A 115,343-nucleotide genomic window follows, 5' to 3' on the forward strand; every position below is an offset into this window, starting at 1 on the left:
TGTTAGCTTGTGCTTGTACTAAGAAAGTAGAGAAGAAAAGAGCGGTTAAAATAATAATTGACTTCATAATATTTGTTTTACACTGCTAAAGTACAGGGATGAATAAACATATTTTGAAGCACGTCGTTGGGCGCCATTTATCTATAGACGAATGGTAAATTAGGTTCGGTTATTAACTTGTTGAGGTTTGGAATGTGTGGTGAAAATTGTTGTTGGATATTCGCTCAGCATCCGTGAGTATTGATATGGTGGAGTATTTCAATTCTTATTCCGAAAAGTTACTGAAAACAATATACCAAGACCAGTGGTAGTTATTTGGAATTAAAAGCAGTAGGTAATGCGTTCAACTTGCCGGACTCGGTAATCTGTTATGAATTATGATTTGTTTTAAGACGAATTAGTAAAAAGTAGGTTTTGGTAAGAAATGGTTAGGTATATGTTTGGGGCGAAAAGGGTGTTTAAAAATTGAATTAAGAAAGTTTAGCGTTGTTCATTTTTGTTGTGAATTCTAAAGCCTTGATCACTCTGTTGTTTTTGTTCTTGTACAATCTTGCAACTTCGATTGTGTTTTCAGTTTCGATTGTTGGAACAGAAATATCATTACTTTCAATTGTTTGAACCATCTCTACTTGTGTAGTTTCGATCTCTAAAGAAACATTCTCGTTGTTAGCTTGCGCTTGTACTAAGAAAGTAGAGAAGAAAAGAGCGGTTAAAAGGATAATTGATTTCATAATATTTGTTTTACACTGCTAAAGTACAGTGATGAACAAACATATTTTGCCGCTCATAGTCGGGCAGCATTTAACTGTAGACGAATGGTAAAAATCAATCGTCTACGGTTTATGTAGATGTAAAATGTATTCGGAATTTAAAGGGTTGATGGGGGCTAACCTTCCATTAATGCTGAAAGCTCAAACCAGCGTTCGGTCTTACTCTCAATAGTGTCAGTTACTTCTTTAAGTTTTATACCTAGGTCTTTAATATCATCGCCACTTAATGAATCATCAGTGAACTTCTCTTGAAGCGTAACTTTCTTTTTTTCTAATTTTTGAATTTCGCGCTCTAGTTTTTTAAATTCCTGTTGGTCTGCGTAAGATATTTTTGGTGAAGCATCTGGTTCTTTCCAGCTAGTCTTTGGGGCACTTTGAACTTCTTTCTGTTCGCGTTTCTCTAATATCTGACTGTCTTCGTACGCTCTGTAATCTGAATAGTTACCTGGAAAATCCTCTACAACCGCATCACCCCTAAATACAAATAGGTGGTCTACAATCTTGTCCATAAAGTAACGGTCGTGAGATACCACCATTAAACATCCTTGAAAATCCATTAAGAAGCTTTCCAGTACATTTAGCGTTACAATATCTAAATCGTTGGTAGGCTCATCTAATATTAAGAAGTTCGGATTCTGAATTAATATGGTACATAAGTATAGTCGCTTACGCTCACCACCACTAAGTTTATTAACGAAATCGTATTGCTTTTTTCGGTCGAATAGAAAACGTTCCAATAGCTGTTGTGCAGAAATCTGTTTTCCTTTCATTAAAGGAATGTAATCTCCGAATTCACGAATAACATCAATTACCTTTTGACCTTCTTTTATTTCAATACCTTTTTGGGTGTAATAACCAAATTTGATTGTTTCCCCAACAATTACTTTACCGCTATCTGGTTGGTCGCGGCCACTAAGAATATTTAGAAAGGTAGATTTACCGGTACCGTTTTTACCAATGATCCCAATACGCTCTCCTTTTTGAAATACATATTCGAACTTATCTAGAATTGGTTTGCCAGGGAAGGATTTAGAAATCTTATGAAGTTCAAGAATTTTACTTCCCACACGTTCCATATTCAACTCTAGCTGAACCTGGTGATCTTTTCTACGCTGGCTTGCTTTGTCTTTAATTACGGCAAAATCATCAATTCTCGATTTAGATTTGGTCGTACGGGCTTTTGGCTGCCTACGCATCCAGTCTAATTCTTTTTTAAAAAGTAATTCTGTTTTATGTTGCTCTGTGGCTTCTTGCTCTATACGGGCTTCTTTCTTTTCTAAATAGTAAGAATAGTTTCCTTTATATGGATAAAGTTTTCCGTTTTCAAGCTCGATAATTTCATTACATACACGCTCTAGAAAGTAACGGTCGTGCGTTACCATAAATAGCGTCATGTTCTCTTTTGCGAAGAATTCTTCTAACCATTCGATCATTTCTAAATCTAAATGGTTGGTCGGCTCATCTAATACTAAAAGATCTGGTTTGTTGATAAGTGCATTGGCAAGTGCCAAACGTTTCTTTTGTCCACCAGAGAGTTTGCCTACCTTGGCATCTAAATCGTCTAATTTTAGCTTCGAAAGAATCTGTTTATATTGGGTTTCAAAATCCCAAGCTTCAAAACGATCCATCGCATCAAATGCTTTTTGGTAAGCATCTGCATCTTCGGGGTTTAGTAATGCCTTTTCGTAATTGGCCAATACTGTCAATACCTCATTGTCTGAAGCGAAAATAGTTTCCTCTACGGTTAAGTTCGGATCCATTACCGGCTCTTGAGCTAAAAAGGAAACTCGCGTAGATTTACGGTAGTTTACCTGACCAGAATCGGGAGTGTCAGCTCCTGACAATATATTAAGTATAGAAGTCTTTCCTGTACCGTTTTTAGCGATTAGAGCAATTTTTTGGTCTTTATTGATCCCAAAAGATAGGTTATCAAAAAGAACATTTTCGCCATAGGATTTCGAAATATTTTCAACGGTAAGTAGATTCATGTAAAGTAACTTGATTTTATTTTTTAGTTAAATATGTACTCTTAAAATAATAGATGAGATATAGATAACGGATAGCTAATGCTAATAATACGATGATTAGTAATATGGAAAACACTTGAATTTTAAACATCCACAGGATACCAGTGATGCCCAATAATATGGTTAAAAATATGATGTAAGTGATCATCCACGACGGAATTTGCTTTTTAATCATCATAAATGCTATTATAATATTCGGAGCAAATGCCCACAAAGAGTTAAAATTAGCTTTTGTTGCTAAATGGTCTGTGGCAAACCATAGAAAAAGAATGAGAATACCAGCTAATCCCGTTATTGCGAATAGTCCGAAGTCCAACCATTTATTTCTTCGTAAGTTTTTATAATCGGTATAGGTGATATAGCCAACCAATGCAAGTAAAATACAAAGCCAGAATAGTGGGGTTAAAAATAGCGGATACCGGTATTCCTGTTCAGGTATATCTAATATGACGGATTCCTTTGTTACTATCGGCTTACCGTCTAGTGTGGTATGCTTCATTTGCTCATACACATAAATTGGTAAGAACAAATGTTCATGTGGGGTTGCTTCTCTGTCAATTACCGAACCTAAAGCAAGGTCAATGCCGAAATTAGACCACGAATTCGGATTCAACTTCAAACGGATTAACTCTCGAAATGTGAGTTGGTTTTCTAAATAATCGTAGTCAAATTTGAATGTGCTCCCTAAAGTTTTTTCAAATACCATAGGTATTCTAGTAGCACAGTTGTCGAACAAAAAATCGTATTTATATTTTTTGTTTTCGGGTAATAAGTTGTGTTCTAGAAAAGTAACAATCTGGTTGCGTTGTTCTAAATTGACATCTAAAACTTGCTCTATAATCCAGCGTTTTTCTTGTTGGTAAGAATAATCGAAGTATTTAAACGGAATTCTAGAAATAGTGTATGATAATTTACCTCTGGTAAAATTTAAATAGAAATTAGGGTCTTCAAAATCATATGTTCCATAACCGTAAACTTCATCAATGCCTAAAGTTGGGTCTTGTAGTCGTATGGCGCTATGTCCGAATTTAGCAGCTAAGTCTTCACCTGTACCTACGGTCAATAAACTGATTTTTGATAATGGAGACAGTTGTGCATTTTGAGCATGTGCCCAAAATGCAGTAAAAAGTAGAATTAAAAACGTGATTTTTTTGAACATACTTTTACTAGCGCATAGCAGCTGCAAAGATGCGAATAATAACAGACTTCACAGATATTGCTTTTTTATAATTTTATGTCAATTAACAATTTCAGTAAAGAGCTGTTTGATAGAAATATAAAAGCCACCTCTTGAGGTGACTTTTTAAATATATTATCTACAATTTAATGGCTATTCAATAGTCACAATCAAATCGTCTTGTTTTACCATACTGCCTTCTTTTAGACTCACAGAAGTAACCGTTCCCGCTTTAAAAGAAGTTACAGTAGTCTCCATTTTCATGGCTTCAATTACAAATAAAGGATCGTTCTCTTTTATGGTCTGACCTTTTTTGACCAATACCTTATATAAAGAACCTTGCAACGGAGCACCAATTTGGTTCGGGTTTTCTAAATCTATCTTTTCATTAGATTCGATCTTAAGATTTAAAGAAGTATCTAGAACATCAACAAATCTATTCTCTCCGTTTACTTGAAAGAATACGGTTCGCAATCCTTGTTCATTAGGTATGCCGACAGAAAGTAACCTTACAATTACTGTTTTACCCGGTTCTAACTCTATTAAGGTTTCTTCACGAAGTTTCATACCGAAGAAGAAATGCTTTGTTTGTACCAGCGCTAAATTGCCATACAACTTATAGTTCTCATGGGCTTTTTCAAACACTTTAGGGTATAGGGTATATGAAAGAAAATCTTCCATTTCAATAGCACGCGTAAAGCCTTTTTGAAACTTCTTTTTAAAGGCTTTAAATTCCTTATCAAAATCAGTTGGTGCTAAATGTGTATTTGGTCTATTGGTGTATGGTTTTTTGTTCTTAAGAATGATTTTCTGAAGTTTCTTTGGGAACCCGCCAACAGGCTGACCTAAATCTCCCATGAAAAAACTGATTACAGAATCTGGGAAAGATATTTCTTCACCACGAGTCATAACATCTTCTGTAGTTAAATCGTTGGTTACCATGAATATTGCCATGTCTCCAACTACTTTTGAACTGGGCGTTACTTTAATTAGGTTACCAAAGAGTTTATTTACCTCGGCATACATGGTTTTTACTTCTTCGAATCGGTCACCTAAACCTAAAGCAGTTGCTTGTGGTCGCAAGTTCGAATATTGTCCGCCAGGTATTTCATGTGAATATACCTCTGCTGTACCCGCTTTTAATCCCGATTCAAAAGGGTAGTACAATTCTCTTGTATCTTCCCAGAAGTTAGAAAACTGATTGAGTTTCAGCATATCAAATTCATGTGCTCGTGGCTGATTCTTCATCATCTCAACTACCGAGTTGAAGTTCGGTTGAGAGGTTAATCCAGATAATCCGCCTAAAGCGACATCAATCACATCAACACCAGCTTCAATTGCTTTCAAGTAGGTTGTCGTCTGTAAAGAAGAGGTGTCATGCGTGTGTAAATGTATTGGTACTTTTACCGTGTCTTTTAACGCTAAAACCAATTCAGTAGCAGCATAAGGTTTTAATAGACCTGCCATATCTTTTATAGCGATCATATGTGCACCTGCGTTTTCTAAATCTTTCGCTAGCTGTGTATAATATTTTAGATTGTATTTTGTTTCGTTAACATCTAGTATATCGCCAGTATAGCTTAAAGCTGCTTCGGCAATACCACCAGTTTTATTACGTACATAATTAATACTTGGTTCCATTGCTTTTACCCAGTTCAACGAATCGAAAATTCTAAAAATATCTACGCCGTTCTCCCAAGATTTCTCAACGAACTTTTCAATTAAATTGTCAGGGTATGCTTTGTAGCCAACTCCGTTAGAACCACGAAGTAGCATTTGAAATAATATATTCGGTATTGCTTTACGTAGTTCGCGTAAACGTGTCCATGGACTCTCATGTAAGAAACGCATGCAAACATCGAAGGTTGCGCCACCCCAAACTTCCATACTAAAGGTATTTGGGTGATTCTTTGCATAACTTTCTGCGACACGTAACATATCATAAGTACGCATTCTCGTTGCCAATAGAGATTGGTGTGCATCACGCATGGTGGTATCTGTAAAATGAATCTTCTTTTCATCCATTAACCATGCACAAAATTTCTCGGGACCCATTTCGGTCAGCATATCTTTTGTTCCCTTCGGATGTGCTTCTAGCGGATTGAATTTAGGAACTTTCGGATTTCTGAAAATTTTGTTCTGATCAATATACTTAACATCAGAATTGCCGTTTACAATTACTTCTGCTAAAAAATTAACCACTTTTGATGTTCTATCTTGCGGTAATTTAATCTTGAATAGGGCAGGGGTGTTCTGAATAAAATTGACCGTTACCTTACCGTCTTTGAACGTTGGGTGCTGAATAACATTCTGTAGAAAATGAATATTGGTTTTAACTCCTCTAATTCTAAATTCCTTTAATGCACGTACCATTTTTCGGGTAGCGCCATCTAAGGTTCTACCGTGAGACGATACCTTTACTAGCATCGAGTCAAAAAACGGACTCACCTGATAGCCTTGATATATACTGCCGGCATCTAAACGAATTCCCATACCAGAGGCACTTCTATACGTCGTTACAGTACCGTAATCGGGAGTAAAGTTATTGTCTGGGTCCTCTGTGGTTAAACGACATTGTAAAGCAAAACCATAAGTGGCAATGGTTTCTTGACCGTAAATTTTTATTTGCTGGCTATCTAATTTATAATTGCCGGCAACGAATATCTGTGTTTTTACCAAGTCAATACCGGTAACCATTTCTGTAACCGTATGTTCTACCTGTATTCTTGGGTTTACTTCAATAAAATAAATGTTGTCATTAGGGTCTACTAAAAACTCTACCGTTCCAATATTGTTATAGTTCACCTCTTTGGCAATGCTAACTGCATATTTGTAAAGATTCTGTTTTACTTCTTCACCAACATTATGCGAAGGTGCAATCTCTACCACTTTTTGGTGACGACGTTGCACAGAACAATCGCGTTCGTGTAGATGACGAATATTGCCGTGGTTATCAGCAACAATTTGTACTTCAATATGCTTTGGGTCTTCTACATATTTCTCTAGAAACATGGTGTCATCACCGAAAGCATTTAAAGCTTCGTTTCTAGCAGAATCAAAATTCATTTCTAAGTCTTCATCTTTTCTAATGATTCGCATACCACGACCACCACCGCCAGAGGCAGCTTTTAGCATTAGAGGATATCCAATTGTTGCAGCTTCGGACAGTGCAACCTTAAGCGAGGTTAATTTCTTCTTGTTGCTCTCAATAATAGGTACGTTACATTTTACGGCAACTTTCTTGGCAGTAATTTTATCACCTAGGGCATCCATTACTTTTGGATCCGGACCAATGAAAATGATATCGTTTGCAGCACATTGTCTTGCAAATTCTGAGTTTTCAGATAAGAATCCGTAACCTGGGTGAATGGCATCTACGTTTTTAGCTTTTGCCAATGCTATAATCTGCGGAATATCCAAATAAGGTTTTAATGGCTGATTATCTTCACCAATTTGGTAAGACTCGTCTGCTTTATTTCGGTGCTGAGAATAGCGATCCTCATAAGTGTAAATGGCAACTGTTTTAATGTTTAGCTCAGTACAGGCTCGTAATACACGAATTGCAATTTCACTTCTGTTCGCTACTAAAACCTTTTTAATCTTCATTTTTTGGCAATGTATTTAATGGTTAGTGTTTTTGAATTTTTGTTATAAAACTTGATTTTTTATCTGAAATTGTTACAAAGTCTTTAATGTAATTCTAATATATCAACTAAACAATACTATGCGTGCATAATATTTTTCATTTAAGCACTAATTTGTGATAGGTCCTCTGAAAAGTTAGTTCTTAATTTCAACACGATAGGCTTAAGTGGTTGTAAATTTGAGGGTTATCTAGTATTAATTTGCTTTAGTAATTTTGCTATTTTTCAAAATATAGATGGACTTCTAGCTTTTTAGATAGGAATACCACTACGACCATATAATTATCTTAATTTAGAGGAATAATTGCCAAGAGGCATTGAACCATTTTGCATTTATGACATTAGACCAATTATCATGAAAAAGCACATTCCTAATTTTATCACCTTATTAAATGTTTTCTGCGGCTGTGTGGCTACCATGTTCGCTGTCATGAATAGATTAGAACTTGCTGCAATTTTTGTTGCGCTAGGTATTTTCTTTGACTTTTTTGACGGATTAGCTGCGCGTGTTTTAGATGTAAAAAGCGAACTAGGTTTGCAGTTAGATTCTTTGGCAGATATGATTACTAGCGGACTCGTACCTGGTATTGTAATGTTTCAATTATTGGCAATGTCACAAACTAGTGGGTGGGGAGATAGTTCTCACTTTTTTATGGAAGATGGTAAATTTCAATACATACACTTGGTACCTTTATTAGGTTTTATCATCACCATGGCATCGGGTTATCGATTGGCGAAATTCAATATTGATGAAAATCAGACGTCATCTTTTATCGGTTTGCCAACTCCTGCAAATGCGCTTTTAATTTTATCATTACCATTAATCCTTTTGTATCAAAATAATGACTTCTTAAATAGTATTATTCTCAATCAATGGTTTTTAATTATTCTAACATTGGTAAGTGCCTATTTGTTAAATGCTAATTTAGCTTTGTTTGCATTGAAATTTAAAAATACTAGCTTTAAGGATAATGCTATGCGGTATATCTTTATCATTATTAGTTTGGTGTTAATTGTAACCATGAAATTCATGGCTATTCCTTTAATTATTCTGTTTTATGTAGTAAGTTCTGTTATACAAGAGAGACTTTAATATTACATTAAATAGGAAGAAGCATTATGGAAAATGAAGAATATGAATATTGGTTAAGCGGTCCTATACCCAATGTACCAAATTTGTTGCAACCCGCAGCACACGCATTGTTGCAAAGTGATCGAGAGTTAAAGAAATACACTGAAGATTTCCCTAAGGAATTATTATGGGCGAAAACCGCGGGTAGAGCTTCCGTTGGTTTCCATATGAATCATATCACTGGGGTGTTGGATAGAATGATCACCTATGCAAAAGGCGAATCTCTTACCGAAGAACAATTTCAATTTTTAAAAAAGGAAGGTGCCTTTGATATGAACACAGAGGTTACCCATTTGCAGGAGCAATTTTCTGCAAAAATAGCTGAAGCGCTAACATACTTTCGAACCATTCCTGAAAGTACACTTACCGAGAAAAGAACGGTGGGTAGAAAGAAATTACCGTCTACCGTAATCGGACTACTATTTCACGCAGCGGAACATAGCCAAAGACATATGGGTCAGTTATTGGTGACCGTTAGCGTACTGCAGTCAAAGATTTGATTATTTTTTTATCAAATGAGTGTAAAAAGTAATAATGTCAGTTCGAGTGCTTCATTTTACAATATTTTCATTGAAAAATTAAGTGTATCGAGAACCTTTCTGATCACAAGGTTCTCGATACAATTTATGTTCCTAAAAAGGGAACAAAATCACTCGAACTGACAGTGCAATTAGGTACTCAACAAATTTGGCAATAGCTATTTTATCATTTATTTTAATTAGAGTAACTTAACAACATGAATACATCGGTAGTTATTATCGGCGCAGGATTAACGGGTTTGTTGACAGCATATCGTTTACAAGAATTGGGTTTTGATGTTAAGGTATTAGAGGCTCGAGATAGAATAGGTGGTAGAATACACACCTTGCAGTCTGGAAATGCTAAAGTTGAAATGGGCGCTACTTGGTTTAATGATAGTCATTTTCATTTATTGGATATTATAGAAGAATTCAAGGTTCCCTATTTTGAACAATTCATGACCGGTATCTCTTATTTTCAGACCTTTTCAAATGTACCGCCACAAGAAATAACGGTACCCAATGATGGCCCAAGTTACCGATTTAAAAACGGAACTATTGATTTACTCAATTCAATAGCTGCTAAACTGAAAACAAATACCATCTTTTTAAGTGAAGAGGTCAATGAGGTAAATATGATTGATGATAATGTTGAAGTGAAGACCAATTGTCTTACATTAAATACAGATATCGTTATTACCACATTACCACCTGCAGTTTTAATAGATCAAATAACATTTACAGCTCAGTTACCAAATGAATTTGTTTCATTGGCAGAACAAACCCACACTTGGATGCAAGATTCCATTAAAGTTGCCCTAACCTATAAAAAGCCGTTTTGGAGAAAGCAAGGTAAATCGGGTACGATATTTAGTAATGTGGGACCTTTGACCGAATTCTACGATCAATCTAATCTAGAGAAGGAGTCATATGCCCTTGTTGGTTTCGCATCTGTTAGCTGTGCTCGTTTTACTAAAGAACAACGAATTGAAAAGATAGAAGCACAGTTGAAATTGGTTTTTGGTGATAATGCCTTAAATTATGAATCGTATCATGAAACGGCTTGGTATAATGAAGAGTTTACCAAATCTCATAGACAAGCAGATAATTTGTTTCCGCATCAAAACGGAGGTCATGCACTGTATCAAGCACCATTATTTAATAATAAATTGTTTATTTCTGGTGCAGAAACCTCAAAACATCACTCTGGTTACATGGAAGGCGCTATTTTTGCAGCTGAATCTGTTGTTGCAAAACTGAAAGGTTTGCACATAACACAGTCATAAATACATGTCAATTACCTTATTATCATCCCCATTACAGGGCTTTACCGATTTTAGATTCCGCAATGCATTCCATAAGTATTTTGGTGGTATCGATACCTTTTATGCGCCATACATTCGCTTAAACGGTAAAATGGTGATTAAAAATTCGTATCAGAAAGATCTTCAGCCAGAAAACAATACTACTTTAGAGGTTATACCTCAAGTAATGACGGGTGATGCAGATGAGTTTTTGTTCGTCACTAAATACATACAGAGTTTAGGTTATAAAGAACTGAATTGGAATTTGGGTTGTCCGTATCCTATGGTTACAAAACAAGGTATGGGTAGCGGACTCATTTGTAACCCACAAAAAATTGATCATATCTTAAAACGCGCTCATGAAGAAACCGATGTGGTGGTATCCATGAAAATGAGAATGGGTTATGAAAATGCAGAAGAAATTTTAGATGTTTTTCCTATTTTAGATAAATATCCGCTAAAGAATATAGTCATTCATGCACGTATAGGAAAGCAACTGTATAAAGGCGGAGTAGATTTAGATGCTTTTCAGAAATGTACGGAAAGTACCAAACATACATTGTACTATAATGGTGATATTACTTCTGTAGCTAAGTTCAAAGAGATGAAAGAGCGTTTTCCTAATATTGAGCATTTTATGATGGGAAGAGGCTTAATTGCCGACCCATTTCTACCAATTATGATCAAGAACAATACCACCGAATACCCAAAAGACCGTTGGAAGATTTTTTCAGAATTTCATGATACGATATACCAGCAATATGATGAAGCTTTATCAGGACCAACACCTATTAAAATGAAAATGAGAGGATTTTGGGAGTATTTTGCATTGTCAACTTCCAATCCGCATAAGGCATTTAAAAAGATAAAAAAGGCTAATAATCCAAGAGCATATCAGCAGGCGGTTCGCGAGATATTGAATAATGAAAAATAATTAATTGTTATATTAGTAGTGTTAACTAATTAAAATTCAATAGTATGGAAAACAAAACGATTAAGTTTGTGTTGAAAATATTGACAATTTTTCCAAGTATTTTTTTTCTTACCTATGTATTGAATGGATTTGATTTAAAGTTTTGGGTTTTTGAGATTATTATTAGTTTCATGACGTCTTTTGGAATTGTTTTTTGGCAACTGTTTGATTATGAAAAGTATAATGAAATTTCTTATGAAGATTTTTTAGAATCTAAGCATAGTTTAAGTTTAGAAAATAGCGAAGAAAATTGGGACCAGTTTAATGAAATGATTAAAAATCCATTGTTGGAATTGGAAATTATAGAGAGAACGGATGAAATGCTAAAAGTTCTAATTGCAAGGAAATTTATTGATTCTATACTTACAGTAAGAAAAACTAAAGATGCTATTATAGTAAATATTGAAAAAAAATTCTTTTCTTTTTTGCCAGATCGTGCAGAGAATTACCGCACTATTCAGAAGCTTGCCAAAAGAAGTCAACAATCTAAGCGTATATCTACAAGCGAGGCGTGAGATATTGAATAATGAGTAAGGTAACTGTTATCTTTGCGGTATTGTTCTAAAACTCACTAGTGAAAGACCTTCTTTTAATAACACCTCCTTTTACCCAGTTAAACACTCCGTATCCGGCAACGGCATACATTAAAGGTTTTTTGAATACAAAAGGGATTTCTTCTTTTCAGTCCGATTTAGGGATAGAGGTTATTCTGGCCCTCTTCAATAAAAATACATTTCAAAAACTATTCGAAATAGCCTACGAAACAGATGCTATTGTTTCTGAAAACACGCAAAGAGTATATGCATTACGTCAAGAATATCTAAAAACCTTAGACGCCATAATCCTATTTCTACAGGGTAAAAATGACACCTTGGCAAGGCAATTATGTACCGATAATTTTTTACCAAAAGCTTCTCGTTTCGAGCAGTTAGATGATTTAGAATGGGCTTTTGGTACTATGGGTATGCAAGATAAAGCCAAGCATTTGGCAACCTTGTATCTTGAAGATTTATCAGATTTTATTGTAGAATGCATTGACCCAAATTTCGGATTCAGTAGGTATGCAGAACGATTGGGACGCAGTGCCAATTCATTCGATGAGCTTTATAATCATTTAAACGAAGAACCCACTTTTATTGATGAGTTAACATTAGCTATTCTAAAAAAGCAATTGGCTGAAGTACAACCAAAATTGGTGTGCTTTTCAGTTCCTTTTCCTGGTAATTTATATAGTGCTTTTCGTTGTGCTCAATTTATAAAAGCAAATTATCCTGATGTAAAAATTGCCATGGGTGGCGGCTTTCCCAATACAGAGCTTAGAAGCTTAACTGATATTCGTGTGTTTGAATTCTTTGATTTTATTTCGTTGGATGATGGTGAACTTCCGTTGGAGCTTGTTCATCAATATGTAACTAATGGAGAAGGGGAATTAAAACGGACATTTATTATAGAGGATAATAAAGTTGTTTATAAAAATGATAGCAAACAGCAAGATTATAAGCAACAAGAGGTTGGTACGCCAGATTATTCTGACCTACAATTAAACAATTACATTTCCGTCATTGAAATCGCCAACCCCATGCACAGTTTGTGGAGCGATGGTCGTTGGAACAAATTGACCATGGCGCATGGCTGCTATTGGGGGAAATGTACTTTCTGCGATATCTCTTTAGATTATATAAAAATATATGAACCTGTAGCGGCTAGTTTGTTGGTTGACCGTGTAGAAACATTAGTGGAACAAACCGGTGAATCCGGATTTCATTTTGTAGATGAAGCGGCACCGCCATCATTAATGAAAGCTTTTGCATTGGAGATTTTGAAAAGAAATTTGACCATCACCTGGTGGACAAATATTCGCTTCGAGAAAAACTTTACGCAAGATTTGTGCTTTTTACTGAAAGCATCAGGTTGTATTGCGGTTTCAGGCGGATTGGAAGTAGCATCTGACCGACTTCTTAAACTAATAGATAAAGGCGTTACGGTTGAGCAAGTGGCGCAAGTAACACGAAATTTTACCGAAGCGAATATCATGGTGCATTCGTATTTAATGTACGGCTACCCAACACAAACTGTTCAAGAAACGGTTGATAGTTTAGAAATGGTACGTCAGTTGTTTGAATTAGGAATCATACAATCAGGATTTTGGCATCAGTTTGCATTGACCGCTCATAGTCCGGTAGGTTTGCATCCGGAAGAATACGGAGTACTGCCCGATTTGAAAAACATCAGCTTTGCAAACAATGATATTGATTTTAAAGATGAAACGGGCATCGACCATAGTATTTTTAGCTTTGGGTTAAAAAAATCGCTCTTCAATTTTATGCACGGTATCGGTTTCGATATGGGTCTGCAAGAATGGTTCGATTTTGAAATTCCGCCATCAACGATTTTGCCAGATTATATTTATGATTGCTTGCAACAGGAAGTTGTCTTAAAAACAAAACCTACGGCAAAAGTTGTCTTTATAGGTCAATTGCCATTAGTACAAGAGCACGAAAAAAAGAAAAAAGGGATGACATGGAAACAATTGCAAATGTATTTTCATTCCACTTCAGGTGCCTATGAAATTACGGTAGATAGAGAGCAAGGACAATGGCTATTAGAAAGTTTAGAAAAACTACGTCCGGAAAACAAACCGACCACATACGCACAATTAAAGAAAGATTTTGAGGCGCAATTTGAAGATTTTGAATTGTTTTGGTATTCAAAACAAGTATTAGGATTAAGAGAACACGGACTATTAATTCTATAATAAAAGCTGCATTGAATTTTCAATGCAGCTTCAAAATATAAATTATGGTTTGGTTTATGAATAGGTTAGGGAGTACCCAACTTCAGTACTATACGATTCCGATAGAATAGAGTCTACAAAAATCCATTCAGAAGTTACTTCTGTGGTGGTAAAAGTGGTCATCATAAAACCTCTTCTAGAAGCATCAAAATAATTAAGGTCATCAATTAAGGCTACCATGGCATTTTGAAAACCTGCAATTAATTCTGCATTAACATTAGCGCCAAGGTAGGTTTCAAAACCAGGTGAACTAACAGAAGATGTAGCCAATTCAATTCCCACTTCTGATCCATCTGCAGCGGTAAGTGTGTTTTGCCAAGCGTTATGGGTATCACCGGCAAGTGTTACGATCTTTTTGCCGTTCAATGTACCGTATATTATTTCGCGGTCAATTGGGTAGCCGTCCCAGGCATCTAAATTATATGGAATAACAGAGGTTACTCGGGCAGTTTCTTCTGCTGTTAATGTTGGGTCGTTGTTTAGCAATCTAAGTTTTATGGTTACCAGTTCTGTAAGTATGCCAGCAAAATTAGGAGAGCCAAATGCAGTTAATAATTCTGCCGGTACATTCATTTTACCCATTAGTACCTGTTGCCCCAATACTTGCCATTTAGCTGAACTGCTGGTTATTTCAGAAATTACCCAATCTCGCTGTGTTGTACCTAAAATAGAACGTGTGGGATCCGTTAATGCAGTTTGGAAGGCTACGGCATCAATACCTGTAGCGGTGAAATAATCGGTAATGTTCAATTGTTTGTCCCTCCCGATCAAGCGGGTATCCATAAGTACAAGATTTACAAGGTTTCCAATATTTACGGATCTGTAAATAACGCTGTTATCATCTGCTGAAATTCTTGAGAACGGTAAAAATTCGCTATATGCTTGCAGCGCATTCTGTTTTCTGGCTTCAAAACTACCTTCTGTAGCTTCATCATGGTTTTCTGCGCCTTCTTTATAGGTGTCGTTGGCAATTTCATGATCGTCCCAAACACATATAAACGGTTTCTTTTGATGTGCCAATTGTAAGGAAGCATCTGATCTATATTGCTTGTAACGGGTTCTGTAATCATCCAAAGAAATAATTTCTCCCGTAGGTTCATGAAAACGGTTTAAGAAAGCATTTTCTTCCGTAGAGCCATACCCACCGGCGCCATATTCATAAAAATAATCCCCTAAATGAACAATAATGTCAGCATCAGAATTTGCCATGGCATCGTAAACATTGAACAAACCTGCTTGGAAATTAGAACATGAGCATACCGCTAATTTTGCTTGCGTAGCATCGGTTGGTAGGGTAATGGTCTCCCCAACAACAGAAATAGAATTATCCGAAGTGCTAATAAACCTATAATATAATTTTTGATCGGCTTCCAACTCGGTCAATTCAATAGCAAGTGTGTTATCTCTAGAGCTTTCGGTGGTTATTTTCCCCGTTCTTAAAATGTTGCTAAAATCGTTTTGGGTTGAAACTTCCCAAATGATTTCAACATCTGCAGCCATATAGCGCGTCCAAATTATTACACCGGAATTACTTGGGTCAAAACTGGCAACCCCATACGTGAAGTTCTTTACCGTTAACTGAGATTCGTCATAATCAACTTGTAAATCGTCATCATCACTGCAGCTTATAAAGTTAGGAGCTAAAATGATACCCCCTGATGCCATTAAGGTTTTTTGAATAAAATTTCTTCTGGTGTTTTTCGTCGTTTTCATCTGGTCATTTAGTTTCCTCAAAATTGTTTTAATTCTGATGAAAACATGTTAGTTCAACTTTATCTTTAGGTTATTGAAATTATTGGTGATAAGAATTTATAATTGGAGTTGGTCAATTTTCTAGATTCTGAATGATTTCCTTAAGTTTGACGATTAGCATGAATAATATGACCCCGAAAATCGTTAGGCTTAAAGAGAAAAAAGTGGTCGGATTATCTACCGAGATGAGTTTGGTGGATAATAGAACTTCTGAACTTTGGAAAAACTTTAGACAACGAAGCTCAGAAATTGTCAATAGGTCTTCTGATGATTTTATTTCCTTGCAAGAATACCCTGCTAACTATTTTCAGGAATTTTCTCCTATTACAAAGTATGTGAAGTGGGCTTGTGTTGAGGTTGAAGATTTCAATTCTGTTCCTGAAGGAATGAATGGGCTTGTTTTGGATGGCGGACTATTTGCCGTATTCAATTACAAGGGGACCGCACAGAACTTACAAGCTTTTTTTCAATATATTTATGAGGAATGGATAGTTAAATCTGATTATAATTTAGATGACCGTCAACATTTTGAAGTGTTGGGTTCTAGATATAAAAACAATGATCCCGATTCAGAAGAAGAAGTGTGGATTCCGATAAAAGCAAAATGAAAGACTCCGAAAAAGCCCCTTGGTATTATTTATTATTGCTGATTTTAGCAGGGGAGAGTGTCTTTATTTTACCCTTTGTTTTACAACGCGTTTTTAGACCAACCGTTTTAAAGGTTTTTGAGCTTGATAATGTTTCGTTGGGTTTATGCTTCTCTGTATATGGTTTTGTTGCTTTGGTTTCCTACTTATTGGGCGGACCTTTGGCGGATAAATTTCAGCCAAGAAAATTGATAGCTATAGCACTTTGGATGACCGCTTTGGGCGGATTGGTTTTTGCTACTTTTCCTGATTATTTTACCCTACAATTACTTTATGGCTTTTGGGGGTTCACGACGATATTTCTCTTTTGGTCACCTATGATAAAAGCAACTCGTGTTTGGGGCGGTCAAAGTTCTCAAGGGAAAGCTTTCGGATTTTTAGATGGGGGGAGAGGTTTGGTAGGCGCACTTTTTGGGACGTTGGGCGTACTTGTCTTTTCTCATTTTATGTCGGCAGATTTGGAAGTAGCCTCTTTAGAAGAAAGTAGGTTTGCCTTTAGGTATGTGATATTGACTTCATCAGCTATAGTTTCTATTGTAGGAGTTTTGGTGTGGTTTTTTATGCGATTACCTGCAAGTATTGAAAATGAGATTGTTATTGAAAAAATTACTATTTCCCAAATTAAAGAAGTACTTCGTTTACCTTCGGTTTTACTATTGATGATTATTATTTTATGTGCTTATGTAGGGTATAAAATCACCGATGTTTTTTCGCTTTATGCGCAAGATGTTATGTTGTACAATGAGGTAGAATCTGCAGAAGTAGGTACATTCTTATTATTCGTAAGACCTATTGTTGGCGTTTTTATAGGGGTAATTGCAGATCGCTCTAGACCAAGCCTGTTTTTATTGATCGGTTTTGTAATAGCGGTGGTGGGCTCCTTAATATTTGCTTCAGGAATGGTTTCAGATGTTTCTTATTTTATATTCTTATTCTCTATTATGATTGTGGCATTAGGGGTTTATGCCATTCGTTCGTTATACTTCGCCGTCATGCAAAGCGGTAAGATTCCGTTGGTGTTAACAGGTACTGCGGTAGGTTTAATTTCACTGATAGGGTATACTCCTGATATTTTTGCTGGCCCCGCAATGGGTTATTTATTAGATGCATCACCCGGCTTAAAAGGACATCAACATGTATTTTATATGCTAGCTGTATTTTCTTTTATTGGAGCAATAGCGGGGTTCAGATATTTTCAACTTTATGGCAAACCATTCAATGACGAATCCAAAAAATCTTAATTTATTATTATCCGGAGTCATAGTCATCATAGCCGGTATAGTCTATGGTGGTCACCCTACCTATATTATGCCTGAACTCTTAGGTTTTGAAGTGGTTGATTTAGAGCTAAAGAATATGCTGCGTGCGGTAATGGGTATTTATATGGGTGTAGGGCTGTTTTGGATATTGGGGTCCTATAAAACGAAACTTTGGTATGGAGCAACCTTAAGTAATATGCTCTTTATGGGCGGAATTTCATTTGGTAGAATAATAAGTACAATCTTTGACGGCGTATCACCGCTATTTACTCCAGCATTATTTTTAGAATTAATATTTTTCGGATGGGGATTTTATAATCTCAAAAAGTATACGGAAATAGAGTAGCTGTAGTACTCTTTAGAAATCTAATTTCTTTTTACGAAGTTCAAAGTTTTGACCTAAGTATACTTTACGTACCATTTCATCGGCAGCCAATTCTTCAGGTTCACCAGACTTTAGAATGCCACCTTCGAACATCAGGTAAGAACGCTCTGTAATAGCAAGCGTTTCTTGAACGTTGTGATCGGTAATAAGTATACCAATGTTTTTGTCTTTTAACTGCGCTACAATACGCTGTATGTCCTCTACAGCTACAGGGTCAACCCCTGCGAATGGCTCATCAAGTAGAATGAATTTTGGATCGGTAGCCAAAGCACGTGCAATTTCAGTTCTTCTTCGCTCACCACCAGATAATAAATCACCACGACTTTTACGAATGTGACCTAGACCAAATTCTTCAATTAGCGACTCCATTTTCATGTGTTGCTCTTTTTTGCTCAATTTGGTCAATTGAAGTACACTCAGAATATTCTTTTCTATACTTAGCTTTCTAAAGACCGATGCTTCTTGCGCCAGATATCCAATACCATTTTGAGCTCTTTTATACATGGGGAATTTGGTGATCTCCATATCATCTAAATAGATACTGCCACCATTTGGTTTTATAAGACCAACAATCATGTAAAAGGAGGTTGTTTTACCAGCACCGTTTGGTCCTAGTAATCCTACAATTTCACCTTGGTTTACCTCAAGAGAAATTCCTTTAACCACCCTACGACCTCTGTAGGACTTCATTATATTGTCGGCACGTAACTTCATGTTTTCAAATCTATTGGTTATTGGTCTGTTAGAAAAGTAATTGGCGATTTTTTAACCTTGTAGGTTTTCTAATTCTTCCCAATATTCATAGGCTCTTCTTAAATGCGGAATTACAATAGTACCACCAACCAAGGTTGCTATACTCAAAGTTTCCATGATTTCTTCTTTAGAAACACCTTCGTTATAAGAACTTTCCAAGTGATACTTAACACAATCATCGCAACGTAATACTGTTGATGCTACAAGACCTAATAACTCTTTGGTCTTTACATCTAACGCACCAGCAGCAAAGGCATTGGTATCTAAATTAAATATGCGTTTTACAATTTTATTGTTATCAGCCAATAACTTATCGTTCATCTTAGAACGGTAGGCATTAAATTCTTCAATTTGGTTTGACATTTTTATTTTTCTTTTTTTCTTTTTCAGCTTTTCTTCTTTCTTTTCTCAATACCATTCCAGATATAAATATACTAATCTGGTATAGTACTATTACCGGTATGGCAACTATAATTTGACTTGTAACATCTGGTGGGGTAATTACCGCAGAAAGTATCAAAACAACTACCAAAGCAATTTTTCGGTACTTTTTCATTAATTCTGGCGTAACCAAACCTACTTTGGTCAAAAAGAAAATGACAATCGGTAACTCGAATAAAATACCACAAGCAAGTACAGATATTTTTAGTGTGCCTATGTAAGAATCTAAATCGAATTCGTTTAAGACGGAGTCACTTACAACATAAGATCCTAAGAAGTTAATAGAAAGTGGAGCTACGATATAGTAGCCGAATAAAACACCAATAAAAAATAAGATGGAGGCGATTAGTATAAATCCGCGGGAGTTCTTGCGTTCATTTGCATGAAGCCCCGGACTAATAAATTTCCACATTTCATATAGAATGTAGGGAAATCCAAGAATTACACCAGCCCAAATAGAAGTCCAGATGTGGGCAGAAAACTGTCCGCCCATTTCGCGACTCTGTATAGAGAATGGGAATTCATCACCACAAAAAGAGGAATCTATTACTGTAAAAGATTGTACTTTATTTAACCACGTAGCGATATCACAAAAAAAGCGATACGTTGGAAAATCCATATTCTTAGGTCCGAAAATAATCGTATCGAAGATGAAACCTTTCATCAAAAAGGCAACACTTCCAATGATAACAACAGCTAATACGGATCTAATTAAGTGCCATCTTAATTCTTCTAGATGATCAAGAAACGACATCTCGTTTGGTGGCGTGGTAGTTTTGGAACTCATTATAAAATACCTTCGTTTATTAAATTATGTAAATGGATAACACCAACATAGGTATCCTTATCCATGGCCAACAATTGTGATATTCCCTTTTTTTGCATGTGCTCCAAAGCTTTAATAGCCAGAGTATTTGCAGGTATGGTTTTAGGGTTTGTGGTCATGATGTCTTTGGCAGTTAACCCTTTAATATTATCATGCTTGTTTAGCATGCGTCTAATATCGCCATCAGTTACGATACCAACAACTTTTTCGCCATCAAGAACAGCAGTTACCCCTAACATTTTTTTAGAGATTTCTACGATTACTTTTTTTACCTCTTCATCTTTTTGAACTTGAGGCACTTGGTTTTTGCTTACTAGGTCTGCTACTTTTAAATATAATCTCTTTCCTAGAGATCCACCTGGGTGGTATTTTGCAAAATCTGAACTACTGAAACCTTTAATTTCCAAAAGAACAATTGCAAGGGCATCGCCCATAACTAATTGGGCTGTAGTACTTGTTGTAGGTGCTAGTCCGTTAGGGCAAGCTTCCTTGTCAACATGAGTATTTAGAATAAAATCAGCTTGTTTTGCCAAAAAAGAATCAGTGTTCCCTGTCATGGCTATTAGCTTATTTGTACCTCTTTTTATCAGTGGAACCAACATCTTTATTTCTGGTGTATTTCCGCTGTTAGAAATGCAGATAACAACATCATTTTCTTGTACGGTTCCCAAGTCTCCGTGGATAGCATCGCCGGCATGCATAAAAATTGCGGGAGTACCCGTAGAATTCAGAGTAGCTACAATTTTGGTGGCAATGATAGCGCTCTTTCCAATACCGGAAATTATGACGCGTCCTTTTGCTTCAATAATGCAGTTTACGATACTAGCAAAATCATTGGTTAAAAGTGCGGAAAGTTTTGCTATAGCATCACGCTCAGTTTCAATGGTTTTTTTCGCTAAGCCAATAATGGTGTCCGTTGCAATCAATCTATTATTCAAATTATGGATTGTATTCCTAAAAGAATGTATTATCTTTAAGATGACAAAATTAAACAAACTTAATTTTAAATGCTGATTATCGCATAATAATTTAGAAACGCCAAGCTTGGTATTTTATAATTTTGTTCACTTATAAATTTAAAAGTAAGTAGTGTCCCCTTAAATGTAAAATGTGACAGACAGTAAAGAATTTGACAATATCGATTTACATTCCTCTTTAAAAAAATATTTCGGTTTTTCTCAGTTTAAAGGACTTCAGGAAGAAGTAATCAAGAATGTTTTAAGACAGAATAACACGTTTGTAATTATGCCTACAGGTGGTGGTAAATCAATGTGCTATCAATTACCGGCGCTTATGCAAGAGGGTACGGCAATTATTGTATCCCCATTGATCGCTTTGATGAAGAACCAGGTAGATGCCATTCGTGGAGTGTCTTCTGAAATAGGAATTGCCCATGTTCTAAATTCCTCTTTAAACAAGGGGGAGATAAAGCAGGTAAAGCAAGATATAACGGATGGTGTTACCAAGTTGTTATACGTTGCACCAGAATCGCTGACAAAAGAAGAGAATGTTGAGTTCTTGCGCTCCGTTACCGTTTCTTTTGTTGCGGTAGATGAAGCACATTGTATATCTGAATGGGGTCATGACTTTAGACCTGAGTATAGAAATCTCAAATCTATAGTAGAACGATTGGGAGATAATATTCCTATTATTGGGCTAACCGCTACGGCGACTCCAAAAGTTCAAGAAGATATCATAAAGAATCTAGGTATAGGTGGTGCAAAGCTTTTTAAAGCTTCATTTAACCGCCCTAATCTTTTTTATGAAGTACGTACCAAAACAGAAAATATTGAGGCAGATATCATCCGTTTTGTAAAACAAAATTCTGGTAAATCAGGAATTATATATTGCCTAAGCCGTAAAAAGGTGGAGGAATTAGCGCAAGTGTTGCAGGTAAACGGCGTAAGCGCCGTGCCATATCATGCAGGATTCGATGCTAAAACAAGATCAAAATATCAAGATATGTTCTTGATGGAAGATGTAGATGTGGTAGTTGCAACCATTGCCTTTGGTATGGGGATTGATAAGCCAGATGTACGTTTTGTAATTCACCATGATATTCCGAAAAGTATCGAGAGTTACTATCAAGAAACCGGTAGAGCTGGTCGTGATGGTGGTGAAGGACATTGTTTGGCCTATTATTCTTATAAAGATATTGAGAAGCTAGAGAAGTTCATGTCGGGCAAACCAGTTGCTGAACAAGAAATAGGTAATGCTCTATTACAAGAAGTGGTGGCGTATGCCGAAACCTCTATGTCTAGGCGTAAGTTTATGCTTCATTATTTTGGTGAGGAATTTGACGAGGTCAATGGTGAAGGTGCCGAAATGGATGATAATACCCGAAATCCTAAAGAAAAAGAAGAAGCTAAAGATAATGTTGAGAAGCTGCTTAAAGTGGTAACTGGTACTAGTGAAAAATTTAAGTCAAAGGAGATTGTTAATACTTTACGTGGAAAAACTAATGCCATTATCTCATCACATAAAACCAATGAAAAGGACTTTTTTGGAATTGGTTCCGATAAAGATAAAAGCTATTGGATGGCGCTTATTCGCCAGACATTGGTTGCAGGACTTCTAAGGAAAGAGATAGAGCAATACGGAGTATTGCATGTTACTGATAATGGTAAGGAATTTTTGGCTAAACCATCATCTTTTATGATGACTAAAGATCATGTGTATAATGCTGAGAATGATAATGCTATAGTTGGTGCCGCAAAATCTGGTGGTATTGCCGATGAGAAGTTATTGAAACAATTAAAAGATTTACGAAAGGCTCAGGCCAAGAAATTAGGTGTACCGCCATTTGTAGTATTTCAAGATCCATCATTGGACGATATGGCTTTGAAATACCCGATATCGCATGAAGAGTTATTAAATGTTCATGGTGTAGGTGAGGGTAAAGCGAAAAAATATGGTAAGCCTTTTCTAGCTTTTATTAATACGTATGTTGAGGAAAATGAAATTATAAGACCAGATGACCTTGTAGTTAAAAGTACAGGTGCAAATTCTGCTTTGAAATTATATGTGATACAAAATGTAGATAGAAAATTACCGCTGTCTGATATTGCTTCTTCTAAAGGATTAGAAATTCCGGATTTGATCAAAGAGATGGAACAGATTGTATACAGTGGTACTAGGTTAAATCTTAATTATTGGATTGATGATATCTTAGATGAAGATCAGCAAGAAGAGATTCATGAATATTTTTTAGAATCTGACACAGACGATTTAGAAGAAGCGATGTCTGAATTTGATGGTGAATATGAAGAAGAAGAATTGAGATTGTACCGCTTAAAATTTATTAGTGAAGTAGCGAATTAATCACTATCATACGCTTAAGTTCTATTTTTCTTAAGTTGATTAAATGTATATTTATTGGAAGTCTAGTATAGATAGAACACAATTTTCTATTTATACTGGACTTTTTTTATTTCGTCTATTTTAGATAAACCATACTTTGGTTTTTATTTTCACTCATAATCAATTGATATTTAATACATTATATTTTGTTTAACTTTTTTATTTAAAATTTAAACAAAATTTAAGATAATCTACTTTACTTCCGTACTACATTTACAGAAATCTAAAAAAAAAGAACTATGAAAATTTTAAAAATTACAATGTTAAGTGCTCTAGCGTTATTCGCAACAACTATTTCTGCCCAGTCTGAAACTATTGTAGATGTAGCGGTAGGTAATGAAAATTTTACAACTTTGGTTGCAGCGGTTACAGCTGCTGATTTGGTAGAAACATTAAGCAGCGAAGGTCCGTTTACGGTATTTGCTCCTGTAAACAGTGCATTCGAGGCTTTACCTGCTGGTACTGTTGAATCTTTGTTAGAGCCGAGCAGTAAAGATGCGTTGAGTGGTTTGTTAACGTACCATGTGGTATCTGGTAAGTATGCAGCTGCAGATGTTATCAAAGCTATTACAGATAACAACGGTTCTTTCGCTGTAAAGACGGTACAGGGTGGTACAATCATTTTATCATTGAATGGTGATAAAGTAATGTTAGAAGACGAAAAAGGAAATATGGTCACTGTAATAATAGCTGATGTTGCTGCTAGCAATGGAGTTATTCATGCAATAGATGCTGTGGTAATGCCAAAATAAGTAAATCAAATTACTTGTAATAAAAATCCCTTTGTAATTCTTATAATAGAATGGCAAAGGGATTTTTTCTAAACGCTACTTTAAGCTTTTAAAATTTTCTAACGAGCAGCTGTACCGCGGTTACTTGATTTATCTTTTCGTAATTGTCTTTGTATTTTTTTGATGGCAGATTCTATAGATTTTTCTGGTTCAATAATATTGTATTCTCCCCAGAAATCTGGATCAGCAAAACCAATAGCTTCATCACTTAATATAATAGAAGACTTCATTCTATCTTTATATTTTGGAAAGGCATTATCAGTATTTTTTTCCCAATCTGTAATGGCCATTTCACAGTTCATGCTGTATACGGAATTGAACAAACGTTTGTCCCAATTGATTTTGAATTCTAATAATACATTACTATACCCGTAATACCATTTACCATCTTTTTCTCTGTAATCTACGCGATACGATACTTCTGTTGGCCACACTTCAGCATTTTTAGGCTTTCTTCTGACGAACATTTGAGAAGCCAATCTTTTATCCGTAATATTAAGAGAGTAAATAGCGCTGGTCAGAATCTTGTTTTCAGCATCGATATATAATTTGCCGTTATATAATTGGTCGATTATTTCAGGCTTTTGTTTAAAATTGATAACATAAATTAGCTGATTATTTACACGTGTAGAAGTGTCAAAAGAGAAATCATAGTAGTTTAAGGTTTCTTCGGTAAAGATATATTTAGGGTATTTTACCATATCAACAAATAAAGTGTTGAACGGACCTCCCTGAAGTTTTAGAGCTACAGTATCTAACTTAGTGTAGTCAGTGCTTTTACGCGCTTTGTAAAGCTCTAGAGCATCAGTCTTATTAGAAGAGTATGGAGTTTTATAAATGTTCACTACCGCTTCAGAAAGACTCACATTTGTTCTTCTCTTTTTAATGGTTTCTCGGTAAAAGGCAGTCATTACAGTACTTTCATTTAAGTAGTTGTCGCCTTTTCTGTTCAATGTTTCTTTTACTAGTGCTTCTGCATCATTAGGGGCATCAATATTAGCTTCAGGTAATGCCATCACAAATTCTGTCATTAAGATTTTGTTCTTCTCCTCCTTTAAATCTGTAATAGCAATCTGTTTTGTTTTGTATCCTAAAAAAGCAATTGTTAGTTTGTTCTCTGAATACTCATTTGGGACTTTAAGTGAAAACTGTCCTTCTGAGTTGGTGATAGTGGTTACATTGGTGTTGTCTACGGTAAGTGTAGCGAAAATTAATGGTTTCTTACTATCTGCATCTATTACTTCGCCAGTATATTCGGTGTAATTGATTGTTTGGGCAAAAACAGAATTGAGACCTGATCCTGCAAATAGAAAAAGTATTAATAGATACTTTAGACTATAGTGTCTAATAACGGTGTGAATTTTTTTTGACATAGTGTAGCTTTTTGTTTTAAGATAATGATTTTTAGTTAATTAAGCACCTTGTTTATGCTTAAATTAACGGAGATGATCGAAAAGAGAAAAAGTACTGATTGCGTAACTATTTATTACTATCAAATGTTTTTGATGACGTGCTAACCAATCTATTTATTTCTTTCAATTCGTCTTCTGTTAAATCTCTCCATTTACCAACGGGAACATCTAACTTAACATTCATGATTCTAATCCGTTTCAATTTCTTGACCCTATAATCTAAATATTCGCACATTCTACGAATTTGTCTGTTAAGACCTTGAGTAAGAATGATACGGAATTGATATGTACTCACTTTAAAAACTTCACATTCTCTTGTTACTTGGTCTAGAATAGGAATTCCTTTTCGCATTCTATTTAAAAAATCTGTAGTAATAGGTTTGTCTACCGTTACCAAATATTCTTTCTCGTGATTGTTACGGGCACGTAAAATTTTATTAACGATATCACCATCATCGGTTAAGAATATGAGGCCTTCACTAGGTTTGTCAAGTCTTCCGATAGGGAAAATACGCTTCGGGTAGTTGATGTAATCTATAATGTTATCTTTTTCAACTCCGGTGTCTGTAGTACAAACAATGCCTATTGGTTTGTTGAATGCCAAATACGTAGATTTTCCTTTCGGTTCTTTTATTAATTCGCCATCTACTTTAACAACATCGCCAGCTGAAATTTTAGTTCCCATTTCGGGTACTTCTCCATTAATAGTTACTCTGCCTTGTTCAATAAGCTTATCTGCAGCTCTACGTGAGCAATAACCTGCTTCACTGAGGTATTTGTTTATCCTTGTTTTATTGGCATTGTCTTGCATAGTCAGCTTGCTGTTTCTATTGTTGTTTACGAATTACTTCTTGTAGGTAAATCTCTCGTCCTAATTGTGCTAAAAACGGAATTCCGATTTCGTCATACTCATAAGCGTCGTCATTAAAAATACCATCTTTGTTTGCTAAAATTGTTGCAGTTAATAGAAAGTCGATACTCTTTTCTGTGTCCTTTATATATGCGCAGTCGGTTAGCGTGCCATAGGCAAAACCTACTTTATTATAAATTTTAATGTGCTCTGGTATGTCTTTCTTAGTATCGCCATACATGAAAAATTTACAATAGCCATCGTAATATGTTGCTGGGTCATAACCGACTTTTTGAGGTACGGTATGCATTGCTTTTAGAAGATGTGTTCGTTGTTCGGTATTAATGTCAAAACGTTCCGATGAATCAAAATTCTCTGGAAATACTACTCTTTTCAATAGGTTGTGTTGCGATGAAATAGGGTAGTAGTTTTTTTGACTAAAATCGAATGGATCTTCAATTAGCTCATCATCTTCATAAAAACCTATTCCCTTTTCTATTTCTAAAAGTTCTAGCTTCTTAGGTGTTTTGTTCAGTAAAGATTTAGTGATGCCCGTTGTTGAGTCGTTTAAATAAATAATTAAGGGCTTGGTTCTTAAGTCATCTGAATGATATCCTAATCTGTGGCTAAGTCTAATAGGAGATATTCCCTTTTTCTTTAAATTCTGATTAATGGCTTCGAATCCTAAAAACTCTACCAATCTATTGTTTGCTAAATTATCGCTAATTGCAAAAATGTCAGATACATCTTTGGCAACCGTACTTTCAATGGTATCGCCTTCTATATAATATTTGGTTTTTATACTTAAGCTATCTATTTGGTTAAGCTTTTCTAATGCTAGTACGGCAGTTGGGAATTTAACCGTGCTCGCCGGATAAAAATACATGCTATCGTTTACTTGAAAATCATAGTCGGTAAATACAACACTGTCATTTCTTCTATCAATTTGTGTATATCTAATTTGAACTTGATAGTCTTCAATGCTATCCATAACTCTTTTTATTCTAGAGTCGTCTGAAGATAGGGCAACTTCAAGAAAATTTAAATTCTGCTTCTCTTGAGCGCAAGAAGACAAAAGAATACAACATATAAACAGAAGAAAGTGCTTCATATTAGTATGTTTTATGGAGTATAGACTTCTCCACGATGAGGTTTTAATAAATCTCTTACCGTAATCATCTCTTTTTCTTCAACAACCATGAAAGCAATGCTATACATGTCATTAAGTTCTTTAAAACCTGTGATATTTAAAGCGGTTTTTTCCACAGCTATGAATTCATTCAAATGCTTAACATGATGTTCTGCCGTTTTTAATGCTGCAGGACCTCTAAAATCCCATATTAGTTTTATCTGTCGGTTCAAAAATTTGTAGTGTTTGATTATAAAATAAAGTACACAAATTTAGCTAAAAAATGGCAGTTTATAATCAGTTTCAAGCGAGATTGCTATTTTGTGAATCGCTATTTTTAATTGATTATTAGCTATTTGTTATATCTTGTAAGCCCTAAAAACGTGTTAAGTAAATCATTAAGCATTTGCACACGATTTGGATATTACTATTTTTGCTCGATGTTTTTTAAGAAATCAATGTTTTTACTCCGTAAATTATTCCCTATAGTAACTATCGGGCTAATATCTATTGTCTTTATTTCATGTGACGGTCTTTTTAAGAAAGATGAAGAGAAGAAGGTCATTGCCAGGGTAGGTGAGTCTTTTTTATACGAAGATGACCTAGAGCCGTTATTAACTGAAAATATGACTAAAGGCGATAGTGCTTCTTTTGCTATCAACTATATAAATAATTGGGCTTCTAAACAATTGTTACTATCTAAGGCTAAGATTAACTTATCAGAAGAAAAACTGGCAGAATACAATGCGCTGGTAGATGATTATAGAACTGAGCTGTATACTAGGGTTTATAAAGAGGCATTGGTGGCACAGGCAACCGATTCAGTTATTACAGATGAGCAATTAAGTTCGTTTTACGAGAATGCAAAAGAGAATTTTAAACTGAAAGAGCAAATTGCAAGGATACGTTTTGTTGCACTGCCAAAAGGCTTTTTAGATCAAGATGAGGTTGCTAAGCGGTTAAAAAGATTTAAAAAAGATGACATTCGGTATTTAGATTCTATTGGTGTTCAATTCACTAAATTGAATTTTAACGATTCTATATGGGTGCGATACACTAGAATATTCGAAGAAATACCCCCAATTACAGCAGACAATGCCAATAAGTACTTAAAAAATTCACAATTTTTTGAATTGGAGGATTCAATCGGGGTATATTTGGGAAAAATAGAAGAAACGAAGGATGTTAATGACATTGCACCGTTATCTTTTATTAAGCCTACTATTGAACAAGTATTATTGAGTCGTAGAAAAATGGACTACCTGCGCAAATTAGAAACCGAATTATTAGATGAAGCAATCAAGGATAATGAATTTGAAGTTTTCGAAAACAAAAAATAGTATTTACATAGTTGCAGCTTTGCTGTTCTCCGGAATTGCAACAGCACAAGATTCTATACCAAGCGAATCGGCTAATGAAGCTGAGCCGATGGAAACTATAGCAGAAGCAGCCCCCGTGAAGAAAGACTCTTCAATTAATTTTAAAAGAATTAAACTAGATGGTATCGCCGCTGTTGTTGGCGATTACGTAATCTTAGATTCTGATATTGAAAAAACACTTATTGATCTTAAAAGTCAAGGTGCATCTACGGAAGATATTACCCATTGTGGACTTTTAGGAAAGTTGATGGAAGATCGTTTGTACGCTAACCAAGCAGTTCAAGATAGTATTTTGGTATCTGATGATGAGGTAAATGCTACCGGTGATCGTCAATTACAGTCTTTGGTGCAACAGATCGGTTCTATGGACAAGGTGCTGAAGTATTACAAAAAAGTGGATGAAGCTACTTTTAGAGAAGAGCTTTATAAAATAAACAAGTTACGTATGCTATCTGAGCGTATGCAACAAGATATAATTAAAGAAATTGAAATTACACCTGAAGAGGTGCGTCAGTTCTTTAATAAAATTCCTGAAGATGAACGTCCGGTATTTGGTGCTGAGTTAGAGATTGCCCAGATTACTAAAGAGCCAGAACCATCGGAAGAAGAAAAACAAAAGGTAATAGATAAATTGAATCAGATCAAGGCAGATGTTGATGACAACGATGCTAGTTTTAGTGTAAAAGCAATTTTATATTCTCAAGATCCCGGTTCAAAATCAAAAGGTGGTTTTTATAGTATTACCAAAGACACTGGTTTTGATAAGAAATTTAAAGATGTGGCTTTTAGTCTAAGGGAAGGTGAAGTTTCAGAGCCTTTTGAAACTGCTTTTGGTTACCATATTATTTATATCGAAAAGATTAGAGGTCAAGAGTTAGATTTAAGACACATTTTGGTTATACCAGAAATATCTCAAAATGTAATGGATGAAGCGAAAGCGGAGTTAGATAGTATTCGCAAGAAAATTATTGATGGCGAATTTACGTTTGCAGAAGCTGCTTTAAATTTCTCTGATGAGAAAGAAACAAAATTTGATGGTGGATTGTTACGTAACCCTGTAAACTTTGATTCTAAATTTGAGTTGACTAAAATGGATCCTACGTTATACAACCAAGTTCAGAATTTGAAAGATAATGAAATAACATATCCTGTATTAGAAGAAGATCCAAGAGGTGGTGCACCAAAATATAAGATTCTAAAGATCACCAATAGATACGATGAGCATATTGCTGATTTCTCTAAAGATTATACCAAAATTCAAGAATTGGCACTTACTGAAAAGAAATACAACGCCATTAAAAAATGGATGGACAAACATATTGAAGATACCTATATTAGTGTGAACGATGAGAACAAAGATTGTGAGTTCGCTAATAATTGGGTAAAAGAATAATATATGTCAGACGTTGCAGCAATAGAACGCCTAGTAGTAAAACATGCTGAGCTTAAAAAGGAAATAGCCAAAATCATTGTAGGTCAAGATGAGGTTATTGAACAGATACTGCTTTCTATTTACACAGGTGGTCACTCATTGTTGATCGGCGTACCAGGTTTGGCAAAAACTTTAATGGTGAATACCATTGCTCAAGCATTAGGTCTTGATTTTAAGAGAATACAATTTACACCCGATTTAATGCCAAGTGATATTCTTGGTAGCGAAGTATTAGATCAGAATAGAAACTTTAAGTTTATAAAAGGTCCTATATTTTCAAATATTATTTTGGCAGATGAGATTAATAGAACTCCGCCAAAAACGCAAGCAGCACTTTTAGAGGCTATGCAAGAAAGAGCGGTAACGATTGCCGGTCATCAGCATAAATTAGATTTACCGTATTTTGTATTAGCAACTCAAAACCCAATTGAGCAAGAGGGTACCTACCCTTTGCCTGAGGCGCAATTGGACCGTTTTATGTTCGCTATAGAATTAAAATATCCATCTGTAGCAGAAGAAATTCAGGTGGTAAAAAATACTACTGCAGATAGAAAGCAAGTGATTAATCCGCTATTCAATTCAAAAGATATTTTAGCTATTCAAGATTTGGTACGTAGAGTACCAGTTGCCGATAATGTTGTCGAGTATGCGGTAAAATTGGTAAACAGTACAAGACCTAACTTAGACTCGGCTTCCGATTACGTAAAACAATATTTAGATTGGGGAGCTGGTCCTAGAGCATCTCAAAACCTTATTTTGGGGGCAAAGGCAAATGCGGCTATTCATGGTAAATTTTCTCCAGACATTGAAGATGTGCATGCCGTAGTCAAAGGTATACTGCGTCATCGTATTATTAAAAACTACAAAGCGGAAGCAGAAGGCATCAGTGAAGAGGATATTATTGATAAACTACTCTAATAAATACCTATTTTTCTCCATTTTCGTAAAGAATTAAACAAAATTGCTGTCATTATTGTTTGATATTTACACTCATTCTGCCTCATTTGAGAAAAAGCAGGTAATCATACTTATTTAATTTTAAATACGTTCTATATTACGTAATTTTACGAAATTGCGTTAACTTAAATTTAAAGAACAGATGACATTTAATATTGATATTATTAGAAAAGTATACTTTATTCTTATCCGGTAAATAATTAATTTATAATCAATATTTTCTGTCAAGTTACAGTTCTTGTGATAGTATTTTCATCCACAAGTCTTCAGAAAGGAATATGAAAATCAATACAGCAATTTCTCAACCAAATTAATATTCAAATCACTTTTTAATGAGCATTTATAAAGATTACTTAAAGGAGATTGATGAGCGTAAAGTTCAAGGTCTTCACCCAAAGCCGATTGATGGAGCTGAATTACTTAGCAAAATTATTGAGCAAATTAAAGATGTCGATAATGAGTATAGAGAAGATTCTCTTAACTTTTTTATCTATAACGTTTTACCTGGTACCACTAGTGCCGCTGTGGTTAAAGCTAAATTTTTAAAAGAAATAGTTCTTGGTGAGTCGGTTGTAAAAGAGATTACTCCTTCTTTTGCTCTTGAACAATTATCTCACATGAAGGGTGGTCCTTCAGTAGCTGTTTTATTAGATGTAGCTTTAGGTTCTGATGTTTCATTGGCCAAACAAGCAGCTGAAGTATTAAAAACACAAGTTTTCCTTTATGAAGCAGATACTACTCGTTTAGAAGAAGCTCTAAATAACGGTAGTGCAGTTGCAAGAGATATTATAGAAAGCTATGCCAAGGCAGAGTTTTTCACAAAGCTTCCTGAAATTGAAGAAGAAATACAAGTAGTTACTTATATCGCAGGTGTTGGTGATATTTCTACAGATTTATTATCTCCAGGTGGTGATGCGCACTCAAGGTCAGATCGTGAATTACATGGTCAATGTATGTTTGAGCATAATAAGGAGATGCAAAATGAATTATTGGCTTTAAAAAAGGAGCATCCGGATAAGCGTGTTATGCTTATTGCAGAAAAAGGAACAATGGGAGTTGGTTCTTCTAGAATGTCGGGCGTGAACAACGTAGCATTATGGACAGGTGTACCTTTTAGTAAATATGTGCCATTTATCAATTTTGCTCCAGTAATTGCAGGTACCAATGGTATTGCTCCAATTTTCTTGACGACTGTTGGTGTAACCGGTGGTATTGGTTTAGATCTTAAAAACTGGGTAAAGCAAAAAGATGAAAATGGTAATACTATAGTTGATGCAGATGGTGAACCAATTTTAAAGCAAATGTATTCTGTAGCAACAGGTACGGTGCTTACAATTAATACCAAAGAGAAGAAATTATATCATGGTAAAGTAGAATTGAAAGATGTCTCTGCAGCATTTACGCCTCAAAAAATGGAGTTTATGAAAGCAGGAGGTTCTTACGCTGTTGTTTTTGGTAAAAAACTACAAACTTTTGCATCTAAAGTACTAGGTATCGATGTTGTACCTGTGTATGCACCATCAAAAGAAATTACTATTAAGGGTCAAGGCTTAACAGCAGTAGAAAAAATATTCAATAGAAATGCAGTAGGTACATCAGGTGCAACGTTACACGCTGGTTCTTATGTACGTGCAGAAGTAAATATTGTAGGTTCTCAAGATACTACAGGTTTAATGACTTCTCAAGAATTAGAGATGATGGCCGCAACGGTTATTTCTCCAATTGTTGATGGAGCGTATCAATCTGGTTGTCATACAGCTTCTGTTTGGGATGATAAGTCTAAGGCTAACATTCCAAGATTAATGAGCTTTATGAACGATTTTGGTTTAATTACCGGTCGTGATCCAAAAGGGAAATATTTTCCAATGACAGATGTTATTCATAAAGTTTTGAATGATATTACTGTTGGTGATTGGGACATCATTATTGGTGGAGATTCGCATACACGTATGTCTAAAGGTGTTGCTTTCGGAGCAGATTCTGGTACAGTAGCTTTAGCACTTGCTACAGGTGAAGCTTCAATGCCGATTCCTGAGTCGGTTAAAGTAACCTTTAAAGGGCAAATGAAATCTTATATGGATTTCCGTGATGTAGTTCACGCAACACAACAACAAATGTTAAAGCAATTTGGAGGTGAAAACGTTTTTCAAGGTCGTGTAATTGAAGTACACATTGGAACGCTTACTTCAGATGAAGCTTTTACATTTACAGACTGGACGGCAGAGATGAAAGCAAAGGCGTCTATCTGTATTTCTGAAGATGAAACTTTAATTGAATCTTTAGAGATTGCAAAAGGTCGTATCCAAATCATGATCGAGAAAGGAATGGACAATGCCAAGGGAGTTCTTCAGGGGTTAGTCGATAAAGCAGAAACTAGAATTACAGAACTTAAAACGGGTATTAAACCATCTTTAAGACCAGATGCAAATGCCAAATATCATGCAGAAGTTGTTATCGATTTAGATGAAATTGCTGAACCAATGATTGCTGATCCAGATGTTAATAATGATGATGTATCAAAACGTTATACGCATGACAACATTAGACCATTATCTTACTATGGCGGTACTAAAAAAGTAGATTTAGGTTTCGTAGGGTCTTGTATGGTTCATAAAGGCGATATGAAAATATTAGCTCAAATGTTGAAAAACATTGAAGAGCAAAAGGGGAAAGTAGAGTTTAAAGCTCCTTTAGTAGTTGCACCACCAACCTACAATATTGTTGATGAATTGAAGGCAGAAGGTGACTGGGAAGTGCTTCAAAAGTACTCTGGTTTCGAATTTGATGATAATGCTCCGAAAGGTTTGGCACGTACCAAGTATGAAAATATGCTATACCTAGAGCGCCCAGGTTGTAATCTTTGTATGGGTAACCAAGAAAAGGCAGAACCAGGTGATACGGTAATGGCAACATCAACCCGTTTGTTTCAAGGTAGAGTTGTAAAAGATTCTGGTGAGAAAAAAGGGGAGTCTTTATTATCTTCTACTCCAGTAGTAGTTTTATCTACAATATTAGGTAGAACACCTACTATGGCAGAATATGAAGCTGCTGTTGATGGTATTGTTTTAACGAAGTTTAAGCCTTCAACAAAGCAATTGGTTAGATAGTCAGTAAATGACGAATTTATATTAAAAATGCCTGAGTTTTAACTCAGGCATTTTTTGTTAATATTCAAATCTATTTATTGAGTATAAATAGATTTGAATATTAAGGTCATTTTAATAACTAATTTTAAACTGCATTTTTCCAATCTAAAAGAATTTGTTTTGCAAATGTTTCGCATTGGTTTAGAGTGTCTTTTATGTGGTCTAATGTCGTGTCAGGGTTAATTAAGCACATTCTAATAACCACTTGATTTTGTAAAACAGTAGTTACTAAAAGCGCCTCTTTTGATGCTACAACTCTTGCTGAAATCTCTTGATTTAATTTATCTAATTGCACTTCTGATAATTTTGTTTCTAACGGATTGTATCTGAAATTAATAATAGCTAAAGTTGCTAGCGACACAATTTCCCAATTTCCGCTTTCTCTTAATATATCCTCCGTTTTATCGGCTAAATTAATGTTATAGGTAATTGCTTGTTTAAAAGCATCCAAACCATACGTTTTTATAGACATATAAAACTTTAGGGCTCTAAACCTTCTTGTTAATTGAATACCGTAATCATAAAAATTAATTTCTGATTCGTTACCTTCTATATCTCTTAAATATTCTGGTTTTTCACTAAAAGTATTACTTAACCAAGATGCATCTTTGACTAGTAGGCATCCAATTTCATAAGGTTGAAAAAACCATTTATGAGGGTCTACCGTTAAAGAATCTGCACGCTCAATACCTTGTAAAGCTTTACTTCCTTTATCTGATAAAATTGCAGCTGCACCATATGCCCCATCAATATGAAACCAAAGCTTTTCTTTTTCACAAATATCTGCTAAAGTGTCTAAAGGATCTACCGTACCGGTATTGGTAGTACCGGCAGATGCGATAATGCAAAAAGGCTTTCTACCTTCTATTTTATCTTTTGCAATTTCATTTTTAAGTTTATTAATGCTTATTTTAAATTCTAAATCTGTAGGTATTATTTTAATCTGTTCTTTTTTAAAACCTAAGACCCTAATTGCTTTAATGTTTGAAGAATGTGCTTGGTCTGATAAGTAAATAATGGCATTAGAAAAATCGTCACCGCATTTTATTCTTCTTGCAGTAACTAAAGCCGTTAAATTTGCCATAGAACCTCCACTTGTGAAAATTCCTCCGCCTTTTTTTATTGGAAAATTAAACATTTTCAACAACCAATTTAAAGTAACGATTTCTAATTCTGCTGCTGCGGGCGCAACAATCCATCCGCCAGAAAAAATATTAAATCCTGTTGCTAAAGAATCTGAAATTGCACTTATATAATTGCTTGGTCCTGGTACAAAAGAGAATGATTTTGGATGACCAGAAATATTAGAATTAGGTATTACATTGTCCATAACAAAGTCTAATACTTTGTCTGCAGTCATTCCTTTATCTGGAGCCTCTTGTAAAAAAATAGAATCCATTTCTTTTCTAGAAGCGATACTTACGGGGTTTTTACTCTCAATTTCTGTATAATGCTCAACAATTAAGTCTACAATCTTATAACCATAAGATTGCATTTCTTCTTTTGATAAGTGAAAGGGTGATTTCATGAAGTTTTTAATTTGGTGTAAAGTACATGAAGTTTAAATCATATAAAAGTTTGTATTAATTAAGATGAATTATAGTGGTGATAAATGCTCTTTTGATAAAATATTGGTCAATTATTATATGAAATACAAACCTAGTATAAAAGTTGTAACCCGATTAAAGAGATAAATAAATACCATTTTAGAATATTAAGTGCCTTATTACCCATGCTAGAGTGTTTTGTTTTTACTTTTTATAATCATTCTTAATTTCATATGCGCTCTTAAAATCTCTGTACATTTCGTATCTTGTACAGATAAGATAGATTAACAATATTTATAAATAGATTTTATGGCTTTTGACATAGATATGATTAAAAAGGTTTACGCTTCCATGTCGGAACGTGTAGACAAGGCAAGAGAGATTGTGGGTAAGCCGCTTACTCTTTCAGAAAAGATTTTATATTCTCACTTATGGGAAGGTAGCCCGACTAAACCATTTACAAGAGGTAAAGACTATGTTGATTTTGCTCCGGATCGTATAGCTTGTCAAGATGCAACGGCTCAAATGGCTTTATTGCAGTTTATGCAAGCAGGTAAGCCAAAGGTTGCTGTGCCAACTACGGTACACTGTGATCACTTGATTCAGGCTAAAAGTGGTGCTACTGCCGATCTAAAATCAGCGAACACTACAAGTGCAGAAGTTTTTGATTTCTTAGAGTCTGTTTCTAATAAATATGGAATTGGTTTTTGGAAACCGGGTGCTGGTATTATTCACCAAGTTGTATTGGAGAATTATGCTTTTCCTGGAGGAATGATGATCGGTACCGATTCACACACCGTAAACGCGGGTGGATTGGGCATGGTAGCTATTGGTGTTGGTGGCGCAGATGCTGTTGATGTTATGGCAGGTATGGCCTGGGAACTTAAATTTCCAAAACTGATAGGTGTTAAGTTAACTGGAACTATTTCTGGATGGACAGCACCAAAAGATGTAATATTAAAAGTTGCCGAAATTCTGACCGTTAAGGGTGGAACAGGAGCAATTGTTGAATATTTTGGTTCAGGTGCAAAATCTTTATCATGTACAGGTAAAGGTACTATTTGTAACATGGGTGCAGAAATAGGAGCAACAACTTCTACTTTTGGTTACGATGAGTCTATGGAGCGCTACTTAAGGGCTACTGATAGAGCCGATATCGCTGACGCAGCAAATAAGGTCAAAGAGCATTTAACTGCAGATGCTGAGGTATATGCAAATCCTGAGCAATATTTCGATGAGGTTATTGAAATTAACCTATCAGAATTAACACCATTGTTGAATGGTCCTTTTACACCAGATTTATCTACGAAAGTGGGTAAAGACATGACAGAGAAGGCTACATCTCATGAATGGCCATTAGCTGTTGAGTGGGGATTAATAGGTTCTTGTACCAACTCTTCTTATGAAGATTTATCCAGAGCTTCTTCAATCGCACAGCAAGCTATTGATAAAGGTATTAAAATGAAAGCCGAATTAGGTATTAATCCTGGTTCTGAGCAAGTTAGATATACGGCAGACCGTGATGGTATTCTTGGAATATTCGAGAAATTGGATGCCAAGATTTTTACCAACGCATGTGGACCATGTATTGGTCAATGGGCACGTTACAGTGACCCAAAAAATGCTCCAAAAAACAGTATCGTTCACTCTTTCAATAGAAATTTTGCAAAACGTGCAGATGGTAACCCAAATACGCACGCATTTGTTGCTTCACCAGAAATTACAGCTGCAATTGCAATTTCAGGTAGATTAGATTTTAACCCGATGACGGATAAACTAATCAATGAAAAAGGTGAAGAAGTAATGTTCGATGAGCCAACAGGATGGGAATTGCCTCCTAAAGGTTTTGCAGTAGAAGATGCCGGTTTTCTTGCACCTGATGAAGATGGATCTGGTGTTGAAGTTAAAGTTGCTTCAGATTCTGAACGTTTACAGTTGTTAGAGCCGTTTACACCTATAAAAGACGAAAGCTTAATGGGTGCCAAATTATTGATCAAAGCATTTGGTAAGTGTACTACGGATCATATCTCTATGGCAGGACCATGGTTACGTTTTCGTGGTCATTTAGATAATATTTCTAATAACTGTTTAATTGGAGCTGTTAATGCATTTGGACATAAGACTAACCTGGTTAAAAATCAATTGAACGGAGAATTTGGCGGTGTACCAGATACGGCAAGAGCTTACAAGGCAGCTGGGATTAGAAGTATCGTTGTAGGTGATCATAATTATGGAGAAGGTTCTTCGCGCGAGCATGCTGCAATGGAACCACGTCATTTAGGTGTTGCTGCGGTAATTGTAAAGTCATTCGCACGTATACACGAAACAAACCTTAAAAAACAAGGTATGTTAGGATTAACTTTTGCGAACGAAAGTGATTATGACCTTATTCAAGAAGATGATACATTTAATTTTATAGATATAGCAGAGTTTGCGCCAGATAAGCAATTAACCGTAGAGGTTGTTCATGCTGATGGCAGCAATGATGTAATCAAAGTGAACCATACATATAATGCCGCACAAATAGGGTGGTATAGAGAAGGTTCTGCTTTAAACGTTATTAAGAGGGAAAATGCCTCATAATTCAACAACTCAAAATTTGTAAGGAAAACTCCTGATATTAATCAGGAGTTTTTTAGTTTTGACCCCTATCTAACTTTTATGACCAGACAAACGGTTTTTACCTTATTGATCATTGCTTTTGTAATTTCTTTTTTCGTTACCCCTTTGGGTGATTATAGCAAAATTATTCTTAATAGGGTGTTTGCCACTTCCCCGACAATTATTAAATCTGAAAATCGTGGTAGGATAACGGACTATGATTGGAAGTTAAAAGATCAGAATTGGAAATTATTTAATTTTGATGAGGCAAAGGGTAAGGTCGCGTTCATAACTTTTTGGACTTCATGGCATATGCCTTCTCAAGCGCAGTTAAAAGACGTGCAGTACCTTTATGATACTTATGGCGACAAGATGAAGTTCTATGTTATTACTAACGAGGAAAGAGCTCCTGTAGAACTTTTTATGAGTAAGCAAGGCTATACCTTTCCTGTAACGTATCAAATTATTGGAGAGCCTAGTCCTGTATCATTGTTGAAACCACCAGGTTCATACCTAATCGATAAAGCTGGTTCAATAGTAATTCACCAAAATGCTATTTCAGACTGGAGTAACGAAAAGGTAAATAGGCTTTTAAACGAATTGATATCGGAGTAATCAGATGTCTCAAATTACAACAATAACTTTCTTTAGATATACTACTTTTTTTAATAAGCTGTGGGCTTTTGTAATGATGCAATTTGCGCACAGCCCATTAAAAAAAGTCAATGGTCTGCAAGAGTATAAACTCATGGGAAGCGGAAAGGATGGTTTTGATCCTTTTGCAGATTGGTCGGTTTATGCATTGCTTCAAATATGGGAAAATGAAGATGCGGCAAATAACTTTTTTTCTACCTCTATTTTAATTGAACGCATTATAAAAAGGACTAAAGAACGGTATACCCTATTTTTGAAAAACACCAAATCTAGAGGTTTTTGGTCTGGTGAAAATCCCTTTATAGAAAGTGATACTATAAGTCAAAATAATCCCTTTATCGCGGTAATTACTAGAGCTACGATAAAAACTTGGTCATTATACAAATTTTGGAAGTATGTTCCAACTTCTCAAAGTCCACTAGCGGGTAATAGCGGATTAATTTATACAAAAGGAATAGGTGAAGTTCCCTTTTTGCAAATGGCTACATTTAGTATTTGGAAGGATGAAGAATCTTTAAAGCAATTTGTGTATAGAAGTAAAGAACATGCAAGGGCAATAGTAAAAACAAAAGAGCTAGACTGGTATAGTGAGGAATTATTTTCGCGCTTTCAGCCTTATAAATCCATAGGAAATTGGAAGGGTATTGATGAGCTTCCTTTTTAATTCTAGAAATAAAAGTATAAAAAGAAGACGAACTGTGCCAAATATAAATTCAGTGATAATATTCGGTGTCCCTGAATATTTAAAATTTTTATAATGGACTGAAATATAATTCCCACTAAAAACCAGGTCCAATAATTTTCAAAAGTTGGACTACCTCCAGCGAATTCCCAAAAGTCAAAAATTGGTGCGCTTTTTTCCATTAAAAAATCTAGAAGAACCATTAAACCTGCAGCTCCAATAATTTTAATTCTATAAGATAGCTTTGTGAAGTCTAATATACTTGCTGTAATAAAGGTTAAAAGTGCCCAGTAAGCTCCAGTTAAATACGGTACACCATCTAACTTAGGTCCAAAATTATTTCCATATTCATATTCTCCGAATAAAATTTGATAGTTTACCCCAAGCCATTCGGCAAGCATACCACCAATAAAAAATAAGAGTAAAGCACCAGTTTTTTTTATATTGTTAATAGGGTAAATTAGTAAAAACAGTAAAAAAGAAAGTCCAAGATTTATGGGTGTTTTTTTTATGAACCAGTCTAAATAGCCCAATGATATTCCAATAATTGCAGAAATATGAAATAGCCATATTATACCAACACTTAAGCGAACTTTATTTTTAACGAAGACATCAATCATATTCTTCAGATTTGGGCACAAGGTCGCCTATAATTTTAGCGGAAAGTAAACATAAAGGTATGCCGCCACCTGGGTGAACGGAACCTCCACAGAAATATAAATTTTTAATTGTGTTAGAAAAGTTTGGGTGTCTTAGAAATGCTGCAAATTTATTATTACTTGCCGCCCCGTAAAGCGCTCCACGATATGAACTTGTGTTTTTTTCAATGCTTACAGGGTCCAAAATATGTTCGGTGATAATTTATTTATCTAGATCAATATTCAGTACTTTATTAATTTTTGAAATAATATTTTGACGTGCTTTTACTTTTAACATTTCCCAATCTTGCCCATAATTTCCTGGGGCATTTATCATTACAAACCAATTTTCAGTTCCTTCTGGAGCATCGGTAGGATTGTCTTTAGAGGTGATATTAATATATACAGTTGGGTCGTGGAATAGTGATTTATCATTAAAAATAGCATTAAATTCTTTTTCATAGAATGCACTAAAAAAAATATTATGTAAATCTAATTCTGGAAATTCTCGGTTAATTCCCCAATAAAAAATTAGTGCGGAACTAGATCTTTCTTGGGCTAAAGTCTTTTCTGGAGCTTTTTGCTTTCTTAATAAACTCCTATATGTAGGATAAATGTCCATATTAGAAACAATGATATCTGTCTTATAAGTGTTTTTAGTTGAAATAGCTCCAGTTACCTGATTATCGACTATGATAATCTCTTGTACCTTTTCATTTAAATTGAACATGATACCTTCATCGAGGGCTAATTTGTATAAACTTAAACTTATTTGATGCATTCCACCTTTTGGGAAGAAAGTACCAAAGTCCATCTCTAGGTGGGGTATCATTGACATGATACCAGGAGTTGTGTATGGTGATGAGCCGTTATATGTTGCAAAACGGTTGAATAACTGTATTAGTTTCGGGTTGGTGAAAAATCGTTTATTGGTTTTGTTTAACGTATCATTAACGTCTAAAATACCCATTTGAAAAATGGACCTTAAAGTTTGTATCGATAAGTAAGTATCTAATTTATGTAGTGATTTTTCAAGAAAAATAGGAGCGGTTAAGTCGTATTTCTTTTTGTTTTTATCAATGTATCTTGAAATATTAGAATGAGGTTCGTCGAAAGTTTTTGAAGCCTGGGATATAAAATCATCTATTTTGGAAGCCGCCGTAAAACGAAGCCCATCTTCCCAAAAGTAATTACAAATTGTTTCCTTTTGTTTGTATTGGAAATGCTCTTCCGAATTTTTGCCGAATAATTCAAATAGTTCAGTAACTAAATGTGGCATAGTAAATAATGATGGACCAAGATCGAAACGAAACCCTTCTTTTTCGATAGCATGTAGTTTGCCACCAGGATATTCATTTGCTTCCACTACGGTAACATCGTACCCTTTTTTTCGTAAACGTAACGCACTGGCAATGCCGCCAATACCGGCACCTACGACCAGAGCTTTTGGCATTTTTATTTTTTAAAATATTTGAAAGGAACAAACAGCATCCCGAAGCATTCACCATCACCTTTGCCTATATGTTTGTGGTGCATTTTATGTGCTCTTCTAACACCTCTACTGTACCAGTTATTTGCATTTCTAAATAGCTTAAAGCGTTGGTGTATAAAAATATCATGCACCAAGAAATAAGCAATTCCGTATGCCAAAATTCCAAATCCTAACGGGTAGCCGTACCAAAATCCAGTAGTGCCTGCATAAAATAAAGACATGCTTACAATTGCATAAAAGATGAAGAACAGGTCATTTCTTTCAAACCAAGAATCGTGATCTTTTTTATGATGATCTTTATGTAAGCTCCATAGAAAACCATGCATTACATATTTATGCGTAAACCACGCCATGAATTCCATGAACAAAAATGTTCCAAGAAAAATCAGTATTCCAATAACTATATTCATTATACCAAGTTCATTTTAAATTTAACATAAGAACGTGCAAGTAGTCCAAATTTCTGGTAATTCGGCACTCTAATTCGTGCATTTTTTATTTCTAAAGATGGTGTGCTTTGTAATTTGTTCAGTAGTTTGTAATAATACTTATACGCTGTATATACTCCGAATTTTGCATCTGTAGGCAGACCTATAATTCCTTCGTAACCTTTCTTGAAATCAGCCTTTATTTCTTCAACGATGCGTTTTTTAGATGCTTCATCCAACTCTTTTAAGTTGGTGTTTGGGAAATATGATCTATTGAGTTCCTCAAAATCAGCTTTTACATCTCTCAAGAAATTCACTTTTTGAAATGCAGATCCAAGAGCCATTGCAGATTCTTTCAATCTATTATACTCTTCAACATTGCCCTTCACAAACACCTGAAGACACATTAAGCCGACAACATCTGCAGAACCATATATATACTCTTTATATTCTGCATCGGTTCGGTAAATATTCTTCACCAAATCCATTCGCATACTTTTCATAAATGAATCAACTAAGTGCTTTGGTATATCATAGGTATGATATGTATGTTGAAAAGAGTTTAAAATAGGGTTAAGACTTATTTTATCTCGTAACGAAGCTTCAAGTTCTTCTTCGAATTTATCGAAAAGAACTTCTTTGTCGTAATCATGAAACGTATCTACAATTTCATCTGCAAATCGAACAAAACCGTAAATATTATAAATATGACCACGAATAGATGAGTGAAGCATCTTAGTGGCTAATGCGAAAGAAGTACTGTATTGTTTGGTAACAATCTTACTGCATTGGTATGAAACTTGATCAAAAGTATCTTTCATAGGTTAACTAATTATCCTTTATAATTAATTCTGACACTAACTTACCGGAGATTAATGCGGGCGGCACACCGGGACCAGGCACAGTCAGTTGTCCTGTAAAATATAAATCAACTACTTTTTTACTTCTTAAATTAGGTCTTAAAAATGCAGTTTGTGTTAAAGTATTCGCCATGCCATATGCATTGCCTTTGTATGAGTTGTATCGTTCAACAAAATCTTTAACACAGAATGTCTCTTTGAATATAATATTTTTTCTAATGTCTTGCCCTGTTCTTTTTTCGAAACGATCCATAATTAAATCAAAATATTGACTTCTCAATGCTTCGGTATCTTCAAGAGCAGTTGCAATCGGAACTAGAAAAAATGCTGTTTCGCAACCTTCAGGTGACATACTTGCATCTGTAATAGACGGAAAATTGGCGTAAAACAATGGATTTGTAGGCCATTTTGGACTGTCGTAAATTTCTTTGGCGTGTAGCTCAAAATTTGTATCAAAAAATAGGTTGTGATGTTCAACGTTTTTCAGTTTTGTATCAAGCCCTATGTAGAACAATAAGGAAGAGGGCGCAAATACCTTTTTATCCCAATAGCTTTGAGAATATTGCTGGTATTTTTCATCTAAAAGGCTTTCAGAGTGATGGTAATCTGCTCCGCTCAAAACAACATCTGCGTTAATGGTTTTTCCATTGCACGTAACCCCTGTAGCCTTACCGTTAGTTACTTGAATTTTTTCTATCGGCGCGTTGGTGTGTATTTTGACACCAAGTTCTTTAGCAAGACTTTCCATGGCTTTAATAACCTTATACATGCCGCCTTTTGGGTGCCATGTACCCAGGCCAAAATCGGCAAAGTTCATGAAATTATAGAACGACGGAGTATTGCTAGGCTTAGCGCCAAGAAACAATACAGGAAATTCTAAAGTAGATACCAATTTCGGATTTTTAAAAGACTTACGTACTTGCGAACTAATAGTTTTAAAAAATTGGTCAACCTTTAATATAGTTTCTTTTGTCACTAATTCTAAAGGAGAAAGTCCCGGTCTTAAAACTACCTTATTGATGGCAATATCATAGTTTTCTTGTGCTTGAGCGATGAACTTTTTTAACGCTTTTGAGCTGCCAGGTTCTATTCTTTCGAACTCTACGCAAATTTTATCCATACTATCACCAATGGTAATAATATCGTCACTAAAAAATATTTTATAAGCCGGACTCAGCTTATCTAGTTGGTAATAGTCTGATGTTTGTTTATTGAAATCGGCAAAAAACTTATCAAATATGTCTGGCATCCAATACCAACTTGGTCCCATGTCAAAAGTAAATCCTTCTTTTATGAATTGAGAAGCTCTACCACCCACGGTGTTGTTTTTCTCATATATAGACACGTCCCAGCCACCTTTTGCCAAGTAACATGCTGCTGATAATGATGAAAAACCAGAACCAATTACTATGCAATTTTTATTCATTTGTATCAAAGAGATTATAAATTGTTAACCAAGTTATCGATGGAAGTAAATGTTCTACAAAATTTAGGTTTCGTAGCCTCTTCAATAAAATTGGTTTGTCTTCCTAAAATCCAAAAATTAGGGTTGTTATATTTGGCAACAAGCTTAGAGAAATCTTCTAAATACTTATTAATTTTATCTTTTTCTGGGAAAACGGTAAAATACGAAACGAAATAAATATCATCGAAATACTTTAATACATCTTCTAGATTCTCCATAGGTATCGTAGGACCTAAATATATACACTTATAACCTTTTAAAATAATTTCGTAGTTAATATACAATAATCCGATATCGTGTATTTCATTTTCAGGTAAAAAGGCAACAAATACTTTATCTTTTCTTGTAGGTTCTAAATGTTGAAGCTTCTCGGTATTGAGAAGAATTTTTTGTTTAATCAAGCTACTCATAAAATGCTCATGAGCCGGACTAATAGTATCAGTTTGCCAAAGAAGACCAAGCTCGTTCAATAAGGGAACAAATGTTTCTTTAAAGATTTCTCTAAACGAATTTTCACTCAATAAAGCATTATAGGTATTAAAGAACATTGTTTGGTCAAAATTGACCATTGCCAACTTAAAAGCATTTATAGCTTGACTCTTATGACTATGTTTTGCTACTATCTCACGAACTACATACGGAATATCCTTATCAGAAATCTTGGCGATTTTAGATATTTTGTGTCCGTTATTATACAACAATGTAACATTAAGTAACTTTTGTAGGCTCGAAAGGCTATATGTTCTAATGTTTGTGTCGGTACGTTCAGGAGACAAAAGATTGTATCTTTTTTCCCAAATTCTGATGGTGTGTGCTTTAATGCCAGAGAGGTTTTCAAGGTCCCTAATACTAAACTGCTTTTTTACATTGTTCATGTTTTCTTAAAAAGGATTAAACAAATTTACAATTTATTAAAATGCATTAGGGTACTTGAGCGTTAAAATTATCAAAATAAAAAAGGTTAGACCTAAATCTAACCTTTTGTGCCCACGACTGGATTCGAACCAGCACGTCCTTACGAACACTACCCCCTCAAGGTAGCATGTCTACCAATTTCACCACGTGGGCATTCTTGAAGAATATTCGAGCGTAAAGATAGAAACCTATCTTTCAATTTAAAATATATTGGTGATTATTAATAGGCTAACTTATTTATAGTAATTGCGATTTTTGATACTGGGTTGGTGTCAAGCCTTTTATCTTTTTAAACTTCTTATTGAAATTAGAAATGGAATTAAAACCAGATAGGTCAGATATCATATTTATATTCAACTCTTTTTTAGAATTTAGTAACTGGCAGGCATGTTCTACACGAAGCTCTATTAAAAATTGAAAGAATGTTTTATTGGTTCGTTGTTTAAAAAAACGACAAAACGCGTTTGGGGTCATGTATGCCATTTTAGAAATGTCATTTAATAATATAGGCTGCTGAAAATTTTTAAAGACGAAGTCAAATATTTCTTGCAAACGTTCACCCTCATTAGAGCTTAGGGTTTTAGCATAAATGAACTTACTTAATGGTTCGGTAGACGCGTTGCTTAATTGTTCTAATAACTCTAAAAAGAAAGTAAAGCGTTTTAATTTATGTTCCGTTTGCAGTGCTAAGAGTTGTTGAGTTATTTGATTTTTATTTGATAGCACTTTAAAGCCGGAAGCGGCATATTTAAAGAACGATTGCAAATCTTTGAAATAGGGTAGATCAAAGAAGCCTACACCAAACGTATTATCGGTAAAGAAAACCGTAAGCATATGAGCATCTTCATCATCTGCAATACTTTTAAAAACGTGAGGTAGATTACTGCCGATTACATAAATATCTCCTGCAGAAAATTGGTGTAAGCTATCACCGACCAACAATTTTCCGTTTCCATTTATAATATAGCTTATTTGAATTTCTTCATGTTGATGTAAGCGGTTGTAAAAGAAAGGTTCTTTATCTATTTGAATAATTAAATGCTCATCTATTGGTTTTGGTATTTTAAACGGAAAAACCTTCATATGCATCTAATTTAGCACTATTTATTGTAAAAGAATGATTAAAATGGTAAAATAGTACGATATGTGGTTAATATGAAAACAATTAAATTCTAATACTACCCGTAGATTTGGATATCATCAAAAAAAAAATAGAATGAGTATTTCATGGACAGGCGTTATGCCAGCAGTTACAACAAAATTTACCGATAAAGATGAACTTGATCTAGATATGTTCTCTGTCAATATTAGAGCTCAATTAGATGCTGGTGTAAGCGGAATCATTCTTGGCGGAACCTTGGGCGAAGCAAGTACCTTAACTTATGACGAGAAAAAGGTGCTTATGAAAGAGACTGTAAAGTTGGTAAAAGGTAAGGTGCCTGTCATTATTAATATTGCTGAACAAACAACGAAAGGAGCTATTCATGCTGCTGAAGTTGCCGAAGAATGTGGTGCAACAGGTTTAATGATGTTGCCGCCTATGCGCTATAAAGCGAATAATCATGAAACGGTAACCTATTTTAAAGAAACGGCGAATAGTACCGATTTGCCCATTATGATTTATAACAACCCTATTGATTATGGTATACTGGTGACCCTAGATATGTTAGAGGAGCTTATGGCTTGCGATAATATACAGGCGGTAAAAGAATCTACAAGAGATATTTCTAATATTACACGTATAAAATCAAGATTCGGTGATAGACTTAATGTTCTAACCGGGGTTGATACATTAGGCTTAGAAAGCACATTAATGGGGGCTGATGGATGGGTAGCTGGTTTGGTATGTGCTTTTCCGGCGGAAACGTGTGCTGTTTTCGAATTGGCTAGAGCTGGTAGAATTAAAGAAGCATTAGAAATATATAGGTGGTTTTTACCATTATTGGAGCTTGATATTAGTCCGCAATTGGTACAGAATATTAAAATGGCAGAGGTTGCAACGGGTATTGGTACAGAAAATGTTCGCGCTCCAAGGCTGCCATTAATTGGAACAGAACGCGAAAGAGTAGCAGCGGTAATAAAACATGGTATGGCCACCAGACCAACATTGCCAAATTATAAAGGAATTAATTAATTTAAAGAATGTTTTATGCCGCAATACATTTATGGGGCATATTAGAAATGTAAATTAAAGAATCGAAATTTGTTTCGGCTTCTTTATTTACTTTTGAGAAACATCAGAAAAATAGAAAATGATAAGCGGTACAAATGCAATAGGAAGTAAATCTTCGAAACAAGGAAATAAAACTTTTAAAACTTTTGATCCTAAAGAAAATAAAGAAACTGAATGGACTTTTTATGAAGCATCTTCAAATGAAATTGATGAAGCGGTAGACTTAGCTACTGATGCCTTTAAAGTTTATAAAGATTTTTCTGGTGCTAGAAAAGCGGAATTTTTAGAGGCGATTGCTGATGAGATTGAAGCACTTGGAGATGAACTTATCGATACCTATTGTAAAGAATCGGGTTTGCCAGAAGGTAGAGCAAGAGGAGAGCGAGGTCGTACGATGGGACAATTACGCGCTTTTGCAAATTTATTAAAAGAGGGTTCTTGGGTAGAAGCGGTAATTGAAAAAGCCCAACCTAATAGAGAGCCAATGCCCAAGTCAGATATTCGTAAGATGTTATTTCCGTTAGGTCCTGTAGTAGTATTTGGTGCTAGCAACTTTCCATTGGCATTTTCAACGGCAGGTGGTGATACGGCAAGTGCGCTGGCAGCAGGTTGCCCTGTTATCGTTAAAAGTCACCCGATGCATGCTGCTACAGGTGAACTTGTATCATCGGCAATTATCAAAGCAGCAGAAAAAACAGGAATGCCAAATGGTGTATTTTCAAACTTGAATAGTAGTGGTATAGAAGTAGGGCAGCAGTTGGTTAACCACCCAAAAGTAAAAGCTGTTGGGTTTACGGGTAGCATAAATGGTGGCACTGCACTTTACAAATTGGCGAATGAGAGAGATGAGCCGATACCTGTATTTGCAGAGATGGGAAGCATCAACCCTGTAGTATTGCTTCCTTCGGCATTAGAGAATGACGGCGAGGCATGGGCTACTAAATATGCTTCTTCGATAACTATGGGTGCAGGTCAATTTTGTACCAATCCTGGTTTGGTATTAGGTTTAAAAGGAACAAATTTAGATAGTTTCATCAATACCTTATCCGAAGAAATTGTAAAATTAGAGCCAACATGTATGCTCCATCCGAATATATATGCAAAATACAATGAAGGTAAAAAAGAACTATATGCACAAAAGGGAATAACTATTACGGCAGATTATAAAAAAGCTACAGATCCAAATACGGCAGAGCCTTCTATTTTAAAGGTTAGCGGTGCCGATTTTTTAGGGAACACAAAATTACACAAAGAGGTTTTTGGTCCGTTTTCAGTAGTAGTTGAATGTGAAAATACTACGGAATTAGAAACTATTTTAAATCATTTAGAAGGTCAGTTAACAGGTACTATATTAGGTTCTGAAAAAGACTTGGCTGCCCATGCTTCATTAGTAAATGCACTACAAAGTAGAGTAGGGCGTATATTGTTCAATGGCGTGCCAACGGGTGTAGAAGTAAATTCATCTATGGTTCATGGTGGTCCGTTTCCTGCTTCTACAGATGCTCGTTTTACGTCTGTTGGTACATCGGCAATAAAGAGATGGGTACGCCCGGTTTCTTTTCAAGATTGGCCAAACAGATTATTACCAATGGCTTTGCAAAATGAGAATCCGTTAGGTATCACTCGTTTGGTAGAGGGTGCTTACACTAAAAACTGAATTATTAAATCAACTAAATAATCTAGAATAATTAATTGCTTAAACATGGCTAGCAGCACTTTTGTTTGTATCGATGCACATACCTGCGGTAATCCTGTTCGGGTTATAAAACATGGTGGTCCTGATTTGGTAGGTGCTACTATGAGTGAAAAACGGCAGCATTTTTTAAAGGAATATGATTGGATACGTAAAGGACTCATGTTCGAGCCTCGTGGTCATGATATGATGAGCGGCAGTATTATTTATGCTCCGAGCGACCCAAATAATGATTTCGGAATATTATTTATTGAAACTAGCGGATGCCTACCTATGTGCGGTCATGGTACTATAGGCGCTATTACTATTGGTATAGAAGAAGGATTGATTGTACCTAAAACACCAGGGGAAGTTCGTATGGAAACTCCTGCAGGGTTAGTGAAAATCTCCTATCAACAAACCGGTAATAAAGTAGATTGGGTAAAATTGACCAATGTGAAGTCGTATTTGGCAGCAACAGATTTAACAGTAACTTCATCATATTTGGGTGAGATTGTTTTTGATGTATCCTACGGAGGTAATTTTTATGCTATTGTAGATACACAAAAGAGTTTTAGCGGAATTCAAGATTATTCTGCCAGTCAGCTTATTCAGTTTAGTCAAGAATTACGGAAGAGAATCAATCTGAAATATCCCGATTTATTTATACACCCAGAGGATCCAACTATTAGAAATGTGAGTCATATGTTATGGGCCGGTAACACTATTTCTGATACTGCTACCGCAAGAAATGCCGTATTTTATGGCGATAAGGCAATTGATCGATCGCCATGTGGTACAGGTACTTCTGCAAGAATGGCACAGTGGCATGCAAAGGGTTATTTGGGTGTTGGTGAAGATTTTATTCATGAAAGTTATATAGGATCTCAATTTGTGGGTAGGGTAGAAGAAGAAACGGTTTTAGTTGATAGACCTGCCATAACACCGAGTATTAAAGGTTGGGCAAAAATATATGGACAAAACACTATTACCATAGACGACGATGATCCGTATGCATACGGATTTCAAGTAATTTAAATTCAAGTACTTATAAATGAAGAATGTACTTATAATTGGCGGAGGCATTGTTGGTTTAAGCACTGCCTATTTTCTAAATAAAGAAGGTTTTGACGTCACTGTCATTGATAAAGGTGATATAACTTCTGGCGCATCTTTCGTAAATGCAGGGTATATTACCCCAAGTCATATAATTCCGTTAGCATCGCCAGGTATCATAGCGAAAGGTATTAAAATGATGTTCAATTCTGCCAGTCCGTTTTACATGAAGCCAAGATTAGATGTTGATTTTTTAAAATGGTCATGGTACTTTCATAAATCTTCAACACCGGCAAAGGTAGAAAAGGCAATTCCTTTAATTAAAGACATAAATTTAATAAGTAGGGAGTTATTTACAGATATTAGAAATTCGGGCGATTTGGGCGATTTTCAGCTAGAGCGAAAAGGCTTATTGATGTTGTATAAAACCGAAGCGAGTTACTTACATGAAAAACAGGTTGCAGAAAGAGTAGCTTTTGAAGGATTAGAGGTGTCTGATTTAAGCAAGGCAGAATTACATCAATTAGAACCTAATGTAAATATTGATGCAGAAGGTGCTATACATTATGAGTGCGACGGGCACACGACCCCGACAGAGATAATGCCCAAATTAGTTGCTTATTTAAAGAAACGAGGTGTTGTGATTAAAACAAATGAAGAGGTTTTGGATATTAGGAGTGTTAGAGACACCATAAAAGAGGTGGTAACAGATAGCGGTTCTTATAGCTCAGAAGAAGTTGTTTTGGCTGCTGGCTCATGGAGCGGTGAGCTGGCGAAAAAATTACGGTTGAGACTACCATTACAGGGCGGTAAAGGATATAGAATAAATATGGAGCGTGATACAGGTGTTACAATTCCCGCTATATTAATGGAATCTAAAATAGCCGTTACTCCTATGAAAGGGTTTACAAGATTCGCAGGTACGATGGAGTTTTCTGGGAATAATGATATTGTCAGAAAAGAAAGAGTGACAGCAATTGCCAATGGCGCTCAGGCATTTTATCCAGATATAAATATTAATGATGCAGAAATTAAAAATGTAAAAACCGGATTGCGACCTGTATCACCAGATGGTCTGCCATATATAGGTAAATCATCAAGCATTAAAAACCTGACCATTGCCACTGGGCATGCGATGATGGGTTGGAGTTTAGGACCTGCTACCGGTAAGCTAGTTTCAGAGTTATTGACTGATACTAAGACTTCTATGAAAATTACAGCATTCAGCCCTGATCGAACTTTTTAAAGATATTAAAAAATACTCGTCGGCATAGAATTACCATTCACCGACAGTAAACTGCTACTCACCTATATTGATCATTTTATAAGGTATAAATCTTTGACATTTGTTGAACTAATAAAAATGACCTATGGACATATTACTTATAGAAGACGATTTAATAGAAGTTATGAAGTTGAAACGTACGGTTTCTAAACTTAACTTAAAGCATTCAATTATAGAAGCAAAAAATGGTGAAGAAGCTTTAACCTATTTAAGGTCTGGCGAAAAATTGCCAGATATCATTCTCTTAGATTTGAATATGCCAAGAATGAATGGTATTGAATTTCTTGAGATTTTAAAGGCAGATGAGTTACTTCAATACTTACCTACAATTATTTTAACTACCTCAGAAAATAGAGCAGATTTGTTGAAATGCTACCAAGCTGGTATTGCAGGTTATGTAATTAAACCATTGAAATATGAAGATTACGAGTACAAGTTAAACGCTGTTTTAGAGTACTGGAATGTTAATCAACTAGTAAAAGGCTAACAAAAAAGCTCATTTCACAACATTTTTGCGTAATTACGTATTAATTTTCCTACGTTTGAATGTGATAAAAATATTCAAATGAAAGGAATTGTATTTACTGAGTTTTTAGAAATGGTCGAATCTGAATTCGGTTTAGAGACTGTTGATAATATTATTGAAAAATCAGATTTGCCTTCTCAGGGCATATATACGTCTGTAGCTACTTACGAATTTAACGAAATGGTAGCTTTGATTACCCAGCTGAGTGAAGAAGTGGATTTACCGGCCGGAGATTTAATTTACGCATTTGGGCTATATCTGTTCTCAAGTCTAAAAAATGCACACCCAGAAGTTATACAAAGTTACAGATCACCAATAGGGTTATTGTACTCTATAGAAGATCATATTCATGTACATGTAAAAAAACTTTATCCAGAAGCAGAATTACCTACGTTTAAGATACTAGAAAAGACCGATAATTCTATTTCTATGATATATTCTTCGTCAAGAGGATTATATAGATTGGCACATGGTCTTATTGAAAAAGCATTTGAACATTTTAACGGTAAAGCCGATATTTCATATGAACTTCTTAAGGAAGATGGTACCGAAGTGAAATTTGATGTAGTGCAACATGGATAATAAGGAAATTCGTCTCTTAAAAAAAGCCCTCGAACGCCAGAAAAAGGCGCGTAAACAGGCTGAGAGTATCTTAGAAGAAAAATCTAAGGAGCTCTATGATGTTACCAGTCATTTAAGAGAATCTAACAGTAAACTCGAAAATTTACTAAGTGAAAAAACATCTGAATTAGATGGTATTTTTATAAATATTATCGATCCCTATGTAGTAACGGATCTACAATTCAATGTTATTAATATGAACAGATCTGCCAAAAATCTTTTGCAGTTTGATCATAACGATAAGCTTGTAAACCTTTCAAAATTTATACACCCAGATTTTTTCGAATATACACAAGAATCGATGCGGTCGATGATCGAGGTAGGAAGCTTAAAAAATTATCGTGCACAAATTATTCTTGAAGATGGTTCTGAAAAATGGATTCAGATAAACGCAAGTCTGGTATACGATAAAAATCAAAAACCTATTGCTGCTCAAGGTATAATTAGAGATGTTACTCAAGAAACAGAAGTAAAAAGACTTGTTGCAGAGCAAAAGGCGCAATTAGATATTATAGTTGAGAATTCTCCCTTAGGTATTGTTTTAGCGGTTGACGGTGTAATTCTTAAAACAAATAATACTTTTGTCGAAATGCTTGGTTATCAAGAAGGTGGGCTTAAAAATGTTTCTTTTAAATCAATATCAGAACCAGAAAATACAACAGATGCATTAAATCAACTAGATGAAATGTATGCTGGTAAAATTGAAAAATTTACCGAAATATGGAAATTTAAAAGAAAAGATGGTTCGACCATAATGGGAAAAACCAGAATTTCAGCGATACATGACGATCATAGAAAAAAAGATTATCAGGTTGCTATAATAGAAGATATTTCGCATCAATTAGAGGCAGATAGAAAACTACAAGCATCTCAAAATAGATTAACTGCTCTTATTTCTAATTTACAAACAGGTGTGCTTTTAGAAGACGAGGAAGGTAAAATTGCATTGACCAACCAAAAGTTCTGTAATTTATTTCATATTAAAGAATCTCCAAAGAATATAATTGGTGTTGACTGTGCAGAATCTGAAGAAGAGTATAAAAAGTATTTTAAGAATCCAAAAGGTTTCGTTAGTAGAATAGAAGAAATTTTAGCTAAAAAAGAAACTGTTTTGGCAGATGAACTTGAAATGATCGATGGTAGAATTTTAGCAAGAGATTTTATTCCTATTGATAATGATGGTGATTACAAGGGGCACTTATGGGCTTATCAAGATATTACTATTTCTAAAAATTATCGAAAGAATTTAGAAACGCAACGAGAAAAGTATAGTAGTATTATTGCTAACATGAATTTGGGCTTGGTTGAGGTAGATAATGAAGATGTTATTCAAATGGTCAATCAAAGCTTTTGTAACATGAGCGGCTTTACAAGAGAAGAACTTATTGGTAACGTGGCTTCTAAAACCATAAAATTCAAAGGGGATAATATCATTGAAAAGAAAAATGAAAATAGATTAGGCGGGGTTTCAGAATCTTATGAGGTTGAGGTTTATAATAAAAACAATGGTATTATGCATTGGCTTATTAGTGGAGCCCCAAGATATGATGATACTGGTGCCGTAATTGGTTCTATCGGCATTCACTTAGATATTACAGATCAAAAACTTTTAGAACTTCAAAAAGAAAAATTATTAAAAGATTTAGAGAACAGTAACCAAGGCTTACAAGAGTATGCCCATATCGTTTCTCATGACCTTAAGTCTCCATTAAGAAGTATCAGTGCTTTGGCAACTTGGCTAAGTGATGATTATAAAGATGTTTTAGATGAAGGTGGTAAGCAAAATCTTGAGCTTATGCAAGAGAAAGTAGCCTCTATGGATAAATTAATTCATGGTATTCTAGAATATTCTACTGCAAATAGTTCTGATTTAGATGATTCTAAAGTTGACCTAAATGAGGTAATAAACGATATCGGCGAGACCATCTATATTCCTGAGCACGTAAAATTGGTAATTCCTGAGACATTACCAATTATATTGGCAGATAGAATTAAAGTTCATCAAGTTTTTCAAAATATTATTGGTAATGCTGTTGTGCATATCGAAAGAGAAGTCGGGCTTGTTGAAGTACTTTATAAAGATGATGGCGATTTCTGGCAATTTACTATCAGCGATAATGGGGTAGGTATACCAGAAGAGTATCATAAGAAGATTTTCGATATTTTTCAATCTATCGGAAATAATGAAAGGTCAACTGGTATCGGACTTTCAATTGTAAAGAAAATTATTGATCGTTATCAGGGTAAAGTCTGGATCGATAGTGTGGTTGGAGAAGGAACCCAATTTCATTTTACTATAAAGAAAAACCATAACTAATAAGATGTAAGATGAAAATAGTACAAGGAATTAAAAAACCAAATGAGTCTTTTATAATTAAAGATGCTGTTGCTCTTAAAGAACCTTTAGTACTGGTTTTTGGTAATAGATATATGTTAGAAAGTAATCAGATATATGACGAGGTTAATACGTTATTTCCAGACGGTCATATCGTTTTTGGTACCACTTCGGGTGAGATTATAGATGATAATGTGTTAGACGGATGCGTTGTATTAACTGCTATTGAATTTGAGAAGAGTTCAATTTTGGTAAAAAGAAGCAACGTAGCAGATTTTCATAATGAAGATAAAAAACTTGGAGAGCGCTTAATTGCTGAATTCCCTAAAGAAAATTTAAAGCATCTATTTGTAATATCAGAAGGTAGTACTGTAAATGGTAGTGCGCTTATAGAGGGTTTAGAAAATATGGAAAATACGAGTTTTGGACTCTCTGGCGGACTATGTGGAGATGATGATCGTTTTGAGCGAACATTGGCATCTTACAATGAAAACCCAAAAGAAGGGGAAATAGTAGCCATAGGTTTTTATGGTGATACCTTAGAAATTACAAGTTCTAATTATGGCGGTTGGACCTCTTTTGGTCCAGAACGTATTATTACAAAATCTAAAGGAAATCTACTTTATGAGCTAGATGGTAAGCCTGCTTTAGATCTTTACAAAACCTATTTAGGTGAGAAAGCAGATGAATTGCCGAAGTCGGCATTGCTCTATCCGTTAAGTGTTAAGGCAACCGAAGACTCAGATCCTTTAGTACGAACTATACTTAATATTGATGAAGTTGAAAATACAATGACACTGGCAGGTGACGTTCCTGAAGGGTCTAGAGTACAGTTAATGATGTCATCGGTCGATGATATTGCTAATGGAGCTTCTTATGCAGCAGAACTCGCTATGGGTGGCAGAAAGAATTCTCCAGAGCTGGCTTTATTGATCAGTTGTGTTGGTAGAAAGTTGGTGATGGATCAACGAACGGAAGAGGAAATTGAAGAAGTTAAAGCTGTTGTAGGCGATAATACAGTAATAAGTGGCTTCTATTCTTACGGCGAAATGGCACCATTTAGTGGTCAAGATAGTTGTAAATTGCACAATCAGACCATGACTCTAACCTTATTTAGCGAATAATGCATTCTCTGTTAACAAGACAAATTCGAAAATATTTACCTGAAGACCTAAAAGAGCATCCAGAAATAGGAAGCTTTTTAGAAGCTATTGAAAAATCGTATGAGAATTATGAAGATAAATTCTCTATGCTTCATAGAGCTTCTACAATAAGTTCAGATGAACTTTTTGAAGCCAATAAAAGATTACAGAAAGAGGCTTTGCAACAAAAGAGTATTCTTTTTTCTTTAGAAGAGGCTATTCGTAGTTTAAGAGAGAATTTAAATGATGAAAAGGATGTAAAGATTCAGGACGAGTTTAATACAGAGCAGCTAGCATCTTATATAAGTAATTTGGCATCGCAGGTTTCTGCCATGACCATAGAAAAAGATAAACTTGTAAGAAATTTAGAAAATCAGAATGAATCTTTGAACAATTATGCACAAATGGTATCGCATGATTTAAAATCTCCTATACGAAATATCAATGCGTTGATGAGTTGGATAATGGAAGATGAAAAAGAGAAATTTTCTGAAACCAGTAAAGAAAATTGCACTTTGGTATCTCAAAACCTTACCAAGATGGATAAGCTTATAAGTGGTATTCTAAAACACGCCACAATGGGTGAAACCGAAGAGCATAGGGTAACGTTCAGTTTAGAAGATAGTCTTAAAGATGTCGAAAGAACGATTTATGTACCTGAAAATATAACCTTTGAGTATGATGAAGAATTGCCAGAAATGTTCTTTGAAAGAGCACGGCTAGAGCAGTTGTTCATGAATTTATTTACTAATGCTGTAACGGCAACTGAACATGTAGAAAAAGGTGAAATCAAAATCGGATACCAACCAGATGACACCTATTGGAAATTCAGTGTTTCAGATAATGGAAAAGGAATTCCCGAAAAGCATCAAAAAGGAATTTTTGAAATGTTTAAAAAGTTAGAGACAGCTAATAATGCTACTGGCATCGGACTTGCAATTGTTAAGAAAATTGCAGTACTTTATGAAGGCGATGTTCGGTTAGAATCAAAAGAAAACGTTGGAACTACGTTTTATATCACATTAAAAAAGAATTCATGATAGAACAACCTAACCTTAATTATGTAGACGAACTTGCCGGTGACGATATTGCTTTTAGAAATCAATTTCTTGATATTATTAAAAACGAGTTTCCGTTAGAAAAGGAAGAATATTATGGTCATGTAAAAAATACAAGAGTAAAAGAAACAGCCGAAATAGTTCATAAGCTAAAGCATAAGTTCAATATTTTAGGAATGGAAAATTCTTACAAGCTTGCAGTTGCTTATGAAATGGAATTATTGGATGGCAAGCACGATAGTCAATCTAAATTCGTTGAAGTATTAGATACTATTGAAAAATACATTAAAACAATATAAATGAACTGTATTATAATCGATGATGAAGCCACGGCTAGACTAGTTGTAAGGCAACTATGTTCAAAAATACCTGAGCTCGATGTTATTGAAGAATTTGACAATGCCATTTCTGCAATCAAATTTTTAAATCAACAGAATATTGATGTTATTTTTCTAGATATTCATATGCCAGGTTTTAGTGGTGTCGATTTTATACAAACACTAAAAAATCCACCTAAAGTGGTTATGACTACTTCAGATACAGATTTTGCAATAGCTGCTTATGAATATGAATGTATCGTTGATTATTTAGTGAAACCGATTACGTTAGAGCGTTTTGAAAAAAGTATAGAAAAAATTAAGAATACTTATGCTAAAAAGCCACAGGCTCAAGAAGCAACACAACAAAATTCATCTGAAGGTGAAGATTTGTATATTAATATTGACCGAAGGTTAATTAAATTGAAACTCAATGAAATTTTGGTTATCGAGGCCAAAGGTGATTACATTGATGTTAAAACAGAAAAAGAACACCATAGGGTACATACTACCTTGAAAAAAATAAAAGAAAAATTACCTGAAAAGTTATTTCTTCAAATACACCGATCCTATATTATCAATTTTACAAAGATTATTGATATTGAAGATAATAGCGTGCTAATAGCTAAAAATGTGGTACCCATTAGTAGGTCTAACCGTCCAGAATTAATGAGACGATTAAACTTGCTTTAAGTTTTTCTAAAGTAATATTCACCAATTTTCTTGATAAATCTTTTTGAATATTTCTGCTAGCTGAACTTTGTCTACTGGTTTTACTACATACCCGGTAAGCTCTTCAAAATTAGAAGCTCTTATTACGTCACTATCGCGCATAGACGAACTAACCATGTAAATATTAATATTACTAATAATTTTTGGTTTTAGTTTTTTGAATTCGTTTAAAAAGCCCCAGCCATCTAAAAATGGCATATTAATATCTAAAAATATAACTTCAGGTAGTTCAACCTTTTCTTCAGTACATTTTGAGATATATTCAACAGCTTGTTCTCCGTCTGTAAATGTTGAAACCACCAATTCTTTTGATAATTGATGAATTGTTTTTTCCATTATATACAAATACAGTTCGTCGTCATCGACCAGCAATATGTTCGGTTTTGTGTTCATTTTTCGAATATTAATTTAAATGTAGTTCCTTCTCCTACTTTACTATCTATTGTTATTGTTGCATTAAGTGCTTCTAATTGAGATTTCACCAAAAACAACCCCATACCTTTACCAGATATGTTTCTATGAAATCTTTTGTAAAGTTTAAAGACATTGTCGCCATGTCTATCTAGATTTAATCCTATGCCATTATCTCGTACATACAATACCTTTTGTTTATTTTCTAGTGCAGATTCAAATTGAATATGTGAATCAACATTGTCGCGTTTATATTTAATAGCATTAGATATGAAATTGTGAACGATACTTTGTAAATAGAATTTAGAATATGAAATATGGTTCCAAGCTGCTAAATTTAGTTGAACTTCAAAACCGGAATTATCTAAAAGTGTTTCTGTAAATTCATGTTTGACTTCGAGAATCAGTTCTTTAAGGTCTATATCGACTATCTTAATTTCCTTATTATCAAGAATAGCAACATAGTCGTTTATGTCTTCTGTGAGGTGGGTTATGCTTTTGGCTACCTTATCTAGCTTAGGTAGCAACTGATTTAATAATTCTGGATTTTTTTCTTTCCGTATCATGTCAACAATTACAGACATACTGGTAACTGGTGAGCGTAGGTTATGTGAAATTAAATAGTTGAAATCGCTTAACTGCTTATTTTTGATTTCTAAGCTATTGTTCATTTCATTGACCATTACATTATTTTCTTCTAATTGGTCTTTGCTTCTAGTCAACAATATATTTTTACTTTCTAACTCTTTATAAAATTGTTCTTTTTCAATTCTATTTTTTAGGTAAATATGAGAAAATACGAATAAGCCAATAATTGAAATAATATTAAAGATTAACAAGCTTTCAAATACAGGCTGTAATACGGCTTTTACTAATCTTGGAGGTATTTCCAAGGCCATAAGCCAATTAGAGGGGGTTACTATTTCTGTTGGTAAGTTAGATATAGAACCATACGTAAATGTTGCTCCATTTAATTTAATAGATTGCTGAGACCATATATGACCATTTTCAACAAAAGTGCTATCTCTAATATGGGTTATTGCTTTGGTATTTAAAATACCGTCTATGGTACTATTTTTATTTCCAGATTCATAGGGTAAATCTTCTTTTATAGTACTTGAAGTTATAACTCTAAAATCCTCATCTAACAAATAAACATTTTTGTCTTCAACTGTGGATTTTATTTGGTCCAGAATTTTTTTCATTTTAAAATTGATGACCACTAACCCTATTTGATTTTGCTCATTATCAAAAATAGGAGCCACAGTTCTAATTACTGGTTTATGCGGTTTTTCAATTTCTCCATTTTCTTTATTTAAGCTTATTTGAGAAAGATATATTTGATTTCTTTTTAATTGTAATCCTGCTTTTACATAAGGATGGTAATTTTTATTTTGTATGGCGCTAATTATAATAGAATCATTTCCAACCCGTTCAGCTCTAAAAAATTCTTTTCCTTCTAAATCTATAAAGCGAAATTGATCATAAGAAGTAATATCCTCAATAAGTTCTAGATAAGACCTTAAGAATGAGGAATGCTCTACTAAAGGATCAAAATTCTTTGGATATTTTAAAGTGGCCCAATAATGGGTATTACGCAAAAAAGAATGGCATTCTTCTTCAAAGGAAACTTTCTTCATCGTGTTTGCACGAATCTGACGTTCCATAATAGCTTCAATTTGTTTTGCCTTTTGGGAGTAATACAAAAAAAGGTTAAGCGCAAAAAGGGGCACATAAAGGCCAATAAACATTTTAAAAACTCTCTTCCACATATAAAATCGATTAGAGTTTCATTTTCAATTGAATTTCTCGAGCGGGGAAACGTTTATTAAACTTACGTTAAGGTAGGTAAAATTCTTACATTGTATCTAATATAGGAATATAATTTCACCTATATCTGAACTTTTATTTGAAAAGTATAAAATTAAGGAAATAAGAGACCTTAAACAGTCTTTAAATTTTGGAAGTGGAATGCTTAATTATTACTAATCTAAGTTTAATTTTTTGTGAAATAATGGTTTCTTCAAAAACAACCATTTTGCTTTTAATCCGATTTCGGTAAACTCAAAACCTGCAGCAGTTGCCGAGGCAATATTACTATACTTCCCGTACACATTTAAACTGAAACGTGGTGAAAATTGATGCTGCACAGAAGCTTCGGCTCTAAAGATATTGGTGTTGGGGTCATCTTCTACTTTTTGAATACCTGTAGCCGCACTAACCATATAGGTTGTCTTTTCAGATATTTTACCACGTACATCTGCAAATAATTCAACAGCCTGGTATTTCTCGGGACTAAAATATATGGTAGGTACTTGGTCTTTAAAAGTTATATACTGGTAATTGAGGCCCATTTTTAATGCAGGTTTGCGTAACACATTGTAATACAATGATGTAAAAAGTAAATTACGTACATTTTCATCACTCTGCTGGGTATGCATTAGTTGGGTATACCAACCAAAGTTAACATTGGTACCTAAATTATAATTTAAACCATAATGATTCTGTACAATTTCACGTTCAATTAATTCAGCGTTAAAACTCTGCACTTCTCTTTGATAACCAAGTGTTAAGTTCTGTAACTTAAAAGGTTGTAAATCTAATTTTATATCAATAACAGGTTGTGTATAGGCTTGGTCTAAAAATCTGGAGTTATTTAAACCTAATACGGATTTTAAAACCGTTTTAGGAAATAACTTGTACTGCAAACCCACTAATACTACATGCGAAGTTGCTTTATTATCGGTAACCGTATTTTCGGTAGATCTAAAGAAATAAGATACCGTACTTCTAAATTTAGTTGAAAAAGGTACATCTATCGTTGTATTTGTAAAAAAGGCAGTGTTATTTCCATTATCAAAGGTATAGGCTGCATGCTCTTCAATTGTAGGGGTATGCATTAAGTTCAGTTTATTGATAAAACCTTTAGCATCTTTTTGATTTTTATAGAACTTTAATGTTTGGCTTGCCATATTGTATGCTGGTATAATCTTGTCAGATGCAAATAATGCATTTGCCTTACCTAAATTACCATCAAATGAGGCACTGTCATTAACCAAAATTCTATCATAACTTTCAACACTAGATTTAGCATCACCGGTATATAGACCTAACGTTGCTTTTAGGGCTAATATCCAATTCTTATTGGGGTAATGAACTTCTAAACTATCAATCTTATTTCTAGCAGAAATAAACTTTCTGTTCCATATTAAGGCTTGTACAAACCTATCGTATGTGCTTTCGGTAAGTTTTACATCATTAATTTTATCAACCTTTACCATTGCACTTTTAGAGATGATAAGAGCTTCTTTATCATTCTCATCTATATGTTCTGCCAATGCAATACCGTTTAGTGCGGTAATAGAATCTTTTGGGGTAGTTGCATATCTAACATACATACTTTTTGCCTTGTCTGCTTGTTTTATTATAAGATACAGGTTCGCCAAGTTGATCAATACATCTTTATCATCAGGAAAATCTTCAAAAATCTTCTTTAATGTTTGCTCTCCTTTTCCATATTGCTGATTGTTTACAAACTCGTTGGCATAACCCAATCGCATAAATTTTCTAGAAATTTTTGCACTTTCATTTTCGGGCTGAAGTTCTATTGCTTTTTCGACCCAACTTAAGGCTAATTTATACTCTTTTAAATTACTTAACGTGTTTGCATACCCTAATACCGCACCAAATTTCTTTGGAAATTTATCTACTAAATCGGCATATAAAGGTTTGGCTTGTTCATACTCTTTCGCCCATAAATAAGATTCGTTGTAATTAATTAAAATTTCAAAATCACCAGGGTAATCTTCTAATAGATCAGAAAATAAACCTGTTGCTTTTTGAGGTTCGCCACTTAAGCCAACTGCTCGACCATAACACAGCAATGCCGTTTTATTGTTTGTGTCTGTTTTAATGTATTCACCAAAAAAAAGTTCTGCTTCTTGAAAATCACCTTTTTCCAAAAGACCAAAGCCTTTGGTCATATCAGATTGTGCTTTCAAGAAAGATGAGGTTAAAAGAATAAGGAATACTAAATTACGAATCATTTAAAGTGAGATTAATACTACAAATACCTAACGGTAATTATTGCGATTTATTTGTCTTTTTCAATATTGTAAAGATAAAATTGACTTCACCGATATGGAAGTAAGATAATTGCCATTCGTCTATAGTAATTGGTTATCGACCTAAAGCCCTTAAAAAACAAGGGTAGTCTTCATGATATTTGATGTAGAACCAAGTCAATGTTGAGACTTAAAAAAAATATGATTATGACAGCAATTAGACTAGTACTACACAGAATTTCTCCGGAAAAATTATTTATGGGCAGCGTACTTGTTGTAAATGGGGGTAATTATCTATATAATCTTGTTTTGGGTAGACTACTTGGTCCGGCTGTGTATAGCGAGGCTGCTTTATTGATTACCTTATTATTGGTGCTTTCTTTTTTAGGAATGACTTTTCAACTGGCTACAGCTAAATTTGCAATTTTGTTCAGCAATGATGATTGGCTTGCTTTAGAGCAAATACTCTATAAGTATGCTTTAGGTTTTGGTTTAGTAATAGGTATTCTAATATTTGCCTTTGCAGGTAACTTACAAGAACTATTTCATACAGAATCTTCTTTGTTATTTAAAACCTTCGCCGTTTCAGTGCCCTTATATTTTTTTATGTCGGTCAATAGAGGTAAATATCAAGGCAAGCAAGATTATCAGAAATTATCGCTTACGTACCAAACAGAAATGTGGAGTAGGTTAGTGATCACACTTGGTTTATTATGGGTATTACCTTTTAAACCAACTTTTTTAGTAGCACTAGGAATTGGATTGTCGTTTGTATTCGGATTGATTCCTACCGACTTTAATATAAAGAGCATCATTCAAAAGGTTGCGCTATCTAAAGAAAATAAACGAAAAGTAATCAGTTTTATAGTATTGACCGCCTGTTATGAGCTTACCCAGATAATTATTAATAATAGTGATATTCTTTTAGTAAAGCATTATTTTGATACCGTAGACGCCGGACTCTATTCTTCTTTAGCCATGATTGGGCGTGCCGTTTATTTCGTAGCTTGGATGTTCGTAATGCTCTTGTTGCCTACCGTTATACAAAAACAAAAAGATGGAGAGGCAACAGCTCCTATATTAATAAAATATGTTAGTTATGTTGGGCTTTTGGCTATCACTATAATTTTCTGCTGTGCTGTTTTTCCAGAATTAATTATTCAATTAATGTTTGGCGAAGCCTATGTGTCAATGGCACCGTTATTATGGCAATATGCACTGGCAACTTCTTTATTTGCAATATCTAATATATTTGCCTACTACTTTTTATCTCTGGATCAATATGTACCGGTAATACTTTCTGGTGTATTAGGTATATCGCAGATTGTCATGATCATTTTCTTTCATAGTACCTTATATATGGTAGTGCAGGTTCAAATTATAGCCATGGTTGCTTTGTTGGTGGCGCAGTTGCTTTATTTTGCTCATAATAATATATTGAACAAGACCTCTTGATACTTCAATATTAGGTGAGTCTGGTCCGAAGAAATCCCCCATCTTCGGGCTTTTTTTTAATAATTCTGTCTTAAACCATTAACTTATGATTACTGCTGAAAAAGTTATTTGCCGATATATAAATTAGAATAATATGGCTTATCTAATTATAGCTTCCATTCGTCTATAGTAACCTTTCATCCACCTAAAATCGATCAAAAAGCCTTCTTCTTAATTAGATATTTGTAGAAGAAATAACCAAGCGACAAATTAAAACCTTAACCTATGAGACTTGCAATTGTAACGGCATACCCCCCAAGCAAAGTAACACTTACCGAATACGGATATCACTTGGTAAAACATTTCAGACTTCAAAAAGAAGTAACAGAAATTATTTTAATTACAGATAGGACCGAAGGTAATAAGGATTTAAATTTTAAAGAAGACGGATGCAAAATTACCGTTAAGGAATGTTGGAGTTTTAATGACTACAAAAACATATTTAAAATCAATAGTGCTATTTCAGAAACAAAGCCCGATGCTGTACTTTTTAATTTACAGTTTTTAAAATTCGGGGATAAAAAAATTCCTGCCGCACTAGGTTTAATGTTACCACTAATGTGTAAGTTAAAAGGAATACCTACTATTTCTTTACTACATAATATATTAGAGCAAGTAGATTTAGACAACGCTGGTATTACCTCAAATAAACTTCTACAGAAAGTTTATAATGGTATCGGCTATGTATTAACAAGATGTGTTTTGGCGTCAGATGTTGTTGCAGTGACTATTAGCAAATATCAATCAATCTTAGAGAACAAATATCAATCTAGAAATGTGGCCATAATTCCGCATGGCTCTTTCGAAACTCCGCCAACTCCGGATTATAGCTTACCTGCAGGACCAAAAAAAATAATGGCTTTCGGTAAGTTCGGTACCTATAAAAAGGTTGAGATAATGATAGAGGCAATTGAGTTAATTAGACAACGAACTAATGAAGATATCCAAATAGTGATTGCCGGTACGGATAGCCCAAATACACCAGGATACTTAGAAAGTGTGAAAAAGAAATATGCTAATGTAGAGCAATTGGTTTTTACAGGTTATGTTGCAGAAGAAGATGTTCCGGTATTATTTGGTGAAAGCGCTGTAATTGTTTTTCCATATACATCTACAACAGGTAGTTCTGGTGTATTGAACCAAGCTGGTAGTTACGGTAAAGCGGTTGTATTACCAGATTTAGGTGACCTTAGTATACTTGTAAAAGAAGAAGGATATAAGGGAGAGTTCTTTAATCCTGAAAGTGCAGCTTCATTAGCAGACGCCATTGAAAGAATTTTGCAACATGATTCTTATAGAACATATTTGGCAAAAGCAAATTTTCGGGCAGCGTGTTCTTTTCCAATGGAAACTATTACGAAAATGTATGTAGAATATTTTAAAGTATTACAAGTGGCAAAACTTAAAGGTTTCACTTTAGATGTACCTATGGTAGAAAAAGAATTAATGGCATAAACTTTCTGGTTAGGTTTTGTGAAAAAGGGGGTAGTGTGGTTAGCTACTCCCTTTTTATTTTCATCAATTTAATTGGCATTTTTAATTATATAGGGCTATTCTACTATTAAAATATTTAAATAATTTAAAATGGGAGTATTACTGGTTTTTAGGTAAGTCTCAGTAGGTTAGGGGGCTTAAGCTTACTGTTTTTTTTTATTTTTTTGCTCTAGAACTACAATTTTTGTGAAATTATGCGTTATATGTAAGTTAAATCTTACTTACGTAAAACCATGAAAATACTAACCATTGATGATCAACAGCTTATTTTATTGTCTGTTGAAAAAAGACTTACCGAATTAGGTTATGATGTAAAAACGGCCGATTCTGGTCAAAAAGGAATTGAAGTATATGATTCATTTGAACCAGATTTAGTTCTTGTTGATATTAATATGCCAGATATGTCTGGTTTAGATGTTGTTAAACATATTAAAACAAGTAAACGTAATACTACACCGGTATTAGTTATGTCTGGTAACACCGAAGAAAATATAATTACAGATGGCTTTAATTTAGGCATCGACGATTATATGAAAAAGCCTGTGAGTTTGTCTGAAATGGCAGCTCGTATTAAAAGGTTGATCGGTGCGCCAGTTATCGAACTGAATGCTCAAGAGTCTACTAGCACTAGAATGCTCCAAAAAAATTGTGTTGGTGTTGTTATACCTTGTTATAATGAAGAAGAACGTCTTTTAGGTAAAGAATTCAGAGATTTTGCGCATAGTAACCTAGGCTACCACCTTTGTTTTGTAAACGACGGTAGTACAGATAAAACACTCGAAGTTTTAGAAGAATTAAAGAAAGGTAACGAAAGCAATATTAGTATATACGATTGCGAGAAAAATGGTGGTAAGGCCGAAGCGGTACGCTTGGGTATGTTACACATGGCAAAAGATCCTCAATTAGATTATATAGGGTTTTTAGATGCCGATCTCTCTACCGATTTTAGAGATTTTGATGATTTAGTAGAAACTTTAGATCAATCTGATTTTAAAATTGTCAGTGGTTCTAGAATGAGTAGAATGGGTGCAGATATTACAAAAGAATCTGCTCGTAAGATAATTAGTATGACCATTAATCTTATCATTAGAACCATTTTAAGAATGCCTTTTAATGATACGCAATGTGGTGCTAAAGTAATGGACCGTTCAGTTGTTCCCTTACTTTTTAATAAGCCATTTATTACCAAGTGGTTGTTCGATGTTGAAATGTTTATACGAATGAGAAAATACTATGGTAAAACCGAAGCTAAAAAACTTATTTGTGAACAGCCATTAAAAAGATGGATTCATGCCGATGGTTCTAAACTATCAATGAAAGATTCTGTCAAAATCGTTGGTCAGTTGGCAAAAATCGCCTTTGTCTACAGATAAATAAGTACTACCGAACCCCCGAAAACCCTATCAAAATCATGACAGCAATTAAATTGGCTTTAAAGCGGATCTCCTCTAAACATTTGTTTATGGGCAGTGCTGTGCTGGTAAATGGTGGTAACTATTTATACAACTTACTCTTAGGCAGACTACTTGGTCCTGAGGCATTTGCCGATGCCGCCCTATTGGTAACATTACTTTTAGTGTTGTCTTTTGTTGGTATGACTTTTCAATTAGCGACCACAAAATTTGCTGTGCTATTTACAGGTTACACGTGGGTCGCTTTTAAGAATACCATGTATAGATATGCATTGGTATTCGGTGTCTTTACCGGTATTTTGGTTCTCATTTTTTCGAAAAATCTACAAGAACTTTTTAATACGCAGAATCATTACATGTTCATGATTTTTGCTGTTGCCATACCCTTATACTTTGTTATGAGTGTTAACAGAGGTAGGTTTCAAGGAAAGCATGATTTCGGAAAATTGGCAGGTACCTACCAAACTGAAATGTGGAGTAGGTTATTGATCACTTTTGCCTTGCTGTTATTGCTACCCTTTGAACCGGGAATCTTAATTGCGGCAGGTATTGCACTTTCTTTTGTATTCGGACTTTTTCCGTCAGATTTTAAAGGAGTTCAGGTTTTTTCAAAAGACAAATTAGCTGCGGTAGATTTAAAACAAGTCTGGATTTTTATCGGTCTTACGGCGGGTTATGAACTTACCCAGATTATTATAAACAATAGCGATATTCTGTTGGTCAAGCATTATTTCGATGATAAACAAGCAGGCTTGTATTCATCATTGGCATTGATCGGTAGGGTAGTGTACTTTGTGGCTTGGATGTTTGTAATGCTGTTAATGCCTACGGTAATTCAAAAACAAAAAGACGGCGAGCCTACGGCTCCTGTACTCTTTAAGTATGTATTCTTTATTGGTGGTTTATCGACCTTCATAGTTTTTGTATGCTTTCTGTTTCCGAATTTGATTATTACGTTAATGTTCGGTGATGCCTATTTATCTATTGCACATCTGCTTTGGAAGTATGCCTTGGCGACATCACTATTCGCAGTCTCTAATATTTTTGCTTATTACTTTCTTTCGTTAAATCAATATTCACCTGTAATATTATCAGGTTTATTGGGTTTCTCTCAAGTAGTACTAATCATGCTATATCACGATAATCTTGAAACCGTAGTTCACATGCAAATCATTGCCATGGTCATATTATTGGTAGCACAGTTATTATTTTTTATCATCAAGAATAAAAAGGATTCATCAGCCTTAAAAGAACAAAATAATTTGGTTTAGCACGACTATGCCGACACAAAACAACCCTATTTAATAAAATTTAGCTCAAATGAAATTAGCAATCGTAACCGCCTATCCGCCTAGTAAAGTAACTTTAACAGAGTATGGCTATTACTTGGTAAAACACTTTAGACTTCAAGAAGAAGTGACCGAATTAATTCTGATTACTGATCGAACCGATGAACCTAAAGACTTAAACTTTGAAGAGAACGGTTGTAAGATTACGGTGAAAGAATGTTGGAGCTTTAATAGTTACAGCAATATATTTAGTATTAGTAAGACTATTTCGCAAACAAAGCCAGATGCCGTTTTGTTCAATCTACAGTTTTTAAAATTCGGAGATAAGAAAATACCGGCTGCACTTGGGTTGATGCTTCCTTTTATTTGCAAGTCTAAGGGTATACCAACTATTTCATTATTACATAACATTTTAGAACAAGTTGATTTAGAGAATGCAGGCTTTACTAAAAACAAGCTGTTACAAAGTATCTATAATTTTATAGGTACGACATTGACCAAGTTTGTATTAGCTTCAGATATACTTGCCGTTACTATTAGTAAATATGTGACTACACTTGAAGATAAGTACAAGGTTAAGAATGTAGCTTTAATTCCGCATGGTGCTTTTGAAACTCCGCCAGAGCCCGATTTTAAACTTCCGGCAGGTCCAAAACAGGTAATGGCTTTCGGTAAGTTCGGTACGTATAAAAAAGTAGAAATACTTATTGAGGCCGTAGAAGAAATTAGAGCTCGAACCAATGAAGATATAGAAATTGTTATCGCGGGTACAGACAGCCCAAATACCCCTGGTTACTTAGAAGAAATGAAGCAGAAATATAGCCATGTACCTCAAATCAGGTATACCGGTTATGTAGCAGAAGAAGATGTGCCGAAAATATTTGGTGCTAGTGCTGTAACTGTTTTTCCTTATACTTCTACCACCGGTAGTTCTGGGGTTTTACACCAAGCTGGTAGTTATGGTAACGCTGTTGCCTTACCAGATTTAGGTGACTTAAGTGTTTTAGTAAAGGAAGAAGGTTATGTAGGCGAGTTTTTTGATGCTCATGATACTTCATCTCTAGCAAACGCCATTGAGAAAATTATTACCGATGATACTTATAGAATACAATTGGCGAAACAAAATTATAAAGCGGCATGTTCATTACCAATGTCTGCCATTACACAAATGTATATAGATTACTTTAAGGCAATCCAGAAATCGAAAGAAAGCGGTTTCAATATTGATATATCAACTATGGAGAAGAAATTGGTTCATTAAGAATCGATATGGTTAGTATTTGAAGGCTGGTGTGGTAACCAGCCTTTTTTTATGCCTATTATTTAGATTCTTAAAATGGAAGTCGATAGGTTAGAAATAAAGTGGAATACTTACGCTATTTTTTAATCGCCAGTTCGTAATACGCTGGTTTTTTATTTCCTAATGAATCTATACAACCGAAGAAGTGTTGCTTTTTGGTTTTCCAAGGTAAGCTGCCTGCTACAGAGCTAGGTACTTTTTCAAAGTCATACAGCGTCCAAAACAAAAAAGGTATGTTCTCTTTTTCTAAATAGCCCTGCATCTCTTTATAATAAGCTGCTTGTTTTTCATCAGAGCCTAAGAATAAACTCCACATACCGCCATAAGAAGAGTCTCCATATTCCTGTAAAACAATGGGCTTGTTGGGCGTTAAATACCGCAGAATCTTATAGGACTCCAAAAAGTATTCTGGCTTTTTATAATAATGGAAAGAAATAAAATCAACTTCATTTGATAGGTGCAATGCCGCTTCGGGGTTAGACCATCCAATAGTTATTGGGTTCTTTTTATCCCATTTTTTAATTTCTAACATCATTTGATTCAACCATTGAATTACATTGCTCTTACCTCGTGATTCAAAATCTAGGTCCGGTTCATTTTTAATATCCCAACCCAAGAGGGCAGGGTGGTCTTTAACCGCATTTACAATCGCTTCTGCATGTCTGTGGGTTAGTGTCCAGTTAGAAATATCATAATCCCCATAAAAATCAAATAAAGTGATTAGAACATCTAATTCGTGGTCTTTTGCCTTATCTAAGAGTTTGTTGAGAAGTGTAAGCTTTTTGGTATCGACCCTGTTTTTTCCAAAATCCTCATATTGAATAAATACCCTAATGGTATTTAAACCCATATCTTGAATTATTTGAAAATCTTGATTGATAATGGTGTCATTGAACCTTTTACCAAAAGTATCCCAAGGAGAATCTTTTGGGTAATAATTAATACCTTTTTGATTTTTGATCTTTTCAAGCTTTGTAGCAATGTTTCGTTCAACTACTTTAGTAGTATCTAGCAGATTTGGTATTTCTTTTAAATGTCTAATACGCCAAAACCCGTCTTCTAAAAGCATCATTACTTGATAGCTGGTAGTATCTTTTTCTTTAAGAATTAGTGTTTCACCTTCATACGTTTCTTGGTATTCTTCAACATTATAATCTTTAAATACGACCATGGTACCATCTGCCGTATAAAAATCTAATGCGGGATTATGGTTTAAAGTGGTGCGTTTATACCAGTGGTTGTTTTTTTTGTTGAGGTCAATATTATCGTAAAGTCTAACTCTTGCGCTATCGGTGTAAAAATCTTCAATACCGTAACGGTCATTTTTCTTGAACGCAATATTTCGAACGTGCCATGCATTCATATAATCGTTGGTAATTTCGCCTAATGCTTGTTCTTCCATTGGTCGCCCTGGGTTATCTAAGTCAGACCATTCTAGATTTGGTTTATACACATCATCCATCGGTACTTCTAAATGCAACATTGAAGTTTTATCTGCACCGGTATTCATAAATGACCATGCAGCTCCTATTCCATATAGAATAAGTCCGTTTATAGCTAAAAACGTAACTATCAATACGGTTCTGTATAATGTTTTATTTAACTGTATCGCCATTTATACTTTTTGTAAATTCTTTTGTGATACCTGCAGCATTTATTTTAAATAAGTACTCGCCATCTGGTAAAAAATACTCCCCTAAGAAAATATTACAAACTCCGCTTTTTGTGGTGGTTATCTTAGACTCAATAAAATTACCTTCGGTATCATAAACCTCTAGTTTTAATAGGAGTCCGTCAGGAATAAGCTGTTTCATAAAACTCTCGAACGGACCAATATCTATATTTCTGTTTCCTTTTGAAAAATGAACGGGATAATCTTTTATAGCAGCTTTAAACTCAAATTCTGTAGTATTACTTTCTGCAGCACCAGTTACAAATGCTTGTATTTCCCATGATGCAGCTTTATCTGGGTGCAAGGTTTTCGCTTCGGCAATACCGTTTATAGTGGTACCTATTGTGTACAGATAAGAGTTATCTTCATTTTTAATGACAAAGGTTACTAATGTACCATTGGTGACCACATTACCAAATTCATCTTTTATAATATCTGATGTAAACGTTACAATTTGATTGCCATCTGCAAAGTTATGCGCACTAGAACTACTGATGTTAAAGTTGACCGCATTCGCAGGATAAACAATTGTTGCCAGTTCTTTTGAAGTAGTACCGTTACATTCTGATGTTACTAATATCCTCCCTGATTTTAAGGTAGATGCCACATTGTACCAAGCTATAAAGCTTTCTGTAGTTATTTTTTGCTCGTCTATATTCTCTAAAAATTGATATTTAACAGTTACCTCGGTACCATCATCTACGGGGTTGTCATAAGCGTCGGTGGGTGATATGGTTAGCATTGAGAAATCATTTCTGCCCGCGGTAACACTACGCGGTCCAAAATACGATTCTACATATGTTGCTTTCGGTGCATTTGTTGTAATTGAATGTTTGCCATTGTGTAGGGTTTCTCCATTTGATAATAACTTCCACCGAAACGGACCGGCAATTCTAGTAAAGTTTTTAGGGATGTTGAAAGTGATGTTTTTATCAGTTGAGTTTTTAGGATTCAGTAAAACATTACCATAAGCATTTTTTACTTGTAGTTTGTAATTTGCATTCGGTTGATCTGTGTTAAAAGCTAAGGTAATTGCCTCGCCCGCTATACTAGTATTCTTTGACGTAATAAAGGTTGTATTTGGGGTGTTCGTTTCCTTTGGTTGTTCTTCCTCTTTACTAGAACAACCAAGTAGTACAAGACTTAAAATCATTAAAATTTTAACGCGCATACTATTTAGGATTACCGATGTAACTGTTAATCTCAAACTTTATGTATTCATATCCTTTTCCTTTAAAAGGCTGTGCCTGCTTCATGCCATGCGTCAATTTTCTATTGGGGAATAATTTATCGGCTATGGCTTTATTAGGCGAACCGTTTACAAAACAATTTTCTAAACTACTGCTTACAACCGCTAAACTATCAAGATCTAAAGGTTTGTAATTGAAAAACTGCTTACGCTGTATTCGCACCCCTTCGGTTATAAACTTATGATCTACCCAAAGTAACTTGCCCTCTGCATCGTAATACGAGATTATAAGTTGAGGTATAGTCACTTCTTGCACACCTGAATTGAACAATACACCATTGAAACCTTGTTCTGTGTAAACCAAATCTTGTAAAGCAACATGCTTATATAAGTCAGTATTTGCCGTATTACCTGCTGATTGCAAGTTGAATTTAGTAGGTTGTTCTTCGAAACTAATAGGTGTAAACTGGTCAGGATCAAAAGTAGGGGGTAGGGTATCTTTGGTAGACGACCATGCAATACCTTCAAAGTTAATTTTGAACGTTGTCGTTTCTTTTGGCATCAACTTATGTTTAATTTGATGCTTGGCGTTATAATTCGCCAACTCCTTGTTATCATCATTATACAAGGTTGCTTTAATTACAATATCTGCTGGTGTATTGTCGACATTTTGTAATTCACCTATAATGCTATATTGTCCTTTATATTTTACCAGTTTAGCACTTAGGATTTCAAGAACAGGCTGTTTTAATACATCTTCATGATAGGTTTCTTGAGTCGTAATTTTTCGTCTACCGTGGTTATAATAGGTTGTGCCGTTTGAGGTGAAAAGTTGATCTGGTGGTATGTCATTATCTACTTTTAATGATTTAATGTACCACTTATTTTTTCGTTTTATCAGTTCGTGGTGGTCATTGTTGAATACATTTTCTAAAGGGGTAATCCACCTTGTTGATACTTTGGCTTTTGCACTATTTTCGGTTTTATCGTAAATTTCTATACCTAACGAATCTAGTTTTGCATACGAACTTAAAATACCATCGGTCACAGATACCTCTAACATATACTGGGCAATGTCTATGTTTTGCTCTGGATCTATATACGAATGTGCTCTAGAGAATTCTTTAAAATCTAAGGCATCATAATAAGATTCTACAACATTGTTCGGCGATAATTGAGTAACATTTTTTACGTAAAATATATACATGCCATAGCCCATACATATCAGTACTAGTAAAGCCCACCAATGTGAAAAGGTTAAAAGTTTAGACGAGAATTTATTGTACGGTAGTTCTAACTTCATAAAAGAATGAACCGGAACTTTTCTAGACTTTAATAGCCGCACCCAAATCATCTGAATGTTCACAAATATGGCTATTAGTACTGTCGAAAGCGGAATTATACCCCACATAATTTTCATTATGGTAGGTACATCTTGCTTAGGCATTATTTGTGGTATGGGTGCCACATTAAGTTTCTCCCAAACCATAATGCCATTTTCTAATTGTTGTAGACGTTGCCAGCCACAGTAGTAGAGTATGGGGTCGTAGAATTTATCGTTCGAGAAAATGTACTTTAAATTATATTTTTCGGGTACGGTCAAAAATTGCTGTAATGATCCTATACCCTCAACACCCCTAAACTTTGAATTTTCTATGCGTTCGATCGCTCTAGTGGTCAATTCTGGCAATCGCCTTGCAGAGTGGTAATTTCCATCGACTGTCATCGCACCTGTCTGTGCAGAAAGCCAAGCCATTTGATCACCAAAACCAAGTGGTAAATACCGCCAAGAATCATGCGAATCAGCCCCTAGAAAGTTGACAATAGGCAGCATTTTAATTTTAGCGGGCTGCGAGGGTCTAAAATAGCCCAAGGTCATGGTAAATAGTACCATAAACAACATTCCGCCTGCAATCAACCCACCTAAGACCCTATGATAAACTCCGCCGAATCTTTTTTGAATCAACGCTTTTAAATCTCCTTCAACCATCCGGTAGGCGAACTCTGCGAATATAGGGAGCGCCATAATGGTTGCCCATAATGTAAACCTATCCAATGTAAGAATATTGAAGGCCATTTCTCCCAACATCATACGTGGAATAGGGGTCGTGCCACCTGTTCCTAAAATCGTTAAAAGCCCAAAAGATAATCCGAAAAATACATATCTTTTACTAAAATATCTGTAAAAAAAGTAGGGGAGAATAAATAGAAATACTCCCCACGGAATTATGAAGAACACGAGCCCGGACGAGGTTATTTCTAAAAAATTATCTCGTGACCCATGTGGTATGGCTACTTGGGTTATAGGGTTTCTTTTTGAGTTATACCAGTACGGAAAAATACAGAATACAAGTAAAAATATTGCCGTACCACCAAACTTCGCTATGCGCCAAAAGTGTTGTAAGGTAGTGCCCCAGAATACCTTAAATGTAAGCGCTTTGTAAGATGCTACTTTTTCTCTAGAAGCATCCATAACCGCCATACCCATTAAAGGTGCGATGAAAAAGACCATACCAAAAAGCGGCGTTACATGATGCGAAGTAACCGTTACCGCAAGCATAGTCGCCGATGTTATAAAATAACGTGTTTTGCCTGTTTTGATCCACAGGTATATTTCGGTCATAGAATGCAGTAAAATTGATAGTGCCGAGATACTGGGTAACTGTCCGAAAATATGTAAGGTTTCGACAAAAGTTGATGAGAAAACTGCCATAACAGCCCCGTAGCCTGCTATTCTACGGCTACCGGTCATTAAAAGAGTATACCTATATGCACCGGTAATAAAGAGCACAATAGCTATTAATGCCACCGTGTACATACCGAATTTTAAACCGCCTATGTACGAAAGTATACCAATAAGTTGATGTACTAATGGCGGATAGGACTGTACAGTAAAGCCTGTATACCATCTATATTCCCACGGATCAAACCAACTATTGGCATAATGATCGGCGAAAAATAAATGAATTAATGCGTCGTAAGTAGATTCTAACGTAAAGAAGATAGCAGAACCGTGAAAAGCAAGCCCTACGATTAAAGCTAATATTAAGAGGGTGTTGGTTTTTTTTTCCAAAGGTTAGATTAGAATCAAATTCTATATAAAGGTATTAAATATATGAGATGATCAATACAATAAAAAGGGTTTAGTTGAAATTTTAATAATAGAATACCTACAATATGCTGTTCTGTTATTATTAAATTATGAAAATCTAAAGATCAAACGTTTTCAAAACCAGAGATTATCGAATGTTATAAACCTCTCGTCTACAGTAAACTGTTACCCATCTTGGTCTTTTCAAATTTTAGGGCTTGACAAGTAAATTTGTCAATGTAAACTATAAATAACCAAAATCTAACATATGAAAATTCTAGCCATAGATGATCAAAAACTTATTCTTCTTTCTGTTGAAAAACGATTATCAGAATTAGGTTATGAAGTGCAAACCGCCAATTCAATTGAATCTGGTATACAACTATTTAACTTTTTTAAACCGGATTTGGTTTTACTAGATATGAATATGCCAGAAATGTCTGGTACAGAATTGGTTTCATGTACCGGTACAGAAGTGGTGAAATATATTCGCCTATTTATGAAAAATGATACGCCCATTCTTGTAATGTCTGGAAATACAGATGAAAATCTAATTATGCAGAATTTTAATTTAGGGGTTAACGATTACCTGAAAAAACCGGTAAGTCTAGATGAAATGGCTGCTAGAATAAAAAGAATAATAGGTGCGCCTGAAAATAAGGGAGTGGTTACTGCGAAAAAATCTGATACACGTATTCTTCAGAAGAATTGTGTAGGTGTCGTAATACCTTGTTATAATGAAGAAGAGCGACTTTTAAGTGAAGAATTTAAACAATTTGCACATAAGAATCTTGGGTATCATTTGTGCTTTGTAAATGATGGTAGTACAGATAATACGTTGTCAGTGCTTCAGAAATTAAAAAAAGATAATCCCGATAATATTAGTATTTATAATTGTAAGCAAAATGGAGGAAAAGCCGAAGCTGTAAGACAAGGCATGCTGCATCTTGTAAAGGATCAACAATTAGATTATATAGGATTTTTAGATGCCGATTTATCGACAGATTTTAGAGATTTTGATGATTTGGTAAAAACAATTGAAAGCTCAGATTTTAAAATCGTAAGTGGTTCTCGAATCGAAAGAATGGGCGCTAACATCACTAAAGAATCTGCTCGTAAGCTAATTAGTATGACGATTAATTTGATCATTCAAACTATTTTAGGAATGCCCTTTAAAGACACCCAATGTGGTGCAAAGGTGATGGATCGTGAAATTGCCTCTAAAATGTTTAAAAAGAAATTCGTTACCAAATGGCTTTTCGATGTTGAGCTATTCATGAGAATGAAAAAGTACTTTGGTAAAACAGCCGTAAAAAGCATGATTTGCGAACAACCTTTAAAAAGGTGGATTCACGCAAATGGGTCTAAACTTTCAATGAAAGACTCTGTTAAAATTGTAGGTCAACTAGCCCAAATCGCTGTTCATTATAGATAATTATACTGAAAATTTAGGTTAACCTTTTTTAAGATGTAGAAAAGTGTTGAGATTACATTATCTCAGCACTTTTTGTTTTTATATAGTCAATACCGCTTCGCTCCAAAGTGTATCTTTGTACCTGATTCTATAGGTGTTGAACAAAATTCAAAATTTTATTTCTGTTTCTATTAATGAACTGCTGCAATATTTGCGTAGTACTAATTTTTCAAAATCGGTGCTTACCGTAGTTGCGGTTATTACACCTTTGTCCATTGGTATTTCTACTGGCTATACTGAAATTGGTGTGGCGATATGTTTTGGTGCTTTTTGGTGTAATCCTAGTGATGTTAATGGTAGTCTTAAGCATAAGGTCTACGGTATTTTATTCTCTGCAGCCTTGGTTATGGTAGTGAGTTTTATAGGGGGGTATGTTCATTATTCACCCTGGCTATCTTTGATAATCTTAGGGGTGACCAGCTTCGCCATTTCTTTGATTTCATCTTATGGATTTAGAGCTTCGCTCATCAGTTTTTCAGGATTATTGGCGCTGATTCTAAGCTTTGCCCATACTCCGGATAAGTTAAAAATTTATGAATATTCGTTGTTGGTTGGTCTAGGCGGACTCTGGTATTTGGCAGTATCTCTTCTTTGGTATAAGATAAATCCGAAGGGTCAGACCGAAGAAATATTATATGAAACCATTGGTCGAACCGGTAAACTTTTAATGAAACGTGGGCAGCTGATTGATGAACAATCCAATAGAAAAAAACTGCAGCAAGGGCTGTTTCTAATTCAAAGCGAGCTTACAGAACAACATGATACGTTACGTGAAATTCTTATTTTATCTCGTAAAAATTCTGGTAGGTCTACATATAATGGTAAGCGTGTTCTGGTATTGGTGCAATTAATAGAAATGTTAGAAACTGCAGGGGCGAATCCGGTAAATTATACGAAGATGGATGAGCAGTTTAAATTATATCCAAAATTTATCAAGTTGTTTCAAAGCTTGACTTTTGAGATGGCCAATCAACTGCAATTAATTTCTGAAATTGGTAATAAGCCTAGTAAAATGCCAAAGCATGATGCGCTAACAAAACATTTTGAAGAATTGCGAATTAAGATTTCAGAGCTTGGGACTGTAAAAGAGGCTAAAGCTTACGAAGCTTTTATTATGTTTCAGAATTTGTTAGAGTATCAAGAAAAGCAATTCGACAAACTTAAAAGAATGAAGTGGCTGCTGAGTGATCACGATGTAGCTTCAGAAGAATTTATTGATAAAGAGATTTTAAAACGTTTCTTGATTTCTCAAGATTATAGTCCACGTATTTTAGTAAGAAACTTAAGCTTTAGGTCTACCATTTTTAAGCATTCATTACGTATGGCGGTCACCCTGATGATCGGATTTGTATTAGGTAATGTATTCGCTTTTCAGAATCCGTATTGGATTCTTTTAACCATTATTTTGATTATGAGACCTAATTATGGTCTTACTAAAGCTCGCTCTAAAGACAGAATCATTGGTACAATTATTGGCGGAGTCATCGCCACGGTCATTGTTTATTTAGTACAAGATGTTTATGTATATGCTACGTTGGCATTGATTTCGTTTGTGATTGCACTTTCAATGCTACAGAAAAACTATAAAGCATCTGCCATATATGTTACGCTTAGTATTGTATTTATTTACGGAATATTGCAACCAGATGTTATGGCGGTAATTCAATACCGAATTGTTGATACTCTTCTAGGTGCAGGATTGTCGTATTTAGGATTTCTATTTTTATGGCCCAGCTGGAGCTTTCAAGAAATACAAAAAGATGTTACCAAAAGTGTTGAAGCCAATAAAGTGTACTTAGCTAAGATTGCAGATTTTTATATTCACAAAGGTAGTGTACCTACCAGCTACCGTCTTGCCCGTAAGAATGCATTTTTAGAGACTTCCAACTTAAGTTCAGCTTTTCAGAGAATGACACAAGAACCACATTCTAAACAGAAGAATCTGAATAAGATTTATGAGTTGGTAGAGTTGAACCATAACTTTTTATCATCTCTGGCATCATTAAGTATTTATATACAACACCATACTACCACAGAGGCGTCAGAACGTTTTAATAGCATTGTTTTTAAGATAGATGAAAACCTTGGTTTGGTAATACAAGCGCTTTCTAATAGTATTGCTATTGGCGATGAGCCAAATTTTGAAGAGGTAGGTTCGTTTGAAAAACAATTGCCCAAGTTCGAATCTGAAAATGTGAATTTAAATGCAGCAGATAATAGTACGCTAAAACGAAATCATCAAGAAGAACAACTTATTTGGGAACAATTGCGTTGGTTGTATTCATTAAGCTCTACGATGTTGAAATTGACTATTAGTTTGAAATAATAATTTTAATTTATTCTTTAGGTGATTGTAGTTCTTTAAACGCTACACTATTTCTTTCTAAATAAGCCCAAATTTGATCCATACTTCCAGCATTAGATAGTTCGTTAAAATCTGGTTGAGAAAGGCAGTAGGTGAGAAAACCATTGACTTTAGATTTTGGAATATCAAAGCTTTCTGCTATCGTTCGTTTTGAAAATTTATTAATGATTTCTTTTTCCAATTTCATGTTTTCATCGCGTTCAACCATTTCTTCTAAATATTTGGTTCTGCCAGAGACTTTGTTCATGATTTTGTGTGTGTTGACCTTAACACTCAAACCAACGTAACTCAAAATTTCATTTAGCCTACCATACTCATCCATTGTTTGTAGACTTACATACTTTCCTCGATCTGCTTCTAATAGCAACCGCTCACTTTGGGTCATTTTATTTAAGCTAGCATTTGGTAAGCCTAACGATGCAGAAGTAACCGCTTTTTTAAGTGCCAGTCTATCTATATCTAAATTAATATCTCCAGTTAAATTATAGGGGGTAACCGTAACTTCTTTTAAATCGATAATATTTTCAATTAGGTCGACAACTATTAATTTAGCACTCAAAACATTTTCTGTTATGAGAATTTCTTTGGGCAAGTATTGAACAGCAGAAATACGCAGAGAATCTTTTAATTTGGCTTCGATACTAAATAAACCGAACGAATCTGTAATGGTTGAGTTCTTTGTATTTAAGTTGATGATCAAAACATTTGATACATCATTTTAGCGCTCGTTATTTTACCTTTTATAAGTGTTGGTCTGTCTTGACCAAAACTTGTAAAAGAGGTTAATATGATAAGAATAGAAAAGCGCAAATATTGCCGCAATAGATATATTTTGCTCTAAATATAAATGGTCTTTTTTCAAGAAAGTAGAATATTGAGTTAAATGTTATATGCTGATTGTAAATGATTTATTACCAATTTTCCTGCTAGTTAGTATCCTTTTTATTTTTGGCTATTGTAATTTATGGTGTCTTTAATCAATAAAATGTGAGACAAATAAACTAGAGGGACTATACAGGTAGGTAAAAAGCAATATGGAAATTGAAAAAGAGCCACATTCGGTTGCTCAAATGCAAATTGCTGAATGGGTAAAGGAGAAGATAAAATTGCTATGATAACAATAAAAGATAGAAACAGCAGTCCTATGTAATTCCAAACTATGAAAGATTTACGTGCCACCGTGTTGTTTTTTACAAGTTCATATATAAAAATAGTACCTGCGGATATCCCGATTAAAACATCAAAATTCCAACCTGAGAATGTCATAATTTCTGGAACCTGACTTTCTATGTAAAGTGCATAAAGGCATAGTTCTACAGGGATTCTAACAATGTGAATTCCTATTAAAAAATTTCTTTTCAATTTGCTGACGGTGATCATCCTTAAACACAAAACAGATAATAGAATAGTAGCGACGATAGCCATTGGGAATAATTGGGGCTTTTCTTTAAAGACTTCAAAGTAGGACAGAAGCCCTATTAGTAACTGCCAAACAATAAAAATAAGTACTAGCCTTAAGTCTTTTCCTGTTCCAATATAAAACAAGGATAAGGTCAATAGTGTAATAAATAAAAATATAGCTTCTAGCATAACATTTAATTATCTACCAAATTGCTTTAAATGGTGGTCAGAATGTTTATAAACAAATATGCCAATTTCGTTGTTAGTCATTTTTCCAAAAAACGGATGAATGAAGTTTGAATTTGAATAACCGTGATAACCGTTTAGTAAACTAATCCACTTTTGCTTTTCGCTATCGAAATCTCCTGATCCAGATATTTTAAATTCAGGATGAGTAGGCTGATTTTTCTTCATCGGAAGCTCATTTTTCATGATTCCCTTCAATGTCATTCCGCCAAATAATTTGCCGATGAAGAGTCTTTTATATTGCTTTTTACCTTGAAACATTTCTTCGCCCAACGTACAATGTTTTAGCATTTGATATGCGTCCATTTTACCCCATTTTGCGGTGTCCGATTCTTTCAGGGTTTGAATTCGTTCAATTAATTCGCTATTAGTGTTCTTATTGAAAATTGTTTTCATAAAGTGTTTTTATATTTTTTGCCTTTTGAATAGCTGTGGTTATAAAGACAAATATATATGGCACTTTCCACTAAAAAATTGCCCTATGGCAAAAACGGACTTTACGATGCTATTTCTTTCCGAATACGACTTAATGAATATTTGGTAATGCCCAAAAACGTGGCTAAATGCTGTAGCGAAACGTTTTTAATAACGTGTGGTTTCTCTTGTAATAATCTTAGATAGCGTTCTTTTGCTTCATCTGCTATAAATGATACACGCTGATTCTTAAGGGCAAAATAAGAACCAACAAGCTTTTTTCTACCTTGTTCTCTAAAGGATTCTATGCTCTGAAATAGTTCTTGAAAAGTATCAAAATCTAATTGCCAACATTCAATGTTGGTCAAAGCTTGTATATTTTCACGGGTAGGATTGCGAAGAAAAAATGAAGACCAATCTATTGCAATATCGCCCTGACCATAAAAATCTGTAGTAATATCGTTGCCTTTTGTGTCGTTTACAAATGAACGGGCAAATCCACTTTCTATAAACCAATAGTGGTTTTCAATTATGCCTTCTTTTAATAGATATTCATTTTTAGAGAAATTTACTTTTTTGAAATTAGGAATAATCAATTCCAGTTCTTTTTTTGTGAAAGTATTTGGTGAGAATATATTCTTTAGAAAGTGTTCGTCTTGCATTTTAAATGTTCGATTTTAAAATAATTAATGCTGATGTATTCTCATTAATATTTTTCTAAACTACTTATAATTTGCCTCTAACACATTACTTGATTTATATTATTTTGTTGACTTTCGGTTAAGTATGATAGTGTCATTTTTTATCTGTTCAATACCTTCTCGATAAGTGGTGACCGTAAAATCTGGGAATCGTTTTTTAAACTTGGTGGAGACGAATATGTTATCGCGCTTATACCTAGGTAATAGTTCTTGTAATTCTTTCATTTGTGTATTGAAAATACCACCTATTTTAAAAGCAATTTTTGGAACTACAGTATATTCAAATTGTTTGCCATAAACCTTAGTAATCAAAGCAATAAACTGTTTGTAGGTAAGTCGAAAATCATCGCAAGGTAGATGCCATGTTTGATTATAAGTATCGGGCATGTTGCCAATTAAAGCCATTGCTTTACTGGCATCTGGTGTCCATATTAGAGTTCTTAATGTAGTATCACTTATGAATACCTTTAATTTTTTATTGTTTTTAATATTGTCAAAAATGATGGCGTTGGTGATGCTCTGTGTTTTGCCAGGACCATAAAATTCTGGCGCTCTACAAATAACTGCTTCTAGATTATTTGAATTTATTTCATCTAAAAGCATATTGGTAATTTCTGCTCTTACTCTACCTTTTTGCCCTACAGGCGCAAATTGGCTTTCTTCGGTTAAAGGAGTATCATTTTGTGCATACATGTAGGTGTTATCAAAGAACACCAGTTTTGTTTGGTGTTTTTTGCATGCATGTATTACATTTCGCATCATTATAGGAAATTGGTTCACCCACATTTTGGTATTCATTGGTAGACCAACAGTTAGGTATGCAATTTCACTTCCCTTTACAGCTTCTTCGGTTTTTTGTTTGTCTAATAAGTTGGCAGAAAAAAGCACGTCGGTTTCATTAACCTTTTTAGGGTTTCTACTGACCAGTCTTATATTTGAAGTATACTTCTTCTTTAACTCTTTCGCTAACTCAATTGCGATTTGACCGTTAGCCCCAAGTATCGTTTGCATTGCTGTTTTCTATTTCTTTCTTATCCAGTATTGGGTTCTTCCTAATAACGAAAATCCTAAATAACCTCTTACTTTCAATTTGTTAGGTTCTTCTAGTTCTAAGTAGCACTTATATTCTTTACCGTTTTCAGGATCTAAAATTGTACCGTCGTTATATTCATCACCGTCTTTCTTGATGTCTTCAATGATTACTAGACCTTTTATTTTTTGTCCTTTTTTTGAGCCCTTACAGTTGTCGCAAACCTTGTTTTCATCACTTTTATAACTATTCACTATTTTGGCGAAATAAGTATCGTTGGTTTTGTAAATTTCAATAAGAGCTTTTTTCTCGTTAGTTTCGTCGTCATAGGTTTCCCATTGCCCAGTAATTGTTTGCCCGTAGCTAATGAAGCTTACTGTCATTAGTAATAGTGCGAATAAATTTTTCATGATTGAATACTATTTTTTATTGTTAAAAGATGTTTTACCCTCTTTTGTTATTGAATAGTTGAGTAAAAGGGAGTAAAAAATAAAGATACTATTTCTACGAATATTCATAGCCATTGAACATTTATTGCATTAAAAATTCAACTAGAACTTTAAGAATTTATAAGTTTTACGCAAATGGATTTCAACTGTTTATAATTGGTAAGCGTAAATTCAACTTTTATGAATATTTTACTTAACTAGCCAAAGGCCATTTATTTTTTCTTACGCTTCTGTTTAAAATATTCTTTGTCAGCTATGTAGATGGTCTTTTTAACCTCGCAAAAAACTTGGGTTTTATCTTTATTTGTGAGCTGAGTAATTTTTATAATATCTATTTCTTTGTTTTCAGCTACCTGCTCTCTAATTCCCATAAGTTCTTTCTCGGTAAAATTGAAATCTGCAAACAGGTTTTCTTTCGCCGGTTTTTTGAAGAAGATTTCGGCAGATTTGTCCCAAACTACATAATCATTACCCATAATACTTAATAACTGAATCATTGGTATTGGGTCTACGGCAGAGAATAAACTACCACCAAAAATAGAATTTACGTAATTTTTATTTTTATACGATAACGGTAATTTAATTCTTACGTGTAATAAATCTTCTGATACCTCAATTATCTTTGCAGTACTTCGTTTGTACATTGGTGATAGATTAAAGCCATATTTAAAAATGGTATTTTTCTTTAAAAATTTTGAGGCTAAGGCTTCAACTTTCTGATAAACTGACATATTCTTTTTATTGATTTTTAAATAGACTTAACAGGTGTACACCTAAAATTGATAAAAGCATATGAATTATTTTGATGATAAATAGTATCTATGTACAGCAATTTTAGTGCTAGCTTTAATTTCTAATCTCTTTAGAAATTAAAAAGGGCAATAATAATAATTTAACTATTAAAATTCTTCTAAATTTCGAATCGATAATTTTGAGGCCATTACACTAATTATTAGTATTTGTATGGCATGAAATAACATGAGCGGTAATAAGATGATACCAATAGATGCTATATTGCCAAATAGTATTTTAGAAAAAACGGTTCCATGTACCAACGATTTTTTAGTACCGCAAAATTGGGCGGTAATTTGGTCTTCTTTATTGAGGTGTAGTTTTCTTGATATTAATTTAGCGAGATAAAAGACAGTTGAAAACAAGAAAATGACACCGATTAATATGAAAAGTAAATCTAATATAGAAACAGCACTAAAAATATTTTTTTCAAAAGATTTACTAAAGCTTTTATAAATAATCAATAAAATAATCGATTTATCGAACAGCGTAATTTTACTATTATGTTTTTGTACAAAAGAACCAAAGAAGCGATGTAAAAGAAGCCCTGTTATTACAGGTATTATTATTTGAACGATTAGTTTAATGTAAATATCTTTAAAATCGAAGTCGGTTTGTAAATCACTTACAAAATACCCCATCCATAAAGGAGTAAGAGCAATACCTATAATGCCAGAAATACTGGCGTTAAATATTGCTGCAGGAATATTCCCTTTTGCTAATGAGACCATAAGTACTGAAGATGATACTGTAGATGGTAGGGCAGCCAAAAAAAAGAAACCCAACCAAATGTGTTGTTGTTCTTCATTTTGAATAAATGGATGTAATAGTAAAACCAATAATGGAAAAAGCAAAAATGTAGACCCTTGCACCAACAAATGTAGTTTCCAATTTTTGAGCCCCTGCTTTAATTTATCGGGACTTAACTTGAGTCCGTAAAAAAAGAAAATAAGTGAAATACCAATACTACTAATCGTATTTAATGGAAATTTACTTTCTTCTGTTCCCCACTGTGGAAATAAGTATGCTAATACTATTGCAATAATTATAAAAAAAACAAACTTATCAATCTTCAATTTCATGAATATTGTTTAGGGCAAATAATTGAATTTTATATAGGTTAATAAGAGACTTTCCTAAATGGAATGCATTTGTTCAAAATTAGTATTACCCTTTTGTAGCAGAAACAAAATCTCCTTTTTTTATATATTCAATTGAAGCCATTTAAAATGGCTATTATCTTTCTTCTGTACTCAGTTTCTTGATGTGATTAGTATATTGTAATACTCTTAAATTTCACAAAATAAAGGTCTTTATTGTATTATTTGTTCATTTTTAGAACTTACTACTAGATTGTGATTTCGGTTTGATTTAGGTAAAAAGTTTTATTTCAAATACCACGTTTCTTCAAGAGCGCTTCTAATTCTTTGTTTTTATTTGAATTACCAACTATTCGATAAATAAAATAGATGGGAAATAATAATGGAATAAGAATCGAGTAATTTTTCCCATAAATCGATGAAACAACCGCTATAACTATTATACTAGCAAGAAATCCGATTAAAAATGCATTTATAGTTTTTGTTTTCTTCAGTTTCTTTTTTTTAACTACCAACTCTTCATCAGTTAATTCTGAAAGATTATTCTTTTTCATTTCTAGTATCTTTTAATTTTAGAAGATTTTACCTTAGGCTACAAATTTCAGTTTCAATAGTTCAAGATAAGAATCGCTACTCAAGCCTAATAGTTTTGAAAAGTATAATTTAGCGTTTCTTAATTATAGCGATTGCAGCTCTTGTTGTAAGTTTTGCTTAGCTTGTGTTTCAAATTTATTATAAAAAAAGTCTGTTTTAAATATTCTATCCATTGAGAGAAAATGATTTAGAACTTTTTTGCGTCCAGAATTATACATAAAGGTGGGGTAGATACCATATTCTTTTCTAACATTTTTGAAATATAAAGAATATGTTTCCCAACTCTGTCCTAGTACCGAAAGGTCGGCATCTATAAAATAGTTGGTGTCACTGTCGATTGATTTACTATGCGATTTGGTAGCCAAAATTTGTTTTTTACATTGTTCTATAATCTCATTTGAAACAGAAATTTTTTTCATACGTTTTTCAGCAAGTTCAGCACTTTTTTCTTCATTGTTAGATTTTGTTGAACTATAAATTATATCGTGGTAGTAGAGTGTAAATAAGATGGTTTCCCAGTTTTTTATTTCTCGCTTTACAATAGTTAATTGAGAATGTAAATTGTCAAGGTGCTGTAAGGTATGATAATGTCTTTTTTTGCTTGAATAGTTTTTCTCGATTTCTGCCCATAGTACGTTCATCAAATCCTTATCGGCAGTATATTTTGTCATAAGTTTTATGAATGTTTCTCTAAGCATACTTGTCTTTTTATAGCTGCCAATGCAAACATATTATACGGTATATCTACCCAAGAAAGATACAATTTTAAACTAAAGCCAACTTGTCTAGTTGATTTAAAAATAAATCTAGAAAATACGAAAAATCAAGAAGTAGCAATCGGTAAAGGTATTTCATATACCTGTAAATCAAAATAGGGTAGGGCGGCTAGTAGATGGTCAAAAATATCTGCCATTACGTACTCGTAATTTTCCCAGCGTTTGTCTGAGCTAAAAGCATATACTTCTAGCGGAATACCCTGTGGGGTTGGTGCTAATTGACGCACCATTAAGGTCATACCTTTATTTACGGCAGAATGGTTCTCTAAATAATCGTTCACGTATTTTCTAAACACACCAATATTCGTCAAATTTCTACCATTTATAGCAAGCTCTTTATTGATATTATTTGCTGTATTATAAGTATTAATTTGCTCTGATTTTGAATTTAAATAGGGCTGAATTAATTGTATTTTTTGAAATTCTTCAATATCGGCATCCGACAGAAAACGAATGCTTTTTTGATTAATGATCAAAGCTCGCTTAATACGTCTTCCGCCAGATTCTTGCATTCCTCGCCAGTTCTGAAATGAATCTGATATTAGGGCATAGGTTGGTATTGTGGTAATGGTTTTATCAAAATTTTGAACTTTTACCGTGGCCAAAGAAATATCAATTACATCACCATCGGCACCGAATTTGTCAAAACTGATCCAATCGCCAATACGAACCATATCATTAATGCTTACTTGAATACTTGCAACCAGACCTAGAATAGAATCTTTAAAAATTAATAATACTACGGCTGAACCTGCACCAAGAGCGGTGAAGAACTTCCAAACCTGTATTTCTGTTATAATGGCGAAAATGGTGAAAATACCCACCACCCAGGCGAAGATCATAAATACCTGTATGTAACTGCCCATAGGTTTATCTCTAAACCTAGGCTTGGTCTTTAAATAATCATTGATACTTGTAAATACACTTTTAACAACATAGAGCGTAAGAACTACGAACAGTACACTTAAAAATTTTAAAACTATTTTTTCGGCATAGTCAAAACCTATAAACCCAAAAGGAACCAATTCTACCAGTATGCTTAAAGGAATAATATGGGCAATGTACCTTGGGACTTTATTAGCTACTAGAAAATTATCAAAGTTAGTTTTAGACTTTCGGGCTAGTTTAATTGATACTGAGCGTAACACTTTCCAAATTATAAGATCTAAGAAATATGCAAGAACTAAAGCAAGAACTAATAAAACGGCAAGGTTCAAATACGAGGCCGCGGTTTCATTTAGACCACCTTCTACAAGGTAGTTATATAGTATTCGGTTAAATCCGTCGTTCATAATCCTTGTTCATCTTTGCGATACAAAGGTACGATATGCAACAGCTAGAAACGACGAATATATACTTAAAAGGCTTATTTAGCATGTAGCGCCAATACCGGCACGTTGGCATAGTAGCCCAATTTGCTTAGCGATAGTTTACCAAAACCAAGACGCTCCCAGAACGACGGTTTTTTATCTACATAACTGATCATGTTAGAGGCTCTAATCTCAACAAAGCAACTTAAGGCAATTGCCATTTTTACATTGCGTAGCGAATTAAATTTGTATTCTACATCTTTAAGCTGACTTCGAACAAATACCTTATTTCTTCTTTGAGAGAAGCTCAGTTTATTCGGTTGTGTAAGACTTAATACCTGAATACAGGCATCACTTAATTTGGCTATTTCAACCAGGTATTTAATTTCAGATGATTTTATTTTAGTATTGAAATTCGTAGTTAATACAATTTCTTTTGGGTGATTAAAATCTACTTTTGATGGTACCACCAAAATGGGGCATTTTCTAATTTGTTTTAAAATCTCAAGAGTTTGTCTACCATACGATTCTCCGGTCTTGTTAGTAATGCCTTTGGCACCCATAACAATCATTTTAAAATGAATTTTTTCATTCAAAGTCTTAATGGCATCTAAAAGCAATGTAGATTCTGATACTACATGAAACTCGTGATTTTCATTATTTTTTAATCTAGATAATTGTATCAAAATATCACCTAAGCCTTGTCTAGCTCTTAATTCAGATAATTTATTAAAGGCTTCATCGGGATCTAATAATGTTAAACTATCTAAGCCATGGGTTTCTTTAGAATGGGCATGCAAAATGTAAAAAGTGCATTTTTTTTCTTCAAAGAGTTTTATAGCGTACTGTATTGCGTTCCATGAGTTCTTCGAAAAATCTGTTGGTAATAGTATTCTATTTTCCATGACGGTATGTTTTAGCCTTTTTGATTAGGTTTGGTTTGCAAAGGCAGTTTCTAATTCACTTAACTTCTTGCATTAATTAGTACTTGTGATAATATTTTAAGTTTCAGAATTCTGTAATTTTCAATTAACGCCAGGTAAGCATCTCTCTTCTTTTCATGATGGTTTAGATAATAGGCATCACATGCTACAGTGTCACATTCTATAGATTTGCTCACAGCATTATCATATCGGTAAAGTGCAGCCAACATCAATGCATTTTCTCTACGTATGCCATGTAATTCTTGGTACAATTTCGAACTATGGATCATGCTGTCTTCAATATCTAGATAGAATTCGATTTCCTTATTTAAAAACTCAAGCTCATCTGTCCAGTTATTAATTTCTAATCGATCTTTTTTCATCATGATTCTTTTGTCCGATTCATGCGGATAAAAATGTTTAGATGCGATCATAGTACCATATTTATGTTCATATATTCATTCTCTTGTTCTACTTTTTCTATGGTTAGTTTTTGTTCTCCGGATGGAAATTCCCAAACGATGGCATCACCTTCGCTATACCCAATAACTGCTGCACCCATTGGTGTGAGTATAGATATTTTGTCATTTTTAATATCGCTGTCCGTAGGCATCACCAACTTAAATTTTTTATGCCACCCGTTTTCAGATACGATAGTAACCGTGGTGTTAAACCGAATAACATCTTCGTACATTTCTGATGCATCGCAGATAATTGCAGTTTCTAATTCACCGACCAGTTTTTTTACCGATTTGCGTAACGTATCATCTTTATAGTACCCAGATAGGTTCATAAACCTTTTAAGTACCACGTATTCTTTTTTCTCTATAACCAGATTACCGTACTTCATTTTCTAATTGTTTTATTGAGATATGAGTTTAAAAGTATAGTTCATTGCTATTGTAAGCGCAGCCGATAATACTGTCGAGTTTATAAAAAAGAAATCGACCGCGCTCATTATAGCAGTATTTAATACATACTTTTTAAAATCATTATCTGTGTTTAAATTCTGTATTATTTATCATGGAAAAATGCCACGTTGTACATAGGCCTCTTCCAATCTTTCAATGGCTATTATAAATGCTGCCGTACGCATGTCAACTTTTCTCTTTTTCGATGTTTCTATAACAGTGGTAAAAGACTCTTTCATTTTCTTTTCTAATTTTACCATTACTTCATCTAAAGTCCATATTTCGCCATTACGGTTCTGCAACCACTCAAAATAACTACCGATCACTCCGCCAGAGTTACACAAAATGTCAGGTATAATATCGATGCCTTTTTTTAATAGAATTTCTTCGGCATCTACATCTGTTGGTCCGTTAGCACCTTCAGCAATTAAATAGGCTTTTATCTTACTGGCATTTTTTGGTGTAATCTGGTTACCTAATGCAGCCGGTATACAGATATCACAGTCTAAAGAGAAGAAATCTTTATTGTCCAAAGTTCTTGCTTTTGCATACCCTAGTATACTACCCTTATTACTTTGTGTGTAGGTAAGCAGCTCATCAACATTAATACCCTCTTCATTTACAATACTGCCATAGGCATCTTGTACTGCCGTTAAAATGGCACCTTCGCTCACTAAGAAATAGGCTGCCCAATAGCCAACATTACCAAAACCTTGTACTATAAATTTTTTGTCCTTTAAATCTACATTATGACTTTCTGCCCAGAATTTAATGGTTAGAAATACACCATAACCTGTAGCTCTATCACGACCTTTTGAGCCACCTGCACCTATAGGTTTGCCTGTAACTACGTGCATGTTGGTAGATCGTTCTGCAGGTGCTTTGGTAGACATGTAGGTGTCAAGAATCCAAGCCATTGTCTGCGGATTGGTATTTACATCTGGAGCAGGAATATCTAACTCAGGACCAATATTATCGCCTAACGCATAAGTGAATCTTCTGGTTATACGCTCTAATTCAGAATTAGAATACTTGTTTGGGTCTAATTGAATACCACCCTTTGCACCACCATAGGGCAAACCTGCTAAAGAGGTTTTCCAGGTCATCCACATTGCCAATGCTTTCGCGGCATCGATATCAACGGTAGGGTGGTAGCGTAGTCCGCCTTTATATGGTCCAAGCGCATTGTTATGCTGAACACGGTAACCAGTAAAAATTTCAACCTCGTCATTATCCATTCGCACAGGAAAATGAACAACTATTTCATTATTGGTCACCTCTAATATTTTTCGAATATTGGTGTTTAGTTCAATAATGTCTGCGGCATTATCAAATTGTCGCATTACATTTTCAAGCATACCTTGTTTAGGAGCTTTTTTAGATGCTACTTTTGCTATCATTATATTTAGTTTAAGACTAATTCTCTTTTAAGTTCTTTACTTGCCATTTCATTAGAAATGATCAATATAGGTTCATTGGTGATGTCTACTACATGTACATATTCACTGCACGAAACAATTGAATTTTTATCATTTGTTAAAGAGCAAAATGTCACGTAGGTGCAGGTAGAGCATATGCTCCGCATATAATTTTTCATCGCGCTTATATTAAAATGTTTGCGTAATATTTTTAATGATCCAAAACAGGTAGTTTTGTTTTCAAGGGATAAAAGATTAAAGCCAATAAGGCAAGTCCGATAGCTATTAAAAAGCCTAACTCTAATTTAGACATTAGTATTTTGGTGTCTAGGGTTTTGTTAGAACGCTGTGTCATTTGCCTACTCTCTTCAAGCTGTATACGTGCTAGCACATTTAAATTTTGATTTATTTGTTCTAAGGTTTTCAATGATAATACATGAACACCACTTCTTAAATTGTCTTTGGACTGCATTACTTTTTTTTCAGACTTTTTAAGCTTATCGAATTGTAAAGTCAATTCGTTCAATGTATTATATTCTTTGGTAGTTAATTTTGTTAGGGCAAAGTTTGAAAGTAATTTTTCCGTTTTTTTATTTTCATCTGTTACTAGGGCAAAATCTCCTTCGGTAATAAATCGAATTTTCTTTTGGTTAAAAATGTTGCTTAATTGGTATATATAATCTTGAACCTTAATTCTGTCTTCGTAGACTGAATTTACCGTGTTCTGCAATGTTGAGAAGTGTCTTTGGTACAATCTATTAGAACCCAACACCAATAAAAATGCGATAGCTAGTATAAAGCCAGCTTGCATTCTATGCGGTGTTTTAAGTTTTTTAAACATGAGTTCTGTCTTAATTAAATTATTTTTTTAGGAAATCCACTTGGTTGTTTCTTAATAAATCAGCCAACTTATTTATAGAGACCAAGTGGATTATCAATCAACTAAAAAAAATTATAGAGCTTGTAATTCACCAGAGTTAATGGCTTCTTTGAAATCTGCGGTTACTACGGTGTGACTGTTAAAGAAGCGACCACCATCATTTCTTTTGATTTTAATTTCGGTTGTACCGTCTTTTTTCTCTTTTACCGCGGTTACAACAACTTCTTCGCCATGGGCACGCCTATAATTGGCAATGCCACCGCGTTTAATAATGAAATTTTCTCTAGGGAAATCTATATGCTTGAACTTGTTCGTCTCTGGTTTTCCTATTTCAAAAACATCACCAACATTTACATTGGATGGTGTGTTTGTATTGTCTTGTGCATGTAACATGCTTGCTGAAAATAAAAGGGCTATTGCATATTTTATCATAACTGAATATTTTAGAATTAATAAATTTTTACTTTTTTGGTCTCAATAACTTTGGTAGCGTTTTTGTTGGCTGAGTTTGGTTGGGTTACTTTGGTAATTGTCAATGACACTAGGTCTCCTGGTAGTCCGTAAGAAATTTTATCTCCTACGGCACGTCCAATGACCGATGCGCCTAAACTGCTGATAACAGAAATTTTATTCTTTTTTATATCTACTTCGTCAGGAGGCACTATTTGGAATGTTTGCCGAATGCCAGATGCTCCGCTAACTTTAATAATAGCGTTGATAGTGATAATATCGAACGGAATATCTTCGTCATTTAAACACATAGCAATAGTCATATGTTGACCAAGAAGCTCCAGCACATTTTTGTGTGCATAATCTTCAATGGTTAGATTCTTTTCTTGAAATTTTTTAATGCTCAAGAATTCACTTTCTTCAAAAACGAGACTACCGTATTTCATCTGTTGCCTTTTAATGATTCCACTAACTATTAGAACTATTTCTTATAGTTTCTATTCGTGGTCTATAAAGCAATTGATGTGCCTATAAAGAATTTAAAATGTAGATAATTTTATAAATAATTGATAATCAATTATTTATGTTCGATAATAATTTAATGGAAGTTTTTGTAAGTGGGGAAAAATTACCCGATAGGGTAGAAATTACCCGGTCATTTTAATTTTTCTCGCAGGGTTTTACGATCTATTTGAAGAATTTGGGCGGCTTTAGTTTTGTTACCACCTGTATGATTGAGGATACGCTGAACATATTCTCGCTCTATATCTCGAAGCGGACGCAGCTCGTTATCAGAAAAATCAATTTGATACTTTAAAAAATCTGGTAAGTCTTTTACTTCAATTTTGCCATCTGCCATAATTACGGCTCTTTGAATAATATTTTCAAGTTCTCTTATATTGCCGGGCCAGTTGTATCGTTGGAGTATTTGTAAAGCTTCCGGAGAAATACGAAGTAACCGATCTTTAAACTCTATTCCGTACTTACGTAGAAACTTCTCCGTTAAAAGGGCAATATCAGATTTACGCTCTCGTAATGGTGGTACATTAATTTCTACTACCGTTAATCTGTAATACAGATCTTCCCTAAACGTATTGTTTTTGATTTCCTCTCTTAAGTTGGCATTTGTAGCTGCAATAACTCGAATATCTACCTTTTCCACTTTTTGGGATCCTACCCGTGTAATTTCCTTTTCTTGAAGAGCACGCAGTAATTTGGTCTGTACGGCTAAAGAAGCCGTACCTATTTCATCTAAAAACAAAGTGCCGCCTTTTGCTGCTTGAAAGAATCCGTTTCTATTTTCGTTAGCTCCTGTAAAGGCACCTTTTATGTAGCCAAAAAGTTCAGCTTCCTGAAGATTTTCTGGTATGGCAGCGCAGTTTACGGCTATGAACGGTTCTCTAGAAAACTTACCTGAATAGTGAATTGCCCTAGCAACTAATTCCTTACCGGTACCACTTTCACCGGTAACAATTACGGTAGCTTTATTATCCTTTACACGGTCAATTATATTAATTACCTTATTAAAAGCTTCAGATTCACCGACCATATCTGAATAGATATTTGGCTTTTGATGTACGTCTTTTTGTATAGTTTTTTTGCGTGCTTTGTTTTGTTTCAGCGCTTTTTCAACTGCTTCTTTAAGTTCTAATTTGGTGAAGGGCTTGGTCAAATAATCTGTAGCGCCAGATTTTATGACTTCTAATGTTCCTTCAACAGATGGGTACCCGGTGACCACCAATTTTGGAATTTCAGGATAATGTTCGTTAGCAAATTTCAATAATTGTAGCCCATTAATTTCAGGCATTTGTATGTCTGTAATGAGCAAATCAATGAAGGTATCTTTAAGTATAAATAACGCTTCTTTTACAGAAACCGCTTTATAGGTATGATAATCCATTGATTGTAGATGCCTTTGTAAAAGCTCTAATATGTCAATATCATCATCTACTATAAGAATGTTCTCTTTGCGCAAATCCATAGATTACAATTTAGGAAAGTCAACGGTAAATATAGTCCCTTTAGGTGTATTTGGTTTGTACTCTATTTTGCCTTTATGGCTGGTAATAATTCCGTGAACTACACTAAGGCCCAAGCCAGTGCCTTCTCCAATGGGTTTGGTAGTAAAGAAAGGTTCAAATACCTTATCTTCTAATTCTGTTGGTATACCTTTTCCTTGATCAGAAATTTGAATACTTATCTGACTATCGGTTTCTAAAACCTGTACAGCAATAGTACTACCATCATGAGAATAGTAAATGGCATTCATGATTAAATTGAACATAACCTGAGTCAACTGTACCGTATCTGCTCTAAGCTCAATATTTTCATTGTCAAAGACTTTTGTCAATTTTAAATTCTTGGATCGTAAAGAGGGTTCAAGTAGTTTAACAACACTGGTAACAATAGGTATTAGTTGTACCGTTTTCATTTCTTGTGGCATTTCACAAGCAAAAAACATGAGTTTTTTAACGATTTCTCGACTGAAAATAGCACTGTCCATTATTTTTTCGAGGTCTCTAACAGCTTCTTTATCTTTTATTTTATCTGTCAATAATTCAGCAAAACCAAGAATATTGGCAAGAGGTGTGTTCAATTCATGGGCAATTCCCGCGGTTATTTCACCAAGTATATGTAAACGATCCGTACGTTCCATCTTTCTTCTTGTAATGGCTTCACTATCTCGAATCTGTTTACGTTCAATAAGATTACCGATATCTAAAGCTACGTTATTCAACAAAGTCTGTTCTTCAACCAAAAAATCGTCAAGAGTATACTTGTTTGAAGGATACCCTACAATTACTTCGCCCTCTATTTTATTAAAGACCTTGATCTTTGATACTAAAGCGACCATATCATGATAATAATCATCGGTTTGCACCTGATATTCGCCCACTTTTAGAAAGACTTCGGTTACATTTTCAAATTGCCAAGCTCTTTTAAGGCAATAAGCGATAGCTTCAAGCGAAGCCTCTAATTGGTCATAATCAGAATTTACAATTATAGATGTTACTTCATAAAGACAGGTTAATTCTTTGACGCGCTCCTTTAATTTAGCTTCAACTGATGTCATATCTATTGCATTTCAATTGCGATATATAAAGGTCAGCAATATTTGGTAAGAACGGAAATAATGAATATTCAAATCCATTTGACATCCTTAAAATATAAAACTAGAATACAAGATGGTGGTTTTATTATCTCAAGATATTCCGGGATAATTATATAGTAGGTAAAATCTAAGTAAATATTTGTAGGAATTTGTTTTTAGTTTTTTGGTCAATTTATACGATTGTATTTAGTTGTAAGTACTAAAACTGAAATTATATAAACTGATTTCTTAGATATTCTTCTAAAAATGATAATATGTAACTATTTGATATATTATATTTTATCGACAAAATACAGTCTTTTTTTATTTAGACATACAAATAGTTAGCTTTCTCATACAATCTTTTGTAATTGACAACAATATTTTATTATAGCTCAATACCCACTTTATATTTAGGAAAAATACCTAGTTTTATGTAGTCCTTGGACTACTTTAAAAAAACTAAACTAACTCTAATTTATGGATGATGTTATTGATTGTAGGAATCATCAAACTTTTAAAAAAAGAGTTTATGCAGAGAATTTTGGTATTCAAATACAAATGGATGTTATAAAAATGATACCGTTCAACGATACATTTATACCATTCACCTTTAGAAAATCTTCATCGGAATGTAAAATGCACTTTTTAAGTCCTTTAAATTCTTTCTTTGACTTTGTGCATTCACCCTTTTCAGTAATAAAATGTGGTCTTTATCTAAAGAAAATATAAAATTTTAAAATTCAGATAATAATATCTCGTAAATAAGATCAGTATAGGCTAACTCAAAATGAACAAAACCATCTCGCTCCTCGTCAAAATATTCGCAGTATTTCTAAAGGTTATTCAAAACTATTTCAAAAAGTACAGTTCTCTAATGAAAGGTGACTTTTTACAAAAGTTTGTTTCTAAAAGTTTAAACCTACATTTTATGATAAATAGCAGTAAACTTCAATTATCGTTCTTAGCTATCATATTATTTTTAACTGCAAACGTAAATGCACAGAACTTTGAAAATGTTTCAATAACAAGTATTTCAAGTGGAACAGTAGTAGACGCTTACTTCAATGCTACCTCACCAACCATCCCATCACTGTCTTATGTTAGGGTTCAAAAAGTAAGTGGTGCTGGTAATAACGGAGAAATAGGGTACTCAAGTGCAGTAGACAATTTCTTTTATAGCAACCCATCCAATAGTGGAACAACAGCTCCTTCAAGAATACGAATTAGTTTCATTGCTTCAGACAAAGTTACCTTAATACCTGTTAATGATTTTAGAATTATAATTAACGATATTGATGGCACACCTGCTGCTGCAAATCCAAGTATTCCTATAGAAAACGAAGCTGTTGGTACAGACTGTGATAATTCTGTTCGGTTTACAGCCACAGATATACCAACTAATATTAATGTAGATACTACTCCGCCTACGCTACTTTCTGCAGGTACCGAGTCAGAAGCGAATGGTCCGGAAAGTAATTTAATGTTTGAGTTTAATGATGTAAATTTTATTGAATTTGATATTTATGCAAACCCTGGATTTATAAAAGAGTTTGATCTTAACCAAAGTGAATATCAGATAAACACAGTGTTATATTCTGTCTGTGTAGGAGATTCAGATGGAGATGGTGTTTTTGATAATGTAGATATTGATGATGATAACGATGGTATTTTAGATATTGTAGAGTCAAATGGTAATGATCCTAACGGTGATGCCGATGGTGACGGACTTCCTAATTTTCAAGATGTTTTAGATAATTCTGGTGACGGTGTTCCCACATATAACGCCAATGCCGATGGTAGCGTTACCAATTACACCGATGCTAATTCCGATGGTGTACCAGATGTTTACGAAGCCAGTCAAGATAATGATAGCTATCCCAACCATTTAGATTTAGATTCCGATGATGACGGTATACCTGATAATATTGAAGCTCAGGCTAGTGGCTCTTATATCGCTCCGTCTGGTAATGATTCAGATGGCGACGGTTTAGATGATAATTATGAAGGCTCTGGTAATCAGGGTCTTATTCCTGTTAATACAGATGTAGCTTTTGCTACACCTGATAATGTTCCAGATTTTTTAGACCCAGATAGTGATAATGATGGTATCTCAGATGCTGTTGAAGCTTACGATACCAACGGTGATGATGTTGCTGAAACTACCTTAGCGGGAAATGATACCGATTTAGATGGTATAGACGATAATTTTGATCAGAACGCTAACGGAATGGATGATCCTGATGCAGCAACAAACAATGGTCAAACTCCAAATTCATTTCAAGATGACGATCCTGCCGGAGGAGAAAGAGATTGGAGAGATCCAAGAGATAGTGACGGTGATGGCACTAGTGATAATGATGATACCGATGACGACAATGATGGTATTGTAGATTTAGATGAATACCCTGGTCTTGATCCTTTTGGTGATGAAGATGGAGATGGTATTTTAAATTTTAAAGATACAAGTCAAGATGTTGGTAATACCGGAGATGGTACCACAACTAATTATAACGATGCTGACGGTAATGGAGTGCCCGACGCTTACGATGTGGATAATGATGGTCAACCTAATCATTTAGATATAGATAGTGATGATGATGGTCATTTAGATGCTACCGACCCTAATCCCTATGCGCCAACCGCTCAAGATGAAAATGTAAACGCAACTTTAGGTGTAGCTACCAATATCAATATTTTAAGTAATGATGATTATTTTCCAAATAATAACCCAAATAATCAGGGTACTACCACAATTACCAGAACTGGCGGTACAGCTGGTGGTACTGCAATTTTAGATGCTTTAACCGGTGAATTGGCGTATACACCATTACTTACGGAGAACGGGTCAACCGTAACGGTAATTTATCAAGTTTGTAATACAGATCCAGATCCAGATGTTTGTGAAACCGCAACAGTAAACATAACGGTAACTAATGATCCAGATACTGATGGTGATGGTACACCAGATTCCAGTGATGCCGATGATGATAATGATGGTGTTCTAGATGGTGATGATAATGCACCTTTTGACCCAAGCAGTTGTCAAGATTTGGATGGTGATGGCTGTGATGATTGTTCTGCAACGGCAAGTAACGATTTTACTGTCGGTGATAATTTTGACCCTGCAAATGACGGTACAGATACCGATGGAGATGGCTTATGTGATGCTAGTGACCCAGACGATGATAATGACGGAGTTTTAGACGGTGATGACAATGCTCCATTAGATCCAAGTAGCTGTCAAGATTTGGATAATGATGGTTGTGACGATTGTTCGGCAACCGCAAGTACTGATTTTTCAGCAGGTAATAACTTTGACCCTGCCAATGATGGTACGGATACTGACGGAGATGGTATTTGTGACTCTGGCGATACCGATGATGATAATGACGGAGTTTTAGATGGAAATGATAACGCACCTTTAGACCCTAGTAGCTGTCAAGATTTGGATAATGATGGTTGTGACGATTGTTCTGCAACGGCAAGCAACGATTTTACAGGAGGTAATAATTTTGATCCTGCTAATGATGGCATAGATACCGATGGTGATGGATTATGTGATTCTGGTGATGCCGATGATGATAATGACGGGGTTCTGGATGGAAATGACAATGCACCTTTAGACCCAAGTAGCTGTCAAGATTTGGATGGCGATGGTTGCGATGATTGTTCCGCAACAGCAAATACTGATTTTTCTGTTGGAAATAATTTTGATACGGATAACGACGGCACCGATACCGATGGAGATGGTATTTGTGATTCAGGCGATGCCGATGATGATAACGACGGAGTTCTAGACGGTGATGATAATGCGCCCATTGATCCAAGTAGTTGTCAAGATTTAGATGGTGATGGTTGTGACGATTGTTCTGCCACGGCAAATAACGATTTTTCGGTAGGTAATAACTTTGATGCTTCTAATGATGGTATCGATACCGATGGTGACGGAGTTTGTGATTCTGGCGACCCAGATGATGATAATGATGGAGTTCTAGATGGTGATGATAATGCACCTTTAGACCCAAGCAGTTGTCAAGATTTGGATGGTGATGGTTGTGATGATTGTTCTGCAACGGCAAGTACTGATTTCTCAGCGGGAAGTAATTTTGACCCTGCCAATGACGGCACCGATACCGATGGTGACGGAATTTGTGATTCTGGCGATACTGATGATGATAATGACGGAGTTCTGGATGTAAACGATAACGCACCTTTAGACCCTAGTAGCTGTCAAGACTTAGATGGTGATGGTTGCGATGATTGTTCGGCAACGGCGAGTACCGATTTTTCCGCCGGCAATAATTTTGATCCTTCAAATGATGGTACGGATACCGATGGTGATGGAATTTGTGATGCTAGTGACCCCGATGATGATAATGATGGTGTAGCCGATGGTTCGGATGCTGCCCCATTAGACCCTTCTGTATGTCAAGATTTAGATGGTGATGGTTGTGATGATTGTTCCGCGACGGCTAGCACTGATTTTTCCGCCGGTAATAATTTCGACCCTTCCAATGATGGTACCGATACCGATGGCGATGGAATTTGTGATGACAGTGACCCTGATGATGATAATGACGGAGTTTTGGATGGTGACGATAATGCTCCTTTAGACCCAAGTAGTTGTCAAGATTTGGATGGTGATGGTTGTGACGATTGTTCCGCAACGGCCAGTACTGATTTTACTGCAGGCGCTAATTTTGATACGGATACTGATGGTACCGATACCGATGGTGATGGAATTTGTGATGCTAGTGACCCCGATGATGATAACGATGGCGTAGCCGATGGCTCGGATGCTGCCCCGTTAGACCCTTCCATTTGTCAAGATTTAGATAGCGATGGTTGTGATGATTGTTCTGCTACGGCAAGTAATGATTTTACTGCAGGCGCTAATTTTGATACGGATAATGATGGTACCGATACCGATGGTGATGGTATTTGTGATTCTTCAGATTTAGATGATGATAATGATGGCGTAGCCGATGGCTCGGATGCTGCTCCGTTAGACCCATCCATTTGTCAAGATTTGGATGGTGATGGTTGTGACGATTGTTCGGCAACGGCAAGTACTGACTTTTCCGCAGGTGATAATTATGACCCTTCCAACGATGGAACGGATACCGATGGTGATGGCTTATGTGACTCTGGTGATCCCGATGATGATAATGATGGTGTGCCCGATGGCACAGATACTGCTCCATTAGACCCATCTGTTTGTCAAGATTCTGATGGTGATGGTTGTGATGATTGTTCCGCAACCGCAAACAATGATTTTACTGCGGGAGTTAATTTTGACCCTGCCAATGATGGTACTGATACCGATGGTGATGGTTTATGTGACTCTGGTGATCCTGATGACGACAACGATGGCGTAGCGGATGGTTCTGATACTGATCCTTTAGACCCTTCCATTTGTCAAGATTTGGATGGTGATGGTTGTGATGATTGTGGTGCAACGGCAAGCAATGATTTTACTGCCGGTGCTAACTTCGACCCAGACAATGACGGTATAGATACCGATGGAGATGGAATATGTAACACTAATGATGAAGATGATGATAACGACGGTATTCTGGATACTGTTGAAGGAACTAGCGATTTTGATAATGACGGTATTCCTAATAATGAAGATTTAGATAGTGATAATGATGGTATTCCAGATGTCGTGGAGACAGGCAATGGAAGTTTAGATATCGATGGTAATGGGTCTATAGACCCAAGTGAAAGCGATCCAGGTACTAATGGTATTCCTAATTCTGCAGAAGATGGAGGTGTTGATGGAAACGGAGTTACTGCGGTTCCTGTTAATAGTGATAATACCGGAGGTGCCAATTACTTGGATATTGACTCTGATAATGATGGTATTCAAGATTTGGTAGAATCTCAAACCGATGCCGGTCTGGTTCAATTATCGGGTAACGATAGTGATAATGATGGTATAGATGATGTTTTTGATGCAGATAACGGAGGTAGCTTTACCAATACACTGGTAAACACTGACAGTGATTCGCATCCAGATTATTTAGATTTGGATAGTGATGATGATGGAATTATAGATAATATAGAATGGCAATCAACTTCGGGTTATTTGAGTCCTTCTGCAGATTCTGACGGTAACGGTTTGGCAGATAATTACGAAGTGGTTCCTGCCGGTTCTGGTGAGTCTATTAATCAACCTGAAAATTCCGATGGTCAAGATAGTCCAGATTTTAGAGATTTAGATTCTGACAATGATGGTGTAAGCGATTATGTAGAAGCATATGACACAGATGCCGATAATACGGCAGATACTCCAATTTCGGGAGTAGATTCCGATAATGATGGTTTAGATGATAATTTCGATTTAAGTATTAGCGCACCAAATGGAATAGCAGATGCAAATGGGGCAACGAATAATAACCAAGATGTAGATAACTTTCCAAACGACCAAGATCCCTTTACCAGTGAAGTAGATTTTAGGGATGCCAATGTGCATTTAACACCTATAGATACTGATGGTGACGGTGTTAATAATGATTTGGACAAGGATAATGACAATGATGATATTTTGGATTATGTGGAATCATTAGGTTTTGAACCTACGGATACAAAAGGAGATGAATGTGGTATACCGCCAGGATCTTTTACAGGTGGCTCATATATAGCGGCTACAGGTAGTGGTGCGGGTACTGTAGGTGCCGAGTATCGTTTTTCAACTGTGGTTACCTCGTCTCTAGGTGTATTAGATGCAATTGTTGCCATTACCGATATAAACAATGCAACCTTAACTTCTATTGATAATGGTGGTTTTGGTAGTGATGATGCTTGGCAACCTAGTTTTGATGTAGGTGGTGGTGTAGGTGCTGTTGGTAGTATTACTTTCAATATTAGGTTGGTGGCAACAGGAACAGATTTTCAAGTAAATCTAATTCGTTTTGGTGGTGTAATTTATGATATTGACGGTGCCAATACCGAAGAAAGTGTAACCTTGGCTCAACCAGGCTTGTATGCGGTAGATAGTAATACATTATTAAATATTTCAGAAAATGCTGCTACGGGAACAACTACTTTTGAAGGTCCCGCGCAAACATGGTCAGGAGTTGACTTTGGACCAAAACTTGCCGTTTATTTCAATTATTATGATACTACTAACTTTACGGTAACCTTCTCAGGTGAGTTGCAATCAGGTTTTTCATCCAATGATTATTTAGGATCTATATTGTTTCAAACCTGTGATATTAACGGATTATTTACACCTACAAATACTACATCGGCAGTAAATTCTGCCGGTACGCCTTCAGGTGAAACATCTGGTCCGGGTACAGCTCCTGTGTATACCATTAACGAAGGTATTGATAGTGATAATGATGGTATAGAAGATCACTTGGATATTGATTCTGATAACGATGGTATTCCAGATAATGTTGAAGCGCAAACTACAAGTGGTTATGTTGCAAGAAATGCCAATACAGATGGAAATGGAAATGATGATACTGATGGTGATGGTTTAGGAGACGAGTATGAAGGTACAGGAGATGAAGGTGTCTCACCTATAGATACGGATGGAGATGGAATTCCAGATTATTTGGATTTGGATACGGATGGTGACGGACTTTCAGATACGGAAGAAGCTGGTTTTACTGCGGCATCGAATAATTTAGATAATGATCATGATGGTTTGTTTGATGATTATGACGATGTCGATACTACAGGTTTACCCTTCGATTCTAATGATGATCAAGATAATGGTGCATCAGATTTACCTAATATTGCTGTGACCACAACTACTGAAGTAGATTATAGAGAAAATGCTATTGATGATAATGATTTGGATGGCATCGCTGATTCTGCTGATTTAGATGATGATAATGACGGAATCTTAGATACTTTAGAAAGTCCTTCAGGTATAGACCCAAGTGCCGATGATGACTCTGACGGAATTCTAAACTATAGAGATACCGATTTGGGTGTCGATGCAAATGGTGATGGAATTGTAGATGATTTTGATACCGATGATGATGGCGTACCTAATCATTTCGATTTAGATGCCGATAATGATGGAATTTATGATATTGTAGAATCGGGTAGTGGACAAGCGTTTACTGATGGTCTATTAGATGGCGATGTTGGTACAGATGGTATTCCAGATTCGGTTCAAGCAAGCGGTCAACAAGATAGTGGTACTGTAAATTATACAGTATTAGATTCGGAGACAACTCCGGATGGTATTGCAGATTTCTTGGAATTGGATGCGGATGGCGATTTATGTAATGATGTTATAGAGGCAGGGTTTACAGATGATAATGGAGATGGAATTTTAGGAGACGGAGCTCTGGTAGTAGACGCAGATGGTGTTGTAACTGGTACCAACGTAGTTGACGGATATACCGAACCAAATAATGTAGATAGTACTACAAATACAGATTTCGATTTTCAACAGCTAGGGGAAACTCCAACTATAGCATCAAGCACAGATCAACCACAAGATGTATTGACAAATGCTAGTTTTTCAGAAACATTCACTGTTACGGCATCAGGAATCTCATTAGCATATCAATGGGAGGTAGATGATCAATTGGGTGGTGGTTTTGTAGCTATCGATGATGCCAATGGAACGGATATTTATACAGGTAGTACAACAGAAACCTTAACGTTAACAGGTGCTACCGCTACCGAAAATGGATTTGAATACCGAGTTATAATTACCGATTTAACTTTTGTGTGTTCTCCTCTTACTTCTGATGCGGCTTTACTTACGATTGATGTAACTGCGCCAACTGTAGCAATAGATGTAGTATCTACCGATGATATTATCAATGCTATTGAAGACGATAGTGATGTTACTATTAGTGGTACAACTACAGGAGCCGAAAACGGTCAGATCGTAACAGTAGTTTTAAACGGGCACACGTATACAACTACAGTAACCGGTGGTGTATGGTCGTTAGATGTACCGGCAGTAGATGTACAGGCATTGAATGAAACGGAAAGCATAACTGCAGATGTAAGTGATTTGGCGGGGAACCCTGCAGTACAGGCAACACGAGATATTGTACATGATGATACGGCACCTACAATTACTATTAATGTGGTTTCTACAGATGATATTATTAGTGGGTTTGAAGATGATAGTGATGTTACTATTAGCGGTACGACCACCGGGGCTGAAGATGGTCAGACCGTAACAGTAGTTCTAAATGGAGAAACATACACGACTACGGTAACTAGCGATGCATGGACTTTAGATATGCCAGCGACAGATGCCCAAGCGTTGGACCCTTCCGAAACCATAACTGCAGACGTGAGTGATTTAGCCGGTAATCCTGCAACACAAGCTACACGAGATATAACACATGATGTAACTGCACCAACAATTGCAATAAATGTAGTGGCTATAGATGATGTGATAAATGCTTTGGAGGATGATACAGATGTAACAATTAATGGTACTACAGATGCCGAAGATGGACAGACGGTTACTGTAGTATTGAACGGAGAAATCTATACGACTACAGTTACGAGTGGTACTTGGACTTTAGATGTGCCCGCGGCAGAAGCTCAAGTATTGGATGCTTTAGAAACTATTACTGCAGATGTAAGTGATGTAGCAGGCAACCCTGCAACACAGGCAACCAGAGATATTGAACATGATGTTACGGTACCAATAATTACAATAAATGTAGTAGCCACTGATGATATTATCAATGCAGTTGAAGACGATGATGATGTGACCATAAATGGAACAACAACAGATGTTGAAGACGGTCAAACAGTTACGGTAACCTTAAATGGTCAAACCTATACGACTACGGTTTCTGGTGGTTCATGGAGTTTTGACTTACCTGCTGCAGATGCTCAGGCATTGGGTACGACCCGAACAATAACGGCAGATGTAAGTAATGATGCCGGTAACCCTGCAGTTCAAGCGACGCGAGATGTTGAACACGATGCGATTGCTCCCACCATAGCAATTAATGTGGTATCTACCGATGATATTATTAATGCCCTTGAAGATGATACTGATGTCACCATTAGTGGAAGCACGACTGGAGCCGAAGATGGTCAGACTGTAACAGTGGTATTGAACGGACAAACATATACGACTACGGTAGCAGGTGGTACTTGGAGTTTTGATTTACCTGCAGCTGCAGCCCAAGCATTGGATGCTTTGGAAACCATAACTGCAGATGTAAGTGATGTAGCGGGTAACCCTGCAACACAGGCAGCACGAGATATTGAGCATGATGTTGCGGCTCCGACAATTACAATAGATGTTGTATCGGGCGATGATGTTATAAATGCAGTTGAAGATGACACGGATGTAACTATAAGCGGTACAACAACAGATGCCGAAAATGGTCAAACCGTATCGGTACTATTGGACGGACAAACTTATACGACTACAGTAACAGGTGGCACATGGAGTTTTGACTTACCTGCGGCTGCTGCCCAAGCATTAGGTGCAACGGAAACAATCACTGCAGATGTAAGTGATGTTGCTGGTAACCCTGCAATTCAGGCGACAAGAGATATCCAACATGATGTCACTGCACCTACGATTACGATAGATGTAGTTACTACCGATGATATTATCAATGCAGTTGAAGATGATACGGACGTAACCATAAGTGGCACAACAACAGATGCCGAAGACGGTCAAGCCGTTACGGTAACTTTACACGGACAAGCATACACAACTACCGTAACAGGTGGTACCTGGAGTTTTGACTTGCCAGCAGCAGCAGCTCAAGCATTGGGCGCAACGGAAACGATTACTGCAGATGTAAGTGATGCTGCCGGTAACCCTGCCACTCAAGCAACCAGAGTTGTTACACATGATGTAACTGCCCCAACTGTAGCAATAGATGTAGTATCTACTGATGATATTATTAATGCTATTGAAGACGACACCGATGTAACTATCAGTGGTACCACTACGGGTGCCGAAGATGGTCAGACTGTAACTGTAGAGTTGAACGGACAAACATACACTACAACAGTAACCGGTGGAATTTGGAGTTTTGATTTGCCTGCGGCGGATTCCCAAGCATTAGGTGCAACGGAAACGATTACTGCAGATGTTAGTGATTTGGCAGGTAACCCTGCAATACAGTCATCCAGAGATATTGAACATGATGTCACTGCGCCAACTATAACAATCGATGTAGTAACTGGAGACGATGTTATAAACGCCGTGGAAGATGATACAGATGTGACTATTAGTGGAACAACAACAGGTGCCGAAGACGGTCAAACCGTAACTGTATTTTTAGACGGACAAACATATACGACTACTGTAACAGGAGGAATATGGAGTATTGACTTGCCCGCAGCAGCAGCTCAAGCATTGGGCGCATCGGAAACCATTACTGCAGACGTAAGTGATTTGGCGGGTAACCCGGCAACGCAGGCAACAAGAGATATTGAGCATGATGTTACGGCTCCGACAATTGCAATAGATGTTGTATCGGGCGATGACATTATCAGTGCTGTTGAAGATGATACTGATGTAACCATTAGTGGAACAACGACTGGAGCAGAGGATGGTCAGACTGTAACGATTGTATTAAATGGACAGACGTACACTACAACGGTTACAGGAGGAACATGGAGTTTTGATTTACCTGCAGCAGATGCGCAGGCATTAAATCCTTTGGAAACGATTACGGCAGATGTTAGTGATTTGGCAGGTAACCTTGCAACACAAGCAACACGAGATATTATTCATGATGATACCGCTCCGGTAATCACAATAGATGTGGTTTCTACAGATGATATTATAAATGAATTTGAGCAAAATAGTGATGTTACCATCAGTGGTACTGCAGATGCCGAAGATGGTCAAACTGCAACGGTTACCTTAAATGGTCAAACCTACACAACTACGGTAATAGGTGGCACATGGAGCCTAGATGTTCCGGCAGTAGACGTCCAAGCTTTAGACCCTAATGAAACGATTACTGCAGATGTAAGTGATTTGGCGGGGAACACTGCAACACAAGCTACTAGAGATATTGAACATGATGTTACCGCTCCTGTAATTACGATTGATGTAGTTGCTTTAGATGATGTTATCAACTCGATTGAAGATGATAGCGATATTATTATCAGTGGTACTACAGATGCTGAAGATGGTCAAATAGTGACCGTTTTATTAGACGGACAAACATACACGACAACGGTAACAGGAGGAACATGGAGTTTTGATTTACCTGAAGCTGCAGCCCAAGCATTGGACGCAACGGAAACCATAACTGCAGATGTAAGTGATTTGGCTGGTAATCCTGCAACACAGGCAACACGAGATGTTGAGCATGATGTCACTGCACCAATAATAGCAATAAACGTAGTATCTACCGATGATATCATTAATGCTGTGGAAGATGATAGTGATGTTGCCATCAATGGTACTACAGATGCCGAAGATGGTCAAACAGTTACAGTGGTGTTGCATGGTCAAACGTATACAACAACGGTAACTGGTGGTATTTGGAGTTTAGATGTGCCTGCGACTGATGCTCAGGCATTAAATGCAAATGAAACGATTACTGCTAATGTAAATGATGTATCCGGTAACCCTGCTGTTGAAGCTACACGCGATATTGAACATGATGTCACGGCACCAACGATAAGCATCAATGTAGTATCAACCGATGATATTATTAATGCGGTCGAAGACGATAGTGACGTTACCATCAATGGTATTACAGATGCCGAAGACGGTCAAATCGTAACGGTAACCTTGAACGGACAAACCTACACTACTTTGGTAACAGGTGGTACTTGGAGTTTAGAGGTGCCAGCTGCAGATGCACAGGCATTAGTTGCAAACGAAACCATTACTGCAGATGTAAGTAATGTAGCCGGTAATCCTGCTATTCAGGCGACAAGAGGTATCGAACATGATGTAACTCCTCCAATAATAACTATAGATGTAGTATCTAACGATGATGTTATCAATGGAGTTGAAGATGATAACGATGTTACTATTAGTGGTACTACAGATGCCGAAGATGGTCAAACTGTAACGGTAACCTTGAATGGTCAAACTTATACAACAACAGTTATCGGTGGCATTTGGAGTTTAGATGTACCTGCAGCAGATGCACAGGCGTTGGATGTCAATGAAACCATCACAGCAGATGTGAGTGATTTGGCAGGAAACCCTGCTACGCAAGATGCTCGGGATATTGTTCATGATGTTATTATTGACATTGAGATAAATACTCCTATTGAAATAGATAATATTGTTAGCGAAGCTGAGGTAGCCGATGTAATAATTTCAGGGGTTACCACTGGGGTTGAAGACAACCAAACAGTAACCGTTACTTTAGATGATGGTGTAAATTCTGTTACTACAACTGCAACGGTAACTGCTGGAACCTGGACGGCTAATGAAATTGATATTTCAGGATTGAATAATGGTCCGATATCGGTCAATGCTGAGGTTTCTGATTTTGCAGGCAATACTGCCGATGACTTAGAATCAATAGTGCTCAATACTACGGCTCCTAGTGCAGATAGCTTTAGTACTTCGGATGTCACTCCAATTGTAACTGGGCAAGGTGACGCTAACGAAAGTCTTGTAGTTGAATTGGATACTAATGGTGATAATATAGTTGATGTAACCTATAGTGTGACAGTTGATTTAAATGGTGATTGGAGTATAGATACCGGTTCCGCTACTCCTGATAGTGGTAGTCTTCCTGCTCTTTCTGATGAAGATGTTATACAAGTTATTGTAACGGATGAAACCGGTAATTTAGGGACTGGTACGGTGACGATTTCAGAGGATACTGATAACGATGGACTTACAAATAACGAAGAAGTTGCTTTAGGAACGGACCCCAATGACCCTGATTCAGATGGGGACGGTATCAACGATGGTCAAGAAGTAAACGTTGATACTACAGATCCTTTAGACGATTGTGACCATGTAGGTGGTACTCCATTGGGTACTAGCGATTGTGACGATGATGGTTTGTCCACCGATGAGGAAACGGCATTGGGTACAGATACGAACAACCCGGATACCGATAACGATGGACTTACGGACGGGGAGGAAGTAGATTTAGGTACGGATCCATTAAACCCCGATTCGGACGGCGACGGTATAAACGACGGGCAAGAAGTATTGGACAATACCGATCCTTTAGACGATTGCGATCATGTTGGCGGTACAGCGTTTCCAGATAGCGATTGTGATGCCGATGGATTGAATACGGCACAAGAAGATGCAATCGGTACTGACCCAGATGTTGCCGATACTGATGGTGATACTATCTCGGACGGACAGGAAATAATCGATGGTACTGATCCATTGAACCCATGTGATTCATTGAACGGATTTCCACCCTTTGATGCTGGTTGTAATGCTGAGATAGTTGATAGCGGAATAGCTGTTGCCAACGAAGTAATTACCCCAGATGGAGATGGAACCAATGATTTCTTTGGTATAGAGAATATAGAATCTTTCCCGAACAATACGGTTCAGATCTATAACAGATGGGGAATATTGGTGTATGAAATGTCAGGTTATGACAATAGAACAAATGTATTCACAGGGTCTTCAGATGGTAGAGCAACGCTTAGTAAAGATTCAGAGCTTCCTGTAGGCGTATATTTCTATGTGATCAAGTACGATAACGACGGAAACAAGCTGAACAAGTCCGGCTACCTATATATAAACAGATAAAATTTCCCCAAAAACCAATACGATGAAAAAACATTTCCTGACCATATTAATAGTCATTTCCGGTCTTTGCATGGGCTATTCCCAGCAAGACGCGCAATATACACAGTATATGTACAATACCATCTCGGTGAACCCTGCGTACGCGGGTTCTCGTGGGGAGTTGAGTATAGTAGCACTACACCGTTCGCAGTGGGTGGGGCTAGATGGAGCACCGACTACGCAGACGCTGAACTTCCATACCCCAGTATCGGACCATGTAGGTCTGGGTCTATCTGTGGTGAACGACGAGATCGGTAACGGTACCAATCAAGATACCTATATCGACGCGGTGTTCAGCTACACGGTAATCACTTCGGAGGAAGGTAAACTTTCCTTCGGTCTAAAAGCGGGCGGACACCTGTTCAACGTCGATTTCACGAAACTGAGGAACTACGGTGCGGAGAGCAACCTACCGAACATTGACAACAAGTTCTCTCCGAATTTCGGTGCTGGCATCTATTACCATACGGATCGATTCTATGCGGGACTTTCGGTACCTAACTTTTTACAGACGGAGCATTTCGACAGTTCGGATACGAATAGTTCCAGCCTTATCGCACAAGAACGAATGAACTTCTATCTGATTACAGGTTATGTTTTCGATCTGAACACAAACGTAAAATTGAAACCTGCGGCACTTATCAAGGCGGTAAAGGGCGCACCGTTACAAGTGGACCTTAGCGCAAACTTCCTGTTCAACGATAAATTCTCCCTAGGGGCGGCGTATAGATGGGATGCGGCATTGAGCGTACTGTTCGGCTTTCAGTTAAACGACCAATTAATGTTGGGACTTGCCTATGACAAAGAGGTTACGGATTTGGGAGCTACTAGGTTCAATGATGGGTCATTCGAGTTCATGCTCAGATATGAATTCTTGAACAAGTACAGACGAGTAATCACCCCAAGATTCTTTTAAAAAAACGACATGAAAAAAGCAGGATATATATTTTGTGGCTTGGCGGTAGTGACTATGATGGCAAGCGCACAGGACAAGAAAGTACAAAAAGCGGATACAAAATTCACGAACTACGCCTATGCCTCGGCGATACAATCGTACGAGCAATTGGTAAAGGACGGTTATACTGAAGAGGAGGTGTACAAGAACCTGGGCAATGCAAACTATCTGAACGCGAACTACGAAGAAGCATCAAGCTGGTATGGCAAGCTGTTCTCGCTCAAAGGAGCGGATATCAACCCTGAATATATGTACCGTTACGCACAGACCTTAAAGTCACTTGAAAACTATAAAGAATCCGACACGTGGATGAACAAATTCAAGAGCGCAAGAGAGAACGATCAACGTGCGTTGGTATTCGATGAGAACAGAGATTATCTGGAACAGATTGAGGAACGCTCGGGAAGGTACGAACTAAAGAACATTGGGCTGAATTCGAAGGTATCGGACTTTGCACCCTCTTTCCATGAAGTAGGATTGGTGTTCTCGACGGCAAGGGACAGTGGATTGCTATCTAAGAACATCCATAAATGGAACAACGGATCGTTTTTAAATCTATACAAGGCATCACAAGATGATCAGGGTAACTTCACCAATGTGGACAAGCTGAGCAAAAGATTGAACAAGAAGACCCATGAATCTTCGACTGTATTTACCAAGGACGGACAGACGATGTACTTTACAAGGAACAATTCCGACGAGGGCAAGTTCGAAAGGGACGATGAAGGTGTAAGTAGACTAAAAATATACAGGGCAAGATTAATAGAAGGAGAGTGGAACGATATTGAAGAATTGCCCTTTAACGGGGACAGCTATTCTGTAGCACATCCGACCTTAAATAAAGGAGAAACGAAACTATACTTCGCTTCCGATATGCCGGGAACGAAAGGGCAGTCGGATATTTATGTAATAGATATCAACAAGGACGGTACTTTCGGTACACCAAAGAACCTGGGAGAACGGATCAATACCGAGGCAAGGGAGACCTTTCCTTTCGTGACCCAGAGTGATAAACTCTATTTTTCATCCGATGGACATCCGGGACTAGGTGGACTTGACGTCTTCGCAACGGACCTGAACAATGAAAAGGGAGAGATCTACAATGTAGGACGTCCCTTGAACGGAGAGGAAGATGACTTCTCTTATATTATTGATGAAGAGACCGGAAAAGGTTTTTTTGCATCCAACAGAAAAGGGGGAAAGGGGAACGACGATATCTATAGTTTTGTAGAAAGGACCCCATTGGACTTTGCCTGCCATACGGCAATCACGGGAATCGTAAAGGACCAAAAAACCAATGCACTGTTAACGGATGTATCGGTAATGGTCTACGACAAGGATAACAAGGTAGTGTCGAGTTCAAGCACCGATGCTAACGGAGCATTCCAAATGGAGGGCACCTGCGCGGAAGGAAGCTATAAAGTAGTGGCGACCAAGACCTATTACGAAGAAGGCAACAAGACCTTCATGACCGTCAAAGCTGAAGATGCGACCGGCATAGAGATAGTACTGGCACAGGTAGACCCATCGTCACCGATAGGCACCGACCTTGCGAAATACCTGAACATAGAACCTATTTATTTCGATTTCGACAAGTACTTCATCCGAGAAGATGCAAGGATCAGTATCAATAAAGTAATGGCATACTTGAATGAATACCCAAGTGTAAACGTACAAGTACGCTCGCATACTGATTCACGTGCTGACGATGCGTACAATATGCGATTATCGACGAATAGGGCTAAGGCAACTGCCGAATATTTGATAGCGGCAGGAATCCCGAGCAACAGAATCTCTTATGAAGGTTATGGCGAAACAGAGCTTACCAATGGCTGTAGCAACGATATACCTTGTAGCAAAGAAAAGCATCAGTTGAACAGAAGGTCTGAGTTTATTGTGGTGGAATAGCTTACATAAACCACGACATATTGAAAAGGGAGGAGCATGGCTTTTTCCCTTTTTTTTTGCTTATTATCTAATTGATAAGGATTTATGATTGTGACTTAATTTTACCGTAAACAAAAAAACCTCCAAATAATTACTATTTGAAGGTTTAAAAGTGACCGGGCTGGGGCTCGAACCCAGGACCCTCTCCTTAAAAGGGAGATGCTCTACCAACTGAGCTACCAGGTCAAAAAAATGTTAAGAGCGTTAGCGTTAATTACTCATAAAATAAGCTTAAACACTTAAATAAAAAAGCCTCTTTTTGGTGAAGAGGCTACTATTTATTGGTGACCGGGCTGGGGCTCGAACCCAGGACCCTCTCCTTAAAAGGGAGATGCTCTACCAACTGAGCTACCAGGTCAAAAGCATTTTCAGAACTTATATTCCCTCAATGCGGGTGCAAATATAAGTCGATTACTTTATTTTACAAACCCTTTTCAATATAAATTTATTTTTTTTTGAAAAGCCTATTTTTTAGTCCAATTTTGTAATAATGAAAAATGTGAAAATCGTATTGTTAGGTTATATGGGTAGCGGTAAATCTACTGTTGGTAGAATAGTGGCTAACCATTTGAATATTAAATTTTTAGATTTAGATACTTATATCGAGGAAGTTGAAGCGATGCCTATAGCTAGCATTTTTGAGACCAAAGGTGAAATCTATTTTAGAAAAAAAGAAATTGAATATTTGAACAAAATATTTTCAAATGAGGAAAGTTTTGTGCTTTCACTTGGTGGTGGTACTCCTTGTTTTGGAACTAACATGGCCTTGATAAATGAAAAAACTGCTAATTCGTTCTATTTGAATGTGGGTATAAATGAACTTGCTGATCGTTTATTGATGGAAAAAAGCCACCGTCCAATGATTTCTCATTTACAAGATGAAGAGCTAATCGGATTTATTGGAAAGCATTTGTTCGAAAGAAG

The 115,343-nt window shown here is 35.5% G+C and carries 88 protein-coding genes and 3 tRNA genes (1 of these 91 cut by a window edge); 40 read left to right on the forward strand and 51 right to left on the reverse strand.

What is annotated here, in order from left to right:
* Positions 1 to 470 precede the first annotated feature (470 nt).
* The 4 genes from DFQ03_RS07370 to DFQ03_RS07385 form a co-directional block, all read right to left on the reverse strand.
* The gene (locus DFQ03_RS07370) at positions 471 to 731 is read right to left on the reverse strand and encodes a hypothetical protein (protein WP_133672520.1); all 261 of its coding nucleotides are present in this window, start codon (positions 729 to 731) and stop codon (positions 471 to 473) included.
* Positions 732 to 886: 155 nt separating this feature from the next.
* On the reverse strand, positions 887 to 2,758 hold the full coding sequence (locus DFQ03_RS07375; RefSeq protein WP_133672521.1) for an ABC-F family ATP-binding cassette domain-containing protein: 1,872 nt from the start codon (positions 2,756 to 2,758) through the stop codon (positions 887 to 889).
* Positions 2,759 to 2,774: 16 nt separating this feature from the next.
* Positions 2,775 to 3,956 carry a lipoprotein N-acyltransferase Lnb domain-containing protein gene (locus tag DFQ03_RS07380; RefSeq protein ID WP_133672522.1) on the reverse strand — a complete coding sequence of 394 codons (1,182 nt, stop codon included), beginning with the start codon at positions 3,954 to 3,956 and terminating at the stop codon, positions 2,775 to 2,777.
* A 171-nt stretch (positions 3,957 to 4,127) separates the two neighbouring features.
* Positions 4,128 to 7,580, reverse strand: a complete 3,453-nt coding sequence (locus DFQ03_RS07385; protein WP_133672523.1) for a pyruvate carboxylase — start codon at positions 7,578 to 7,580, stop codon at positions 4,128 to 4,130.
* Positions 7,581 to 7,973: 393 nt separating this feature from the next.
* On the opposite strand from DFQ03_RS07385, the gene DFQ03_RS07390 reads away from it, so the two are divergent.
* The 6 genes from DFQ03_RS07390 to DFQ03_RS07415 all read left to right on the forward strand — a co-directional run bounded on the left by DFQ03_RS07390 (position 7,974) and on the right by DFQ03_RS07415 (position 14,300).
* Positions 7,974 to 8,711, forward strand: a complete 738-nt coding sequence (locus DFQ03_RS07390) for a CDP-alcohol phosphatidyltransferase family protein (RefSeq protein ID WP_133672524.1) — start codon at positions 7,974 to 7,976, stop codon at positions 8,709 to 8,711.
* A gap of 26 nt (positions 8,712 to 8,737) precedes the next feature.
* The gene (locus DFQ03_RS07395; protein ID WP_133672525.1) at positions 8,738 to 9,250 is read left to right on the forward strand and encodes a DinB family protein; all 513 of its coding nucleotides are present in this window, start codon (positions 8,738 to 8,740) and stop codon (positions 9,248 to 9,250) included.
* Positions 9,251 to 9,486: 236 nt separating this feature from the next.
* Positions 9,487 to 10,554, forward strand: coding sequence for a flavin monoamine oxidase family protein (locus DFQ03_RS07400; RefSeq protein ID WP_133672526.1), 1,068 nt, complete (start codon positions 9,487 to 9,489; stop codon positions 10,552 to 10,554).
* Between the two features lie 4 nt (positions 10,555 to 10,558).
* Positions 10,559 to 11,506 carry a tRNA dihydrouridine synthase gene (locus DFQ03_RS07405; RefSeq protein ID WP_133672527.1) on the forward strand — a complete coding sequence of 316 codons (948 nt, stop codon included), beginning with the start codon at positions 10,559 to 10,561 and terminating at the stop codon, positions 11,504 to 11,506.
* A gap of 44 nt (positions 11,507 to 11,550) precedes the next feature.
* Positions 11,551 to 12,060 carry a hypothetical protein gene (locus DFQ03_RS07410; protein WP_133672528.1) on the forward strand — a complete coding sequence of 170 codons (510 nt, stop codon included), beginning with the start codon at positions 11,551 to 11,553 and terminating at the stop codon, positions 12,058 to 12,060.
* A gap of 59 nt (positions 12,061 to 12,119) precedes the next feature.
* On the forward strand, positions 12,120 to 14,300 hold the full coding sequence (locus DFQ03_RS07415) for a B12-binding domain-containing radical SAM protein (RefSeq protein WP_133672529.1): 2,181 nt from the start codon (positions 12,120 to 12,122) through the stop codon (positions 14,298 to 14,300).
* Positions 14,301 to 14,354: 54 nt separating this feature from the next.
* Here the strand turns inward: DFQ03_RS07415 and DFQ03_RS07420 are convergent, their stop codons facing one another.
* Positions 14,355 to 16,052 (reverse strand): alkaline phosphatase D family protein, encoded by a 1,698-nt coding sequence (locus DFQ03_RS07420; RefSeq protein WP_133672530.1) that lies wholly within the window; start codon positions 16,050 to 16,052, stop codon positions 14,355 to 14,357.
* 167 nt (positions 16,053 to 16,219) lie between these two features.
* Here DFQ03_RS07420 and DFQ03_RS07425 point away from each other — a divergent pair, with 167 nt between their 5' ends.
* From DFQ03_RS07425 to DFQ03_RS07435, 3 genes are read left to right on the forward strand one after another with little or no spacing between them, the layout of a single operon-like run.
* A complete protein-coding gene (locus DFQ03_RS07425; protein WP_133672531.1) occupies positions 16,220 to 16,699 on the forward strand; it encodes a GyrI-like domain-containing protein in 480 nt (159 codons plus the stop codon).
* Positions 16,696 to 17,979, forward strand: a complete 1,284-nt coding sequence (locus DFQ03_RS07430; protein ID WP_133672532.1) for an MFS transporter — start codon at positions 16,696 to 16,698, stop codon at positions 17,977 to 17,979. The genes DFQ03_RS07425 and DFQ03_RS07430 overlap by 4 nt, the downstream gene beginning before the upstream one ends.
* Entirely contained in the window at positions 17,957 to 18,343 is a 387-nt protein-coding gene (locus tag DFQ03_RS07435) for a DUF4345 domain-containing protein (RefSeq protein WP_243834446.1), read from the forward strand. Before DFQ03_RS07430 ends, DFQ03_RS07435 begins: the two co-directional genes overlap by 23 nt.
* Before the next feature lie 12 nt (positions 18,344 to 18,355).
* Here DFQ03_RS07435 and lptB read toward each other — a convergent pair whose 3' ends face one another.
* Genes lptB through DFQ03_RS07455 form a run of 4 tightly spaced genes read right to left on the reverse strand, consistent with a single transcriptional unit; the run spans position 18,356 to position 21,340 of the window.
* Positions 18,356 to 19,096, reverse strand: coding sequence for an LPS export ABC transporter ATP-binding protein (gene lptB, locus DFQ03_RS07440; RefSeq protein ID WP_027064458.1), 741 nt, complete (start codon positions 19,094 to 19,096; stop codon positions 18,356 to 18,358).
* Positions 19,097 to 19,147: 51 nt separating this feature from the next.
* Positions 19,148 to 19,498 carry a carboxymuconolactone decarboxylase family protein gene (locus tag DFQ03_RS07445; RefSeq protein ID WP_133672534.1) on the reverse strand — a complete coding sequence of 117 codons (351 nt, stop codon included), beginning with the start codon at positions 19,496 to 19,498 and terminating at the stop codon, positions 19,148 to 19,150.
* Positions 19,482 to 20,363, reverse strand: coding sequence for a twin-arginine translocase subunit TatC (gene tatC, locus DFQ03_RS07450; protein WP_133672535.1), 882 nt, complete (start codon positions 20,361 to 20,363; stop codon positions 19,482 to 19,484). The genes DFQ03_RS07445 and tatC overlap by 17 nt, the downstream gene beginning before the upstream one ends.
* A complete protein-coding gene (locus DFQ03_RS07455; protein WP_243834447.1) occupies positions 20,363 to 21,340 on the reverse strand; it encodes a KpsF/GutQ family sugar-phosphate isomerase in 978 nt (325 codons plus the stop codon). Before DFQ03_RS07455 ends, tatC begins: the two co-directional genes overlap by 1 nt.
* Positions 21,341 to 21,512: 172 nt before the next feature.
* On the opposite strand from DFQ03_RS07455, the gene recQ reads away from it, so the two are divergent.
* Complete coding sequence (gene recQ, locus DFQ03_RS07460) at positions 21,513 to 23,723, forward strand: DNA helicase RecQ (protein WP_243834448.1); 2,211 nt, start codon at positions 21,513 to 21,515, stop codon at positions 23,721 to 23,723.
* Positions 23,724 to 24,022: 299 nt separating this feature from the next.
* On the forward strand, positions 24,023 to 24,514 hold the full coding sequence (locus tag DFQ03_RS07465) for a fasciclin domain-containing protein (RefSeq protein ID WP_243834455.1): 492 nt from the start codon (positions 24,023 to 24,025) through the stop codon (positions 24,512 to 24,514).
* 98 nt (positions 24,515 to 24,612) lie between these two features.
* Here DFQ03_RS07465 and DFQ03_RS07470 read toward each other — a convergent pair whose 3' ends face one another.
* The 4 genes from DFQ03_RS07470 to DFQ03_RS07485 form a co-directional block, all read right to left on the reverse strand.
* Positions 24,613 to 25,926: a carboxypeptidase-like regulatory domain-containing protein gene (locus tag DFQ03_RS07470; RefSeq protein ID WP_133672537.1), complete on the reverse strand. Its 1,314-nt coding sequence runs from the start codon at positions 25,924 to 25,926 to the stop codon at positions 24,613 to 24,615.
* Between the two features lie 106 nt (positions 25,927 to 26,032).
* Positions 26,033 to 26,776: a 23S rRNA pseudouridine(2604) synthase RluF gene (gene rluF / locus DFQ03_RS07475; protein WP_133672538.1), complete on the reverse strand. Its 744-nt coding sequence runs from the start codon at positions 26,774 to 26,776 to the stop codon at positions 26,033 to 26,035.
* A 16-nt stretch (positions 26,777 to 26,792) separates the two neighbouring features.
* A complete protein-coding gene (locus tag DFQ03_RS07480; protein ID WP_133672539.1) occupies positions 26,793 to 27,926 on the reverse strand; it encodes a serine hydrolase in 1,134 nt (377 codons plus the stop codon).
* Between the two features lie 11 nt (positions 27,927 to 27,937).
* Entirely contained in the window at positions 27,938 to 28,177 is a 240-nt protein-coding gene (locus tag DFQ03_RS07485; RefSeq protein WP_133672540.1) for a hypothetical protein, read from the reverse strand.
* 225 nt (positions 28,178 to 28,402) lie between these two features.
* On the opposite strand from DFQ03_RS07485, the gene DFQ03_RS07490 reads away from it, so the two are divergent.
* The 4 genes from DFQ03_RS07490 to DFQ03_RS07505 all read left to right on the forward strand — a co-directional run bounded on the left by DFQ03_RS07490 (position 28,403) and on the right by DFQ03_RS07505 (position 34,819).
* Positions 28,403 to 29,284, forward strand: a complete 882-nt coding sequence (locus tag DFQ03_RS07490) for a peptidyl-prolyl cis-trans isomerase (RefSeq protein ID WP_243834449.1) — start codon at positions 28,403 to 28,405, stop codon at positions 29,282 to 29,284.
* Positions 29,253 to 30,716, forward strand: coding sequence for a peptidylprolyl isomerase (locus tag DFQ03_RS07495; RefSeq protein ID WP_394346261.1), 1,464 nt, complete (start codon positions 29,253 to 29,255; stop codon positions 30,714 to 30,716). The genes DFQ03_RS07490 and DFQ03_RS07495 overlap by 32 nt, the downstream gene beginning before the upstream one ends.
* A 3-nt stretch (positions 30,717 to 30,719) precedes the next feature.
* Complete coding sequence (locus DFQ03_RS07500) at positions 30,720 to 31,673, forward strand: AAA family ATPase (protein ID WP_133672543.1); 954 nt, start codon at positions 30,720 to 30,722, stop codon at positions 31,671 to 31,673.
* A gap of 371 nt (positions 31,674 to 32,044) precedes the next feature.
* Positions 32,045 to 34,819: a bifunctional aconitate hydratase 2/2-methylisocitrate dehydratase gene (locus tag DFQ03_RS07505; RefSeq protein WP_133672544.1), complete on the forward strand. Its 2,775-nt coding sequence runs from the start codon at positions 32,045 to 32,047 to the stop codon at positions 34,817 to 34,819.
* 124 nt (positions 34,820 to 34,943) lie between these two features.
* Here DFQ03_RS07505 and DFQ03_RS07510 read toward each other — a convergent pair whose 3' ends face one another.
* Positions 34,944 to 36,386: a pyridoxal phosphate-dependent decarboxylase family protein gene (locus DFQ03_RS07510; protein ID WP_133672545.1), complete on the reverse strand. Its 1,443-nt coding sequence runs from the start codon at positions 36,384 to 36,386 to the stop codon at positions 34,944 to 34,946.
* Positions 36,387 to 36,714: 328 nt separating this feature from the next.
* Here DFQ03_RS07510 and DFQ03_RS07515 point away from each other — a divergent pair, with 328 nt between their 5' ends.
* The 3 genes from DFQ03_RS07515 to DFQ03_RS07525 all read left to right on the forward strand — a co-directional run bounded on the left by DFQ03_RS07515 (position 36,715) and on the right by DFQ03_RS07525 (position 40,324).
* On the forward strand, positions 36,715 to 38,988 hold the full coding sequence (locus DFQ03_RS07515) for an aconitate hydratase (protein WP_133672546.1): 2,274 nt from the start codon (positions 36,715 to 36,717) through the stop codon (positions 38,986 to 38,988).
* Between the two features lie 78 nt (positions 38,989 to 39,066).
* On the forward strand, positions 39,067 to 39,621 hold the full coding sequence (locus DFQ03_RS07520; RefSeq protein ID WP_133672547.1) for a TlpA family protein disulfide reductase: 555 nt from the start codon (positions 39,067 to 39,069) through the stop codon (positions 39,619 to 39,621).
* Positions 39,622 to 39,625: 4 nt separating this feature from the next.
* Entirely contained in the window at positions 39,626 to 40,324 is a 699-nt protein-coding gene (locus DFQ03_RS07525) for a DUF3291 domain-containing protein (protein WP_133672548.1), read from the forward strand.
* Positions 40,325 to 40,326: 2 nt separating this feature from the next.
* On the opposite strand, the gene DFQ03_RS07530 is transcribed toward DFQ03_RS07525, so the two are convergent.
* The 9 genes from DFQ03_RS07530 to DFQ03_RS07565 all read right to left on the reverse strand — a co-directional run bounded on the left by DFQ03_RS07530 (position 40,327) and on the right by DFQ03_RS07565 (position 47,223).
* Positions 40,327 to 40,962: a carotenoid biosynthesis protein gene (locus DFQ03_RS07530; RefSeq protein ID WP_133672549.1), complete on the reverse strand. Its 636-nt coding sequence runs from the start codon at positions 40,960 to 40,962 to the stop codon at positions 40,327 to 40,329.
* Positions 40,955 to 41,185: a hypothetical protein gene (locus DFQ03_RS19195; protein ID WP_317128166.1), complete on the reverse strand. Its 231-nt coding sequence runs from the start codon at positions 41,183 to 41,185 to the stop codon at positions 40,955 to 40,957. The genes DFQ03_RS07530 and DFQ03_RS19195 overlap by 8 nt, the downstream gene beginning before the upstream one ends.
* Before the next feature lie 18 nt (positions 41,186 to 41,203).
* A complete protein-coding gene (gene crtD, locus DFQ03_RS07535; protein ID WP_317128167.1) occupies positions 41,204 to 42,433 on the reverse strand; it encodes a 1-hydroxycarotenoid 3,4-desaturase CrtD in 1,230 nt (409 codons plus the stop codon).
* A gap of 2 nt (positions 42,434 to 42,435) precedes the next feature.
* Positions 42,436 to 42,882: a sterol desaturase family protein gene (locus DFQ03_RS07540; RefSeq protein WP_133672550.1), complete on the reverse strand. Its 447-nt coding sequence runs from the start codon at positions 42,880 to 42,882 to the stop codon at positions 42,436 to 42,438.
* A complete protein-coding gene (locus tag DFQ03_RS07545; RefSeq protein ID WP_133672551.1) occupies positions 42,882 to 43,721 on the reverse strand; it encodes a phytoene/squalene synthase family protein in 840 nt (279 codons plus the stop codon). Before DFQ03_RS07545 ends, DFQ03_RS07540 begins: the two co-directional genes overlap by 1 nt.
* 7 nt (positions 43,722 to 43,728) lie before the next feature.
* Positions 43,729 to 45,186: a phytoene desaturase family protein gene (locus tag DFQ03_RS07550; protein WP_133672552.1), complete on the reverse strand. Its 1,458-nt coding sequence runs from the start codon at positions 45,184 to 45,186 to the stop codon at positions 43,729 to 43,731.
* Between the two features lie 14 nt (positions 45,187 to 45,200).
* Positions 45,201 to 46,100, reverse strand: a complete 900-nt coding sequence (locus DFQ03_RS07555; protein WP_133672553.1) for a MerR family transcriptional regulator — start codon at positions 46,098 to 46,100, stop codon at positions 45,201 to 45,203.
* Positions 46,101 to 46,209: 109 nt separating this feature from the next.
* Positions 46,210 to 46,293 (reverse strand) — tRNA-Leu (locus DFQ03_RS07560).
* An 84-nt stretch (positions 46,294 to 46,377) separates the two neighbouring features.
* A complete protein-coding gene (locus DFQ03_RS07565; RefSeq protein ID WP_133672554.1) occupies positions 46,378 to 47,223 on the reverse strand; it encodes an AraC family transcriptional regulator in 846 nt (281 codons plus the stop codon).
* Between the two features lie 133 nt (positions 47,224 to 47,356).
* On the opposite strand from DFQ03_RS07565, the gene DFQ03_RS07570 reads away from it, so the two are divergent.
* The 11 genes from DFQ03_RS07570 to DFQ03_RS07620 all read left to right on the forward strand — a co-directional run bounded on the left by DFQ03_RS07570 (position 47,357) and on the right by DFQ03_RS07620 (position 59,018).
* Complete coding sequence (locus DFQ03_RS07570) at positions 47,357 to 48,274, forward strand: dihydrodipicolinate synthase family protein (RefSeq protein ID WP_133672555.1); 918 nt, start codon at positions 47,357 to 47,359, stop codon at positions 48,272 to 48,274.
* A 118-nt stretch (positions 48,275 to 48,392) separates the two neighbouring features.
* A complete protein-coding gene (locus tag DFQ03_RS07575) occupies positions 48,393 to 49,970 on the forward strand; it encodes an aldehyde dehydrogenase (NADP(+)) (protein WP_133672556.1) in 1,578 nt (525 codons plus the stop codon).
* Between the two features lie 45 nt (positions 49,971 to 50,015).
* A complete protein-coding gene (locus DFQ03_RS07580; protein WP_133672557.1) occupies positions 50,016 to 51,023 on the forward strand; it encodes a 4-hydroxyproline epimerase in 1,008 nt (335 codons plus the stop codon).
* A 16-nt stretch (positions 51,024 to 51,039) separates the two neighbouring features.
* Complete coding sequence (locus tag DFQ03_RS07585; protein WP_133672558.1) at positions 51,040 to 52,287, forward strand: NAD(P)/FAD-dependent oxidoreductase; 1,248 nt, start codon at positions 51,040 to 51,042, stop codon at positions 52,285 to 52,287.
* Between the two features lie 124 nt (positions 52,288 to 52,411).
* Positions 52,412 to 52,813 (forward strand): response regulator, encoded by a 402-nt coding sequence (locus DFQ03_RS07590; protein ID WP_133672559.1) that lies wholly within the window; start codon positions 52,412 to 52,414, stop codon positions 52,811 to 52,813.
* Between the two features lie 78 nt (positions 52,814 to 52,891).
* Positions 52,892 to 53,434, forward strand: coding sequence for a heme NO-binding domain-containing protein (locus DFQ03_RS07595; RefSeq protein ID WP_133672560.1), 543 nt, complete (start codon positions 52,892 to 52,894; stop codon positions 53,432 to 53,434).
* Positions 53,427 to 55,790 carry a PAS domain-containing sensor histidine kinase gene (locus DFQ03_RS07600; RefSeq protein WP_133672561.1) on the forward strand — a complete coding sequence of 788 codons (2,364 nt, stop codon included), beginning with the start codon at positions 53,427 to 53,429 and terminating at the stop codon, positions 55,788 to 55,790. Before DFQ03_RS07595 ends, DFQ03_RS07600 begins: the two co-directional genes overlap by 8 nt.
* A gap of 11 nt (positions 55,791 to 55,801) precedes the next feature.
* Entirely contained in the window at positions 55,802 to 56,932 is a 1,131-nt protein-coding gene (locus DFQ03_RS07605; RefSeq protein ID WP_133672562.1) for an FIST signal transduction protein, read from the forward strand.
* The gene (locus DFQ03_RS07610; RefSeq protein ID WP_133672563.1) at positions 56,932 to 57,990 is read left to right on the forward strand and encodes a sensor histidine kinase; all 1,059 of its coding nucleotides are present in this window, start codon (positions 56,932 to 56,934) and stop codon (positions 57,988 to 57,990) included. The genes DFQ03_RS07605 and DFQ03_RS07610 overlap by 1 nt, the downstream gene beginning before the upstream one ends.
* Complete coding sequence (locus tag DFQ03_RS07615) at positions 57,987 to 58,307, forward strand: Hpt domain-containing protein (RefSeq protein ID WP_133672564.1); 321 nt, start codon at positions 57,987 to 57,989, stop codon at positions 58,305 to 58,307. Before DFQ03_RS07610 ends, DFQ03_RS07615 begins: the two co-directional genes overlap by 4 nt.
* Complete coding sequence (locus DFQ03_RS07620; protein WP_133672565.1) at positions 58,308 to 59,018, forward strand: LytR/AlgR family response regulator transcription factor; 711 nt, start codon at positions 58,308 to 58,310, stop codon at positions 59,016 to 59,018. It begins immediately after the preceding gene.
* Positions 59,019 to 59,036: 18 nt separating this feature from the next.
* Here DFQ03_RS07620 and DFQ03_RS07625 read toward each other — a convergent pair whose 3' ends face one another.
* The 3 genes from DFQ03_RS07625 to DFQ03_RS07635 all read right to left on the reverse strand — a co-directional run bounded on the left by DFQ03_RS07625 (position 59,037) and on the right by DFQ03_RS07635 (position 63,514).
* Positions 59,037 to 59,450 (reverse strand): response regulator, encoded by a 414-nt coding sequence (locus DFQ03_RS07625; protein ID WP_133672566.1) that lies wholly within the window; start codon positions 59,448 to 59,450, stop codon positions 59,037 to 59,039.
* On the reverse strand, positions 59,447 to 61,240 hold the full coding sequence (locus tag DFQ03_RS07630; RefSeq protein ID WP_133672567.1) for a sensor histidine kinase: 1,794 nt from the start codon (positions 61,238 to 61,240) through the stop codon (positions 59,447 to 59,449). The genes DFQ03_RS07625 and DFQ03_RS07630 overlap by 4 nt, the downstream gene beginning before the upstream one ends.
* Before the next feature lie 213 nt (positions 61,241 to 61,453).
* Positions 61,454 to 63,514 carry a tetratricopeptide repeat protein gene (locus DFQ03_RS07635; RefSeq protein WP_133672568.1) on the reverse strand — a complete coding sequence of 687 codons (2,061 nt, stop codon included), beginning with the start codon at positions 63,512 to 63,514 and terminating at the stop codon, positions 61,454 to 61,456.
* 225 nt (positions 63,515 to 63,739) lie between these two features.
* On the opposite strand from DFQ03_RS07635, the gene DFQ03_RS07640 reads away from it, so the two are divergent.
* The 5 genes from DFQ03_RS07640 (at position 63,740) to DFQ03_RS07660 (ending at position 70,482) form a co-directional block, all read left to right on the forward strand.
* Positions 63,740 to 64,987, forward strand: a complete 1,248-nt coding sequence (locus DFQ03_RS07640) for an oligosaccharide flippase family protein (protein ID WP_133672569.1) — start codon at positions 63,740 to 63,742, stop codon at positions 64,985 to 64,987.
* Positions 64,988 to 65,251: 264 nt separating this feature from the next.
* On the forward strand, positions 65,252 to 66,481 hold the full coding sequence (locus tag DFQ03_RS07645; RefSeq protein ID WP_133672570.1) for a glycosyltransferase: 1,230 nt from the start codon (positions 65,252 to 65,254) through the stop codon (positions 66,479 to 66,481).
* Between the two features lie 272 nt (positions 66,482 to 66,753).
* Positions 66,754 to 67,893, forward strand: a complete 1,140-nt coding sequence (locus DFQ03_RS07650; RefSeq protein WP_133672571.1) for a response regulator — start codon at positions 66,754 to 66,756, stop codon at positions 67,891 to 67,893.
* A 38-nt stretch (positions 67,894 to 67,931) separates the two neighbouring features.
* On the forward strand, positions 67,932 to 69,203 hold the full coding sequence (locus DFQ03_RS07655) for an MATE family efflux transporter (RefSeq protein WP_133672572.1): 1,272 nt from the start codon (positions 67,932 to 67,934) through the stop codon (positions 69,201 to 69,203).
* A 49-nt stretch (positions 69,204 to 69,252) separates the two neighbouring features.
* Positions 69,253 to 70,482, forward strand: a complete 1,230-nt coding sequence (locus tag DFQ03_RS07660) for a glycosyltransferase (protein WP_133672573.1) — start codon at positions 69,253 to 69,255, stop codon at positions 70,480 to 70,482.
* 115 nt (positions 70,483 to 70,597) lie between these two features.
* On the opposite strand, the gene DFQ03_RS07665 is transcribed toward DFQ03_RS07660, so the two are convergent.
* Genes DFQ03_RS07665 through DFQ03_RS07675 form a run of 3 tightly spaced genes read right to left on the reverse strand, consistent with a single transcriptional unit; the run spans position 70,598 to position 76,455 of the window.
* Complete coding sequence (locus DFQ03_RS07665) at positions 70,598 to 72,136, reverse strand: cellulase family glycosylhydrolase (RefSeq protein ID WP_133672574.1); 1,539 nt, start codon at positions 72,134 to 72,136, stop codon at positions 70,598 to 70,600.
* Positions 72,117 to 73,364, reverse strand: a complete 1,248-nt coding sequence (locus tag DFQ03_RS07670; protein ID WP_133672575.1) for a hypothetical protein — start codon at positions 73,362 to 73,364, stop codon at positions 72,117 to 72,119. Before DFQ03_RS07670 ends, DFQ03_RS07665 begins: the two co-directional genes overlap by 20 nt.
* 1 nt (position 73,365) lies before the next feature.
* On the reverse strand, positions 73,366 to 76,455 hold the full coding sequence (locus DFQ03_RS07675) for a hypothetical protein (RefSeq protein WP_133672576.1): 3,090 nt from the start codon (positions 76,453 to 76,455) through the stop codon (positions 73,366 to 73,368).
* A 286-nt stretch (positions 76,456 to 76,741) separates the two neighbouring features.
* Between DFQ03_RS07675 and DFQ03_RS07680 the strand changes: the two genes are divergently transcribed.
* Entirely contained in the window at positions 76,742 to 77,908 is a 1,167-nt protein-coding gene (locus tag DFQ03_RS07680) for a glycosyltransferase (protein ID WP_133672577.1), read from the forward strand.
* Between the two features lie 136 nt (positions 77,909 to 78,044).
* A complete protein-coding gene (locus tag DFQ03_RS07685; RefSeq protein ID WP_133672578.1) occupies positions 78,045 to 80,273 on the forward strand; it encodes an FUSC family protein in 2,229 nt (742 codons plus the stop codon).
* Positions 80,274 to 80,283: 10 nt separating this feature from the next.
* Here DFQ03_RS07685 and DFQ03_RS07690 read toward each other — a convergent pair whose 3' ends face one another.
* The 20 genes from DFQ03_RS07690 to DFQ03_RS07785 all read right to left on the reverse strand — a co-directional run bounded on the left by DFQ03_RS07690 (position 80,284) and on the right by DFQ03_RS07785 (position 96,780).
* Complete coding sequence (locus tag DFQ03_RS07690) at positions 80,284 to 81,012, reverse strand: hypothetical protein (protein WP_133672579.1); 729 nt, start codon at positions 81,010 to 81,012, stop codon at positions 80,284 to 80,286.
* Positions 81,013 to 81,254: 242 nt separating this feature from the next.
* Positions 81,255 to 81,902, reverse strand: coding sequence for a hypothetical protein (locus DFQ03_RS07695; RefSeq protein WP_133672580.1), 648 nt, complete (start codon positions 81,900 to 81,902; stop codon positions 81,255 to 81,257).
* Between the two features lie 9 nt (positions 81,903 to 81,911).
* On the reverse strand, positions 81,912 to 82,355 hold the full coding sequence (locus tag DFQ03_RS07700; RefSeq protein ID WP_133672581.1) for a DUF1569 domain-containing protein: 444 nt from the start codon (positions 82,353 to 82,355) through the stop codon (positions 81,912 to 81,914).
* A gap of 101 nt (positions 82,356 to 82,456) precedes the next feature.
* On the reverse strand, positions 82,457 to 83,035 hold the full coding sequence (locus tag DFQ03_RS07705; RefSeq protein ID WP_133672582.1) for a Crp/Fnr family transcriptional regulator: 579 nt from the start codon (positions 83,033 to 83,035) through the stop codon (positions 82,457 to 82,459).
* Positions 83,036 to 83,134: 99 nt separating this feature from the next.
* Entirely contained in the window at positions 83,135 to 84,085 is a 951-nt protein-coding gene (locus tag DFQ03_RS07710) for an NAD-dependent epimerase/dehydratase family protein (protein ID WP_133672583.1), read from the reverse strand.
* 9 nt (positions 84,086 to 84,094) lie between these two features.
* Positions 84,095 to 84,514, reverse strand: a complete 420-nt coding sequence (locus DFQ03_RS07715) for a DUF2147 domain-containing protein (RefSeq protein WP_133672584.1) — start codon at positions 84,512 to 84,514, stop codon at positions 84,095 to 84,097.
* A 251-nt stretch (positions 84,515 to 84,765) separates the two neighbouring features.
* Positions 84,766 to 85,284, reverse strand: coding sequence for a PaaI family thioesterase (locus DFQ03_RS07720; protein ID WP_133672585.1), 519 nt, complete (start codon positions 85,282 to 85,284; stop codon positions 84,766 to 84,768).
* Positions 85,285 to 85,452: 168 nt separating this feature from the next.
* On the reverse strand, positions 85,453 to 86,427 hold the full coding sequence (locus DFQ03_RS07725) for a bile acid:sodium symporter family protein (protein WP_133672586.1): 975 nt from the start codon (positions 86,425 to 86,427) through the stop codon (positions 85,453 to 85,455).
* 308 nt (positions 86,428 to 86,735) lie between these two features.
* Entirely contained in the window at positions 86,736 to 86,999 is a 264-nt protein-coding gene (locus DFQ03_RS07730; RefSeq protein WP_133672587.1) for a hypothetical protein, read from the reverse strand.
* Between the two features lie 123 nt (positions 87,000 to 87,122).
* Entirely contained in the window at positions 87,123 to 87,737 is a 615-nt protein-coding gene (locus DFQ03_RS07735; RefSeq protein WP_133672588.1) for an HD domain-containing protein, read from the reverse strand.
* 125 nt (positions 87,738 to 87,862) lie between these two features.
* A complete protein-coding gene (locus DFQ03_RS07740; protein ID WP_133672589.1) occupies positions 87,863 to 89,107 on the reverse strand; it encodes a mechanosensitive ion channel family protein in 1,245 nt (414 codons plus the stop codon).
* A 74-nt stretch (positions 89,108 to 89,181) separates the two neighbouring features.
* Positions 89,182 to 90,030, reverse strand: coding sequence for a universal stress protein (locus tag DFQ03_RS07745; RefSeq protein ID WP_133672590.1), 849 nt, complete (start codon positions 90,028 to 90,030; stop codon positions 89,182 to 89,184).
* Positions 90,031 to 90,089: 59 nt separating this feature from the next.
* Positions 90,090 to 90,482, reverse strand: coding sequence for a hypothetical protein (locus DFQ03_RS07750; RefSeq protein ID WP_133672591.1), 393 nt, complete (start codon positions 90,480 to 90,482; stop codon positions 90,090 to 90,092).
* Positions 90,479 to 90,898, reverse strand: coding sequence for a GreA/GreB family elongation factor (locus DFQ03_RS07755; RefSeq protein WP_133672592.1), 420 nt, complete (start codon positions 90,896 to 90,898; stop codon positions 90,479 to 90,481). Before DFQ03_RS07755 ends, DFQ03_RS07750 begins: the two co-directional genes overlap by 4 nt.
* A gap of 171 nt (positions 90,899 to 91,069) precedes the next feature.
* On the reverse strand, positions 91,070 to 92,359 hold the full coding sequence (locus DFQ03_RS07760; RefSeq protein ID WP_133672593.1) for a Glu/Leu/Phe/Val family dehydrogenase: 1,290 nt from the start codon (positions 92,357 to 92,359) through the stop codon (positions 91,070 to 91,072).
* 229 nt (positions 92,360 to 92,588) lie between these two features.
* Positions 92,589 to 93,218, reverse strand: coding sequence for an MCP four helix bundle domain-containing protein (locus DFQ03_RS07765; RefSeq protein WP_133672594.1), 630 nt, complete (start codon positions 93,216 to 93,218; stop codon positions 92,589 to 92,591).
* Positions 93,219 to 93,329: 111 nt separating this feature from the next.
* Complete coding sequence (locus tag DFQ03_RS07770) at positions 93,330 to 93,689, reverse strand: hypothetical protein (protein WP_133672595.1); 360 nt, start codon at positions 93,687 to 93,689, stop codon at positions 93,330 to 93,332.
* Positions 93,690 to 93,706: 17 nt separating this feature from the next.
* Positions 93,707 to 94,153 carry a GreA/GreB family elongation factor gene (locus tag DFQ03_RS07775; protein ID WP_133672596.1) on the reverse strand — a complete coding sequence of 149 codons (447 nt, stop codon included), beginning with the start codon at positions 94,151 to 94,153 and terminating at the stop codon, positions 93,707 to 93,709.
* Between the two features lie 209 nt (positions 94,154 to 94,362).
* The gene (locus DFQ03_RS07780; protein WP_133672597.1) at positions 94,363 to 95,688 is read right to left on the reverse strand and encodes a sigma-54-dependent transcriptional regulator; all 1,326 of its coding nucleotides are present in this window, start codon (positions 95,686 to 95,688) and stop codon (positions 94,363 to 94,365) included.
* Between the two features lie 3 nt (positions 95,689 to 95,691).
* Positions 95,692 to 96,780: an ATP-binding protein gene (locus DFQ03_RS07785; protein ID WP_133672598.1), complete on the reverse strand. Its 1,089-nt coding sequence runs from the start codon at positions 96,778 to 96,780 to the stop codon at positions 95,692 to 95,694.
* Positions 96,781 to 97,729: 949 nt separating this feature from the next.
* On the opposite strand from DFQ03_RS07785, the gene DFQ03_RS07790 reads away from it, so the two are divergent.
* Genes DFQ03_RS07790 through DFQ03_RS07800 form a run of 3 tightly spaced genes read left to right on the forward strand, consistent with a single transcriptional unit; the run spans position 97,730 to position 114,380 of the window.
* On the forward strand, positions 97,730 to 111,478 hold the full coding sequence (locus DFQ03_RS07790; protein WP_133672599.1) for an Ig-like domain-containing protein: 13,749 nt from the start codon (positions 97,730 to 97,732) through the stop codon (positions 111,476 to 111,478).
* 22 nt (positions 111,479 to 111,500) lie between these two features.
* Positions 111,501 to 112,433 carry a PorP/SprF family type IX secretion system membrane protein gene (locus DFQ03_RS07795; RefSeq protein WP_133672600.1) on the forward strand — a complete coding sequence of 311 codons (933 nt, stop codon included), beginning with the start codon at positions 111,501 to 111,503 and terminating at the stop codon, positions 112,431 to 112,433.
* Positions 112,434 to 112,442: 9 nt separating this feature from the next.
* Positions 112,443 to 114,380 (forward strand): OmpA family protein, encoded by a 1,938-nt coding sequence (locus DFQ03_RS07800; protein WP_133672601.1) that lies wholly within the window; start codon positions 112,443 to 112,445, stop codon positions 114,378 to 114,380.
* A gap of 152 nt (positions 114,381 to 114,532) precedes the next feature.
* Here the strand turns inward: DFQ03_RS07800 and DFQ03_RS07805 are convergent.
* Both DFQ03_RS07805 and DFQ03_RS07810 read right to left on the reverse strand, forming a co-directional pair.
* Positions 114,533 to 114,605, reverse strand: a tRNA-Lys gene (locus DFQ03_RS07805).
* A gap of 96 nt (positions 114,606 to 114,701) precedes the next feature.
* Positions 114,702 to 114,777: transfer RNA gene (locus DFQ03_RS07810), tRNA-Lys, on the reverse strand.
* A gap of 141 nt (positions 114,778 to 114,918) precedes the next feature.
* Between DFQ03_RS07810 and DFQ03_RS07815 the strand changes: the two genes are divergently transcribed.
* Positions 114,919 to 115,343 carry the 5' portion of a shikimate kinase gene (locus DFQ03_RS07815; RefSeq protein ID WP_394346264.1) on the forward strand. 91 nt of this gene lie beyond the right edge of the window, so the window shows 425 of its 516 coding nt (coding positions 1–425); its start codon is at positions 114,919 to 114,921; the stop codon falls past the right edge of the window.

The organism is Maribacter caenipelagi (genome assembly GCF_004364175.1).
GTDB classification, from domain to species: Bacteria; Bacteroidota; Bacteroidia; order Flavobacteriales; family Flavobacteriaceae; genus Maribacter; species Maribacter caenipelagi.

What these genes read in the sequence shown, in the direction of transcription:
- DFQ03_RS07495 (WP_394346261.1), top strand. Translation starts at nt 29,253, where the DNA reads ATGAATTTGAAGTTTTCGAAAACAAAAAATAGTATTTACATAGTTGCA.
- DFQ03_RS07650 (WP_133672571.1), top strand. Translation starts at nt 66,754, where the DNA reads ATGAAAATACTAACCATTGATGATCAACAGCTTATTTTATTGTCTGTT.
- DFQ03_RS07410 (WP_133672528.1), top strand. Translation starts at nt 11,551, where the DNA reads ATGGAAAACAAAACGATTAAGTTTGTGTTGAAAATATTGACAATTTTT.
- DFQ03_RS07385 (WP_133672523.1), bottom strand. Translation starts at nt 7,580, where the DNA reads ATGAAGATTAAAAAGGTTTTAGTAGCGAACAGAAGTGAAATTGCAATT.
- DFQ03_RS07715 (WP_133672584.1), bottom strand. Translation starts at nt 84,514, where the DNA reads ATGAAAAATTTATTCGCACTATTACTAATGACAGTAAGCTTCATTAGC.
- DFQ03_RS07465 (WP_243834455.1), top strand. Translation starts at nt 24,023, where the DNA reads ATGTTAAGTGCTCTAGCGTTATTCGCAACAACTATTTCTGCCCAGTCT.
- DFQ03_RS07625 (WP_133672566.1), bottom strand. Translation starts at nt 59,450, where the DNA reads ATGAACACAAAACCGAACATATTGCTGGTCGATGACGACGAACTGTAT.
- DFQ03_RS07765 (WP_133672594.1), bottom strand. Translation starts at nt 93,218, where the DNA reads ATGTTTAAAAAACTTAAAACACCGCATAGAATGCAAGCTGGCTTTATA.
- DFQ03_RS07640 (WP_133672569.1), top strand. Translation starts at nt 63,740, where the DNA reads ATGACAGCAATTAGACTAGTACTACACAGAATTTCTCCGGAAAAATTA.
- DFQ03_RS07680 (WP_133672577.1), top strand. Translation starts at nt 76,742, where the DNA reads ATGAAAATTCTAGCCATAGATGATCAAAAACTTATTCTTCTTTCTGTT.
- DFQ03_RS07435 (WP_243834446.1), top strand. Translation starts at nt 17,957, where the DNA reads ATGACGAATCCAAAAAATCTTAATTTATTATTATCCGGAGTCATAGTC.
- DFQ03_RS07655 (WP_133672572.1), top strand. Translation starts at nt 67,932, where the DNA reads ATGACAGCAATTAAATTGGCTTTAAAGCGGATCTCCTCTAAACATTTG.
- DFQ03_RS07550 (WP_133672552.1), bottom strand. Translation starts at nt 45,186, where the DNA reads ATGAATAAAAATTGCATAGTAATTGGTTCTGGTTTTTCATCATTATCA.
- DFQ03_RS07610 (WP_133672563.1), top strand. Translation starts at nt 56,932, where the DNA reads ATGCATTCTCTGTTAACAAGACAAATTCGAAAATATTTACCTGAAGAC.
- DFQ03_RS07635 (WP_133672568.1), bottom strand. Translation starts at nt 63,514, where the DNA reads ATGATTCGTAATTTAGTATTCCTTATTCTTTTAACCTCATCTTTCTTG.
- DFQ03_RS07780 (WP_133672597.1), bottom strand. Translation starts at nt 95,688, where the DNA reads ATGGATTTGCGCAAAGAGAACATTCTTATAGTAGATGATGATATTGAC.
- DFQ03_RS07545 (WP_133672551.1), bottom strand. Translation starts at nt 43,721, where the DNA reads ATGAAAGATACTTTTGATCAAGTTTCATACCAATGCAGTAAGATTGTT.
- tatC (WP_133672535.1), bottom strand. Translation starts at nt 20,363, where the DNA reads ATGAGTTCCAAAACTACCACGCCACCAAACGAGATGTCGTTTCTTGAT.
- DFQ03_RS07445 (WP_133672534.1), bottom strand. Translation starts at nt 19,498, where the DNA reads ATGTCAAACCAAATTGAAGAATTTAATGCCTACCGTTCTAAGATGAAC.
- DFQ03_RS07540 (WP_133672550.1), bottom strand. Translation starts at nt 42,882, where the DNA reads ATGAATATAGTTATTGGAATACTGATTTTTCTTGGAACATTTTTGTTC.
- DFQ03_RS07525 (WP_133672548.1), top strand. Translation starts at nt 39,626, where the DNA reads ATGTCTCAAATTACAACAATAACTTTCTTTAGATATACTACTTTTTTT.
- DFQ03_RS07575 (WP_133672556.1), top strand. Translation starts at nt 48,393, where the DNA reads ATGATAAGCGGTACAAATGCAATAGGAAGTAAATCTTCGAAACAAGGA.
- DFQ03_RS07520 (WP_133672547.1), top strand. Translation starts at nt 39,067, where the DNA reads ATGACCAGACAAACGGTTTTTACCTTATTGATCATTGCTTTTGTAATT.
- DFQ03_RS07510 (WP_133672545.1), bottom strand. Translation starts at nt 36,386, where the DNA reads ATGAAATCACCCTTTCACTTATCAAAAGAAGAAATGCAATCTTATGGT.
- DFQ03_RS07795 (WP_133672600.1), top strand. Translation starts at nt 111,501, where the DNA reads ATGAAAAAACATTTCCTGACCATATTAATAGTCATTTCCGGTCTTTGC.
- DFQ03_RS07750 (WP_133672591.1), bottom strand. Translation starts at nt 90,482, where the DNA reads ATGATCGCATCTAAACATTTTTATCCGCATGAATCGGACAAAAGAATC.
- DFQ03_RS07490 (WP_243834449.1), top strand. Translation starts at nt 28,403, where the DNA reads ATGTTTTTACTCCGTAAATTATTCCCTATAGTAACTATCGGGCTAATA.
- DFQ03_RS07630 (WP_133672567.1), bottom strand. Translation starts at nt 61,240, where the DNA reads ATGTGGAAGAGAGTTTTTAAAATGTTTATTGGCCTTTATGTGCCCCTT.
- DFQ03_RS07585 (WP_133672558.1), top strand. Translation starts at nt 51,040, where the DNA reads ATGAAGAATGTACTTATAATTGGCGGAGGCATTGTTGGTTTAAGCACT.
- DFQ03_RS07620 (WP_133672565.1), top strand. Translation starts at nt 58,308, where the DNA reads ATGAACTGTATTATAATCGATGATGAAGCCACGGCTAGACTAGTTGTA.
- DFQ03_RS07375 (WP_133672521.1), bottom strand. Translation starts at nt 2,758, where the DNA reads ATGAATCTACTTACCGTTGAAAATATTTCGAAATCCTATGGCGAAAAT.
- DFQ03_RS07370 (WP_133672520.1), bottom strand. Translation starts at nt 731, where the DNA reads ATGAAATCAATTATCCTTTTAACCGCTCTTTTCTTCTCTACTTTCTTA.
- DFQ03_RS07695 (WP_133672580.1), bottom strand. Translation starts at nt 81,902, where the DNA reads ATGCTAGAAGCTATATTTTTATTTATTACACTATTGACCTTATCCTTG.
- DFQ03_RS07605 (WP_133672562.1), top strand. Translation starts at nt 55,802, where the DNA reads ATGAAAATAGTACAAGGAATTAAAAAACCAAATGAGTCTTTTATAATT.
- DFQ03_RS07505 (WP_133672544.1), top strand. Translation starts at nt 32,045, where the DNA reads ATGAGCATTTATAAAGATTACTTAAAGGAGATTGATGAGCGTAAAGTT.
- DFQ03_RS07405 (WP_133672527.1), top strand. Translation starts at nt 10,559, where the DNA reads ATGTCAATTACCTTATTATCATCCCCATTACAGGGCTTTACCGATTTT.
- DFQ03_RS07745 (WP_133672590.1), bottom strand. Translation starts at nt 90,030, where the DNA reads ATGGAAAATAGAATACTATTACCAACAGATTTTTCGAAGAACTCATGG.
- DFQ03_RS07480 (WP_133672539.1), bottom strand. Translation starts at nt 27,926, where the DNA reads ATGAAGCACTTTCTTCTGTTTATATGTTGTATTCTTTTGTCTTCTTGC.
- DFQ03_RS07470 (WP_133672537.1), bottom strand. Translation starts at nt 25,926, where the DNA reads ATGTCAAAAAAAATTCACACCGTTATTAGACACTATAGTCTAAAGTAT.
- DFQ03_RS07775 (WP_133672596.1), bottom strand. Translation starts at nt 94,153, where the DNA reads ATGAAATACGGTAGTCTCGTTTTTGAAGAAAGTGAATTCTTGAGCATT.
- DFQ03_RS07425 (WP_133672531.1), top strand. Translation starts at nt 16,220, where the DNA reads ATGACCCCGAAAATCGTTAGGCTTAAAGAGAAAAAAGTGGTCGGATTA.
- DFQ03_RS07530 (WP_133672549.1), bottom strand. Translation starts at nt 40,962, where the DNA reads ATGATTGATGTCTTCGTTAAAAATAAAGTTCGCTTAAGTGTTGGTATA.
- DFQ03_RS07755 (WP_133672592.1), bottom strand. Translation starts at nt 90,898, where the DNA reads ATGAAGTACGGTAATCTGGTTATAGAGAAAAAAGAATACGTGGTACTT.
- DFQ03_RS07515 (WP_133672546.1), top strand. Translation starts at nt 36,715, where the DNA reads ATGGCTTTTGACATAGATATGATTAAAAAGGTTTACGCTTCCATGTCG.
- DFQ03_RS07720 (WP_133672585.1), bottom strand. Translation starts at nt 85,284, where the DNA reads ATGTCAGTTTATCAGAAAGTTGAAGCCTTAGCCTCAAAATTTTTAAAG.
- DFQ03_RS07615 (WP_133672564.1), top strand. Translation starts at nt 57,987, where the DNA reads ATGATAGAACAACCTAACCTTAATTATGTAGACGAACTTGCCGGTGAC.
- crtD (WP_317128167.1), bottom strand. Translation starts at nt 42,433, where the DNA reads ATGCCAAAAGCTCTGGTCGTAGGTGCCGGTATTGGCGGCATTGCCAGT.
- DFQ03_RS07705 (WP_133672582.1), bottom strand. Translation starts at nt 83,035, where the DNA reads ATGCAAGACGAACACTTTCTAAAGAATATATTCTCACCAAATACTTTC.
- DFQ03_RS07645 (WP_133672570.1), top strand. Translation starts at nt 65,252, where the DNA reads ATGAGACTTGCAATTGTAACGGCATACCCCCCAAGCAAAGTAACACTT.
- DFQ03_RS07665 (WP_133672574.1), bottom strand. Translation starts at nt 72,136, where the DNA reads ATGGCGATACAGTTAAATAAAACATTATACAGAACCGTATTGATAGTT.
- DFQ03_RS07430 (WP_133672532.1), top strand. Translation starts at nt 16,696, where the DNA reads ATGAAAGACTCCGAAAAAGCCCCTTGGTATTATTTATTATTGCTGATT.
- DFQ03_RS07400 (WP_133672526.1), top strand. Translation starts at nt 9,487, where the DNA reads ATGAATACATCGGTAGTTATTATCGGCGCAGGATTAACGGGTTTGTTG.
- DFQ03_RS07785 (WP_133672598.1), bottom strand. Translation starts at nt 96,780, where the DNA reads ATGACATCAGTTGAAGCTAAATTAAAGGAGCGCGTCAAAGAATTAACC.
- DFQ03_RS07660 (WP_133672573.1), top strand. Translation starts at nt 69,253, where the DNA reads ATGAAATTAGCAATCGTAACCGCCTATCCGCCTAGTAAAGTAACTTTA.
- DFQ03_RS07730 (WP_133672587.1), bottom strand. Translation starts at nt 86,999, where the DNA reads ATGAAAAAGAATAATCTTTCAGAATTAACTGATGAAGAGTTGGTAGTT.
- DFQ03_RS07670 (WP_133672575.1), bottom strand. Translation starts at nt 73,364, where the DNA reads ATGCGCGTTAAAATTTTAATGATTTTAAGTCTTGTACTACTTGGTTGT.
- DFQ03_RS07555 (WP_133672553.1), bottom strand. Translation starts at nt 46,100, where the DNA reads ATGAACAATGTAAAAAAGCAGTTTAGTATTAGGGACCTTGAAAACCTC.
- DFQ03_RS07760 (WP_133672593.1), bottom strand. Translation starts at nt 92,359, where the DNA reads ATGATAGCAAAAGTAGCATCTAAAAAAGCTCCTAAACAAGGTATGCTT.
- DFQ03_RS07790 (WP_133672599.1), top strand. Translation starts at nt 97,730, where the DNA reads ATGATAAATAGCAGTAAACTTCAATTATCGTTCTTAGCTATCATATTA.
- lptB (WP_027064458.1), bottom strand. Translation starts at nt 19,096, where the DNA reads ATGAAGTTACGTGCCGACAATATAATGAAGTCCTACAGAGGTCGTAGG.
- DFQ03_RS07735 (WP_133672588.1), bottom strand. Translation starts at nt 87,737, where the DNA reads ATGCTTAGAGAAACATTCATAAAACTTATGACAAAATATACTGCCGAT.
- DFQ03_RS07565 (WP_133672554.1), bottom strand. Translation starts at nt 47,223, where the DNA reads ATGAAGGTTTTTCCGTTTAAAATACCAAAACCAATAGATGAGCATTTA.
- DFQ03_RS07420 (WP_133672530.1), bottom strand. Translation starts at nt 16,052, where the DNA reads ATGAAAACGACGAAAAACACCAGAAGAAATTTTATTCAAAAAACCTTA.
- DFQ03_RS07600 (WP_133672561.1), top strand. Translation starts at nt 53,427, where the DNA reads ATGGATAATAAGGAAATTCGTCTCTTAAAAAAAGCCCTCGAACGCCAG.
- DFQ03_RS07390 (WP_133672524.1), top strand. Translation starts at nt 7,974, where the DNA reads ATGAAAAAGCACATTCCTAATTTTATCACCTTATTAAATGTTTTCTGC.
- DFQ03_RS07740 (WP_133672589.1), bottom strand. Translation starts at nt 89,107, where the DNA reads ATGAACGACGGATTTAACCGAATACTATATAACTACCTTGTAGAAGGT.
- DFQ03_RS07770 (WP_133672595.1), bottom strand. Translation starts at nt 93,689, where the DNA reads ATGATAAAATATGCAATAGCCCTTTTATTTTCAGCAAGCATGTTACAT.
- DFQ03_RS07710 (WP_133672583.1), bottom strand. Translation starts at nt 84,085, where the DNA reads ATGCAAACGATACTTGGGGCTAACGGTCAAATCGCAATTGAGTTAGCG.
- DFQ03_RS07800 (WP_133672601.1), top strand. Translation starts at nt 112,443, where the DNA reads ATGAAAAAAGCAGGATATATATTTTGTGGCTTGGCGGTAGTGACTATG.
- DFQ03_RS07590 (WP_133672559.1), top strand. Translation starts at nt 52,412, where the DNA reads ATGGACATATTACTTATAGAAGACGATTTAATAGAAGTTATGAAGTTG.
- rluF (WP_133672538.1), bottom strand. Translation starts at nt 26,776, where the DNA reads ATGCAAGACAATGCCAATAAAACAAGGATAAACAAATACCTCAGTGAA.
- DFQ03_RS07570 (WP_133672555.1), top strand. Translation starts at nt 47,357, where the DNA reads ATGAGTATTTCATGGACAGGCGTTATGCCAGCAGTTACAACAAAATTT.
- DFQ03_RS07580 (WP_133672557.1), top strand. Translation starts at nt 50,016, where the DNA reads ATGGCTAGCAGCACTTTTGTTTGTATCGATGCACATACCTGCGGTAAT.
- DFQ03_RS07595 (WP_133672560.1), top strand. Translation starts at nt 52,892, where the DNA reads ATGAAAGGAATTGTATTTACTGAGTTTTTAGAAATGGTCGAATCTGAA.
- DFQ03_RS07380 (WP_133672522.1), bottom strand. Translation starts at nt 3,956, where the DNA reads ATGTTCAAAAAAATCACGTTTTTAATTCTACTTTTTACTGCATTTTGG.
- DFQ03_RS07500 (WP_133672543.1), top strand. Translation starts at nt 30,720, where the DNA reads ATGTCAGACGTTGCAGCAATAGAACGCCTAGTAGTAAAACATGCTGAG.
- DFQ03_RS07700 (WP_133672581.1), bottom strand. Translation starts at nt 82,355, where the DNA reads ATGAAAACAATTTTCAATAAGAACACTAATAGCGAATTAATTGAACGA.
- DFQ03_RS07395 (WP_133672525.1), top strand. Translation starts at nt 8,738, where the DNA reads ATGGAAAATGAAGAATATGAATATTGGTTAAGCGGTCCTATACCCAAT.
- DFQ03_RS07725 (WP_133672586.1), bottom strand. Translation starts at nt 86,427, where the DNA reads ATGAAATTGAAGATTGATAAGTTTGTTTTTTTTATAATTATTGCAATA.